A 112,148-nucleotide genomic window follows, 5' to 3' on the forward strand; every position below is an offset into this window, starting at 1 on the left:
GGCCAGTTCCAGATCCACTTCACGAACTCGCCGTCGAGCTTCGAGACGCAGCCCGGCGCCTGGGTGTCGCGGCCGCGTTCGCGCAGGTGGCGGAGCAGGACGCGGCGCAGGCTGGTCGTACGGGGCACGTCGAGGAACACGACGGTGTCGGCCAGCGGCAGGCGTAGGTCGAAGCCGGAGCTGTAGTTGCCGTCGATCACCCAGCCGTCCCTGGCGACGGCAGCGGCCTGCGCGGCGCGGAACTCCTCCGGCGGCGCCGGCACCCAGCCGGGGCGCCAGTACAGCTGGTCGAGGTGGGTTACGGGCACGTCCAGCACCGCGCCGAGGCGCCGGGCGAGGGTGGACTTGCCGCTGCCGGAGGGGCCGAGGACGAGGACGCGCCGCTTCACCGCGTGAACCCTAGGGCAGCAGCCCGCAGAGCAGCAGCCCGATTATCAGCAGGTCAGGGCCACGGGCGAGCTGCCGCAGCAAACCGGTGGGGATGAGGACGCCCTCGTACAGCACCAGCCCCATCGACGAGAACTCGAGCGGCCCGCGCGTGACGGTCCGCACCACCGAGTACGCGGCCGCCACCACGGCGACCAGCGAGCCGAGCGTCACGGGGACGCCGAGCAGCGCGACCACGGCCGTCCAGCACGCCGCGAGCGCGACCAGCACCGAGGCCATCACCAGCAGCAGGCGCAGCTCCGACGCGTCGAGCCAGCGGCGCAGGCCCGGCACGCGGTGCAGCTGCGCGATGGGCGCGGCGAACGGCAGCAACGCCAGGTACGAGCCGAGCCCGAGCAGCCAAACCGACGTCACGCCCGGGAACGTCGTGTGGGCGGCCGTCACAGCGAGTGCCAGGAACACCGGCAGGCCCAGCGCGTGGCGGCGCGCGAGAGTCCCCGTCACGACGTACCGCGTGACGATGAAGCGACCGTCCAACGCGCGGCGCCAGTGGACGGGACGGCCGGTGGGCAGCAGCGCCCACACGTCAAGGAACGCCGCCGACGTCCGGCGCACCAGGCGTTCGCGGAAGTGGCGGACGAGGGTGTCGCGCGTCGGCGAAAGGGGCGGTGACCAGGCCAGCAGCAAGGCGGCGGCCGCGGCCACCGCGGCGAATATCCACAGTGGAGTGTCGGGGAAAACACCCAGAACGGCCGGCACGAGCGGCAGCACGGCCTCCCCGAACACCGGCCGCCGGCGAGCCATCACCAGAGCCAGCGCCGCCACGGCGACGGACAGCGCGAGCGGTCCCACGACGTCCGGCGGAAAGCCGATGAGCACCCCGGCGACGATGAAGAAGTACGCGACCGTGGCGAATCGCACGGCCCAGCCCGCCAGCAGCCGCTGCCGCAGCACACGCGAGCGGCCGCCGTCGGAGTACGCGACGGTCGCGAACCGCGTGGTCCAACCCGCGAACAGTCGTCGGGGCGGCGTGCTCTCGCTGCGGTCGTCGACGGACGGGACCGTCGTGAATCGTGTGGTCCAGCGCGCGAGCAATCGTGAGTGCAGCGCGCCCTGGCGGCGGCCGTCGGCGGATGCGGCCGTGGTGAATCGTGTGGTCCACCCTGCCAGCAGTCGTCGGGGCGGCATGTTCTCGGGACGGTCGTTGTCGGGCGCGGCCGTCGCGACCCGCGCGGTCCGGCCCGTCAGCAGCCGCCGCGTACGTGAGCGGCGGTCGTCGATGGACGGGACCGTCGTGAATCGTGTGGCCCAGCGCGCGAGCAGTCGTCGGGTCGGCGTGCTCTCGCGGCGGCTGTCGGCGGATGCGGCCGTGGTGAATCGTGTGGTCCAGCCTGCCAGTAGCCGTCGGGGCGGCATGTTCTCTCGGCGGTCGGGGACCGTCGTGAGCCGTGCGGCCCAGCCTGCCAGCAGCCCTCGGTGCAGCGCGTTCTCGCGGCGGTCGCCGACAGGTGCGGCCGTCGCGACCCGCGCAGCCCGATCCACCGGCAACCGCCGCCCCAGCCGACCCGAGTAGCCGTCGTCGAAGTCTGACCAGGTCAGCGCACCCGGATCGGCCCAGACGTGGCTGCGGCGGAGGGTTGCGCGCCAGGCGAGGGCGAGGCCGGCGCACAGGACGGCGACGCTGCCGTGTGGCCCGACTGCCGCGGCGCCGATGAGTTGGGAGCGCACGAGTGCGGTGTTGTAGAGCGGGGAGCCGAGCAGGCCCAGTGCGATGAACAGGCCGAGTAGCACGTCAGGGCGCTTCAGGGACGCGGCCACGTGGCCACCGATGAACAGTGGCCGCGGGTCGACCGAGCGCGGAGTGCCGAAGCGGCTCAAGCGTGTCACCGAGCCTCACCGATGACCTGCGCGCCGCGGTACCGCGCGACGAACCCCCACCACCTCACAGCTCAACCACGTAATCCGCCACAGCCTCGACCAACCCCGCGTCGTGGCTCGCCACCACCACCGCAGCGCCGGACGACAGGCTCGTCGACACCAGGTCCGCCAGCCCGGCGCGCCCCGCGGTGTCCAGGGCGCGCTCCGGTTCGTCCAGCAGCAGCACCGAGTGCGGCCGCGCGACCGCCGCGTGCAGCAGCAGCCGACGGCGCTGGCCGGCGGAAAGGTCGCCGGCGGGCACGTCCGCGCGCGAAGCCAGCGAGGCCGGCACCGTGCACGAACCGCCGAACGAACGGCCCACCAGGTCCAGGTGCTGGCGCGGGGTCAGCTCGTCGAACAGCGCCGAGTCGTCCAGCACCGCCGAGACGCGCCGGCGGAACCGGGCCGACCGTTCGTCCGGCGCGCGCCCGCAGACGGAGACGGTGCCGGACGTCGGCGCCTGCGCCCCGTACAGGCAGCGCAGCAGTGTCGACTTGCCGGCGCCGTTCGCGCCCGTCACGACCAGGCACTCGCCGGCGTCGACGGCCAGGTCCAGTTCCTCGAAGAGCACGGCCGGACCCGCCGTGACGCCGAGCCCCCTCGTCTGAACCAGCATGCCCGTCACACTAGATAGGCCTGCGCCTGCAAGGTGAAGAGTTCCGCGTACCCGGCCTTGGCGGCCATGAGCTCCTCGTGCGTGCCGTACTCCGCGACCTTGCCGTGGTCCAGCAGCAAAATCCGCTCGGCCTGGCGGACCGTCGAGAACCGGTGCGAGATGTACAGCGTGGTCCGGCCGGCGGCCAACGACCGCAGCCGGGCGAACAGGTCGTGCTCAGCCTGGGCGTCGAGAGCCGACGTCGGTTCGTCGAGGATCAGGATCGGGGCCTCGCGCTGGAAGGCCCTGGCCAGCGCGATCTTCTGCCACTCGCCACCCGACAGCGAAACGCCCTGGTCGAACCAGCGGCCCAACGGCGAGTCGTAGCCGGACGGCAGGCGCTCGATGCGTTCGTCGGCGCCGGCGCGACGGGCGGAGTCCTCGATGTGCGGGCGGTCCTCCAGCCGGTGGAGGTCGCCGAGGCCGATGTTCTCCGCGGCCGTGCCCTGGTACGTCACGTAGTCCTGGAACATCGCGCTGATCTGGGTGCGCAGCTCGTCCGGGTCGTACCGGCGGATGTCCACGTCGTCGAGCAGGATGCGGCCGCCGGTCGGGTCGTACAGGCGGCACAACAGCTTGAACAACGTCGACTTGCCCGCACCGTTGCGGCCGACCACCGCGACCGTCTCGCCCGGGCGGATCTCGAACGACACCCCGTCCAGCGCGGGTTCCTCGGCGCCCGGGTAGGTGAAACTCACCGACTCGAACCGGATGTGTCCCTCCACAGTGGACGGCAACGGCAGCGGCGAGTCGGGCGCCACGATCTCCGGCGAAGTGTCCAGGAACCGGTACAGCGTGTCCAGGTACAGATTGTTCTCGTACATCCCCGAAAACGCCGTGAACAGCCCCGAAACCGAAGCCTGCACCGACGTCGCCGCGGCCGTGTACAGCGCCAGGTCACCCAGCGTCAGGCGCCCGCCGACGGCCTCCAACGCGATGTACAACGCGATCGCCGAGCCGGCCAGCGTCGACAGCAGCCCCCACGACGTCGAGCTCACGTTGCGGCGAACCGTCAGCCGCCGTTGCCGCTCGTACGACACCACGCCGAGCTGCCGGAACCGCTCCACGAAGTACGGCCCGAGGCCGAACAGCTTGGTCTCCTTGGCGTACGTATCCGTCGTGACCAGCGAAGACAGGTAATCCATCCGTCGCTTGATCGGCGACATCAGGAACGTCAGCCAGAACGCGCGCGACCCGTACTTCGACTGCGAGATGAACGCGGGAATCGGCGCGAGCAGCGCCACCAGCGCCAGCAACGGGCTGATCGACACCAGCAGCGCGATCATGCTCGAGAAGGTGATCGCCGTGCGCACCAACCCCAGCGCCGACGTCATCATCGACAACGGCCGCGTCGGCGCCTCCTGCGCGGCCTGGCGCAGCATGTCGTACGACGTGGAGCCCTCGAAGTACGCCAGCTGCAGCTTGCTCGCGTGGTCCATGACCTGGTGGCGGATGGTCAGCGTCATCCGTTCCTGCAGCAGCGTCTGCGCGATCGACGTGATCGCGCTGCTGATCGCGGTCGCGGCCAGCACGCCGAACTGGAACAGCGTGATCCGCACGATGTCGCCGGTCGTGCCCTTGTGCTGGATGGCCGCGACCACCGCGTCCAGCAGCAGCTTCGCGATGTATGCCGTGGCCGTCGGCAGCAGGCCGGACAGCAGCGTGACCAGCGCGAGCAGGATCGTCAGCGTCGGACTGGCCTGCCACGTCAGCCGCGCGACCTTCGGCAGGCCGCGGACGGTGCCGGACACCGACGTCTTCATCCGGCCGAAGCGCGACTTCAGGTCTTTGGGCAGGTCCGGTTGCGGGGGCTCCGGGATGTCGACGGGACCGGTCAGGCCGCTGTCGGGCACCGTCTGTGCCGGTCTGCGCCGCCGTCCGCCGGGCCGTCCGCCCGGCATGAATCCGCCTGGGATCACGCGGACACCGCGCCGTGCAGGAAGACGTCGATCATCTCGGTGGCCTCGGGCGAACCGGGCATGGGCCGGCTCTGCGCAAACAGCATCGAGAGGAACATGGCCGCGGCCTGGTTCACCGGCAGCCGCAGGCGGTCGGCGTCCGGCACGAACAGCTCACGGACGGCGCGGTGCATCGCCTCGAACGACTCGCGCCGGCTGTCGCCGGTCACCGACTTGCGGTTGCGGGCCTCCTCCGGGCGCGTCCGGCCGGCCCGGATCGCGCCCATCACGGCACCCAGCCGCTGCATGTGCGCGGTCAGTGCGTCCACGGCTTCGAGGAGCCGCCGCTCCAACGGCAGCTCACTCGGGATCTCCCCGATCATCTCCAACGCCTCCCCCGGGTCGAGCGCGGCTTCCACGCACGCGTCGAACAGCTCGTCCTTGTCGGTGAACACGCGGAAGATGGTGCCCTCGCCGATGCCGGCCGCCCGGGCGATCTGCGCGGTGGTGACCCCCCGGCCGTGTTCCACGACCAGCGGGAGCACCGCACGCACGATCATCCGGCGGCGGTCGTCGGGCGCCATCCCCGGCGCGCGCTTCCTCGTCTCCATACCGACCAAACTACGGAGTGAGTGCTCACTCCGTCAACTGGGTAACGCGAAGCGACGAGCCGTCGACTTAGGGACGCACATCCGCCGACCCGAGGAGCGCCGGTGCGCGGCAAGCCGTTCGACGAGCCCACCGCGGGACGCCTGCGCCAGGCGCGCGAGGTTCTGTCCGCCGAGGCCGAGAAGGGCCACCACGCGCTGTACGCGAAGCTGCGCGAGATCGTCGGTGGCGTGATGGCGCTGGACGCCTTCTTCGTGGCCCTCTTCCGCGACGCCGGCCACGTGCTCTACGCCTACCAGTACGACGGCGCCGAGTACGCGCTCCCGGGCGTCCGGCCGGTCAACCCCGAAGGCCCCACGGGCTGGGTGCGTACCCACAACCGTTCCTACGCCTACCGCGCCGACGCCGGCGCCGTGCTCAACCGCGGCATCCCTTGGGGCGACAAGGAACGCCGCTCGGCCGACGCGCTCGTCGTCCCGATGCGCCGCACGCACACCGGCGAGGTGATCGGCGTCGTCTCGGCCCAGACGTACACCGCCGACAGCTACGGCGACGCCGAGCTCGCCGCGCTGGAGTGGCTGGCCGAGGTGGTCGCCCGGATCCTGTCGGCCGAGGACGAGGACCGCGAGCTCCTGGCGCAGCTCGACGACGGGCACCGGCCGGCCGCCGAACGCGTGCTCGGGCGGACGGTGTCGGCGCTGGTCGTGGAGCGCGTGGCCGTGGTGTGGCAGGCGGCGGCGCAGCTCGCGACTGAGCTGGAGGCGGAGGGTCACCGCCTCGGGGCACGGGCGCGGGACCTGGTGCGCGAGTGCGAGCGGCTGCAGATGGATTCCGCGGAGATCGAGTTCGCCGGCTACCGCGAGGCGGCGGCGCGGTTCGGCTCGCTGAGCCCGCGCGAGCGTGACGTCGCCGAGCTCCTGCGCTTGAGCGACGGCGAAATCGCCACACAGCTGTACGTCGCCCGCTCCACGGTGAAGACCCACGTGCGCAGCATCCTGCGCAAGTACGGCGCCAAGAGCCGTTCGACGGTCGTCGAGGAGGTCTCCACCTATCTCGGTTACGCCCGTGAGCGAGGCGGCTCATCCTCGGGATGAATCGGTGCGGGCTTATTTTTCATCCTCGCGCCGAGAGAATCGTTGTGGTATCGCGGATAACATGGTTCCAGTGCGCGTGGAAAACGGCTCCGTGTGGAGTGTGCCGCTCGAATTTCTCATCGCTCTCTGGTGGTTTTTCGTCGCGATCGGAATTGCGAAGTTCATCGTTGTTCCCCTCGTCAAATGGTTGCTGGTTACCGTGTTCGAGTCACTCAAGGGCGCCTCGGGCGCGGGCCGGACGGTGCGCCGGCTGCTCGCCGTACCCATCACGGGTTTGCTGAGCAGGCAACGCAAAGCGCGCGGCGGTCACCGGGAAAGCCGGCTCGACCTCTTCGTCGTCGACTTGGTTTTCGGCGTGGCGGTGAGCGGTTTTCTCCAGGGAATCCTGCTGACCGCGGTGTCGACCATCGTGGTCGTCGTTATTTGTTTTCTGGTTTTCTGAACGGAGCGGTGAATCTTGGCTGGCGACGAGTTGGTGCCGAGCGGCCGGAGTGTGCCGTTCGAGGTTCAGGACGCGAATGGGAATCTGCCGGCGAGCGGCGGCGCCGATCTCGCGGAGGTCGTGGTCAGCGCGATCGCCCACGCTCTCGGCTTCCCGACGGCCGCGCTCGTGCGTTCGGTCGTGGTGGTGGTCGCGCGAACGTACTCCGAGATCAAGGTGGAGCTGCAGGGGCAGCGGGTGGACCGGCGGATCAAGCTGCAGACGATGACCATCGAGCGGTTCTACACCGCGATGGCGCGCGTGGACGCCGATCCCTACTGGCCCCCGGAAGCGAAAGCGACGCTCGCCGAGGCCGTGGCGGCGGAGATGAAGCAGGAAATCGCCCGGCTGCTCCGAAGCTAGAGAGGAACTGCGATGTCCGAACTGATCAGGAGGACCGACGCCGAGGTCGAGCGCCGGCCGCTCGAGAAGGCGGTGGAGCTCGCCGCCACCGCGCACCGCAAGGTCGTGGTCAAGCGTCAAAAGATCCGGGTGGCGCTCACCATCGCCGAGCTGACCGCGGAAGCCGAGATCCGGGCCGACCGGCGGCGGCGATGACCGGCACGGAAGAGCTGGAGGGGCTCGTGCGGACCGTCGTCGAGCGGCCCGCCGCGGTGCGGTTGCAGCAGCTGCTGGCCGAAGGGCTGATCACCGCGGCCGACCGGGACCTGTTCCTGGTGTCGGCACAGAAGTACCGGGAAGCCGCGTTCGCGCAGTACGCCGACTTCGACCCGGCGGTGCGCCACGAGCTGGTGAAGGCGCTGCTCGTCGACTACCAGCAGGAACTCGGCCGCCTGCTGGACGAGATGGCCGCGCGCCGGCGTCCGCCGGCGGAGATCGAAGCGAGGGGTGGGGTCCTGCGCGGGTTGTGGCGCAGGATCCGGTGAAGCGGTTGCGGCCCGGAAACCACCGGGCCGCAACCGCGCCGGAACGGATCAGTACGTGATCGCCACGGCCGGGTCGGCGAGCAGCGCGCCGACGTCGGCGAGGAACTCCGAGCCCTGCTGGCCGTCGACCACGCGGTGGTCGAAGCTCAGCGACAGCTGCATCACCTTGCGGACCTTGATCTCGCCGTCCACGACCCACGGCGTGTCGCGGATCGCGCCGACCGCCAGGATCGCCGACTCGCCCGGGTTGATGATGGGCGTGCCGGTGTCGACGCCGAAGACGCCGACGTTGGTGATCGTGAACGTGCCGTTCGCCATCGCCGCGGGCGTGGTCTTGCCCTCGCGCGCGACGTCGGTGAGCTCGGTCAGCGCGACGGCCAGCTGCTTGAGCGACATCGCGTCGGCGTCGAAGATCTTCGGCACCACGAGCCCGCGCGGGGTCGCCGCGGCGATGCCCAGGTGCACGTAGTCCTTGTAGACGATCTCCTGCGCCGCCTCGTCCCACACCGCGTTGACGTCGGGCGTGCGCTTCGCCGCGAGGCACACGGCCTTGGCGGCGAACGCGAGCGGCGTCAGCTTCACGCCGCTGAACTCACGCGACTTCTTGAGCTTCTCGCGCAGTTCCATCATCGGCGTGACGTCGACGGTGAGGAACTCCGTGACGTGCGGTGCCGTGTAGGCGCTCTGCACCATCGCGGCGGCGGTGGCCTTGCGGACGCCCTTGATCGGCACACGACGTTCGCGGGTGGCGGCGTCGTAGGTGGTGTCCACAGTGGACGTCACGGTAGCTGTCGGGGCGGAGCCGTTGGCCGCGCGCTCGACGTCTTCACGGGTGATGACGCCGCCGTCGGCGGTGCCGGTGAGCGCGTAGAGGTCGATGCCGAGGTCCTTGGCGAGCTTGCGCACCGGCGGCTTGGCCAGCGGTACGTAACCACCAGCGGGAGCCACGGGAGCCACGGGAGCCACCGGCACAGGCGCCGGAGCCGGCGGAGCAGCAACAGCCACCGCGGCCACGGGAGCGGCCTTGCGCGCCCGCCGCTTCGTCTCCACCGCCTTGGAGCCGTACCCGACCAGCGGCTTCATCTCCTCCTCGGCCGGCGCGGCGGCCTCGGGAGCGGGCGCCGCCTTCCCGTCCGGATCCACGTCCAAGGTCAGCAACGGAGCCCCGACCTCGACCGTCTGCCCCACCTCGACGAGCAGCTCGGTGATCACTCCGGCCCACGGGATCGGCAGCTCGACAGCGGCCTTGGCGGTCTCGACCTCGACCACGATCTGGTTGACCGTGACCGCGTCGCCCGGCTTCACGTGCCAGGCGAGGATGTCGGCCTCGGTCAGCCCCTCTGCCGTGTCGGACAAGGGGAACTGTTTGTACTCAGGCATTTCAGCGGGTTCCCCCTTACCAGTTCAGCGAGCGGTCGACGGCGTGCAGCACCCGGTCCAGGTCGGGGAGGTAGTGCTCCTCGAGCTTGGCCGGCGGGTACGGCGTGTCGAAACCGGCGACGCGCAGGACGGGGGACTCCAGGGAGTAGAAGCACTCCTGCTGCACGCGGGCCGCGATCTCCGAGGTCAGCGACGACTCCGACGGCGCCTCGCTCACGGCGATCAGCCGGCCGGTCTTGCGCACCGACTCGAACACCGGACCCAGGTCGAGCGGCGAGAGCGTGCGCAGGTCGATGACCTCGAGCGACTTGCCCTCGTCCTCGGCGGCCGCGGCGGCGTCGAGCGCCACCTTCACCGACGGACCGTAGGCGACGACGGTCGCGGTGGTCCCCTCGCGCACCACCCGCGAGCTGAAAACGCGGCCCGGCGAGGTGTCGGTGTCGACCTCCATCTTGAGCGCGCCCGAGTGGTAGAGCTTCTTGGGCTCGAAGAAGAGGATCGGGTCGTCGGAGCGGATGGCCTCCTGGATGCCCCAGTAGGCGTCGACCGCGTTGGAGATCGAGACGACCTTCAGGCCGGCGATGTGCGAGAACAGCGACTCGGGCGACTCCGAGTGGTGCTCCACCGCGCCGATCCCGCCGCCGAACGGCACGCGGATCACCACGGGCATCTTGATCTTGCCCTGCGTGCGGTAGTGCAGCTTCGCCAGCTGCGACGAGATCTGGTCGAACCCGGGGAAGATGAACCCTTCGAACTGGATCTCGCACACGGGCCGGAACCCGCGCACGGCCAGGCCCACGGCGGTGCCGATGATGCCCGACTCGGCCAGCGGCGTGTCGAGCACGCGCTGCTCGCCGAAGTCCTTCTGCAGGCCGTCGGTGATGCGGAAGACGCCGCCGAGCTTGCCGACGTCCTCACCCATGATCAGGACCTTCGGGTCCTCTTCCATCGCGCGGCGCAGGCCGAGGTTGATGGCCTTGCCGATCGTGAGCTTCTGCAGGTCCGCCATCAGTGCTCACCCGCCGTGGCAAAACCGTCCAAGTAGGACAGGAACTCTTCCCGCTCCGCGTCGAGAACCGGCGACGGCTCGGCGTACACGTTGGCGAAGATCCGCTCGGGCGGCGGCTCCGGCATGTTGAACGTGTAGTCGCGAAGCTGCGTCGCGAACTCGTCGGCTTCGGCCTGCACGGCGTCGAAGAAGTCGTGGTCCGCACCGCCGCCACGAGCGAGGTACGCACGCACGCGTTCGATCGGGTCCTTCAGCTTCCACTCCTCCAGCTCGTCGGAGAGCCGGTAGCGGGTGGGGTCGTCGGTGGTGGTGTGGGCGTCCATCCGGTAGGTGAAGGCCTCGATCAGCACCGGGCCGTTGCCGTGCCGGCACTCCTCCAGCGCCCACCGGGTCACGGCGAGGCAGGCGAGCACGTCGTTGCCGTCCACGCGGATGCCGGGGAAGCCGTAGCCGCGGGCGCGCTGGTACAGCGGCAGGCGCGACTGGCGCTCGGTCGGCTCGGAGATGGCCCACTGGTTGTTCTGGCAGAAGAAGACCAGCGGCGCGTCGTAGACGGCGGCCCAGACGAAGCCTTCGTGCACGTCGCCCTGCGAGGTGGCGCCGTCGCCGAAGTAGCAGATCGTGGCTTCGCCGTCGTCGTCGCCGACCTTGCCTTCGAACTTCTGGCCCATCGCGTAACCGGCGGCGTTGAGCACCTGGTTGCCGATGACGATCGTGTACGGGTGGAAGCCGTGGGCCTTGTAGTCCCAGCCGCTGTGGTCCGTGCACCGGAAGATGCCGAGCAGCTCACGCAGGTCCACGCCGCGCGTGTACGCGACGCCGTGCTCGCGGTAGCTCGGGAACGCCATGTCGGTGGGCTTCAGCGCGCGGCCGGAGCCGATCTGCGCGGCCTCCTGGCCCAGCAGTGGGACCCAGATCCCCAGCTGGCCCTGGCGCTGCATCGCGTTGGCCTCGCGGTCGGCGCGGCGCACCAGCACCATGTCGCGGTACAGGTTCCGCAGCACCTCGTCGTCGACGTCCGCGACGTACTTGTCGAACTGCGGCGACGGGACTCGCTGACCTTCGGGGGTGAGCAGCTGAGTCAGCTCAGCGCCACCTTCGCTCGTTGCTCGCAGACCCGCGATCACCTGTTCGGGCGAGGGCTTGGCCGCTACGGCGGCGGGCCCGTCTCCAGGTTCCGGGTGCGTCCACTGTTCGGACGGCATGCGCTGTATCTCCTCGGTGTCGGCGCCACGGTGGCCGCTTGTGGCGGCCACAGCGACTGCACCGGCGGGAACCAGCGCCCCGGATTCGGGGCGCCTGGCCACCGTCGGCGTTGACGGTTCTCGCCGCCATCCTGGCACGAAGCCCGGCGCGATGGTGAGCCGCGGATGCTGATTTGTTGCTGAGATCCGGGCGCCTGAACAGGCAAAACGCTGGGAACTCCGAGTATGGGACGGACGATGATCGGGAATCCGCACCGGTGCCCACCAGGCGTCACCGGGTGGGCACCGGCCGCGTCCGGGTGGTGGGTTTCACGAACTCGAGGGCGGTCGTGACGTCGGTCACCGTGGCAGGATGGCCGGCGTGGAACAGAAATCCGTACGTGAAACCGTCGTCTCGACGTGGATCAACGACGTCGTGCCGAGCCTGTCCGGGCTCGTGGCGATCCCGGCGTTGTCCCCGGCGTTCGACGCGGACTGGGCCGCGAGCGGTCACCTCGCCGCGGCCGTCGAACACGTGAAGACGTTCATCGCCGGGCGCGACCTGCCGGGCGTGTCGATCGAGGTCGTGCAGCTCGAGGGGCGTTCCCCGCTGCTGTTCGTGGACGTGCCCGCCACCGCGGGCGCCACGGGCAAGCCGACCGTGCTGATGTACGGCCACCTCGACAAGCAGCCCCCGGTCGGCGGCTGGTCCGAGGGGCTCGGCCCGTGGACCCCGGTGATCCGCGACGGCCGCCTCTACGGCCGCGGCTCCGTTGACGACGGCTACTCCGGCTACGCGGCCGTGTCCGCGCTGGAGGCCGTGCGCGCGGCCGGCGGCGAGCACGCGCGCACCGTGGTGCTGCTGGAGACGGGTGAGGAGTCGGGCAGTCCCGACCTGCCGGCGTACGTCGAGCACCTGTCCGAGCGGCTCGGCGAGGTCGGCCTCGTCGTCTGCCTCGACGCCGGTGGCATGGACTACGAGCGGCTGTGGCTGACCACGAGCCTGCGCGGGATGCTGCACCTCACCGTCACCGTGCAGCTGCTGGCGACGGCCCAGCACTCGGGCCTGGCCAGCGGCGTGGTCGCCTCGTCGTTCCGCGTGCTGCGGCAGCTGCTGGAGCGCATCGAGAGCGGCGAGACGGGTGACATCAAGCTCGCGGAGCTCAACGTCGAGGTGCCGGCCAGCCGCCTGGCCGAGATCGAGGCCGTCGCCGAGGTGGCGCCCGAGAAGCTGCAGACGGCGTTCCCGCTGGTCAGCGGCGGCCGGACGATGTCGGAAGACGCGCTGGAGCTGCTGCTGAACAACTACTGGCGGCCCACGTTGTCGATCATCGGCGCCGACGGTTTCCCGCTGCCCGCCAACGCCGGCAACGTGCTGCGCGAGAGCACCACGCTCACGCTGAGCTTCCGCCTGCCGCCCACGGCCGAGGCGGCTCCTGCGTTGGCCGCGGTCAAGCGCGCGCTGACCACGGACGTGCCGTATGGCGCTTCGGTGACCATCCACGAGGACGCGCAGGCCGAGAACGGCTGGAACGCGCCCGAGGAGGCGCCGTGGCTCTCGGCCGCGCTGCGCCGCGTCAGCGACGAGGTGTTCGGCCGCCCCCACCGCGCCGCCGGCATGGGCGGGTCGATCCCCTTCATGGGCCTGCTCGGCGAGAAGTACCCGCAGGCGCAGTTCCTGGTCACGGGCGCGTGCGGCGCGGATTCCAACATCCACGTGCCGGACGAGTGGCTGAACCTGGACTACGCGCAGCAGGTCACGGAGGCCGTCGCGCACATCCTCGACGCGCACGCGCGCAGCTGAGGTCGTGGTGAAAAGTCCCGGCGCCGGTTGGCTGGTGCCGGGACTTTCCCAACCGTGGATATCCACTGTAGACCTTGTGGTTTGGACCACACACTGTTCGCGTCTCACCTGACACCGGGAGTCACGACTGCATAGGGTGAAACTGCGCCGTAACGTACAGGTGCTGTGCTTACCCGCTATCGAGTGGCAATATGCGTGCTCTCGACAGTTGAGAACTACGAGGAGTGACGAAGTGGCCCGAGGACACCAGATGAAGGCGCTCGCCCTTCTCCCGGCTTTCGCGCTGGTCGGCCTGACCATGGCCTGCGGCGCGGGAGGCAGTGGCGCGGGCGATGCGGGGAGCAACAGCTCATCGGCTGCGGCTCCTGGGGGCTCGTCGGACATCCCGGCCGTGGCCAAGGACGACAAGCTCGCCGCGATGGTGCCGGCTTCGGTCACCAGCGACGGCAAGATCCTGGTCGGTCAGGACCAGACCTACCCCCCGAACGAATTCCAGGACGAAGGCGGCAAGGTCACCGGTTTCGATGTCGATCTCGGCACCGCCATCGGCCAGAAGCTGGGGCTCAAGATGGAGTTCCAGAACGCCGCCTTCGACGGCATCATCCCCGGCATCCAGGCCGGCAAGTACGAGCTCGCGATGTCGTCGTTCAGCATCAACCCCGAGCGGCTGCAGACCGTCGACATGGTCAGCTACTACAAGGCCGGCACGTCGCTCGCCGTCCTGAAGGGCAACCCGGACGGGCTGAACGTCGACGACCTGTGCGGCAAGAAGATGGGCGTGCAGAAGGGCACCACGCAGGTCGACGACCTGCAGACGCGCTCCGACGCCTGCACCAAGGCGGGCAAGCCGGCCATCGACGTGACCCAGCTGCAGGCGCAGACGGACGTCAACCTGGCGCTGACCGCCAAGCGCGTGCAGGGCGAGCTCGCCGACTCCCCGGTGATCGACTACGCGGTGAAGCAGACCGGCGGACAGCTGGAGGTCGTCGGCGCTCCGTATGACACCGCGCCCTACGGCATCGTGCTCAAGAAGGACAGCGGCGACTACACGAAGGCCGTTCAGCAGGCCGTGCAGGCGCTGATCGACGACGGCACGTACAAGAAGATCCTCGACAAGTGGGGCCTGTCCGGTGCGGGCGCTGTGACCACGTCGGAGATCAACCCGGCTTCCTGAGGCCGTAGATAGGACGCAGTTCTCGTGCCCAGTAACTTCGACGCTCCTCCGACCGTGGAGGTGCCGGCCGACACGACACCCATCAAGGCCGTCCCAGTGCGCCACTACGGGCGCTGGGTGGCCGGGGTGATCATCCTTTTCCTCGCGTTCATCGTCATCCGCAGCGTCGTCACCAACCCCAACCTGCAATGGTCGGTGGTCTGGGAGTACATGTTCAACGACCGTGTGCTGCGCGGTCTGCAGAACACGTTGATCCTGACGGTGATTTCGATGGTCATCGGCATCATCGGCGGTGTCCTTCTCGCCGTGATGCGGCTGTCGCCGAACCCGCTCATGAAGGGTGCTGCGGGGATCTACGTCTGGTTGTTCCGCGGCACTCCGCTGATCACGCAGCTGGTGTTCTGGAACTTCCTGGCGTTCGCGTACCCGCGGCTGGGCCTCGGCATTCCGTTCGGCCCGGAGTTCGTTTCGTGGGACACCAACACGCTCATCAACCAGTTCACGGCTTCGCTGCTCGGCCTCGGGCTGAACGAAGCCGCCTACATGGCGGAGATCGTGCGCGGTGGTATCCAGTCGATCGACTCCGGCCAGCTCGAAGCGTCGTCGGCCCTGGGGATGAAGCGCACGACCACGTTGCGGCGCATCATTCTTCCGCAGGCGATGCGGGTGATCATCCCGCCGACGGGCAATGAGACGATCTCGATGCTCAAGACCACGTCGCTGGTCGTGGTGATCGGGTACTTCGAGCTGATGGTCGCGGTGCAGACCATCTACGCGCAGAACTTCAAGATCATTCCGTTGCTGCTGGTGGCGGTGATCTGGTACCTGATCATGACGTCGATTCTGACTGTCGCCCAGTACTTCATCGAACGCCACTTCGCTCGTGGGACCACGCACGGCGTTACGGAAAAGAACAGGTGGGCCACTCGGATGTTCGGATTCCGCGCCGGGCGCCAGGGTAGCGGAGGTATCGGATGACGCCGGTCGTTTCCGCGCAGAAGATCTGCAAGAGCTTCGGTTCTTTGGAAGTGCTGAAAGGCATTGATCTCGAAGTCCACGAACGTGAAGTGCTGTGCCTCATCGGCCCTTCCGGCTCCGGCAAATCCACCCTCCTGCGTTGCATCAACCACCTGGAGAAAATCGACGCCGGCCGCCTGTACGTCGACGGCGTCCTCGTGGGCTACCGGCAGCGAGGCGACAAGCTCCACGAACTGCGGGAAAAAGAGGTCGCCTTCCAGCGCAAGGACATCGGCATGGTGTTCCAGCGCTTCAACCTCTTCCCCCACATGACCGCGCTCGAGAACGTCATGGAGGCCCCGATCCAGGTCCGCCGCGAACCTCGCTCCGAGGTCCGCCAGCGCGCCCTGGACCTTCTCGACCGCGTCGGCCTGGCGGACAAAGCGGGTTCCTACCCCGCTCAGCTTTCCGGCGGCCAGCAACAACGCGTCGCCATCGCCCGCGCGCTGGCCATGCAGCCCAAACTGATGCTCTTCGACGAGCCCACGTCCGCCCTGGACCCGGAACTCGTCGGCGACGTCCTGGGCGTCATGCGCCAACTCGCCAAAGACGGCATGACCATGGTCGTCGTCACCCACGAAATGCAGTTCGCCCGCGAGGTGGCCGACAAGGTCCTCTTCATGGACGGCGGCGTGGTCGTCGAGGCCGGCCCACCCGCCCAGGTGATCGGCGACCCGCGTCACCAACGCACGAAGGAATTCCTCGCCCGGGTCCTGAGCCCGAACGCTTGATTCGTCGGTGTGGCCGCTTCCCCACGGGAGGCGGCCACACTGCTGTTCAGACCTTGATCAGCGGCCGCTGCGCAGCTCGTTCTCCAGCTGCTGCACCTTTTTCACGAGGTCCTGCGGCCCCGCCCCGGCCAGGCTGATCCACCCGGACTTGTCCACCCCGAACAGGATCCGCCCCTGTTCCGTGTCGATCCACCCCGGCGGATTCTCATTCCGCAAGCGCTTTCCCCTGCTGTCCCGGACCGCGACGTACAGCCGCCCGAAATACGTCTTTGGCGTCCGCAGCCACTGCACCACCTGTTTGGCGTCGCGAATACTCGGGCTCGTTTTGCTCGGAATCACGCCACTCTTGATCGCGTTGAAGTCCGCGTCCGAACAATTCAACGACGCGATCCGCGCCGGCGCCGCCTCCGGCAGCAGCAACGCGAACTCCCGCGCCAACGCCTCCGCCGAACATGGCGCGATGTACAGCACCTGATCGACCGCCACCACGGTCACCGCATCCCGCCCACTCGACGCGGCGCGCACGGTCCGCTCACCCTTGTCCGACTTCACCCACGAGTAGTACTCGACCCCCGGGCGCTGCAGCAGCTGCAGCGCCTCGACGAAGTCATCGTCCAGCCGTCCGCCGCGCGTTAGCCCCCGCCGGTTCAGCTCGGCGTCCGTGTCGGCCGCCAGCTGCTTCCGCTCGTCCGGCGAGTACCACAAGGCCCCGCGCACGAGCGTCGGGTGGATGTCGCCGAGGTTGAGCCGATCGAGCAGCACCTCGTACGTCTGCAGGCTCAACTCCACCGGCTTGCGCAGCACTTTCCCACTCCCCCTTTGTCAGACTTCGGCAGCCGGCGCCGACGGAATTGTTGCTTGCCATCGGAAAGCGGGTGTTCGCCATTTAGTCCGTGTGGCATCGCCGCCGTGCCTCCCCGCACGGGCCGCTCCAACTCGGGTGCGGCCTACCCTCTGTTCAGGTCCCGCTTCGCTAGGTGACTTTAACAGGGCCCAACCGTCCACAAGGACGCTTCCGCCCCAAGATCACCCGCCTCGGTAGGGCGGCCGACCACCCGCCGGCCGCCCTCGGCTTCTGCTACGCCTCCTAGGCCCCGATCACCGGCGGGGTGGGCTTGTCGCCGTCGTACCCGCCGAAGATGGAATCCGGGTCCTCTTCGGACAGGAGGATCTTGCGCTGGTGCTCCTCGTCCTCGGGCCCCTTGCCACCCTTGGCCCCACCGGCACCCATGCCACCCATCCCAGGCTGGCCCTTGGCACCCGCGGCACCCATCCCACCAGGCCTGGCCGCACCGGCACCTTCGCCCATCGCGCCGGCCCCAGTACCCGCACCGGCGCCGACGCCGCGCCCCATCCCGGCCGCACCGCCGCTCGACGCACCGCCACCGCCAGGCCCGAAACCACTACCGCCGCCACCCGGCCCGAAGCCGCCTCGGCTGCCGCCCGGCCCGAAGCCACCCCCGCCGCCGATCCCACCACCGAAACCACCGACGGGCCCGAATCCGGGACCGAAGCCGCCGCTGTTACCACCGCCGGGCCCGTTGATCCCAGTTCCCCCAGGGCCCTGCCATGACGGCGATCCGGGTCCACCCGGGGTCTGCGTCGGCCCCGCAAACGCGGCACTCGTGCTGTCATTCGCCGCCGGCGTGTTCACGCCCGCCGTCGAGTGCCCGGGCGGCGGCGGTGCGTGGTAACCGGCCGCTCCCGGCGGGGCGGTGTACGTGCTCGGTCCGCCGGTGTAGCCGCCGGAGTACCCGCCAGAATGCCCACCACTACCGGAAACATGGCTGCCGCCGGGCTTCCCGGTGTCGATGCGATCGGGCGTGATCCCACCGGAAGACACGCTGGGGTCGTGCGCCGCAGGATAGTCCACCGGGATGTTTTCGGATCGGGCCTGGCTGCCGCCCGAGTACTGGTTGTAAGTGGCGACGTTCGCATTTGTGTCGGTGTCGAACTTCGCCGCTTTCTTCTCGTCGTCGCTGGCGCCGATCGATAGCCAGTCTTCGATCGTGTTGTCATCTGGCCTGGAATCGTCCACCGGTACGACGGAATTCTTCGCCGTGGTGAATGCGGCGGACTGCTGCTCGATGGACTCACGCATGGTGTCCATCTTGTTGGCTGCGGTGCGCGAAGTCGTGATAAGGGGCGTGAGTCCCGCGCTTCCCGAGTCGGCAGCTTGACCTTTCCAGAAGGTGTTCAACGTGTTCTGGCTGTCGGTCAATTTGTCGGCGACGTCGTTGTGGATGGTCTTGAGATCTCCGCACCCACGGCCTACCCGGTCCATGCTGGAGGTGTCGCCAGGGTCGTGAAGCTGCTTGTAGATATCAGCACCTGTCAGCGGCATGGATCAGCTCGCCTTCAACCGATTGATGACGACCGCGCCCAACTGGGCGGCCATTTTGCAGGGGTCGGAGAGCTCCGGGTTGCCGTCACGAAGGTGGGTGATCACGGTGTAGGTCAGGTCGTCGCGCACGCCGATTGCCAAGGAGCAGTTGCCCGGCCCCTCGCCGCCTTGGCTGTAGACCACAGCAGGGTAACCGGCGACAGGGTCGGAGGGCTTGAACGTGGTCAAGTGCCCAGCCTTGTTCTCGAGATAGAGGCTGTTCAACCCTTCCTTGTTCCCGGTGATGAAGGCGCCGGCGATGTTCCCGGTGTCATTGGCGAAAGTCCATTGGCAGGTCTTGCCTGGAACGGATTCGTAGACGCTGGTTCCCTTGACTGGGCCGCCGAATTGTGCGACTTCGTCCGTGGTGGCCGCCGCGCATGGATCTGTCTCGTAGCGCTGAGTGTTTGTCAGAGGCTGGGAAACCTTCGGCGCCAGCATGGAACCACCGGTCGGCGAGGTTGGCGAAGCCGGTGCTGCCTGCCCGCCGGTCGACCCGCCGCACGCAGACGCGGTAAGCGCCGCAAGGCCGATGACGAGCAGCGGGAATACGCTTCGGTTTCGCATTCAATCGACCTTCCTGAGCCCGCGAAGCGCGTCGATCGCGGCCTGATCCTGGTTCACGTACGCAGAGCGGATTTCTTTGAGGGCGTCGACGTACGCTTTGACGTACTGCACCGTGCCCTGGAGGTACTGGTTATAGACGATGGTGGAGTGGATGGCCGCGTCGATGTAACCCCCGCTCGCCTGGTCGCTTCCGGGGGGTCGGACCTGCGCGAACTGCTCCGCGATGCTTTGGGCTCTCGTGTAGTCGCCGTCGAGGCTGTCCTCGAGTTGCTGGATCACTTTGTCCATGGAGGCGGCGTCGAACTGCCAGCTGCGATTGTTGGCCGCGGCGGCGAAGTCGGCCTTGGCCTGGCCGGATCCCAAGGCCGTGAAGTCCGGAGGTGGGCCCGAAGTCACCGTCTGGCCGCCCGCCAGGGGTACCGGCGGTGCGCCCGGTGGCGGCGGTGCCGTCTGCCCCGGTGTGGCGAGCTCGTTTTGAAGACCCGACAGCTGGCCGGGTTGTCCGTCTGGCATCGTCGTGCCTCCCCGCACGGGCCGCTCCGATCCGGGGTGCGGCCTACCCTGTGTTCAGATTCAGCTCCAGCAAGTGACCTTAACAGGGACGACTCCCCCACAGGATCGGTTCCCACAAGATCACCCGGCGTGCTCAAGTAGCTCGTCAAACGTTGAAAATCCCGCCCTAACTGGCGATCTGTCAACAACCACCCGCTACTCCATTAGGACGCTTGCCATTCCTCCTCCCTTCCGATTCGCTTAGGGCACCACCAGCGGCAGAAGGCAGAGCGAGGGGGCACGTGCCGACCGACACGACGCTGCCGCCGCTGGATCCGTTTGCCGGGGTGCCCGACAAGAGGTACGAGGTGAAGGCCGCGGACCTGCTGAAGCCTGGGTCAACAGGGATCCTCAGGTGGCGCAGGCAGGCGACCAACGCGCCGATCGTGCAGGTCGAGGACGCGTACATCACCGGGACGTTCGACCTCAGGGCCGCCGAGTCGGGCTACCTGTTCCGCTTCGAGCGGTGCCGGTTCGAGTTTCCGCCGGATGTGCGGGAGGCGAACGTGCTGGGGCTCGTCTTCCGGAAGTGCTGGTTGCCGGGGCTGAAGGCGCGCAACCTCAGGAGCCGCAACGATGTGCGGTTGATCAGGAGCGTCGTGGAGGTCGGGCCGGAGGACAGTGAGATCCCCGAGACCACGATCATGCGCGGCGACGATCGCGAGCGCGGCATGCCGAACGCCGCCGTGAACCTCACCGACGCCGTGATCGAGGGGTCGGTCGTGCTCACGCGCACGACGATCAAGCACCCCCATGGCAAGGCGATCCAGGCCGACCGGCTCGTGATCACGGGTGCGCTGCTCGCGTATCGCATGGTGGCGCGCGGCGAGGTGCGCGTGCCGGGCATGCGCACGGGCGGCAACGTGAACTTCTCCGGCGCGACGTTCGACAACCCCGACGGCTTCGCGTTCAACGGCAACGGCATCCACATCGGCGGCAGCCTGCTGTGCGAAGTGGACAACTACGGGCCTGCCGCCGAGCGGAAACGGTTCTCCGCCAAGGGTATCATCTACTTCCCGAGCGCCACTGTGGACAGTGACATCGTGCTGCGGGAAGCGAAGCTCACCGTGGACCAGCGCGGGCCGGTGGCCGTGGACGCGTGGAAGTCGAACGACCCGTACCTCGACCCGCGGCCCGCGCTCGTCGCCGACCGGCTGAAGGTCGACGGCAACCTGGAGCTGTCGGACGGGCTGCAGGCGTTCGGCACGCTGCGCATGGTCAACGCGCGCATCGGCGGCTCGCTCAGGCTGGCCGGCGCGGAGATCAAGATGGTGCGCGGCCGCGCGACGCCGTACTACGACCGCGCGTTGCACCTCGACGGGTCGTCGATCGGGGGCGACGTCGAGGCCACCAGCCTGCGCGTGCCCGTGGGGCAGCTGCGGATGGCCGACGTGCAGATCGGCGGCAACTTCCTCGCGTGGAACTCGATGTTCCTGCATCCCGGGCGCGACGTGTTCTCCGCGCGGCGCGCCAAGATCGCAGGTAACTTCCAGCTCACCGACGCGACGTTGCAGGGCACGGTGCGCCTGCAGGGCGTCGAGGTGGGCGGCAGCGTGAACCTCTACGGCAGCAAGCTCACTGAGCCCGGGCAGCGGACGTCGTCGAGCTTCTCGCTGGACGTCCGCACCGCGCGCATCGGCCGTGACCTGGTGCTGACGGAGAACAAGGACCGCGCGTTCGTCGCGGAGGGCGGCGTCAACCTCGACGGCGCGCAGATCGCGCGCCGCCTCGAGCTCGGCGGCGCGCAGCTCGGATCCCTTCCGTCGCACGGGATCGCGCTCGACGCGAGCGACGTCACGGCCGACGAGTTCCTCTTCGGCTTCCACACGCCGCCCGCGGGACGCGTCGTGCTGCGCCGCGCGCACTGCGGGACCCTCGGCGACACGGAAGAGTTCTGGGCCGCCGAGGACGGCATCGAGCTCGACGACTTCCGTTACGACGCCCTGAAACGCGGCATTCCCCTCGACGACGACCGCGCCCTGGACCACCGCATCGTGCTGCTGAGCAAGGCGATGCGCGGCTACCGGCCCGGCCCGTACGACCAGCTCGCCGCGACGCTGCGTGCGGCCGGCAACGAGGAACACGCGTCGACGGTCGGGTTGCGCAAACAGCAGTTCCGCTACGACGCGCTGGCGAAGGGGTTCAAGATCTTCGGCCCGGGCGTGCGGCTGTGGAGCTTCCTGCAACGCTCGATGGTCGGCTACGGCTACCGGCCCGTCCGCGCGCTCGGCTGGCTGCTGACGCTGCTGGTGCTCGGCAGCCTGTGGTTCGGCCTCGGCTCGGACGACTGCGTGCAGAACCCCGGCCGCTACGCCGTCAGCGGGCCGCGCTGCCTGGTCAACCAGCAGGACACGGGGCTGCAGTGGAACCCGGTGATCTACACGGCCGACCTGCTGGTGCCCATCGTCGACTTCGGCAACAAGTCGCGCTGGTACATGCACGGCGCGGACAACTGGGTGGCCGCCGGCTTCACCGTCTCCGGCTGGCTCCTCGCGACGACCGTCGCGGCCGGCTTCGGCCGCATGGTGCGCCGGGACAGCTGAGGCCATACCCTCGGTATGTGACGGCACCCGCGGCTACCGGCTCCCTCTCGATCGCGGCGCCTTGTTCGGTCGTCTACGCGCTGGTCAGCGACCCCGCGCGCCTCGCCGACCTCGCCGCGGAGTACCACGCCCACCGCTGGCTGGACGGCGCCACGCACGCCACCGTCGGCGCCCGCTTCCGCGGCACGAACCGCCGCGGCCTCCACCGCTGGACCACCACCTCGACGATCACCGCCGCCGACGAGGGGCGCCGCTTCGCCTTCGAGGTGGCCTTCGGGCCAGTGCCGATCTCGCGGTGGGAGTACGTGATCTCCCCGGCCCCCGGCGGCTGCGTGGTCACCGAGAGCACGTGGGAACGGCGGCCGGCCTGGTTCCGCCTGCCGGGCGCAGTGGGCACCGGCGTGTGGCACCGCGCGGCGGCGAACCGGGCGAACATCGAGGCGACGCTGGCGCGGTTGAAGGCCGCCGCGGGAGCTTGAGCTCAGCCGCCCTTGACCGCCCGCTGAAGCTTCGTCGGGAGCCTTCCTTCGCGGCTTTCCAGTGGCACAAGTACGGCTCTTACCAGCTCTTTTGCCCCATCGGCGCCGCCCGGACATGCCCCCGCCCTCCCTGGGGGGCGTCCCCGCTCCAGTCTACCGGCGGGGTACGACAGGGAGCCCGGAAAACGGGCGGGGAGGGCCGAGTTGTCCACAAGTGGAGGGGCGGTGTGGATAACTCGGGATCCGCGGTGGTCGGAGGCGAGCGGAGGGTTCGAACCCCCGGAGAGTGCGGGAGCAGTGGTGCTTCGTCAAAGGCGTGGGTCGAAACGTCGACCGCTTGGGCGTGGCCGAAATGTTGACCGCTGTGGTCACGGCTCAAGTGGCGCTTCGGCGGTGTTTCGGCCACGGCGGGCGGGCGGGCGGGTCGGGTACAGAGGCGACCCTGCGACGGCCTCCAACCAGGCACGGCCGGCGCTTCGGCGACCGCGGGCGTCTCGCACGCGCGGCGGGTGATCGACACCAAAGCTGCCCGTGATGCCCTCAAGCCAGCCACAGTCGACACTCGGCGACCGCGGGCGCCTTGCACGCGAGGCGGGTGGCCGACATCAAGGCCGCCCGCGATGCCCTCAAACCAGGCCAGGTCGACACCTCAATGACAACGCGCCAACACGGTTTGCCGCCAACAAAACCAGCCACAACCTCAACCCAAACCCGGCCTCAGTCGACCAGTTCCGACCAGAACTCCACCTCACGAACCCCACCCACCGGCTCATCCCCCAACACCCCCGCCGACGGGCCAGTCGCGCTCACCGACCCCAAACCCGCAGAAGAAAGCCCCAACCCGCCACCCGAATCCTCAGCCGGTTCCCCACCGAACTCCCGCCGCACATACCCCCGCAGATCCCGCCCGCATACGGCCACATCGGCCTGATACACCGACAACACCGGATACCCCGCCTCACCAGCCACTCCCGGCAAGTACCGATGCCCACAAACCGGCACCAGTTGCGGCACCGCAGCCAATAACCGCCGAGCACATGCCAGCGCGTTCGACAAAACCCGAGGCCGCGCGCCCCAGGAGTCGTGCCAGAAGCCGTTGTGCTCGATCGCGTACAGCAGCCCGTCGACCGGCCAATCCAAGCGTTTGCGCAGGTGGTCCGGGTTGCCGTGCAGCCAGTCCGGCCAGCGGTCGCCCACGGGGACGCCGGCGGTGAGGAACACGCGGTGGTCCAGGGAGAACCGGAAGCCGAACTGGGATTCGACGTCGTCGAGTTCGGTCGGCGACAGGCCCGGGCGCAGGGGTTCTCCTAGGCGTTCTTGCAGGGCGCGAGCCTCCTCCAGGGTGAGGATTTCCGCCGGCTGGACGTGTGGCATGCGAAGAAGCGTACGTACCGTCAACCGCGCCCCGCGCGTCCTTTTTCGGCGGCTTGACGGTCGTCCGGAAAACTCCCTCGGCGGGGTGAGGTTCTTCTCTCAGACCGTGGATAACGGAACACGCGGCAGCTACGTGTAGTTCACTCGTCGCGTGAGTTCCGCACAGGCGCGAGTACGCGCACCCGAACTGACCGGCGACGTCTGGCTCAACACCGGCGGCCGGCGACTCTCCCTCGCGGAGCTGCGCGGGCGGATCGTGCTGCTCGACTTCTGGACCAGTGGCTGCATCAACTGTCTGCACGTGCTCGACGAGCTGCGCCCGCTCGAAGAAGAATTCGGCGACGTCCTGGTGACCGTCGGGGTGCACTCGCCGAAGTTCCTGCACGAGGGCGAGCGTGCGTCGATCGAGGCGGCCGTGCGTCGCTACGAGGTGCACCACCCCGTGGTGAACGACCCGAAGATGGAGCTGTGGTCGCAGTACGCGGTGCGTGCGTGGCCGACGCTGGTGGTCGTCGACCCCGAGGGTTACGTCGTGCACGTCGCCGCGGGTGAGGGGCACGGCGAAGCGCTGCGGCGCGTCGTGGCGGAACTCGTGACGAAGCACGCCGCGAAGGGCACGCTGCGCCGCGGCGGCAACCCGTACGTGCCGGTCGAAGAGCAGCAGACGGAGCTGCGCTTCCCGAGCAAGGCCGTCGCCACGGCGGGAGGCCGCATCCTCGTCGCGGACACCGGGCACCACTCCGTGGTCGAGTTCGCGTCCGACGGCGAGACTGTGATCCGCCGCTTCGGCAGCGGTGAGCGCGGCGCGCAGGACGGGCCGTTCGACCTCGCCAGCTTCACCGAACCCTCGGGCATCGCGCTGCTGCCCAACGACGTCGCGCAGCGCGCCGGCTACCACGCCGTCGTCGCAGACACCGCGGGTCACCGGCTGCGCGGCCTCGACCTCAACACCGGCGAGGTCACCAGCGTCGCCGGCACGGGCAACCAGTGGCGCAACGGCACCGACACCGGCAAGGCCCTCGACACCGACCTCACCAGCCCGTGGGACGTCGCGTGGTGGGCGCCCGCCGGCGGCGTCGTGGTGGCCATGGCCGGGAACCACACGCTCAGCGTCTTCGACCCGATCTCCGGCGACATCCGCCGCTTCGCCGGCACCACCGTCGAAGGCCTCAGAGACGGCGACGTGCGCGAAGCGTTCTTCGCGCAGACGTCCGGCCTCGCGCCCGACGGCGACAAGCTGTGGCTCGCCGACGCGGAAACCTCGGCGCTGCGCTGGATCGAGCCCGAGGGCGAGACGTTCACCGTGCACACCGCCGTCGGCACCGACCTGTTCTCCTTCGGCCACGCCGACGGCCCGGCCGACGAAGCGCTGCTGCAGCACCCACTGGGCCTGGCCGTGCTGCCCGGCGACCGCATCGCGATCGCCGACACCTACAACGGCGCCGTCCGCCGCTACGACCCGTTCACGCGCGAGGTCACCACACTCGCCACTGGCCTCGCCGAGCCGCAGGGCCTGCTGCTGCACGACGGTGGCCTGTTCGTCGTCGAGTCAGCCGGCAACCGCCTCGCGCCGGTCGGAGCCCAGGTCACGACCGTGGCCGGCGAGAAGAACGCAGTCCGCCGCCCGCCGACGGTGCTCGCGCCCGGCGACGTCGAGTTCGCCGTGGTCTTCACGCCGCCGCCGGGTGAGAAGCTCGACGACCGCTACGGCCCGTCCACGCGGCTGGAGGTCAGTGCGTCGCCGCCGGAGCTGCTCGCCGACGGCGCCGGCATCGGTACCGACCTCACCCGCCGCATCCGGTTCGCCGACGGCGTAACTGAAGGCGTGCTGCAGGTCGTCGCCCAGGCGGCCAGCTGCGACGAGGGCGGCGAGCACCCCGCGTGCCGCATCACGCGGCAGGACTGGGGCGTGCCGGTGCGTTTCGAAAGCGGTGGTGAGCGCACGCTCAGCCTGGTCATGGCGGGTGAACCGAAGCCGGTGGCACCCGGTCAGTAGCATTGGGGCGTGCCTGACAAGCCCAAGCTCCAGATCCAGATGCTGCAGGACCGCGTGCTCGTGCGCCTGTCGCCGGAGGAGGGCGAACGCCGCAGCAGCGGCGGAATCGTGATCCCGGCGACCGCGCAGGTCGCCCGCCGGCTCGCCTGGGGTGATGTACTGGGCGTCGGCAACAGCGTGCGCAACGTCAAGCAGGGCGATCGCGTGCTCTTCAACCCGGAGGACCAGCTCGAGGTCGAGATCCAGGGTGAGGGCCACTTCGTGCTGCGCGAACGGGACATCCACGCCGTCGCCACCGAGCGGACCGAACACGGCACGGGGCTCTACCTGTAGCTCCCCGGCCACGGGAGGGCAGGCGTGCGCGAAGACGAGACCCCGCAGGACCTCTTCATCGACGACCTGCTGCCCGAGCGCGACGAAGACGACCTTGCCACCGAGATCTTCGCCGTCGTCGACGGGCCGCCGCTGCCGGAGACCCCGCAGCGGCGCCTGCGCAAAGGGGTCGCGCGCACGTTCATGATCGTCGGCTGCGCCCTGGGCCTGTTGGTGCTGCTGTACGCGATCGACCTCGTCACCAGCGCCGGCGACGTGCCGCGCGGCGTGCTCGTGGCGGGCGTCGGCGTCGGCGGCCTCTCCCACGCCGAGGCCGAGGCCAAGCTGCGCGCGGAGCTGCAGCCGCGGCTGACCCAACCGGTGGTCCTGCACGCGGGCGACGTCACGACGTCGATGGTGCCCTCGGACTCCGGCCTCGGCCTCGACTGGCCGGGCACGCTCGCGCAGGCCGGGCACCAGCCGTTGAGCCCGATCACGCGGCTGCTGTCGTTCTTCACCACGCGCGACGTCGGCGTGGTCACCCGCTCGGACCAGGAGCAGGTGGCGCAGGCGCTGGGCACGCTCGCGACGGACAAGCTCAACCACCCGCTGGTCGAGGGCAGCATCGGCTTCCAGCCGGGGGCCGACGGCGCCGTCACGGCGTACCCCGTGGAGCCGCGCCAGGGCCAGCAGCTCACCGACGTGCGGGCGGCCGCGCAAACCGTGGCGGACGGCTGGCTCGCGCCCGGCGGCGTGACGCTGCAGATGGCCGTGACACCGCCGAAGGCCACGTCGAAAGGCGTCCACGCGCTGCTCGACCAGGTCGTCGACCCCGCCGTCGCCGCGCCGGTGGTGTTGCACGGGCAGGGCAAGGACGTCGCGCTGACGCCGGCGGCCATCGCGGCGTCGTTCCAGTTCGCGCCGCGCGACGGTGGTTCGCTCGAGCTGCGCATCGACCAGGGCAAGCTGCAGCAGGCCGTGGAATCCGACCTCGCGTCGACCGAGACCGACGGGCGCAACGCGGAAATCGTGTTCACCTCGGGCACGCCGACGGTCAACCCGTCCGAAGACGCGCGGAAGATCAACTGGGCCAACACATTCAAGACGCTCACGACCGTGCTCGCCAAGCCGACGGGACGTGACCTGCCGGTGGCCTACGACGCCACGAAGCCGAGCCTGTCCACCGATGCCGCCAACGCGCTGGGCATCAAGGAAGTGATCGGCGAGTTCACCACGAGCGGCTTCTCCGGCCCCGCGGCCACGAACATCCAGACGTTCGCCGACCGCGTCTCCGGCGCCATCGTGAAACCCGGCGACACGTTCAGCCTCGGCGCCCGATCGGGCGCGCGGACCGCGGCCGCCGGCTACGTCAGCGCGCCGGCGAACGAAGACGGCACCGGCCCTTCCGTTGTGGGCGGCGGGGTTTCGCAGCTCGCGTCCACTTTGTACAACGCGGCGTACCTGGCCGGCCTCGGCGACGGCGGCCACCTCGCCCACGACCACTACCTCGACCGCTACCCCGCCGGCCGCGACGCGAAAGCCATCGACGACGCGGGGAACCCGGTGGAGCTGAAGATCACCGACAACGACGACACGGGCTTCGCGATCCAGGCCAGCGTCAGCGGGAATTCCGTCACCGTGCGGATCTGGGGCACGAAGCACTACGTCATCGAGGGCCGCACCGGGGGCACGTCGGACGAGGTCTCGCCGACCGTCCAGTTCGGACCCGGGCCCGACGGCGCTTGCCGGCCGTCGATCGGCGCGCCGGGCTTCAGCGTGTCCGACACGCGTGTGTTCCACGACCTGGCGACGGGCAACGAAGTCCGCGAAGAAACGCGCAACACCACCTACGCGCCGCAGCCGATCGTGGTCTGCTGACCAACTGCGTCGGCAGTCCACAAAGAACGGCCCGGCGCCGCCTGAGCGGGGCCGGGCCGTCCATAGTGGATCAAAGCTACCTGTTGACGCTGCGCCTGCCGTAGAGGTTCGCGGCCAGCGTCACGCCGATCGCGGCGAGCACGACCTGCGTGATGATCTCGAGCCAGTCGATGCCGTCGGTGTTGGCGTAACCGATGCCGCGAGCGATCGCGGTGCCGATGAAGGCCGCGATGATACCCACGATGATGGTGAGCCAGAGCGGGATCGATTGCTTGCCGGGCACGACCAGTCGGCCCAGCAGGCCGAGGATCAAACCGATCACGACGGCACTGATGATGCCTGCAATAGTCATCGTCACTCCTCATGCCTGATGGGGTCCGCGGTCCTGCCGCGGACTTGGTCCCGGAGTGCCCCTGGGGCGGGCGGCCGAAACCTGCGGCAGTTCTGATTACACCCCCCGCGTGCCCGGTCACGGCCATTCGCGGCAGGTGACGTCACCTGAAAGAAATACGGACGCCCCCGAACCGAGATCGGCCGGGGGCGTCCGCAGGGGAAACGAGGAGGCTCAGAAAGCGGCCTCGTCCAGCTCCATCAGCGCGTTGTCGGCGCCTTCGACAATCGTGCGGCGCGAGGACAGCTCCGGCAGCACGGACTTCGCGAAGAACGAAGCGACGGCCACCTTGCCCTCGTAGAACGGCACGTCCTTGGCCGCCGCGCCCGCGTCGAGCTTGGCGATCGCGACCTCGGCCTGCTTGAGCAGCTGCCAGCCCACCAGCAGGTCGCCCATCGACATCAGCAGCCGCACGGTGTGCTGGCCGACCTTGTTGATGCTCTGCGCGTCTTCCTGCGACGCGGTGAGGTAGCCGATCATCGCGCCGAGCATGCCCTGCGAGTCCTCGAGGGCCTGCTTCAGCAGCGCACGCTCGTTCTTGAGCCGGCCGTTGCCCGCCTCGGACTCGATGAACTTCGTGATCTCACCGGCGAGGAACGCGAGCGCCTGACCCTTGTCGCGCACGATCTTCCGGAAGAAGAAGTCGAGCGACTGGATGGCCGTCGTGCCCTCGTAGAGCGAGTCGATCTTCGCGTCGCGGATGTACTGCTCGATCGGGTAGTCCTGCAGGAAGCCGGACCCGCCGAGCGTCTGGAGCGACTGCACGAGCTGCTCGGTGGCGCGCTCGGAGCCGACACCCTTCACGACCGGCAGCAGCAGGTCGTTGATGCCGTGCGCCAGCTTCAGCGCCGCCTCATCGCCGTCCTGCGTCCACAGCTGGTCCTGGAACGACGCCGTGTACAGGTAGACCGCGCGCAGGCCCTCCGCGTACGCCTTCTGCAGCATCAGCGAACGGCGCACGTCCGGGTGGTGCGTGATGGTGACGCGCGGCGCGGTCTTGTTGAGCATGTTCGGCAGGTCGGCGCCCTGCACGCGCTCCTTGGCGTAGTCGCGCGCGTTGAGGTAACCGGTCGACAGGGTGGCGATGGCCTTGGTGCCCACCATCATCCGGGCGTACTCGATGACCTGGAACATCTGCGCGATGCCGTTGTGCACCTCGCCGAGCAGCCAGCCCTTGGCCGGGGTGCCGTGCTGCCCGAAGGTCAGCTCGCACGTGGTGGACGCCTTGATGCCCATCTTGTGCTCGACGTTCGTCACGAAGGCGCCGTTGCGCTCGCCCAGCTCGCCGGTCTCGGAGTCGAAGTGGAACTTCGGCACGAGGAACAGCGAAAGGCCCTTGGTGCCCGGCTTGGTCTCGATGCCGGGACCCTCGGGGCGCGCCAGCACGAGGTGCATGATGTTTTCGCTCATGTCGTGCTCGGCCGAGGTGATGAACCGCTTCACGCCGTCGATGTGCCAGGAGCCGTCCTCCTGCTTGACGGCCTTGGTGCGGCCGGCGCCGACGTCGGAGCCCGCGTCGGGCTCGGTCAGCACCATCGTGGCGCCCCACTGGCGGTCGATCATGAGCTGCGCCCAGCGTTTCTGCTCTTCGGTGCCGTTGTTGTTCACGATCATGGCGAAGTTCGGGCCCGCCATGTACATGAACAGCGGTGCGTTGGCGCCGAGGATCAGCTCGGACGCGGCCCACTGCACCGTGGGGGGCAGGCCGAAGCCGCCGAGGTCGTTGGTGAGGCCGAGGCGCCACCACTCGCCGTCCAGGAGCTGCTTGTAGCTCTTCTTGAACGACTCGGGGATCTTCACGCTGAAGGTCTTGGGGTCGTACACCGGCGGGTTGCGGTCCGCGTCGGCGTAGGACTCGGCGAGCGGGCCGGTGGCGAGCTTGTTCAGCTCCGAGAGCACGCCGCGCGCGGTCTCCTCGTCCGACTCGGCCAGCACGCCCTTGCCAAGGCGGTCCTGCACGCCGAGTACCTCGAAGAGGTTGAACTCCAGGTCTCGGACGTTGCTCTTGTAGTGGCCCATGTCGTCACTCCGTGTCGTGTTCGGCTTTCCGGCCGGGCACATGTTCCCTTACTCGCCGGTAACTTCAGGATATTACCTACGAGTAACTGGAGCAAGCGGTTCCGCTCTTCCAGGGGTGTGGATTCAGCCGAAAAACCGACATCGACCAGGAAGCCGACCTCAGGGGGTGCCGCGCGCCACGGCGCGGTCGGCGGGCAGGGGCGTGTGGGCGTCGTCGGTGTGGGGCACGAGGATGCCGCTGCGGAACGCGATGGTCACCGCGTGTGTGCGATCCCGCGCCGACAGCTTGCGCAGGATGCTCTTCACGTGCGTCCGGACGGTTTCGACCGAGAGGAACAGCAGCTTCGCGATCGCCGAGTTCTCCAGGCCTTCGGCGACGAGCTGCAGCACCTGGTACTCGCGGCGCGACAGCGGCATGGCGCCCTTCGGCTGGGTGAGGTGCTCCTCGGCCGGCGCCGCTCTGGGCGACGGCTGCCGTTTCGGCCGCGCGGTGAGCGCCGCCAGCGCCGGATCGATGTAGCGCCGGTCGGTGTGCGCGCGTCGCACGGCTTCGGCCAGCCGCCGCGGGTCCACCGCCCGCGGCACGATCGCGTGCGCGCCCGCCGCGATGGCCGTGGCCAGGTACTGCTGCGTGCGGTTGACGTCGCGCACCAGCGTCACCAGCACCACGGCGGGGTCGCCGGAGTTGAGCAGCTTCGTGAGGTGGCAGTGGGGGTCCAGCGCCGAGTCGAGGATCACGACGTCGGGACGCACCTGCTCGCACAGCTGCATCGCCGCGTGGTGGCTCGCCGCCTGGCCCGCCCAGTGCAGCCCCGGCGTCCGGTGGACCATCGACGCGAGGCCCTCGCGGAAGATCGGGATGGGATCGACGACGGCCACCCCCAGGCTGCGGTTCGCGGTCGGTTGTCCGGGCACAGCCGGCGTTCGGTGGGGCTCGATGCCGCGCATCTCGGGCCTCCGTCTTCCAGGTCGTTCCCGGGTCGCCCGGACGCCCGCGCACGCCCCCCGGCGTGCCGTCCTGACACCACCCGATCCCCCCTGCTGGGACCGGACAGGAATGACACCTTGTCCTTGATTCGACTCCTCCGGAAGGCGCTTGTGACGCGGTTTCCCCCTCATGGCCGTATCGGCCGGTTGCAGCAAACTCTCCGTAGAAAAACGGCCGTGATCTGCGGCTTTTTGGCCCTGTACGACGGCGGGTGCTCCTCCGTTTGCTACTGAGGGTGTAGCCCGAAAGATGGCCGCTACGTGACAACCCGTGCACGCAGCGCGGCGAACTCACTTGCCAGCCCGGCGGGCGTCCAGTGGGCGTTGAGGCCACTCGGGTTCGGCAGGACCCACACGCCGGTCTCGCCGATCACGCGCTCCTGCGGCCCGACTTGGGCTTGCTTCTCGCCGAACGCGGTGCGGTACGCGGTGATACCCAGCACGGCGAGCCAGCGGGGCTTGTGCGCGAGGACCTTCTCGACGAGCGTCTTGCCGCCTTCGCGCAGCTCGTCGCCGGTCAGGTCGTCCGCCCGCGCGGTGGTCCTGGCGACGACGTTGGTGATCCCCAGGCCGAGGTCGAGGAGCTCGTGCTGCTCACTCGGGTCCAACAGCCGCGGCGTGAAGCCCCCGGCGTGCAGCGCGGGCCAGAAGCGGTTGCCAGGCCTCGCGAAGTGCAGCCCCAGCGCGCCCGAGTACAGCCCGGGGTTGATCCCGCAGAACAGCACGTCCAACCCGGGCGCGATGACGTCGGGGATCGTGCTGTCCTGCGCGGCGGCAAGCTGGTCCTTGGTGGGTCGGGTGGGCATGCGCCCAGTCTCGGGCATGCGGGTCTCCATGACGCCCGCCGGTCGACCTCTCGCTGCGGCTACCTGCGGCGGGCGAACCCGAGATCGGACCCGGCGCGATGCCCACCTGCGTGGGACAGACCACTGCCGCGGGGTGAACCCCCGGCGCGGGACAGGCCACCGCCGCGGGACGGACCCCCGCCCTCCTCTGGGGGGCTGCCCTGTCCCAGTTTACCGAGGTCAGGGGCCTGAAAATGGCGATTGTGAAATCTGTGGACAACTCGGGGTCGGTGGAGCCAGTTGTGGATAACTCTTGTCTGGGGGCCGGCCGGGTCTGTCTCCCTGCCCGGCGGCCGGCCGGTTCCGACGCTTGTCCCGGGGCCGGCCGGGTCTGACTCCCTGCCCAGCTGCCTGCCGGGCAGGGACGCTTGCCCGGAGGCCAGCCGAGTCCGACTCCCTGCCCGGAGGCCAGCCGGATCTGTCTCCCTGCCCAGCCGCCGGCCGGGACCTGCCTCCTCACCCTCGGCGTGGGTCGGACGAGCCATGGGCCCAACCTCGGGCACCCTGTCAGACATGACCACCACGCCCGACGGTTGCTCGGTGGACCTCTACCTGCGGCTGCCCGCGGCCGGCGAACCGGAGATCGTCCACGGCGCCGTGCCCGCCGCCGCGTCGATCCTGGAGCTGGGCAGCGGCTGCGGGCGCGTGACGCACCCGTTGCTGGAGCTCGGCCACTCCGTGGTCGCCGTCGACGAGTCGCCCGAGATGCTCGCCCACGTCCGCGGCGCCGAGACGGTCTGCGCGCGGATCGGCGACCTCCGGCTGTCCCGCGAGTTCGACGTGGTCCTGCTGGGCAGTCACCTGGTCAACACGGCCGATCCCGCGGAGCGCCACGCGCTGCTCGCCGCTGCCCGGCGGCACCTCGCGCCCGGGGGCCGGCTGCTCGTCGAATGGCATCCGCCGGAGTGGTTCGACCACGTGGCCGACGGGCCGGGCGGGCTCCTCGGGGAGATCGGCGTTTCGCTGCACGACGTCGTCCGTGAGGGCGATCTGCTGTCCGCGACGGTGCGCTATCGCGCCGCCGAACGGGTGTGGCACCAAGAATTCACCTGCCGGCGCCTGGGTTTTCCGGCGTTGTCCGAGGCGCTGACCTCGGCCGATCTGACCTTCGGCGAGTGGCTGACCGCTGACCGGGATTGGTTCTCGGCACGCGGGGTAGCGGATCAGGTACCGATCTAGGTAGCCTGTGTGATCTCTCGCACAACGTCGTAGGGAGGAGCCCGCGTGCAGCTTTGGGTTGTCCTCGCACTGGTGGCCCTCATCCTGGCAGCCGCCTCGCTGATCGTGGTTCTGGAAGACCGGCGCGCCGCCAAGCGGGCGGCGCTGCGGCGCAAGGCGCGGCTAGCGCGTCTGGGCGAGGTCGATCCGCTCGCGCCCGGCCGGCTGAGCGTGGATCGCTGAAGGGATTGCGCGCAGGGCGAGCAGCAGGGCGCCGAAGAGCCAGCCGAGGCCGGCGCCGAAGGTGTTGGTCATGAGGTCGTCGACGTCGAAGATGCGGTAGACGAACGGCGCCGTCCCGAAGTTCGCGGTGAGCTGCGTGATCTCGATGGCCAGTGACGCCGCCGCGCCCACGGCCAACGCGCCGACGAGGCCCCGGCGCCACAGGACGCGGGCGAAGATCCCGAGCGGCACGAAGAGCAGCACGTTGAGCGCGACCTGCTGGAACGTCTGCGTGCTGAACCAGTGCGCCGCCGAAAGACCGTGCTTCACCAGCTCGGTGTGGATGTCGGCGACCCACTGGAACGGCCGCAGCTGCACCGTCTGCTCGAGGCGCCGGCCGTTGGCGCTCGGCAGCGGCAGGAAGACGACCGCGAGCGCCATGCACGCGTAGAAGACGACCGCCGCCGTGGTCACCAGGCGGCGCAGCCGCGGGCGGCCGTAGCGCGCCAGCTGCAGCACGAGCTGCGGGACGAGCAACGTGCCCCACACCGCGAGGAATCCGATGAGCCCGTACTGCAGGGCCGTGACCTGTGCGTTCGTCATGCCGAGAACGTTATGGATCTTGGGGGTCACGCCACTTCGGTCGAAGAGCCGGACGGAATCCGGCCGGGTCGGCCATCTGGCCGAGGACCGCTTAAGCCGATCGGTCAGGCTCCTCGTCGCGCTGCTCGTCCTCGGCGCGCTCCGACCGCCACGCCGCGAACACCGTGCCGCCGACAAGCAGGGCGACGACCACGATCACGGTCAGGACGATCTGCAGTTCCATGTGGCTCCCCAGGGGTTCGGCCGATTGATCGCTGCGGAGAAACCGACCGTTACGCGCTACCGGAAGTAACTGTTACCGCAGGTTGTGGAAATCGCCGCCACCTGTGCTTACGCTGTCGATCATGGACGACGTGGTCTACACCAGGGCCGGCACTGGAGCGCCGCTCGTGCTTATCCACGGGGTCGGGCACCGCCGGCAGGCGTGGGACCCGGTGCTGCCGCTGCTCACGCCCCACCGCGACGTGATCGCCGTGGACCTGCCGGGGTTCGGGGAATCGCCGCACCGCGAAGGCGCGTACGGCGTCGGGCCGGCGCTGGAGCTGTTCGCGAAGCTGTTTCTCGACCTGGGGATCGAGCGGCCGCACGTGGCGGGCAACTCCCTCGGCGGCCTGCTCTCGCTCGAACTCGCCAAGGCCGGCCTGGTCGGCAGCGCCACGGCCCTGTCACCGGCCGGGTTGTGGACGCCGCTGCAGCGGCACTACGCCCTCACCGTGCTGCGCACCTTGCGCACGCTGGCCCGGCACACGCCCGAGCGGAGCGTGCGCCGGCTGGCCATGAAGGGGGCGGGCCGCGCGGCGCTCACCGGGATGATCTACGGCAAGCCCGAGCGGCTGGCCCCGCAGGTGATCGTCGACGACGTCCGCGCGCTGGCCGACGCCGAGGGCTTCGCCCCGACGCTCGCCCAGGCCAAGGGCGGTTTCCGCTTCACCGGGCCGGTGCGCGCCGACGTACCTGTCACGATCGCGTGGGCCGAGCACGACCGCGTGCTCGCGCGGCCGAAAGCGTCGGCGCTCGAGGAGATCGCACCGCACGCCCGGCTGCTCACGCTGCCGGGTTGCGGTCACGTGCCCATGGGCGACGCGCCGGGCGTCGTCGCGCGGGTGCTGCTGGACGGCAGCGAAAACGCCGGGTGACATTTCCCCATCACCCTCCTTTTCCCTCTGGTGAGGCTCCTCCCGTTTGGGCAGACTGCACCGCCGTGTGCCTGTTCCAGGGGACGACGGGCGCGAAATCGGAGGAAACATGAGGCTCTTCACCCGGCTCGCGGTCACCGCCGCGGCCGCACTGGCCACTGTGGCCGTTACGAGCGTGCCGGCGTCGGCCGCGCAGACCACGGACGTCCGGATCATCACGCTGAACGACCTGCACGGCAACCTCGAGCCGCCGGCCGGATCGGCCGGCAAGGTGTTCATGGCCGACGGGACCAGTGTGGACGCGGGCGGCGCCGCGTACGTGGCCACGCACGTCAAGCAGCTCGAGTCGCAGGTGCGCAACTCGATGGTGCTCTCGGCGGGCGACAACGTGGGCGCGTCGCCGGTGATCTCGGCGCTGTTCCACGACGAGCCGACCATCGACTTCCTCAACGAGCTGGGCGTGAAGGCCTCCGTGGTCGGCAACCACGAGCTCGACGAGGGTTACCAGGAACTGCTGCGCATGCAGTTCGGCGGCTGCAACAAGACCGACGGCTGCCAGTTCCGCCCCACCTACCAGGGCGCGGACTTCCCGATCCTCGGGTCCAATGTGTACTTCACCAACGGCCTGCCCGCGCTGCTGCCGTTCTCGGTGCAGTTCTCCGGCGGCGTGCCGATCGGCATCATCGGCGCCACGCTGAAGGACCTGCCCTCGGTCGTCACGCCCGACGCCATCAAGGGCCTCAAGTTCGGCGACGAGGCCCAGGCCATCAACCGCACCGCGAACCTGCTCGACCTGCTGGGCATCAAGGCCCAGGTCGTGCTGCTGCACCAGGGCGACGAGACGCTGCCCGGCGCCGGTCCGAACGACTGCAAGGTGGCGCCGGGCGGCGAGGCCGACGTCATCGCGAAGAACGTGAGCCCGAAGGTCGACGCGATCTTCACCGGCCACAGCCACCAGCAGTACAACTGCGTGATCAACGACCCCGCGGGCCAGCCGCGGCCGGTGATCCAGGGCGCGTCGTTCGGCCGGCTGCTGTCCGTCGTGGACCTGAAGATCGACCTGCGCACGCGCGACGTCATCCGGTCGCAGACCAAGGCGCACAACGAGATCGTGACCCGCGACGTGACGCCGGACCCGGCCGTCGCCAAGCTCGTGGACGAGGCCAAGACCAAGTCGGGCCCGATCGCCAACAAGCAGGTCGGCACCATCACCGCGGACCTCACCGCGGCCGGCGCGCCCTCGGGTGAGTCGACGATGGGCGACGTGATCGCCGACGCGCAGCTCGAAGGCACCAAGTCCAACAACGCGGTCGTCGCCATCACCAACCCCGGCGGCATCCGCGCTGACCTCAACTACGCGTCTTCGCCCAACGGCGAGGGCGACGGCGTGGTCACCTACGGCGAAGCGTTCACAGTGCAGCCGTTCGCGAACATCATGCAGACGATCACGCTCACTGGCGCGAACCTGAAGAACGTGCTGGAGCAGCAGTGGGGCCAGCCGGGCGGCACCAAGATCCTGCAGATCTCGAGCAGCCTGCACTACACGTACTCGGCCTCGGCGCCGATCGGTTCGCGCGTCTCGAACATCACCGTGAACGGCACGCCGGTCGACCCGGCCGCGACGTTCCGCGTGTCGGTGAACAACTTCCTCGCCGCGGGCGGCGACGGGTTCACCGAGTTCACGAAGGGCACCGACCTCGCGGGCGGTCCCGTGGACCTCGACGCGCTGATCGCGTACCTCGGCGCACACCCGGGCGTCACCCCGCCGCCGGCGGACCGGATCACGATGGTTCCGTAGTTCTGTTCCGAGTAGCCCCGCCCCTCTTGCCGTTTCGAGGGGCGGGGCTCTCGTTTTTCAGGCTTTTGGGGGCTCATCGCAGATGAGGGTGGACTGGGAACTTTGACACGGCGACGGTGTCGCAGCTGCTGGCCAAAAGTTGCCGCTGCTCTGACTAATGGCCGTGGCGCGCCCAGGACGGGCGCCAGCTGTCGCTGTCTTGTCGGCCGGCGAAGTCGGCTTCGAGGAAGGCGAGCAACTCGGCCAGATCGGGCTGCCGGTTGTCGGTACGCCAGATGACCCAAAGCGGGAAGACCGGTGTGGGGTCGACGATCGGGATTCGTCGAAGGTCGTAGTGCGCGGGCCAGAGATAGCGGGAGCCTTCGCCGACGAGGTTCGCGAGTGTCGCCGACTCGGCGATCTCGGTCACCAGCACCTCGGCCCCGAACGCAGGGCCCAGGACGTCGATGGTGATCCCGAAAGTGGCGGCGAGCTCGTCGTAGTAGGCCGCGACTTCGTCCCCGCTGGGCAACCCTGGCATCCAGATCGGGTGATCGGCGAGCTGGCGTGGGGTCACAGACGGAGCATCCGCAAGCGGGTGCTTCGGGCCGACCAGAAGCTCGTGGCGGTCCTCGATGACCAGGGCGCTGGAGAGTCCCGTGCCTGAGAGTTGCCGCCTCGGGTCGGTCAGGCCACGGAAGGTGGCGTCGACGGTGCCGCTCGCGACCGCCGCGAGCGCCGCCTCGAGGTTGAGGTCGGCCAATGCGACGACGTTCAGGTCGAGTGCGCGGCGTTGCTGATAGAAGGCATGAAGGAGGGTGGCCGGCGCCGTCCGCCGGTTCCGTACGTCGACTCGGAGCGCACGGCGACCGGGCACCACCGAGGCGATAGCGCGATCCTCGGCCTGGAGCAGCTCGCGGGCGTGCGGCAGGAACGCCTGGCCGTCGACCGTCAGCGTGGCGCCGCGGGGCCCGCGGGCGAAGAGAACCACGCCGAGCTCACGCTCGAGGGCACCGATGCGCTTCGAAACGGCCTGCTGGGTGACGCCCAACTCGTCGGCCGCGCTCTGGAACTGTCCTTCCGAAGCGACCTGGAGGAAGGTCCGTACCGCATCGAGATCCACACACTCACCGTAGTGGCACAACGGGGAGTTGTGGCGCGCCGCCAGATCGGTTGTTACCTCCCACGTCGTCAGTCGGGATTGCATATCCGGAGCAGTACGGGCGGTTGGGGATACACGAGATGGAGGAACGACGTGGCACGCAGGAAGCTCGGGCGGCAGTTCGGATGGCTGTGGGCCGCGAACGCGGTCAGTGCCTACGGCTCCGGTCTCGGGTTCGGCGCCTTCGGCCTGATCGCCATCAGCGTCCTGCACTCCAGCCCCGCCGGCGTTTCCGCGCTCTCGTCGGCAAGCCTCATCGTCGGTGCCCTCGTCGCTGTCCCGACCGGGCCCTGGATCGAAACCCGACGCAAGCGGCCCGTCATGATCGCGATGGATCTGCTGCGCTTCGCCGCGATGGCGACCATTCCGCTGGCCTACTGGCTCGGCTGGCTGACCTACGTGCAGCTGTTGCTCGTCGCAATCGTGGTTGCCGCCGCCAAGATCGGGTTCGCCACCGCCGGCGGCGCCTACCTGAAGTCGGTCGTGGCCCGCGACGACCTCCTGGCAGCCAGCAGCCGCTTCGAATCCACCTTGTGGAGCTCGATCGCGATCGGCCCGCCGCTGGGCGGCGCCGCGATCGGGCTGTTCGGCTACACCACCACCGTTGTCGCCGATGGCCTGAGCTACCTGCTCTCAGCGCTCGGCATCACCGCCATCGGCGGCCGCGAGCCGACTCCCGTGAAGGATGCGGCGAAGAAGGTCACCCTGCGGGATCTGCCGGACAGTTGGCGGTACCTGCTCAGCCACCCGCGGCTGCGTCCGGTATTCCTGAACCGCCTCGCCGTAGGCGGCCTCATCATGGCGCAGGAACCGCTGGTCGCGGTGCTCATGCTGCGTGACCTCCACTTCGCGCCGTGGCAGTACGGACTCGCCTTCGCCGTACCGTGCATCGGCGGATTCGTCGGCTCGCGCCTTGCCGGTCCGACAGTCGCCAAGTACGGCGAGCACAAGGTCATGTGGCTCGCGGCCATCGGCGCGGTCCTCTGGCCGATTGGACTGGCGTTCATTCCCGCAGGCATCGCCGGACTGCTGCTGGTCATGGTCATCGAGTTCGGTGTCATCGTGCCGATGAGCCTGTTCAACCCGGTGGTCGCGACCTTCCGGCTCAAGCACATCGAGCACGAACGACTCTCACGGACGCTGTCGGCGTGGCAGATCAGCAGCAGCCTCGCCACGGCCTTGCTCACGCTCGTCTGGGGCGTCCTGGCCGCGCTGACGGCGACGAGGATCGCGATCGGGCTGGCCGGCCTTCTGCTGATTGCCACGCCCCTGCTCCTGCTCCGGGCCGCGACATCGCGCGACAGTGCCCCTGCGCGCACCGGCGCACCTGGCGAGCGCCAATCGAGCCCGCTCATCACGGAGGAGATGTGACCACCCGCCATACGGCGGCGGGTCCGAAGGCAAGCGGCTGCTGATCGATGACGGCAGAGATCTTGTCAGTCCGGCGCGGTTGTGCTCAGGCCCGTGCGGGACTGGGCCAGTCTCCCGGGTTGCCGAGCGAACGCCTGGACGTTCCGGCCGTCAGTCGATGAGCTCGGGTTCCAGCAGGCTCATCAAGTACATGTCGTAGTACTTCCCATCGCTGCCCCGGAAGCACTCGCGGTGCCGGCCGTCCTCCACGAAGCCCACCTTGCGGTAGACGTGGCGCGCGCGTTCGTTGTCGGCGACCACCCACAGGGCGATGAGGTGCAGGCGCATCACGTTGAAGCCGTAGCGGCACATCAGGCGCATGGCCTCGGTGCCGTAGCCGCCGTTCCAGTGGTCCTTCTCGCCGATGTAGATGTCGAGCTCGGCGCGGCCGATCTCGGGCTCGGCGTCGCGCAGGTCGATCACGCCGAGCAACGCGCCCGATGCCACCGACTCGATGCCGAGCACCACGTGCTCGTACGTGTTGACCTTGCGTTCCTCGCAGCGCTTGCGCACCTGGTCCAGTGAACGCGGGTGCGAGCCGGTCATGAACTGACCCACCTCGTCGTCGTGGATCCAGCGGTACAGCGACTCCGCGTCCGACGGCTCGAGCGCCCGCAGCCGCACCAGCTTGCCCGAGAGCACCGCTCCCCCTCACTCCCGCCGCAGCAGCAGGAAGTCCTCGACCCCGACGAGCCCGAGGAACTGGCGCACCCCGGGCGGCATCGGACGGCGGGACCCATCATGCACGAGCCGTGGATCGGTGACGCGCCATTTTTTGCCGCGCGTGACGAGCTCCGCGTGGCCCGCGGCCAGCACGTTCTTGACCCAGTCGGTGTCCGGGCCGTAGGTGAGGGCGACGACGAAGCCGTCGTCGGTGCGGAAGACGTTCAGCGGGGTGCGGAACTCCTTGCCGGACCGGCGGCCCTGGTGCACGACCAGGCCGAAGCCGGGCAGCCACCCGACGAACGGTCCCGTGACCCGGTTGGTCACCACGCGGTTGAAGTGGGCGAGACGTTCTGGCAGCACCATCCGCCCAGGGTAATCCAACGTCCGTGGAATTAGCGCGTTTTCGGCCCGGTGCGAGGCCGGTTCGCACGTCTGGTGGGATGTTCGCGGACGCCGGCACGACGCGGGGAGAAGAACATGTCGAACGACTGGCCGCTGCGACAGGACCCGGAGTCGCCCGTGATTTTCGCGCGGGCGCTGCTGGAGGACCCCGCGCAGCTCGCGTTCGTGGTCCTCGACGATGACGACGACTGGTTCATCAGCGACGGCGCCGAGTTCGACGAGGACATGGACGTCAACCGCGAGCAGTTCGGCGCGGTCCCGCTGCGCGAAGCCGTCGAGCTCATCCCGCAGCTCACGGCGCTGGCGTCGCTGCCCACCGGCATGGCGGCCGACTGGGACCCGGAGCGTTCGGCGTGGCTGCTGAGCTCCGTCGCCGACTCCGACGACGAGGCCGAGGACCGCGAGATCCGCGAAGCCCGCATCGCCGCGTGGCAGCACCCGGGCTCGCCGGTGGACGAGGTGCAACTGTCGACCGGGCTCACCGAGATCGTGACCGGGGGCGACGCGCCCGTTCGGGCCGTGCGCCAGGTCGTGCGCGAGGGTGACGGCACGTGGCTCTTCGTGGGCTTCGAGGTACCGGAAGCCGAGGACTTCGAGGTCGAGGGCCTGGAGCTGGAGCACGTGGTGAGCCTGTACCCGGACGTCGTGAACGTGCTGCAGGCCGCGCCCGGTCAGGTCTTCGACCGCGCGGAGCCGGGTGCCGAGTGGGAGCTCGTCGAGGGCTGAAGTTTTTCCCCGGCGATTGTCCTGGCGCGTTGGGGGCCGTTCGTCCTTAGAGTGTTAGCCGGCGAACGGCGCCGGTCCGGACACTCATCAGGAGCAGCCATGCCCACCTATGCCGCGCTCATCTACTCCGCCGACGTGGACCCGACGCAGCCGGAAGCCGCGTCGATGATGAAGGACTACAACGAGTTCGGCGCGGCCGCCGCGGCCGTGATCCGCGGTGGCCAGGCTCTGTACCCGACCGCGACGGCCACCACCGTCCGCGTGAACGGCGGCAAGGGCGGCGACATCGTGACCAGCGACGGCCCGTACGCCGAGACGAAGGAAGCCCTCACCGGCTTCTACCTCATCGAATGCGCCGACCTCGACGAAGCCGTCAAGGTCGCCGCGCAGATCCCGGCCGCGTGGGACGGCGCCGTCGAGGTGCGCCCGATCGTCGAGTTCTCGTGACGGTCGCCGGTGACACGCTGGCGCGGCTCATCCGGGATGAGGGGACCCGGGTGCTCGCCACGCTCGTGCGGGTCATCGGCAGCGTGGACCTGGCCGAGGACGCGGTGCAGGACGCCGTCGTGCGGGCGCTCGAAACGTGGCCCCGCGACGGCGTCCCGGACAACCCGCGGGCCTGGCTGCTCGTGACGGCGCGGCGACGCGCCGTCGACGTGCTGCGCCGCGAGGCCAAGCGCGTCGGGAAGGAGGCGGACGCGATGCCGCTCGCCGACGACGACCCGCCGCCCTCCGTGATCCGCGACGACCTGCTGCGCCTCGTGTTCACCTGCTGCCACCCGTGTCTGTCGGTGGACGCGCAGGTCGCTTTGTCGCTGCGGACACTCGGCGGTTTGTCGACCGCCGAAGTCGCGCGTGGACTGCGCCTGCCCGAGGCGACGGCGGCGAAGCGGTTGACGCGGGCGAAGCAGAAGATCGCGACGGCGGGGATCCCGTACCGCGTGCCGGCGGCCGAGGAGCTGCCCGAGCGGCTTTCCGGTGTGGCGGCGACGGTGTACCTGATCTTCAACGAGGGGTACGCGGGCGTGCGCGATCCGCTGGTCGACGAGGCCGTGCGGCTGGCGCGGCTGCTCGCGTCGCTGATGCCGGACGAGCCGACGGTGCTGGGGCTGCTTGCGTTGCTGTTGCTGCACGACGCACGCCGGTGCACGCGCGTGGCCGACGACGGTTTGCCCGTGCTGCTGGCCGATCAGGACCGTTCGCTGTGGGACGCGGCCCTGATCCAGGAGGGTGTTTTGCTGGTGGGGCGCGCTTTGCGGCGCACGCCTTCCGCGCCCAACCCTTACGTGGTGGAGGCGGCGATCGCGGCTTGTCACGCCTTGTCGCCGACGTACGCGTCGACCAACTGGGACGCCGTGATCTCTTGGTACGACGTGCTTTTCACCGTCCGCCCGAGCCCGGTGGTGTCACTGAACCGCGCCGCCGCGATCGCCGAACGTGACGGGGCCGCGGTGGCGCTGCCGCTCGTGGACGCGTTGGACGTGCTGGCGGACTACCCCTGGTGGCACGCGACGCGCGCGGAACTGTTGTGCCGCTTGGGAAACCTCTGCGAGGCTCGTGCCGCTCTCGAACTCGCCGAGGCGACGGGCCTTGCCGGCGGCCATGCGGCTCTGCTGCGTCGCCGGCTGGGTGAATAGGGCGGTCTTGACACGTTCGCGGCCCGGCGCGTTCGATGGTGCCACGCCCTGCGGCCGGTGAACACGCCCGCGCCCAGGGCGCCCAACTTTCTTTGCAGAGGGGGCCACGATGGCCGAACACCCCAACGCGACGCTCATCCGCCGCGGCTACGCGGCCTTCTCCGCCGGCGACGTCGCGGCCCTGTCCGAGCTCATCGCCGCCGACGCCGTGCAACACATGCCGGGCCACAACGTCTTTTCGGGCGACCACAAGGGCCGCGACGCGATCCTGTCGATGTACGGCCAACTCGCCACCCGCAGCGACGGCACCCTCCGCGTGGCCCTCGAGGAGGTCTACGCGAACGACGACGAGGTCGTCACCGTCTACCACTCCACCGGCACCCGAGGCGACAAACACCTCGACACCCGCCACGCGCTCGTGTTTCGGATGCGCGACGGCCAAGCGGTCGACCTGCTGGACGTCTCCCAGGACGAATCCTCCGACGACGCCTTCTGGGCGTGATCACGATGTCCGTGCTCATGCTCCTCCGCGTCCCCGGCAACGGCGCCCAGTTCGAGAAGGCCGCCGCCTCCGACCCCGCCCGCATGTCGACCATCATCGCCTCCGCCCGCGCCCACGGCCTCCAGTCCCACCATTTCTGGGCCGACGACAAGGACATCCTGGTCGTCGACGTCTGGCCGGACGAGGCCTCGTTCCAGGCCTTCTTCTCATCCGAAAGCGACCGCATCGGCGCCCTCATGGCGGCAGCCGGCGTCACCACCCAGCCGACCGTGACCTTCTACCACAAACTGGACATCGGCGACGACGTGTGACTCTGTCTACTGTGGATCGACCCTCTTGGTGAGCTCCACCCAGGTTCCGGCCCACCCACTCGAGACGGCGATCTCTTCGAGGGCTCCGGTGGGGAGGAAGAGTTCTCTGAGCCGTTTCTCTGCTTCGGGGTCGCCTTGTCGGATGCGCTCTTTCAGGTGTTCCAGCTCGGTTATCGCGTCGCCGACGGAGCGGTAGCTGCTCCAGGCCGTGTCGTGCTCACCGGTGCGGAGGATGTGCAGGAGGTCGTCGATGACTTCGCAGAGCTGCTCGCCACGCGTCATGGGAGGGATTATCCCCTGGTTGGCGGTGGCGGTGAAATAGCAGTGAGGGTGTTTCCCGATTGTCGGAAAACACCCGCACTGCATTTGTGGAGCGGATGACGGGAATCGAACCCGCGTATTCAGCTTGGGAACCAGCCGTTGACACCTGAAAAGTGCCCCTGACGTGCGGACGGGCATGTGCGCGGGGTGCCTCTGTTGACCGTGGTTGACCGGGGCGTGTTGTTGGCATGTTGCTGGGAGTTTCCCCAGAGCCCAGGGGATGAGGAGATCACCGGGCTGCTGCTCCCCTGATCTCCGAAGCGGTGCCGGGTCCAGGGCAGCGCCCTGGCCGCCGGAGGCCATCACGGGGGTGTGGTGCCCTCGGCTGTGAGGATGATCCGGTGGGTGCTGTCGAGCAGTCGGGATACCGTGTAGTGGCTCGTGGTGCCGATGGCGGGCGGTGTGCCCAGCCAGGTCACCCTGGCCCAGACGTCGTCGAAGCGGACCGTGTACCACCGGTTGCTTCTCGCGATGTTGCTGACGGTGCCGGTCACCGTTGCGCCCAGCGCGTACCGGGCTTTGATGCTTGCCCACTGTTCGTTGTCAAAGCCCCAGTGAGCGGCCTGAGGGTTGCGCCAGCGTCGGTCGAGCGGCCAGAGTCGCGGCTGGCACCTGTGCGGCTTGTCGTAAACGCTCTCGTACAGGTCGTGGCGGAGGACTTCGAACTGAACGACTTCTCCGACGGGTAGCCAGTCCTTGTGTCGCAGGTGCTCGCTGTCGACGAAGCCCAGCACGCCCGCCCCGAGGTCGGCCATCAGGCCGGTGCGCTGATTGGGATTGAGGTAGTTCCTGATGGGCGCGGAGATGTGATCGCCGATCGGAAACCGCTGGATGACCGCGTCGATGTTGGCCGGTTCTGCCATGTCCTGACTGTGCCACTTGGCCCTTTGGATCGACAGGTCGGATCGCTGGCACTTCGCCCTTGAGGTGTTCGAGTTGGCGTCGAAGACGCCGGACCGGTGGGCCGCAATGGTTCTGCTCGCGGCCTTCACGTCGCTGCGCTACGGAGAGGTGACCGTGTTGCGGCGGTGCGACCTCGCCGAGGACGCGAGCACGGTTCGGGTGACGAGGGCGTTCGTCGACGTCCCGGGACAAGGGCTGCTGGTCGGTCCTCCGAAGTCGCGGACAGTGATCGTTCCGCAGGCAGTTCGGTCGTCGCTGCTGAAGCACCTGGCGCTGTTCGTGGAGCCGGACGACGAGGCGCTGTTGTTCACCGGCAAGAAGGGGGACGCGCTGCGCCGGCCGAACTTCGCGCAGCTGTCCAGGTGGACGGAGGTCGTGGCGGGCATGGGGTTGAAGGGCCTGCACTTCCACGACCTGCGGCACGCGGACAACGTGTGGGCGTCCAAGGCCGGCATGTCGACCAAGGATCTGATGGCGCAGATGGGTCACGACGGCATGCGGGCGGCCCTGATCCACCCGCGGGCGACGGATGAGGCGGGCGAGCGGATCGCCGAGACGTTGTCGAAGCTCATCGAAGCGCGACGGCGGGAGAAGAAAGAGCGCGGAAATGGAGCCGCCGAGTGATGTTGCTGGGATGTTGTTGGAACGGTGCCTAGAAAGCCAGAAGGGGTGCTTCCCAAACTTGGGAAGCACCCCTTGTGAGCTGCAAGAACAGTTCTTGGAGCGGATGACGGGAATCGAACCCGCGTATTCAGCTTGGGAAGCTGATGTTCTACCATTGAACTACATCCGCAGTGCCTCGCCAGCTTACACGGGGGCGTGGTCCGTGTGTCCAGTGGGGCGTGGGTTGACGGCGCCGGGGGCAAGTGACAACACTTGTTGTCGGACGGGTGGCGACGCCGGAGGTGGATGTGGTGGACGACCCGGTGTTGTTCCGGCAGGGCGGGTTTCGGCTGGTCGCGCGGTTGCGCGGGGTCGAGGGGCTGCGCGCCGGGGATGAGCAGGTGCTGCGGCTCAGGGAGTTCGCGCAGCGGCAGGACGCGCCGGCGGATGCGTTGGTGGAGTGGTTCGGGCGGGATGCCGGGAATCGGGCGCGGTTCGAGCGGGCGTTGGTGCATGGGGTCGGCGCGGAAAGTGGCGCTGAGCTGCGCGAGTTCATGGCGGGCGTCGAGGCGACGCCGTATTGGGTGGATCGCGCGAGGCTGGAGCGTGGGGCGCGGGCGATCACGCGCGCGGGGTTGCTGGGGCTGTTTCCGCTGGGTGACATGTCCTTGATGGGCGGATACCTGGCGTCGCGGGCGACGAAGTCGTTGGTGGGGACCGGGGAGATCGAGTACCGGGCGCCGAAGCGGCTGGTGGAGACCGCCGCGTGGTGGATCGACGTCACCACGCCCGGGGCGATGGACCGCAACGCGGCCGGATTTCGGGCGGCGGTGCGGATCCGGCTGGTGCACGCTCACGTCCGGCGGGCGATGAACCAGCGCGAGGACTGGGACTACGAGCAGTGGGACCGGCCGGTCAACCAGGTCCAGACCGCGGGCACGTTGCTGCTGTTTTCGCTGGTCTACGTCTTCGGCACGCAGCTGCTCGGCCTCCGCTACACCGAACGCGAGCGCGCCGACATCCTGCACCTGTGGCGCTACATCGGCTGGCTGATGGGCGTCGACGAGGAACTCCTCCCCGCCGACGAGGACGACGCCTGGCGCTTGCTCTGGCTTCTTGCCGCCACTGAATTCATCCCCGATGACGACTCGAAACGCCTGGCCAAGGCCCTTGTCGAGAGCCATGCGGCGATTGGCGAGGGGCGCGGGGCTGCGGGGAAAGTGCTGGCGCACGTGAACGTGTCGGTGCACTCGGCGATCAGTCGGCTGGTGCTTGGCAAGGAGAACGCCGATTTCCTGGAGCTGCCGGATGACCCGGTCGCCCAGGCGGCGGTCGTGGCGGTGGCCGGGGTGAACTTCGCAGCGGAGACGGCCCGGCGGTTGATTCCGGGGGCGACGGCGTTGCAGGAGCTGCTCGGTGGGCTGGGGCGTCGGCGGTATTTGAAGCGGGTGCATGAGGTGTTCAAGGCGGATACGTCGTACGGGAGTGGCGAGCGCGCCGCCTGAGCTGCTGGTTCGGATTGGAACAACTGTCATCATCTGAACCAACCTGATCCAACCTGCTTCAAAGCAGACGTTAGGCTGCGTCCGTGCTGCTCAGTGACCGTGACCTCCGCAAAGAGCTCGATGCCGGCCGGCTCGGGATGGATCCGTTTGATGCCGCGATGGTGCAGCCGTCGAGCATTGATGTGCGGCTGGATCGGTTCTTCCGGGTGTTCGACAACAGCAAGTACACGCACATCGACCCGCAGTTGCAGCAGGACGAGCTGACCTCGCTGGTGGAGAAGGAAGGCGAGGAGCCCTTCGTGCTGCACCCGGGCGAGTTCGTGCTCGGGTCGACGTACGAGATGGTCACGCTGGCCGACGACCTCGCCGGGCGGCTCGAAGGCAAGTCGTCGCTGGGGCGGCTGGGGTTGCTGACGCACTCGACGGCGGGCTTCATCGACCCGGGCTTTTCGGGGCACATCACGCTCGAGCTGTCGAACGTCGCGAACCTGCCGATCACGCTGTGGCCTGGCATGAAGATCGGCCAGCTGTGCATCTTCCGCCTGTCCAGCTCGGCGGAGTTCCCGTACGGCTCGAAGGAAGCGGGCTCTCGCTACCAGGGCCAGCGCGGTCCGACGCCGAGCCGGGCGTACAAGAACTTCCACCGCGTGGACACCTGGCGTTAGACCGGTATCCGGCCGTCCAGTCGATGCGGCGACCCGCGTGGTCCCACCTGACGCCGGCTCGACGCTGAGTGCAGAGTGCGCCGCGGTGCGAGGCCGGGTCGGGAGTGCGAGAGGTGTCCGTGGACCTGGCGTCAGACCGGCGCACGCGTTGCCCAGTCGACATGGCAGCTGTGTGATCTGGGTGGTCGCACCTGACGTCGGGCTCGACGCTGGGGCCGAAGCGCGGGGCAGCGACCGCGTGAGTGCCTGGCGTTAGGCCGACACCGGGGCGGCCCAGTCGATGCGGTGGTTCCACATGAAGGCGTTGGGGTCGGCGCCGCCGGTGTTCTTCATGGCGCGGCGGATGAAGAAGTCGCGGGCGAGGCGGCCGAGGGGGCCCGGGGATTTGTCGTCGCCGTTGCGTTTTCCTTGGGCCACCACGGCTTCCACACGGGAGCGGCGCAGCGACTCGAAGGTCGGCAGTGCGGCGTCCGGGCTGAGGTCGCGGAGGCATTGGGCCAGGGTGACGGCGTCTTCGATGGCCATGGACGCGCCTTGGCCGGCGGCGGGTGAGGTGGCGTGGGCGGCGTCGCCGATGATGCCGATGCGGCCGCGGTGCCAGGTGGGCACGGAGGGGAAGTCGTAGGTGGGCCACGGGGCATAGAGGTGGTCCGTGGCGGCGATGATGTCGGCGGCGCGAGTGCGGTCGCGGCGGACCAGGGCCAGCAGGTCGGCGCGCCACTGAGCGCCGCTCGGGACCGGTGACGACGGGGTCGGCTCGGTCGGGCGCGGGACGTTGGCGAACCACCACACCGAGCCGTCCGGGTGTACGACGTGTGCGAAGAACACCTTGCGGCCGAAGGCCATGTGCATCACGCCTGGTTCGTCGTCGATCCGCACGCCCTTGGTGAAGCCGCCGGTGTTGAGCAGGGGGACGTACCGCGGCGCCGGCGCGGCAGGGTCGAGGATCCGGCGCACGGTCGAGCGCAGTCCGTCGGCGCCGATCAGGAGGTCGCCGGACTCCGACGAGCCGTCGGCGAAGACCGCGGTGACCTCGGACGACGTCTGCGAAGCGTCGGTGAGCCGCCGGCCGAAGTCCGTGCGCACCCCGCGTCTGGCGGCTTCGTCGCGCAGCGCGACGTAGAGGTCCGAGCGGCGCACGGTCTGGCTCACCGTGCCGTCCGGCAGCGGGCCGCCCAGCGGGAACTCGGCCAGCCGCTTCCCGTCGCCGAGCCCGATGCTCATCCTCGGCGTGTCGAAGCCCAGGCCCTTGACCAGGTCTTTCAGCCCGAACGGCGCCAGTGCATCTAGCCCGTTCACGGCCAGCGTGAGGAACGCGCCGACCCCCTCGGCCGTGCGGTCGTACGCCTCGAACAGCACCGGCTCGTGGCCCACCTCGTGCAGCGCGATCGCCGTGATCGTGCCCGCGATGCCCCCGCCCGCGATCAACACCCGCGACATCCTTCGTCCCCTCGTATAGTTCCAGGCTGCGTATAGTTCGCAGACTCGAATATTTCGATCCGTCGAATAATACTGACGATCGAATGATGCGCTAGGCTGGCCGTCGTGTCAACCGAGCACGAGAAACTGGTCGACGAGCTGCTGCTCAAGTCGCGGGAGCTGTCCACGGAGACGGTCATGTTCCACACCGCGATCGCGATCCTGCGCGACCTCTCGGCCGTCGAGAGCAAGGTCCTCGACTACGTCGCGCGCCTCGGTCCGCTCACGCCGAAGGAGCTCGCGGAGTACGCGGGCCTGGCGCCGGCGTCGATCACCGCGCTGATCGACCGGCTCGAGCGCAAGCAGATGGTCACCCGCTCGCCGCACCCGGACGATCGGCGCAAGGTGCTCGTGGGCGTGGAGGAGGAGACGATCGAGCGCGCCGTGTCGCTGTGGGACCACATCGTGGCCGCGACGCGCGAGCTCGCGAACGACTACTCCGAAGGTGAACTCCGAACGGTGATCGGGTTCCTCGAAAAAGCCGCGGCGGTCACCCACGAGTCGACCTTGCGCATCACCCGTCGCTCGCTGGAGTGAGTTGCGGCCACGGCCGGGTTGGAAAACGCGATTCGTTCACCGGTTCGTGGAAAGCTCGCGGACATGGGCTCGGCCGGGAAACGTCTGCTCGCGGTACTCGGCCTCCTGGCCACGTTCGTCGTGCCCGCGCACGCGGAAACCGTCAAGGGATTGCAGCAGAATTACCACCAAGTGGTGTACGGCGATTTCCTCTACGCCGGCAACAGTGTGGTCGAGTGCACGCCGAGTGATGCCGACTGCGCGAAAGCCGCCAGTCGCGAGACGAAGAAGCCCGCCGGCGATTTCGCGCTGCGTTGGTCCGATGTGGACTCCGACCCGAGCACGTTCGACTCCTCCGCGGCGTCCGTCACGATCCCGCCCGGCGCGAAGGTCGCCTTCGCGCGGCTGAGCTGGGGCGGCACGAGGACGGGGTGCGCGAGCCCCGCCGGCGCGCCGAAGACGCAGGCCGTGCGGTTTTCCGTCGGCGCAGCGAAAGCCGACGTCACGCCCGGGTCGTACGCCGAGGACACCAAGTTCTACTCCGCCTACGCCGACGTGACCGGTCAGTTCGCGACCGCCCCGAGCGGCGCGCCCCTCACCCTCACCGCGGCCGACGTCTGGACCACCGCCGGGCGCGGGTGCGGCGGCGGCTGGTCGGTGGCGATCGTCTTCTCCTACCCCGCCCGCGATCCGCAGTACGCGCCGGCCAAGCGCGCGATCTACGTCTACGATGGCCACGTGCCGCAGAGCGCGAACGGTCCCGCCACGACCACCGCTGTCACCGGGTTCCGCGCGGCCTCGGCCGACGCCCACGTCGGCGTGACCGCCGAAGGCGGCGACTGGGGCACGACCGGTGACCGCTTCCTCATCAACGACAAACCCGTCGCCGAACCCGGCACCGGCGCGTCCGACAACTTCTTCGTCGCCAGCACCGACAACGCCGCGAAACCCGTCGTCAAGAACACCTTCGGCATCGACGCGAAGGCGTTCAGCAGCGACGCCGTGCCCAGCGGCGCGACCAGCGCGAAGCTCGCGTTCAGCACCACCGGCGACGATTTCGTCGCGCAGAACCTCGTGTTCTCCGTGCCCGTGCCCGATCTGCAGCTCGTGACCCACGCCGATCCGCCGCGCGCGCACGCCGGCGACCAGGTCGCCGTGACCGTCGGCGTCACCAATCCGAACGACACCGCCGCCACCGGCGTCGAGGTGACCGACGACCGCTTTCCCGCCTGCACCAAGAAGATCGGCGAGCTCGCCGCGGGCGCGACCACGGGTTACCAATGCACGGTGACCGCGCCGGACGACGACGTCACGAGCGCCGCGAAGGTCACCGGCACCAGCACGCTCGGTGACGCACTCGACGGCAGCGCGACCACTCGCCTTGACGTCGTGCACCCGGCGATCACGCTCGCGCAGCAAGTCGACAAGGCGGCTTATCGCGCCGGTGACCCGGTGACGTTCACGGTCACCGCCACCAATACCGGCGACGTCCCACTGCACGACGTCGCCGTGACCAACGCGAACGTCGGCGCGTGCGCGCGCACGATCGGGACGCTCGCGCCGGCCCAGCACACCACCAGTACCTGCACGGCGAAGGCGCCGGTCCCCGACACCAGCGCTTCCGTCGGCGGAACCGATCCGCTGGGCAAGACGGTGACCGCCGACGCCGACGTGAAAGTCCCCGTCATCGCGCCTGCGCTCGACGTCACCAAGACGGTGGACCCCGCCGTCGTCCACGCCGGTGAGCCGGTGACCTGGACGATCACCGTGCGCAACACCGGCGACAGCCCGCTGAACCCCGTCGTCGTCACCGACGCCACCACGCCGGAGTGCTCGCGGACGTTCGGCGCGCTCGCCGCCGGCGCGCAACAGAGTTTCCCGTGCGGGGCGAACCCGCCGCTGACCACCACGAACACGGTGACGGCGATCGGCACCGACCTCTCAGGGCAGCTCGTCACCGACACCGCGTCGGCCACGGCGAAGGTGATCCACCCGGCGTTGTCGCTCACGAAAACGGCCGCGCCGGCGCAGGTGCGCGAAGGGGACCGCGTGACCTTCACCGTCGCGCTGAAGAACACCGGCGACGCGCCGCTCGACGACGTCGCGGTGGCCGACGACCGCACCCCCGGCTGCGTGCGGAAGTACGAAACGCTGGCACCGCAGGCCACGCAGACCTACCAGTGCGACTTGCTCGCGCCGGGCGACGACTTCACGGACCCCGCCGTCGCGACCGGCAAGGACGAGCTGGGCAAACAACTCAGCGTGACAGCTGACGCGCCGGTCGACGTCATCCACCCCGCCGTCGCCGTCACGGAGTCCGCCGCGCCCGCCCAGGTGCGCGAGGGGGACCGCGTGACCTTCAGCGTCACGGTGAGCAACACCGGCGACGCCGAGCTGGACGCCCTCGCCGTGACCAGCACCGAGGTCCCCGGCTGCGCCAAACAGCTCGGAATCCTGGCACCACAAGCGAAACAAACCTTCACCTGCACAACGGTGGCCGAAAAAGACGGCTTCACCAACTCCGTGACAGCCACCGGAACCGACCCGACCGCTCGCACGGTCACCGCGTCGGCCGACGCGAAGTTCACTGTGCAGCACCCGGCTGTCACGCTCGCCACCACCGTCCAAGGTGGACCGTTCCGCGAGCACGACAGCGTGCCGCTCCAGGTCACCGTCACCAACACCGGCGACACTCCGCTCACCAAGCTGCACGTCACCACCGCAGCCCGCGCCGACGCCTGCACCCAAGACCACGACACCCTGGCTCCGGGCGCCACCTGGACCTTCACCTGCACCACCACGGCGCCGGCCGACGACGTCACCGAATCGCTCACCGTCACCGCCACCCCGCCGGTGGGACCGGTCGTGACGGCGAGCGCCGAGACCGCCGTCGACGTGATCCACCCCGCCATCGCCGTCACACAGACGGTGGCGCCGACGGTCACCCGGCCCGGCGAGTCGGCGACATTCACCATCACCGCCACCAACACGGGCGACGCCGAACTGCACGACGTCACCATCGAAGACCAGGCCGCACCCGAATGCGCCAAATCCGTCGGAACCCTGGCCCCCCAAGCAAAACAGACCTACATCTGCACCCACTCCACCGGCGACGACCTCACCAGCACCGCGAAAGCCACCGGCAGCGACCCGTCGAACCGCCCGGTCACCGCGTCCGCCGACGCACACCTCGACGTGATCCACCCCGCCGTCACGATCACCCAGTCGGCCACGCCGCAGCAAGTGCGCCAAGGGGACCAAGTCACCTTCACGATCACCGTGAGCAACACCGGCGACGTTCCGCTCACCAAGATGTCCATTGTGGACGACAAGACTCCCGCCTGCGCCAAGACCGACGGCCCGATTCTCGCCCCCGGCGCCATCGACCACTACACCTGCGCGACCCAAGCCGGCCCCGACGGCTACACCAACACCGCGAAGGTCACCGCCACCGACCCGCTCGGCGGCACCGTCACCGCGACGGCCGACGCCGCGTTCACTGTCGTCCACCCCGGCCTCTCACTCACCCGCACCGTGCACGGCGGTCCCTTCCGCGCCGGCGACGCCGTGACCACGACACTCACCATCACCAACACCGGCGACTCACCCGTCAATGCCGTGCGAGTCACCGACGACCAGACACCGGCCTGCGCCAAGACCTTCGACACCCTCGCCCCGGGCGCGAAGCAGTCCTACGACTGCACCTCACCCGCCCCGGCCGACGACATCGTCCTCACGGCCCACGTCACCGGCACCCCCACCACCGGCCCGCTGCTCACCGCGACCGCCGACGCGAAGATCGACGTGATCCACCCGGCGCTCATCGTGAAACCCGTTGCCGCACAACCCCAAGCCCGGCCCGGCGACAACGTCACGATCACCGTCACCCTCACCAACACCGGCGACACCCCGCTCACGAAGATCACCCTCACCGGCTGCCCCCACTCCGAGGACCAACTGGCCACTGGCGCCGCCGTCACCTACACCTGCACGATCAAAGCCGCGCCCGACGACTTCACCACCACCGTCAACGCCACGGCCAACGACCCGACGACCCGCCCCGTGACCGCGTCCGGCACCACGAACGTCGACGTGATCCACCCCGAGCTCGCGATCATGACCGACGCCGAGCCGTACCAAGTCCGCGAAGGCGACACGGTCACGTTCTCCGTGCTGGTGAAGAACGTCGGCGACGTGCCGCTCACCCAGGTGTCCGTTGTGGACGATCGCACCGCCGCGTGCGCCCACAGCGTTGCCACCCTCGCGCCCGACGCCGAGGAGACCTACACCTGCACCACCGTCGCGGGTGAAACCGGCTTCACCAGCACGACCAAGGCCACCGGCGCCGACCCGACCCAACGCGCGGTGACGGCGTCGGCGCAGGCGTCGTTCGAGGTGCTGCAGCCGAAACTCACCGTCACGAAAACCAGCGCCGAAGGTCCCTTCGCGCCCGACGAGTCCGTGCGCTTCGACCTCGTCCTCACCAACACCGGCGACACCGAGCTGCACGACGTCCACGTCACCGACCCGCAGGCTCCCGAGTGCGCGCGGATCTTCCCGACGCTGCCCGTCAACGGCATCCAGCGCTACCCGTGCACCACCACCGCGACCGGCTCGACCACCGACACCACCCAGGTCACGGCCACCCCGTCCCGCGGCGCGCCCATCACCACCACGGCAAGCAACCCCGTCCCCGTGATCCACCCCGGACTCACCGTCACCACCGCTCACCTGAACCAGCCCATCCGCCCCGGTGACCCCGTCACGTACCTGACCACCGTCCGCAACACCGGAGACGCGGAACTGCACGACGTGATCGTTCGCGCCAGCGACCCGGTCTGCGCCTTCACGTTGCCCAACCTCGCGCCCGGCACGCAAACCCTCCGCGCCTGCACCCTCACGGCCACGACGACGGCCGTCACGAACACCACCGCCACCGCCCAAGACCCCGCCGGCCACCGGCTCACGGCAACCACCACCACGACCACCGACGTCCTCGGCTCGCACACGACACTCGCGCAGCCGGTCAAGGCGGTCCCCCGACCGGCCCTGCACGTCACCGAACAAGCCGACCCCACAGCCAACCCGGGTGACACCGTCACGTTCCTCGTCACCGCCGCCAACACCGGCGACACACCCCTCACAATCGACGGCCACCACCTCGACCCGGGCCGCCGGCGCGAATGGACCCGCACCGCCACCGCACCCCGCGACGGCACGCTCACCGACGCCGTCGAGGTCACCGCCTACCCCGTCGGCACGGAACCGCTCACCGTCCGAGCCGCCGCCGCAGTGCGGGTCCTCGACCCACGCGCGCGAACATCCGCGGAAAACGAACCCCTTCCCGGCCCCGATCCCGACTTCACCCTCTATGTCCTGCTCGGCCTGGCGCTCCTCGGCTCAGGCGCCCTTCTCCTGCGCGTCACGCGCGTGAGGTGAGTCTCCCGACCTGCGCAGACGCATCGCCGCACGCCGAGATCAGCTTGTGCCTGCACCAGGAAAACGACGCCGGGCAAAGATCATTTCCGACGCTTGATCAAATAAGGCACTGCGCCTTTCGGGGGTAACGGTCGTAATCGGTTCGTGATAGTTTCCTCGCCCGTGTCCCCCATTGGTGCGCGCGGTCGAGTGATTTTGGTGTCACTGAGTGTCCTTCTCGGCGGTTTCTCCGCCGCTGGGGGGACAGTGTGGCTCCACGACAGACCCAGCGTGGCGACGCTCGGTAGCGTCGTCGCAGGTCAGTCCGACCCGCTTTCCGGCGTGCCGCCGGTCGATCCGTACGCGAAGCAGCCGTCTTCGTCGACCGGTGCAGGGACCCCTGCCCCGAACGGCACGAGCGGCACCCCGACGTCCGGCTCCACCGCCCCCACAACGTCGACTTCAGCCGGCCCCAACCCGGCCCCGACGACCGCGCCCGACGCCCCGAACTCAGGCACCCCCGCGCCCCCGAAGCCGCCGAGCACCCCGACGTCGACCACTCAGGCCCGGACCACGAACCCCTCGATGGCCGGCCAGGTCGTGGACCTCGTGAACGACGAGCGCGCCAAGGCCGGCTGCGACCCCGTCGCCGACGAGTCCCACCTCGACCAGGCCGCGCAGGACCACAGCGACGACATGTCGGCTCGCAACTACTTCTCGCACGACACCCCCGAGGGCAAGCACTTCGACGAGCGCATCCGCGACGCCGGCTACAGCAAGCCGGGCGCCGAGAACATCGCGAAGGGCGCCACGAGTGCGAAGCAGGTGATGCAGCTGTGGATGAACTCCAGCGGCCACCGCGCGAACATCCTCAACTGCTCGCTGACCAAGCTCGGCGTCGGCGTGACCACCGACGGCTGGTACTGGACGCAGGACTTCGGGTACTGAAACCCGCTACGAATCCTCGATCGGCCGCGTGCTCAGGTCGCCGTAGCGCGCCAGCACCGTCGCCCGCAGGTTCGGATCCGACCGCGGCACGGGCTCGATGAACACCTCGGTGACGTCGTGGAACTTCTCGGTCAGCTCCCCCGCGATCCGCACGCAGGCGAACTCGACGTCGGCCGCCCCCAGCGTGTCGTCGAAGTCCACCCGGGCGCACACCAGCACCTGGTCCGTGCCCATCAGCATCGTCTGCAGGTCGACCAGCGCCTCGATCTCCGGCGCCGACACGAGGTGGTCACGCACCCCGCGCACGATCCGCGGGTCGGCCTGACGGCCCACGAGCAGGCCCCGGTTGGTGCGCCCCAGCAGGTACGCGACGCACGCGAGCAGCAGGCCGATGAGGATCGACGCGATGCCGTCCCACACCGACGAACCCGTGAGCTGGTGCAACCCGATGCCGGCGAACGCGAGCAGCAGACCGATCAACGCGGCCGAGTCCTCGAACAGCACGGTCTTCGGCGCGGGGTCGTCGATCATGCGCAGGTAGGTGAAGAACGAACGCTGCTCCTGGCGGGATTCCCGGCGCACCTGCCGGATCGCCTGCAGCCACGAAGTGCCTTCGAGGATGAACGCGATGCCCAGCACCGCGTAGCCGACGATCGGGTTCGTCTGGTCTTCGCTTTCGCCGAACACCGTGGTGAAGCCCTCGTACAGGGCGAACATCGCGCCGGAGGCGAAGATCGAGACGGCCGCGAGCAGCGACCAGAAGTAGCGCTCCTTGCCGTAACCGAACGGGTGGACCCGGTCGGCCGGGCGTTCCGACCGCTTCAGCGCCGTGAGCAGCAGGACTTCGGTGATGGTGTCGGCGAAGGAGTGCGCCGCCTCGGACAGCATCGCGCCCGAGCCGGTGATGATCCCGGCGATCAGCTTCAGGATGGCGATGGCCAGGTTCACGCCGCCGGCCAGCAGCACCGTGAGGGTGCTCTCGCCGCCCGATTCCTCTTGCTCGCTCACGGCCAGAACACTAGCCGCGCGCGGACGTCAGAGTCGGTTGAGACCCGAAAGCACCCGTTCCATGAGCGCGATCGCCGGGCGCCCGTCCTCTTTGCGCTGCGGCGCGTGGATCGTCACGAGGCCGAGCTCGGCCAGGTCGTCGAGCAGGATGCGGGCGACGCCGAGGGGAACGCTCAGCGTGGCGGCCACCTCGGCCACCGACCGCGGGTACAGGCACAGCGACCGCACGATGCGGAACTCGCCCTTCACCTGCGGCGAGTTCCAGCGCGGGTCGCGGGCGTTGGCCTTCACGAGCGCCTCGACGGCGAGGTTGCGGCGGGAGCGCGTGCGGCCGCGGGTGAGGACGTACGGCCGGACGAGCGTCCGCGGGCCGGGGACCGGCGACGGGTCGGAGACCCAGCCGTCGCCCACCACGGGCTCGCCCGCGAACTCCTCGGGCACTTCGCTCGGCCAAACGGGTTCAGGGGCCCGGCCCGGGGCGACGCTCACTCGCCCGGAAGGCGGAAAGGGGGTGCCGGAGTGGCCGGTGTAACCAGGCCCGCTGTACCCGTTCACCACGTCGCGCCCCCTTATGTCGGTAGCCGAATTCGTTTCCCGCAAGCGGCGCCGGTCGCGAGGAACCGTAGATTACGCCCGTTGTCCTGTCTGTCATCGGCAATGTGACGAAGCCGGACCAGGGGTGCAGAAATTGTGTACGGAAAACGTTTTCGCGCGTAATTCGGTACATGCGTACCTCTCGTGTCAAACGTTTACCGGAATTCGCCGGCGGGTCGCGAGACCCAACACGAGCAGGGCTGCGGCGACCAGGACCACCTGTTCGATCAGCGCCATCGGGTTGCCCGCGGCGGTCAGCAGACCGACCCAGCAGTACGTGACAATCGCGCCTGCTGCCAGGGAAAACGCGGGCGGACGCGAGCGCACGGCATAGCCCACAACGGCCGCTTCGAGCGCCAGCATGAGCGCGACCGTGCCCCACGAATGGAGCAGTGCGGTCTTGTCCACCAGGTGGAACAACGTGCTCGCCCCCAGTCCGACGGCGAATCCGCCCCAGGCGGAGCCGTGCTTGTCAAGGGTTCGGATGGGCAGCCGCAAGGCGAACGCGACCAGTGCGCCGGCGACCACGGCCGCGCCGAGCAGCTGGCCGGGCGCCGCGAGGAACGCCGTCGTTCCCATCATGCGAGACGCCAGGAACGTGCCCGTCGCACCGACGAGCAGCGCCACCGTCCACGCCACCGTGCCCGGCCGGCGCAGCCACGGCTCGCGGCGCCGCGATGCTCCAGACCACGTGCAGGGTCAGCACGAAAACCGTCCACTGGCCACCGATGCCGAGCCCGGGCACGTGCGCGGGGCTCAGCAGGTCGAGGCCGAGGTAGTGCGGGTTGAACAACGTTTGCGTGAGCAGACCTTCTTCGACGACGCCGAAGGCCAGCGCGAGGATCAGGATCGTCGGCCAGCCACGGCCGCGGCGGCGCGCGAGCTCGCGGACCAGCACCGCGGCGGAGCCGTACAACGCCACGAACATCGCGAACATGCCGAGCTGCTGTCCGAGCTCGGGCAGGCCGGCGAGGTACTGATCACCGAGGAGGAACTCGGCGACGAACGGCGAGAACAAGGCGAGTGCGGCGACCGCGGACTTGCGAAAGGGCATGAAGTGATCGTGTCGCTGTGCGAGCATTCGCACACGAGCCGTAAATCACGACTGTCCCCATGACAAATGTCGGGGCCGGGAACGGGCGAACGCCCCTTTCACGACCGTTGTTGATCGTGAAAGGGGCGTTCATTCGAGCTTGATACGGGCTATTTGTCCCCGTCCGGCAACGGGGTGCCGGTCGCCTTCTCGTCGGTCGGCACGTCGGGCTTGCTCGTGATGTCGGCGTCCGACTCGCCCTCGAGCGAGGGCGCTCCAGCCGCCACGAGCGCCGGCTCGGGCTTGCGCTTCACGGCCGTGAGCAGCAGCTGAGCCACGTCCACGACCTCCACGCGCTCGCTCGCGAGGCCGTCGCTCTGGCGCGCGGTCACGCCGTCGGTGAGCATCACGCGGCAGAACGGGCAGCCGGTCGCGATCTTCGACGGCGCGGTGCCGAGTGCCTCGTCCACGCGCTCGACGTTGATCCGCTTGCCGATCTTCTCCTCCATCCACATCCGCGCGCCGCCGGCGCCGCAGCACATGGACCGGTCGCCGTGGCGCGGCATCTCGCGCAGCTTCGCGCCCGAAGCGCCGACGAGTTCACGCGGAGCGTCGTAGACCTTGTTGTGGCGGCCCAGGTAGCACGGGTCGTGGTAGGTGACGTCCTCCGCGACGGGCGCGACCGGCGTCAGGTACTTCTCGCGCACCAGGCGGTTGAGCAGCTGCGTGTGGTGCACGACGTCGAACTGGCCGCCCAGCTCCGGGTACTCGTTGGCGAGCGTGTTGAAGCAGTGGGCGCAGGTCACGACGACCTTGCGCGCCTTGCGCTCGCGGCCCTCGAACACCGAGTTGAGCACCTCGACGTTCTGCTGCGCCAGCATCTGGAACAGGAACTCGTTGCCCGCGCGTCGCGCCGGGTCACCGGTGCACGACTCCTCCGAGCCGAGCACGGTGTACTTCACGCCCGCGATGTGCAGCAACTCCGCGACGGCCCGCGTGGTCTTCTTCGCGCGGTCCTCGAACGCGCCGGCGCAGCCGACCCAGAACAGGTACTCCGCGTCGCCCAGGTCGCCGTCGAACACCGGCACCTCGAAGTCGAGGTCCTCCGTCCACTGGAGACGGTCCTTGGCGTTCTGGCCCCACGGGTTGCCCTTGTTCTCCAGGTTCTTGAACATGCCGTTGAGCTCCGTGGGGAACGACGACTCGATCATCACCTGGTAGCGGCGCATGTCGACGATGTGGTCGACGTGCTCGATGTCCACCGGGCACTGCTCGACGCACGCGCCGCAGGAGGTGCACGACCACAGCATGTCCGGGTCGATCACGCCATGGTCGTCCGCGCCGCCGATCAGCGGCCGCTCCGACTCGGCCAGCGCCAGCACGTCGATGCCCGCGTGCGGGTTGTCGCCGGTCAGCCCGATCTCGTCTCCGGCCATGTCGCGCTTGCCGCCGGCCAGCAGGTAGGGCGCCTTCGCGTACGCGTGGTCGCGCAGCTGCGTGATCAGCAGCTTCGGCGAGAGCGGCTTGCCCGTGTTCCACGCGGGGCACTGCGACTGGCAGCGGCCGCACTCGGTGCAGGTGGAGAAGTCGAGCCAGCCCTTCCAGCTGAAGTCCTCGACCTTGCCGACGCCGAACGTGTCTTCGTCCGGATCGGCTTCCTCGAGGTCGAGCACCTTGCCCTTGCTCATCATCGGCGTCACCGCGCCGAGGGCGACGCCGCCGTCGTCCTCGCGCTTGAAGTAGATGTTGAAGAACGCGCTGAACCGGTGCCACGCGATGCCCATGGTCATCGTGCGGGCCACCACGATCAGCCACACCGTGGCGCTCATCAGCTTGATGAACGCGAACACGGACACGAGCGCGGCGCTGGCAGGCAGCGCGTGCGACAGCGGGTTGGACACGAAGGCGGCCCACGTCGGCGTCTCGTGCACGCCCATCGCGGCCTTTGCCGCGCGCACACCGATGATGCCGATGCCCTCGATGATCACCACGGCCTCGACGAAGTAGGCCCACTTGAAGTTCGAGCCCGCGAAGCGCGACTGCCGGTCGGCGCGGCGGGGGTGGTTGGCCTGGCGGATGAGCACCAGCCCGATGCCGCCGACGATCGTGGCCACGCCGAGCAGCTCCATGAGCAGGCTCCAGAGCGACCAGTCCTCGAGGACTGGCCAGCCCCACGTCGGCACGAACACCTCGCCGTAGGCCTCGAACAGCGCGAGCGACCCGATGAGGAAGCCCCACATCACCATCCAGTGCCAGGGCGCGACCTGTCGGAACTTCGCCATGCGCGTGTGCGCGGCGAACTCCTTGATCAACGTGCCGAGCCGCGGCATGAACGGTCCGTTGCGCGTCGGGTCGGGCTGGCCCAGCCGGATCACCCGCACGAAGCGGGCGATGGTGGCGATGAACAACCCCCAGGCGACGATGCCCAGGAGGACCGAGATCCCCCCGAGCGTCAGCTCTACAGCGCCCATCGTCGGGTGCCTTTCGTCCGGTGTGGTGGTGCCGGTGCGTGTGCGCGGGTCACAGCCCCGGTGCCGAGCAGGGTAACGCTTCTTACTGATGGGTAACTGGTTGGCAGCGCCCAAGTCCCACCGATGTGGTGCACGCCTCGCTGGCTAGTGAGACGATCGTTCAGGTAGTTTCGTACTCATGGGTGCTTACTTGTACCTCGCTTTGGCGATCGCCGCAGAAGTGACGGCCACCGTTTCCCTGAAGCTCTCCGAGGGCTTCACCAAAGTCCTGCCGTCCGTGCTGGTCGCCGTGGGGTACGGCGTAGCGTTCTTCGCACTTTCCCGCGTGCTGAAGTCGGGGTTGCCGCTCGGCATCGCGTACGCGGTGTGGGCCGCCGTCGGCGTGGCGCTCGTGGCGATCATCGGGGTCCTGTTCCTCAAGGAACCGATCAACCTGGTGATGGCCGGTGGGCTCGTGCTGGTGATCGGCGGGGTGGTGCTGATCGAGGTCGGGAGCAACCAGTGAAGATCCAGGTCGACGGTCGCAAGGCGCGCGGCGAGAAGCGGCGCGCGGAGATCATCGCGGCCACCCTGCGGGTGATCGAACGCGACGGCGTCGCCGGAGTCACGCACCGCACGGTGGCGGTGGAGGCCGACGTGCCCACCGCGTCGACGACGTACCACTTCGCCTCGCTCGACGACCTGCTCGTGGCCACGCTCATCTCCTGCGCGCGTGACATGGCCACCGAGGTCTACTGGATGATCGATCGCGCCCGTTCGCGCGGCAGCCGCGGCGCCGAGGAGGTGGCCGGCCTGCTCGCGGAGGCGCTCGGGCCGCGGCGCGGGCGCACGATGGCCGAGTACGAGCTGTACCTGCTGGCCGCGCGCAAGCCCGAGCTGCGCCCGGCCGCGCGGCGCTGGCTCGACGTGCTCACGTCCATGGTCCGCCACGACGACGAGGTCGCGTTCCGCGTGTTCCTCGCCGGCATCGACGGTCTGCTGATCCAGGGCCTGATCGACGACGAGCCACCCTCGGCCGACGAACTGCGGCCGGTCGTCGACTACCTCCTCAAACCACGCTGACTGTGCTGATGGTTACCAACCCGACCACAGTCACGGCGGGAACAGTCGCCGGCCGTTGTCAGGTCCGGTTGCGTACCCGCCTACTTTTGGCCGGATTGGTAACTTGCGGGACATGCGGATCGCAGGTGACTACGAACTCGACGACGACCCCGGCCGGCTCGACCTCGACGTGCTGTGGAAGTTCCTCTCCACCGAGGCCTACTGGGGCCGCTGGCGCACCCGTGATCAGGTCGAAGCGGCCATCGCCGGGTCCTGGCGCGTGGTCGGCGTGTACGAACGCGCCACCGGCCGCCAGGTCGGCTTCGCGCGGGCGATCTCCGACGGCGTGACGTCGGCCTACCTCGCCGACGTGTTCGTGGTCGAGGACGCGCGCGGTTCGGGGCTGGGCAAGGAAATCGTGCGGGAGATGATCGACAACGGCCCGGGCGCGGGCATGCGCTGGATGCTGCACACGGCCGACGCGCACGGGTTGTACCGGCAGTTCGGGTTCGGTGAGCACACCAAGGGCCGGTTCCTCGAACGTGAGGGGGCCAACCGCGAGGCGCTGCGGTAGACCGGTCGGTCGAATTTTCAGTTGTCCTTGGCGGACAACAACTTCGAGAAGTGCGCGGCCCCGGCGCGCGCGGCGCGTTCGAGGTCCGAGCGCCGATCGGCGAACTGGTGCACCGGCACGGAGAACGCGACCGCGCCCGTCACGCGCTGCTGGGTGTCGAGCACCGGGGCCGACACGCACGCGAGCTGGGGCTGGAACTCCTCGATCTCCAGCGCGATCCCCGAGCGCGCCACGGTTTCGAGCTCAGTTTCGAGATCGCGGGCCGTCACGCGGGTGCGGTCGGTGAGGCGGGGCATCCCGGCGCCGGCGAGGTAGTCGCGGCGCTCGCGCGCGGGCAGCGACGCCAGCATCACCTTGCCGAACGCGGTGGCGTGCGCGGCTTCGTGGAAGCCGAAGTCGAGCGGCTGGGCGCGCGGGAACTCGGGCGAGTCGGCGACGGCCGCGACGACGACGTCGGTGTCGCGGAAGACCGTGTAGTACGCGGGCGCGCTCACGCGCAGGTGCAGCTGGTGCAGGCCGTCGCGCAGCTGGTGGTCGACGTCGAGCTCGCCGAGCAGGCTGTGGTAGAGACCGCCGACCTTGTAGCCGAGGCCGAACCCGCGGCCGTGGCCGAGGCGGATCAAATAGCCTTCGTGGACCAGCGTGTTGAGCAGGTGGTAGGTGGTCGAGAGCTTGTAGCCGGCGCGCCGGGCCACGGCCTTGGCCGCGATGCCGTCACCGGCGCCGGCCACGATCTCGAGCACGCGCAGCGCCCGCTGCGCCGAACCGATCAGCCCGCTGGGTTCCTTCTCGGTGGTGTCGTCGTCGGAAAGCGGCAGGGCGGGTTCGGACACAGCGGCACCTCCGTGAACCGTTCGGCAGTGAACGGGCGATCACATGCGCCCTCCACCATACGTGCTCCGAACGGCTCAAGCGGAGCCCCCGGTCGGCAACGATTCCGACGCCGTCTTCGGCGCTCACGCTGATCGTCACCCGGCTTCACCCGGTGAGATCAGTGCAGGTCGTCAGCCCACGGGCCGTGGTGACTCCGGCGTACCGGGATTTCGGCCCATTGGACCGAACGGGTGAGTCCCGGCGTCACACCGGTACTTTCGAGTTCGAACCGATCTCGTCGCGTTCGGCCGCCGCTTCGGTGGTCCCGCACCCGTCCGGCACCTCGAGGTCGTACAGGCGCGCCGCGTTGAGGCCGAGGATCTTCTTCTTCACGTCCGTGGTGAGCTCGCCGTACTCGTCCTGGAAGTCCTCCGGCATCTCGAAGTCCACAAAGGACTCGATCAGCCACTTCGGGTGCTGGCGTCCGTAGTCGCTGGCGAAGATGATCCGGTTCTCGTCCATCCAGTAGAGCAGTTCGCCGACGATCTCGGCGAACTGGCGCGGCCGGGTGAGGATGGCGGGCAACGCGAGTGCGAGGCCGGCGTACACGTTGGGCTCCTGCGTGGCGATCCAGCAGAAGTCCTGCAGCCGCGCCAAGCCCACGTGCTCGACGATGAAGCGCAAGTCCGGGAACGCCGCGGCGACCTCGTCGAGACCGGCGGCGTCGAAGGCCGCGGACGCGTCGGCGCCGTCCGGGCCGCCCAAGCCGCTCGTGCCGTCGCGGTCGAACGGGCGGATCGAGGGGGCGGCGTGGAGGTGGACGTTGCGGATGCCGAACTCCTGGCACTTCTCCAGGAAGCGGTAGGAGCACCGGTCCGACAGCTGCCGGCCCGCCTGTTCGGTGGTGACGAGCTTGACGCCCTTGATGTTGCCGACCACCGGCTCGAGCCCGGCGACGGTGAACCGGCCGGGGTACCGCTCGGTCAGCGCGCTCCCGGGTGCCGCGCCGTCGGGGTCGGCGGGCTGGAAGATCGCGTGGTCCACGTACCCCGTTTCGAACAGGTCGTGGCTGATCGTTTCCTCGCTCTGGCGGCGAAATCCGTCTTCGGTCGGCTTCCAGAAGTGCACGTGACCGTCGACGATGAAGTAGCGCTCGCCGTCCTTTTCGTACATCGGTGCCGGCTCCCTTGCGGTACGAGGTACGTGCTGATGTGCAGCTTCCGATCGTCTTCCCCGGCGAGGGAGCGGGTCAACGGCAGTGATTCCACCTGTCGGAAAAACACCGCAGGGCCACCGCGAGCGAACCCGCGGTGGCCCTGGTACCGGTGAAACTCAGCCCTTGTTCTCGTAGACCGCCATGATCGTGGCGCGAGCCAGGGTGTGGCCGAACAGGTTGAAGCCGAGGAACGCGGGCGTGGCGTCGCCGTCGATCTCCAGGGAGTCGACGTCGAGCGCGTGCACCACGAAGTAGTAGCGGTGCGGGCCGTGCCCGGGCGGCGGGGCGGCGCCGAGGAACTGCTTCACGCCGCCGTCACCCTTCAGAGTGACAGCGCCCTCCGGCAGGCCGGAGCCGTTGGCGTCGCCGGCGTTGGCGGCCAGCTCGGTGACCGACGCGGGGACGTTGAACACGGCCCAGTGCCAGAAACCGCTCGCGGTCGGGGCGTCGGGGTCGTACATCGTGACCGCGAAGCTGCGCGTCTCCTCGGGGAAGCCCTCCCACGACAGCTGCGGCGACCGGTCTTCGCCACCGGCGCCGAAGATGCCGGACAGGTGCGGCGTCGCGAGCGTCTCGCCCTCGGCGATGTCCGTGCTGCGCAGCGTGAACGACGGCACGGACGGCAGGAAATCGTAGGGATTGGGCGATTGGGGCATCAATCCTCCTGAACGCGTTGATCTTGGAAGTCCAAGTCGACACCAGGCTATGACCCTGACCCGGACCCCGGCACCTCAGGGATGTTTCGGGGGGTTTACCGGATGTCGCGGCACCCGTGCCCCTCCTATCGTTTGCGGAAGACGGATGAGCAGTACTGAGGGGACGGACACCATGGCACGCCCGCTTCTGGCACTGGGTGGCGTAGTTCTGATCGGCGTGGGAGTGGCCATCGCGCTCGGCTGGGGGCTGGGCAGCACGGTGGAGCGCAGCGCGACGGTCTCGCAGCAGATCCGCGGCGTGAAGCTCGCCGCGAACTCCGGCGACATCCGGATCCGCACCGGCTCCGGCGCGATCTCCGTGCACCAGAAGCTGCACTACAACTTCCGCGGCGAGCCGGGCGACGCCTTCCGGGTGGAGGGCGACCAGCTCGTGCTCGGCGACTGCGGCCGCAACTGCACCGCCGACTTCGACGTCGTCGTGCCGGCCGGGGTGCCGGTGACGGGCCAGTCCGATTCGGGCGAGGTGGACGTCACGGGCGTCGCGAGCGTCGACGTCACCGCCGACTCCGGCAGCGCGCACGTGACGAACGTCGCGGGCCTGGTGAACCTGCGCCTCGACAGCGGTTCGATCGACCTGCAGAACGTCGGGCCGGTGCAGCTGCACAGCGACTCCGGCCACGTGAAGGCCGACGGGGTGCGCGGGCCGGTCGACGTCTCCGCCGACTCCGGCAGCGTCGAGCTGGCCCTGGCCACGCCCAACGACGTGAAGGTGCACGCCGACTCCGGCAGCGTCGACGTGCGGGTGCCGGACGGGTCGTACAGGGTGATCGGTGACACCGACAGCGGGCACCGGAGCGTGGACATCCCGACGGCCAACGGCGCGGATCAGAAGACGCTCGACCTCAACACCTCCAGCGGCAGCGTCACCGTCAAGGCCGCCTGACACCTTCGGGGGAACAGCCACATGCGCAAGATCGAGAACCGGGTCCTGGCGGCCGTCCTGGCCGGGGCGGTGGGGGCGTTCGTCGTGACGGCGAGCCTGGGCCTGGCGGCCAAGCCCGACGCCACGACGCCGGTCCCCACGCCCGTCGCCGTGGTCCAGGTGACGGTGCCACCTGGAGACGTGCGGCTCGCGGAGCCGGTACTGGTGCGGGACGAGGGGTCCCACCGCGCTCTCCGGCCGCTCGCCGCGGCTCGTCCGGTCTGACGCCGGGCGTCCTCGGCTGCCACCGACACCGCCGGTCGTGCGCTTCGGCGCCGGCCGGCAGCGGTTTGTCCGGGGACAAATACCTGGTGAGCGGCCTCACACCCCTTCGCGGCACGATCTGCCGGTGAGCCCGGGAACAAGAGCCACTACCCCTTCGTTAGCCTGATACGAAGGTTGAGTGCAGCTGACTCAAGTCTGGCTTGACGAAGCGCGCGAAGGCCCGATAGAACTTGCCAGGGGTCCGCTCAAGGCGGACCCGAAACATGCAGGTCACGAACATAGCAGTCGAGCTGCGAACACAGGAGGAAGCACCATGGCGCGAGCGGTCGGCATCGACCTCGGCACGACCAACTCGGTCGTAGCCGTCCTTGAGGGCGGCGAGCCGACGGTCATCGCCAACTCGGAAGGCTCCCGGACCACCCCGTCCATCGTCGCGTTCGCCAAGAACGGTGAAGTGCTCACCGGTCAGTCGGCGAAGAACCAGGCCGTCACGAACGTCGACCGCACCATCCGGTCCGTCAAGCGGCACATCGGTACCGACTGGAACACCGAGATCGACGGCAAGAACTACACGCCGCAGGAGATCAGCGCGCGCGTGCTGATGAAGCTGAAGCGCGACGCCGAGTCGTACCTGGGCGAGGAGATCACCGACGCGGTGATCACCGTCCCGGCGTACTTCGAGGACGCGCAGCGGCAGGCCACCAAGGAGGCCGGGCAGATCGCCGGCCTGAACGTGCTCCGCATCGTCAACGAGCCGACCGCCGCCGCGCTGGCGTACGGCCTGGACAAGGGCGAGAAGGAACAGACCATCCTGGTCTTCGACCTCGGTGGCGGTACGTTCGACGTGTCGCTGCTGGAGATCGGCGAGGGTGTCGTCGAGGTGCGGGCGACTTCCGGTGACAACCACCTCGGTGGTGACGACTGGGACGAGCGCATCGTCAAGTGGCTGGTCGACAAGTTCAAGGCCTCCAACGGCATCGACCTGACCAAGGACAAGATGGCCTTGCAGCGCATCCGCGAGGCGGCCGAGAAGGCGAAGATCGAGCTGTCCAGCTCCAACTCCGCCGGCATCAACCTGCCCTACATCACGGTCGACGCGGACAAGAACCCGCTGTTCCTGGACGAGACGCTGTCGCGCGCCGAGTTCCAGAAGATCACCGCGGACCTGCTCGAGCGCACCCGCAACCCGTTCAACAACGTGATCCGCGACGCCGGCATCGCCGTCGGCGACATCGACCACGTCGTGCTCGTGGGTGGTTCCACCCGCATGCCGGCCGTGTCGGACCTGGTCAAGGAGCTGACCGGTGGGCGCGAGCCGAACAAGGGCGTGAACCCGGACGAGGTCGTGGCCGTGGGTGCCGCGCTGCAGGCCGGTGTCCTGAAGGGTGAGGTCAAGGACGTCCTGCTGCTGGACGTGACCCCGCTTTCGCTGGGCATCGAGACCAAGGGTGGCGTGTTCACCAAGCTCATCGAGCGCAACACCACGATCCCGACCAAGCGTTCGGAGATCTTCTCCACGGCGGACGACAACCAGCCGTCGGTGCAGATCCAGGTGTTCCAGGGTGAGCGCGAGATCGCGGCGCACAACAAGAAGCTCGGCATGTTCGAGCTGACCGGTCTCCCGCCGGCCCCGCGTGGCGTGCCGCAGATCGAGGTCACCTTCGACATCGACGCCAACGGCATCGTGCACGTGACCGCGAAGGACCTGGGCACGAACAAGGAGCAGTCGATGACGATCACCGGTGGCTCCGCGCTGCCGAAGGACGACATCGACCGCATGGTCAAGGACGCCGAGGCCCACGCCGAGGAAGACAAGAAGCGCCGCGAGGAAGCGGAGACCCGCAACCAGGCGGAGACTCTCGTCTACCAGACCGAGAAGTTCGTCAAGGACAACGAGGACAAGCTCCCCGAGGACCTCAAGGGCAAGGTCAAGACCGCCATCGACGAGGCCAACGAGGCGCTGAAGGGCACCGACTCGGCCAAGATCCGCGAGTCCATCGAGAAGCTGAACACGGCTTCGCAGGAGCTGGGCACCGCGCTCTACGCCAACCAGGGTGCCGCCGGCGCCGACGGTGGCGCTCCGGGTGCCGACACCGGTTCCGCCGGTGGGGCGCAGGACAAGGCCGATGACGTGGTCGACGCCGAGATCGTGGAAGAGGACGAGAAGAAGTGACCCCACGACACTCCGAAGCCGAGGGCCGGGGCCCCGAGGAACCGGTGGTCGTGCGTGACCGGCGGCGGGTCGACCCGCAGACCGGTGAGGTCCGTCCTCCTGCCCCGGAAGAAGTCCAGGTCGACGAGGCGCCCGCGCAGCACGCGGGCCCCTCGCTCGGCGACTCGGTGGACGACGCGGTCACGGTCGCGTCCGACGTCGAGAAGCAGCTGGCCGAGCGCACGGCCGACCTGCAGCGCCTGCAGGCGGAGTACGCCAACTACCGCAAGCGCGTGGACCGCGACCGCGAGGCCGTGGTGCTGGGCGCGAAGGCGTCGGTGGTCGGTGACCTGCTGCCCCTGCTCGACGACCTCGAGCGGGCCGAGCAGCACGGTGACCTCACCGGTGCGTTCAAGGCGGTCGGCGACAAGCTGGTGAGCGGCTTGCAGCGAGCCGGTCTCGAGTCGTTCGGCGCGGAGGGCGAGCCCTTCGACCCGAGCGTGCACGAGGCCGTGCAGCACAACACCTCGCCGGACGTGGCGGGTCCGACGGTCACCGTGGTCATGCGCCGCGGTTACCGCTTCGGCGACCGGGTCCTGCGGGCGGCGCTGGTCGGGGTCACCGACCACGAGCCGGCCGCGGCACCGGTCGACCCGCCCGTCGGCGGCGAGCTGCCGCTGGACGGGTCGATCGATGAGCCGAACCAGCAGTAACAACCGTTTCGTAGCGAAAGGAGGAGGCACCCGATGAGTGCTCGGGAGTGGATGGGCAAGGACTTCTACAAAGAGCTGGGTGTCTCCTCCGACGCCACTGCGGACGAGATCAAGAAGGCCTACCGCAAGCTGGCCAAGGAGAACCACCCGGACGCCAACGCGGGCAACACCGCGGCCGAGAACAAGTTCAAGGCCGTGTCCGAGGCCTACGGCGTGCTGTCCGACGTCGCGAAGCGCAAGGAGTACGACGAGGCCCAGCGCCTCTTCGGCTCCGGCGGCTTCGGCGGCGGGTTCCCGGGCGGCGCCGGTGGCGCGGGCGGCTTCGACATGGGCGACATCTTCGGCCAGGCCGGCGCTGCCCAGCAGGGCGGCTTCGGTGGGCTCGGCGACATCCTGGGCGGCATCTTCGGCCGTCAGGGCCGGGCCGGCGGGGCCGCGTCGGCCAACCGGCCGCAGCGTGGCGCCGACGTCGAGACCGACGTGCGGATCGACTTCACCGAGGCGGTCAAGGGCGCGACCCTGCCGCTGCGCCTGTCGAGCCCCGCGACGTGTTCGACGTGTGGTGGCAACGGTGCGAAGCCGGGCACGTCGCCGCGCCAGTGTCCGACGTGTGGCGGTTCGGGTCTCGTCAGCCGCAGCCAGGGTGCGTTCGCGTTCTCCGAGCCGTGCCGCGACTGCCGCGGCCGCGGCCAGATCATCGACGACCCGTGCCCCGAGTGCGGCGGCGAGGGCATCAGCACCCGCACCCGCACGCTGACCGTGCGCATCCCGCCGGGCGTCGACGACGACCAGCGGATCCGCCTGGCGGGCCAGGGCGAACCCGGCCGCGGTGGCGCGCAGGCCGGTGACCTGTACGTCCGCGTGCACGTGGCACCGCACAAGCTGTTCGGGCGCAAGGACCTCGACCTGACGCTGACCGTGCCGGTCGACTTCACCGAGCTCGCGCTGGGCACCACGATCACGGTGCCGACGCTCGAGGGCAAGGTGTCGCTGAAGGTGCCCGCGGGTACCGCGAGTGGCCGAGTGTTGCGCGTGCGCGGAAAGGGAATTCAGAAGCGGGACGGTTCGCAGGGTGACTTGCTCGTGACCCTGCAGGCGGCGGTCCCCGCCAAACTGGACGACAAGGCGCGCGAGGCCCTCGAGGCCTACGCGGAGGCGATGAAGGGCCACGACCCGCGGCCTGAGGTGACCGAGATGCTCGAAGGCAGGTGAGGGTGATGTTCGGCGGTATCCCGGGACTCCCGCACGGCGCGGACGAGGACACCCCCGTGTTCGTGATCTCCGTGGCAGCCCAGCTCTCGGGCCTCCACGCGCAAACCCTGCGCTCCTACGACCGCCAGGGCCTGGTCTCCCCGGGCCGGACCTCCGGCGGCGGCCGGAGGTACTCGATGCGCGACATCGCCCTGCTGCGCGAGGTCCAGCGCCTCTCGCAGGAGGACGGCGTCAACCTGGCGGGCGTGAAGCGGATCATCGAGCTGGAAAACCAGGTCGACGCCCTGCGCGCCCGGGTCCACGAGCTGACCGAGGAGCTGGCGTCCGCCTACGCCGCCGCCGAACAAGCCGCCGCGGCGGTGCACGCTTCGTACCGCAAGGACCTGGTGCCGACGCGGCAGCAGACGTCCTTGGTGGTGTGGAAGCCCAAGCGCCGCTGAGGTTTTCGTGGGACAGCCCCTTTGCCACCGGGTCGGTGGTGGAGGGGCTGTTTCGCGTTTGAGGTGCGGTGGTCCTTGCGCGCGGGTGCGTGTGCCGGTAGTGACCGGTCCGCTCGCGCGCGGTCCCCGAGTGGTCCCCTTGCGCCCCGGTTAGTTCCGCGACCGGTCACTTCGCGCCACGGCACCTACGTGACTGGACCTTTCGCACCGCACGGCTCGGCACGAGCGGTCCGATCGGGCTCTGGCGGCGGTGCAGGCGGTCCCGCCGCGTCCTGTCTGCGGCGCGAGTGGTCCCATCGCTACGGGTTGCGGATGCGAGGGGACCGGTGGCGTCGCCAAACGTGCGCGAGTGGTCCCTTCGTGCCGTGTGCATGCGAGCTGGCCCTGCTGAAGCGCGCGACTGGACCGTTGGCGCTGCGCGTGTCTGCGTGAGGGGACCTTTCGTGCAGCAGCGCAGCAGTGCAGCAGAGAACCGGCGAACCACCCAGACCGCGTCAGCCTTCCGAACCGTCCGACGGCTTCTTCAGGTACTCCCCGAAGAACGTCATCACCCGCTGCCACGCGTCGCGGTCCGAAGGTTCGTGGTAGCCGAACCCCACCACCTTCGCCAACGCCTGCACCGGCGCCGGGCCCATTTTGTTCGCGAAGCTGTGCCCCGCGTCGGGGTATTCCTTCACGTCGTGGGGCACGTTGCGTTCCGTCAGGGCGGCCGAGAGCTTCGCCGCGGCGCCGCGCAGGGAGGGGTCGCGGCGGCCGAAGCTGGCGACGACGGGGCAGGCTTCGTCCAGGACGGACAAGTCGCGGGGCAGCTGGCCGTAGTACGGGGCCGAGACGTCGAACGAGCGCGAAGCCGCCACGAGCGCGAAGCCGCCGCCCATGCAGTAGCCGGCGATGCCGATCTTGCCGCTGCAGTCCTCACGCGCGGACAGCAGGACCCGCGAAGCCTCGATGTCGTCGAAGGCGCGGCCGCTGCGCGCGAACATGTCCTTGAACACCTGCCGCACGCAGCGGAACAGGCCGCCGCGCGAGTAGAGGTCGGGGCTGAGCGCCAGGTACCCCGCGGAGGCGAACCGGTCGGTGATCTCGCGCGCGTCCTTGGACAGGCCGATGGCGTCGTGGATGATCACGACGGCCGGGAAAGGGCCTGGACCAGCGGGGACTGCGAGGTAGCCGTCGATGTCGCCCGCCGGCGTGGGGATCGTGATCTCCATGGACCAGCACACTAGTCCAAAGTGAACGGGTCATACCGGATTCGTTCGAGGTCCACTCCCGCGGCCAGCAGTTTCGCGATCGTGCCGCGGATCATGTCCGGCGAGCCCGCCACCAGCACCTCGTGGTCCTTCCAGGCGCCACGCTGCGTCACCGCGGTGGCCAGGGTGCCCCGGTCGCCGCCGGGGACCGCGCCTTCCTCCGTGACCGGGGTGACGGTGAGCCACGGCGACGTGACGGCCAGCCGGCGCAGCTCGTCGAGCGCGTACAGGTCACCCGGCTTGCGGCCGCCGAAGAACAGGTGCACGGGCGGGTTGCGCTTCCAGCGGGACAGGTCGTCGAGGATCGCCATCAGCGGAGCGACGCCGGTGCCGCCCGCGATCATCAGCAGCGGCCGTTGGTCGGCGGTCGGCACCACGGACAGCGCGCCCAGCGAAGGACCCAGCCGCCAGACGTCGCCGGCGTGGGTGTGGTTCACGATCGCCCGCGAGACCCAGCCGCCGGTGACCGCGCGCACGTGGAAGGTGAGCAGGCCGTCGTCGCGCGGCGCCGTCGCCATGGACAGGTACCGCCAGAGCCGCGGCCGCTGCGGCACCTCGACGCTCACGTAGCCGCCGGAGCGGTACGGCAGCAGCTGCTCCGTGCGCACCCGCACCAACGCGACGTCGGCCGAGAGCTTCCGGTGCTCCAGCACCGTCCCGCTCCACCACGCCGGCCCCGTCTCCTCACCCGCGGCTTTGCGCATCGTCTCGGAGATCAACTGGTACGCCGACGTCCACGCCGTTTCCACCTCGGGCGTCCACGCTTTGCCGAGAAATCGTTTCATCGCGCTGATCAACGCGGTTCCGACGGCGTCGTAGTGGCGCGTCACCACGTCGAACTTCCGGTGGTCGCGGCCCAGTTGGCCGAGGAACGTGGTGAGTTCGTCGGGCCGGTCCACCATCTGCACCACGTACACGAGCGCCCGCAACAATCTGCTCCGTTGTGTGGCCATCGTCACCGGGAACAGATCGCGGGCATCCGGCGCGATCACGAACAGCGCTCCGTAGAAGTACTGCGCCAGCTCCTCGGCTTTCGGCTCGACCAGGGCGAAACTCTCGCGGATCACCCGCGCGGTCTCGGAACCGGGCAGCGGTCTGCGGACCACGGCGGGAGCAAGGTCGATCTTCACGGATTCAGCACTCATCGGGAACGGTTTTCTCCAGTCATGCCAAGCAGTTTCAGTCTTCACGCGGCTTTGCGTACGCGTGCCGCCCCCGAGGAATCCCGACTGTAGGCGCCACTGGAGAAAAACGGGTGTAGTTAACGCCGTTCCCGCTCGAACGGAGCAATTATCGACACGGCTGGTAAACCTGATCTGGCGCTCTGTGAAAATGATCTTCCGCGGTTTCCCTTGGCAGGGAACACTTTTCGTGGGCCGATAACCGCCCAGCGCGGATCAATCGATGGTGAACGGGTCGTACTGGATTTGGCCCAGCACACTTCCGGCGACCAGCATGCGGGAAACTGTCGCGCGGATCATCGAGGGAGAACCCGACACGAGGATGTCGTGGTCGGGCCAGGCCCCATACCGCGTAACCGCTTCCGCCAAGGTCCCCTGCTCGCAACCGGGCAGGTGGTCGCCGCGTTCGACGACCGGGGTCACGGTCAGCCACGGGTTCGTGGACGACAGCGCGCGCAGCTCCTCGAGGTCGTAGAGGTCCTCTCGTGCGGGCCCGCCGTAGAACAGCCGCGTCTTGGGGTTCTCGCCCCACATCGCCAGGTGGTCGAGGATCGAGCGCAGCGGCGCGACACCGGTTCCGCCGGCGACCATCACGACGCCGCGGGACCGTTCACGGTCCACGGCCATGCGCCCCAGCGGCGGACCGAGCCGCCAGACGTCGCCGGGCTGCGTGTGGCTCACGATCGCGCGCGAGACCCAGCCGCCGTCGACCGCGCGCACGTGGAACTCGATGCCCCCGTCCTCCCGCGGCGCGTTGGCCGGCGAGAGGTAGCGCCACAACCGCGGCCGCTGCGGCACCTCCACGCTCATGTACTGCCCCGGCAGGTACGGCACGGGCTGCTCGGGCAGGAGCCGCACCAGGGCCAAGTCCCACGTCAGCCGCCGGTGCTCCACCACCGTCGCGTGCCACGACGCCGGGTTCACGTCCGCGGCCGCCGCCTCCTGCATGGCGCGCGCGACGATCGTGAACGCCTCCGCCCAGGCGCGCTCGACCTCCGGGGTCCACTGCGGCCCCAGGTGGTTCTTCAGCGCGGCCAGCAGCGCCGTGCCCACGGCCTCGTAGTGCCGCGGGATCACGCCGAACTTGCGGTGGTCGCGCCCGAGCTGGCGCAGGAACGGCACGAGGTCGTCGGGCCGGTCCACCATCTGCACGATGTGCACCAGCGCGCGCACGAGCCGCCCGCGCTGCACCTCCATGTTGATGGGGAAGAAGTCGCGCGTGACCGGGGCGAGCGTGAACAGCATCCCGTAGAAGAACTGCGAGATCTCCGGGATGAAGGGCTCGGACATCGCCCAGGTGTCACGGATCAGCCGCACCATCGCGGCCACGGCGGCAGGCGTCTCGCGGGGCGCCGCCGAGCGGGGGATCGGGCTGATCGAATCGGCTGTCATCGAGTGTCGTTCGCAGGTCGGGGGCGGTTCGGGGACGCGGGCGGAGCGATCACGGGCGAGTGGCCGGGCCGTGGCAGCACTCCGGCTCGGGCCGGCCTCTGCGGTCGGCGCCGAGGGAATTCACCACTGTCCCACCTCGTTCCCCTCAATAGTCTTCAGGACGCTGTCGTCGCGTCCCCTGACTGCGGCTCGTCCGCAGAGTAGCCGCCCTGCGGCCCTTTGCCAGCAACGTTGCTCCGGTCGGGTTACCGGTCAGGTCGGCGAGCGTGGGGCAGGTCACCGGATAGATAGTTGCCCTACGCAACCATCAGGACATAAACTTGTATGGCACAACCAAGTGGGCGCTCGAACAGTGTCCGGCCCGGAAGGAAAGCCCATGAGCTCTGCCGACGACGTCAGGGTCGAACTGATGCGTGAGCTCAGGAACGCTTCGCAGCTGCAGCACCTGTGGATCATGCAGGCCTGGGAGGCCGAACCCGGCCTCCACCCCGCCGCCGGGATGCTGCTGTCGGACCTCGCGAAGCACGGTGAAGCCCGGCCCTCCGAGCTGGCCAAGCGCAAGCTCGTGGACCTCTCGGTGGTCAGCCGCCAGATCTCGCAGCTGCAGGCTGCCGGCCTGGTGGACCGTCGCCCCGCCCCGGAGGACGGGCGCGCGTCGCTGATCAGCATCTCCGAGAAGGGGCTGGCCGAGGTCGAGAAGTGGCGGGAACGCTACATCGCGTTCTTCGAGAAGGCCCTCGGTGGTTGGGACGAAGAGCGGATCGCCGACCTGACGACCCGGCTCGCAGAACTCAACAGCGGTCTCCGCACCGTGCTCGGGCCCCCCGAGTGCGCCGTGGACCAAGCGGAAGTCGGGAAGTGACCCAACGCAAGTGAGTACCGAAGTCGCCGGCGAGCAGATGAGCCACCGGCAGATCATGAAGGCCTTCTCGGGCCTGTTGCTCGCCCTGCTGGTGGCGATCCTGTCGTCGACGATCGTGTCCAACGCGCTGCCGACGATCCTCGCCGACCTGCACGGTTCGCAGAGCCAGTACACGTGGGTGGTCACCGCGACGTTGCTGACGTCGACCGCGACCACGCCGATCTGGGGCAAGCTCTCCGACCTGTTCAGCAAGAAGCTGCTGTACCAGCTCGCCATCGTCATCTTCACGATCGGCTCGGCGCTGGGCGGCATCTCGCAGTCGATGCCGGAGCTGATCGCGTTCCGCGCGCTGCAGGGGGTGGGCCTCGGTGGCCTGCAGGCGCTGATCCAGGTCGTGATCGCCGCGATGATCGCCCCGCGCGAACGCGGCCGCTACTCGGGCTACACGGGCGCGGTCTTCGCTGTCGCCACGGCCGCCGGGCCGCTGATCGGCGGCCTGATCGTGGACTCGCCGCTGGGCTGGCGCTGGTGCTTCTGGGTCTGCGTGCCCATCGCCGTGATCGCGTTCGTGGTCCTCGGCCGCACGCTGCACCTGCCGGTGCTCAAGCGCAAGGTGCGCATCGACTGGCTGGGCGCCACCCTGCTCGTCGGTGGCGTGGCCCTGGTGCTGATCTGGGTTTCGCTCGCCGGCGCCACCTTCGCGTGGGCCTCGTGGACGAGCGTGGCGTACGTCGGTGGCGCTGTGGTGGCGCTGGCGCTGGCGGTGCTCGTGGAATCGCGCGCCGCTGAGCCGGTGGTGCCGCTGCGCCTGTTCCGCAACCGGACCTTCACGCTTTCGGTGCTCGGCTCGCTGGCGGTGGGCACCGCGCTGTTCGGTGGCTCGGTCTTCCTCGGGCAGTACTACCAGATCTCGCGCGGCTTCTCGCCCACGCACGCGGGCCTGATGACGCTGCCGCTCGTGCTCGGCCTGGCTGTCGCGTCGACGAGCGCCGGACAGGTCATCTCGCGCACGGGCCGTACGAAGCCGTTCATGATCACCGGCGGGATCTTGCTGCCGGCCGGGCTCTTCCTGCTCAGCACGGTGGATCACGCGACGAACCTGACGCTGATGGGCGTCTACCTCGGCCTGGTCGGCATCGGGCTCGGGTTCCTCCTGCAGAACCTGGTGCTGGTCGTGCAGAACACCGTGGCCATGAAGGACATGGGTTCCTCGTCCTCGGTGGTCACGTTCTTCCGCTCGCTCGGCGGCGCCGCCGGCGTTTCGGCGCTCGGCGCGGTGCTGTCCGCGAAGGTGGCCACGAACATCACGTCGTCGCTGACCCGCCTCGGCCTCCCGGCCGGCGACGCGGTGCACGGCGGTGGCGGCACGTTCGACATCGACGGCCTGCCCGCCGCGCTGCAGCCGATCGTCCGCGCGGCGTTCGGCGACGCGACCGGCACGGTGTTCCTGTTCGCCGGCTTCATCGCTGTGGTGACGTTGCTGGCGGTGGTTTTCATGAAGGAGGTCCCCTTGCGCCGGACTCTCGACGCCGACACCACTCCGGCCGTGGCGCCCGCGCCTGCGGCCGAGGTCGCGACGGCTCTGCGCGGCCGCGTCCTCGACGCCGACGGCCGCCCCGTCCCGGGTGTCGTGCTCACGCTCACGGACGCTTCGGGCCGCCAGGTCGACGTCGGCCGCAGCGCCCGCAACGGCGAGTTCGCCCTGGTGGCGGGCTCCACCGGCGAGCACGTGCTGCTCGCGACGGCGGGCTCGCTCCCGCCGGCCGTGTCCACGGTGCGCCTCACCGGCACACCGGCGTGGCACGACCTGCTGCTCGGCGGCACGGGCGGCGTGACCGGCCGCGTCCGCACGGCCGGGCGCCACGCCGCGGTCGCCGGCGCGGCCCTGACGCTCACCGACAGCGCCGGCAAGGTCGTCGCCTCGGGCCTGAGCGGCAGCGCCGGTGCATACGACCTCGACGGCGTGCCCGCGGGCGCGCACACGCTCACGGTCACCGCATACGGCCACGCGCCGCACGCCGAGCCGCTCACGGTGAACCTCGGCACCCCGGCCCACCACGACGTGGTGCTGGAGGCCGAGCCGGACTTCGTGCGCCACAGCGGCACGCTCAATCTCGGCTGAACCTCGACCAGCGGAAACGCCTGAGCCCCGGCCCCCTACGCCGGGGCTCAGGCAGTTCCGGGGCCGCTCACGTGGTCTGCGAGCAGCTCAGCGTCACGGTCGCGGTGAAGATCGGGGACGGGTCCGGCTGCGTCTGCTGCACGTTCTGGCCGGACACCGAGCAGTCGTTGTAGCCGTTGTACTGGTTCAAGGCCGCCTGGTTGCGCGCGTCGAGCGTCGCGCTCTGGACGGCGGCCGGCCCGTAGGTCGCGGTGGCCGTGCCGGTGAAGGTGTTCCACCGGAAGCCGGCTGGGTCGGCTGGATTGGCGGAGGCCGCGGGCGCCACGACGGCAAGAGCAGCGGCCGCGACGAACGTTCCGGCGATCGTCTTGCGAAGAGTTCCCATGCCCGGCAACGTAGGTCCGCCGGCCCGGGACCCCTCCCGGTCAACCGGACGGACGTGGCCGGGCCGGCCCGCTCTACCGCCAGTGGCATTCGGCGGCTCGTGAAGTCTCCTTCCGGCCCTGACCTCGGGTCCTGTCCCGGCGGTAGCGTCCAGGTCGTGACGCGGAGCCGGGTCGCGTTGTTGTGCGCGCTGGGGATCGACAACTTCGGCTCCGGCCTGTTCCTGCCGCTGGCGCTGGTCTACGTGACGCGCGTGGTCGGCGTCCCGCTCGCGTTGGCGGGCACGGCCGTGACGCTCGGGACGCTGGCGGGACTGGTCGTGCCGCCGCTCGCGGGCCGGCTCGTGGACCGCACGGGGCCGCGCGCGGTGATCGTCGGCGCGCAGCTGCTGCAGGCGGCGGGCGCGGCGGCGTACCTGATGGCGGACGGCGTCGCCGCGGTCGTGGTGGCGGCGGTCCTGCTGGCGGCCGGACAGCAGCTGTTCTACAGCTCGCTGTACGCGCTGATCGCCGACGTCGCCGGCGACGTGCCGAAGGACCGGCCGTTCGCGGAGGTCGGCATGGTGCGGGCGGGCGGTTTCGGGCTCGGCGGGCTGACGTCGTCGGGGATCCTGCTGTGGATCGGCGACGACGGGTACAGCGTGGCGCTGGCGCTGGATGTCGCAACGTTCATGGTGGCGGCCGTGCTCATCGCGGGGGTTGTGCGGCCGCAGCGGAGAAGCACGGCGTACCCGAAGGCACGCAGCGGGGTGCTGCGCGACCGGCCGTACCTGGCGTTGATCCTGTTCAGCGGAATGTTCGGGCTGTCGCTGGACTTCTTCCTCATCGGCACGCCGGTGTTCGTGCTCGACCTGCTCCACGGCCCGCGCTGGCTGCCGGGCGCGATCCTGTTCCTGCTCACGGTGGTCACCAGCGTCGGCGGCACGCTCGCGTTGCGGCTCACGCGCCGGCTCAACCGGGTCGCGGCGATGCGGGGCGGCTCGGCGCTCTTCGCGGCTTGGTGCGTGGTCAGCCTGGGCGTGCTGGTCGTGCCGCGCAGCTGGCAGGTGGTATACCTGCTGGCCGCGACGCTCGTCTACGCCGCGGGCGACCTGGTTTTCGGGCCGCGCTCGGGCGCGCTCGCCGAGGCCGCCGCCCCGCCGGAAGCGAAGGGCAGGTACCTGGCCGCGTTCCAGTACGCGTTCACCGTCGCGCAGGTGCTGGCGCCGGCGGTGGTGGCGTTGTTCTCCGTGTCGGCGTGGTTACCCTGGGTGCTGGTCGGCGGCTGCGCTTGCCTCGCCGTGGCGGGCCTGGGCAGGCTGGGACCGAGACTTCCGGCGGACGCGGTGACGCCAGTTCAGAGTTGAGCGGAACAGACTCAAGTTTTCTGACGTTGTACAAGTCGATGGTCCTTGGTCAGGGCTGTCACCTGGACTTTTCACAGAGCGCATGAGGTGAGGGATGGACGCTTTCAACCCGACCACGAAGACCCAGCAGGCGATCTCGTCGGCGGCACAGGCGGCCACGATGGCCGGCAACCCGCACGTTTCGGCCGCCCACCTGCTGGGCGCCCTGCTGGCGCAGGGTGAGGGACTGGCCGCACCACTGCTGACCGCGGTCGGGGCCGACCCGGAGGTGGTGCACAAGGAGCTCGACCCGATCATCCACGCGTTGCCGTCCGCGACGGGCGCCACCGTGTCGACTCCGCAGTTCGACACGAACGCCGTGAAGTCGCTGACGCACGCGCAGAAGCTCGCCACCGAGCTCGGTGACGAGTACGTGTCGACCGAGCACCTGCTCGTCGGCCTCGCCACCGAGGGTGGCCAGGTCGCGGAGCTGCTGAAGCGCCACGGCGCGACGCCCGAGGCGTTGCAGGAGGCGTTCGCGAAGGTGCGGGGTTCGGCGCGCATCACGAGCGCGGACCCGGAGAGCACGTTCAAGGCGCTGGAGAAGTACGGCGTCGACCTGACCGAGCGCGCCCGCGCCGGTGAGCTCGACCCGGTCATCGGGCGCGACACGGAGATCCGCCGCGTCGTGCAGGTGCTTTCGCGGCGCACCAAGAACAACCCGGTGCTGATCGGTGAGCCGGGCGTCGGCAAGACAGCGATCGTCGAGGGCCTGGCCCAGCGCATCGTCGCCGGTGACGTGCCCGAATCGCTGCGCGGCAAGCGCGTGGTGGCCCTGGACCTGGGGTCCATGGTGGCCGGCGCGAAGTACCGCGGTGAGTTCGAGGAGCGGCTGAAGGCCGTGCTCAAGGAGATCACGGACTCGGCCGGCGAGGTCATCACCTTCATCGACGAGCTGCACACGATCGTCGGCGCCGGTGCCACGGGCGAGGGCGCGATGGACGCGGGCAACATGATCAAGCCGATGCTCGCGCGCGGTGAGCTGCGGATGGTCGGCGCGACCACGCTCGACGAGTACCGCCAGCACATCGAGAAGGACGCGGCTCTGGAGCGGCGCTTCCAGCAGGTGCTGGTGGGCGAGCCGTCGCCGGAGGACACGATCGCGATCCTGCGTGGGCTCAAGGAGCGCTACGAGGTGCACCACGGTGTCCGGATCACGGACGCCGCACTGGTGGCCGCCGCGACGCTGTCCGATCGCTACATCACCGCTCGGTTCCTGCCGGACAAGGCGATCGACCTCGTCGACGAGGCCGCCTCCAAGCTGCGCATGGAGATCGACTCGCGCCCCGTCGAGATCGACGAGGTGGAGCGCGCGGTGCGGCGCATGGAGATCGAGGAGATGGCACTGTCCAAGGAGGACGATGCCGCTTCGTTGGAGAGGTTGTCCGCGCTGCGGGCCGAGCTGGCCGAGAAGCGGGAGACGCTGACCGCGTTGACCGCTCGCTGGCAGAACGAGAAGGGTTCGATCGAGCGCGTCCGCGAGCTCAAGGAGCAGCTGGAGCAGCTGCGCGGCGAGTCGGAGCGCGCCGAGCGCGACGGTGACCTGGGCAAGGCCGCCGAGCTGCGCTACGGCCGGATCCCGGCGCTGGAGAAGGAGTTCGAGGCGGCCACGGCCGCGTCGGAGGTCAGCCAGCAGAACGTGATGCTGAAGGAAGAGGTCGGCGCGGACGACGTCGCCGACGTGGTCAGCGCGTGGACCGGCATTCCCGCCGGCCGGCTGCTCGAGGGCGAGACGGGCAAGCTGCTCCGCATGGAGGAGGAGCTCGGCCGCCGCGTGATCGGGCAGGAGCAGGCCGTGCAGGTGGTGTCGGACGCGGTCCGGCGCGCCCGCGCCGGTGTTGCCGACCCCGACCGTCCGACGGGTTCGTTCCTGTTCCTCGGCCCGACGGGTGTCGGCAAGACGGAGCTGGCGAAGGGCCTGGCGGAGTTCCTGTTCGACGACGAGCGCGCGATGCAGCGCATCGACATGAGCGAGTACTCCGAGAAGCACTCGGTGGCGCGGCTCGTGGGTGCCCCTCCGGGCTACGTCGGCTACGACCAGGGCGGCCAGCTCACCGAGGCCGTGCGGCGCCGCCCGTACACGGTGGTTCTGCTCGACGAGGTCGAAAAGGCGCACCCGGACGTGTTCGACGTGCTCCTGCAGGTCCTCGACGACGGCCGGCTGACCGACGGCCAGGGCCGGACGGTGGACTTCCGCAACACCATCCTCATCCTGACGTCGAACCTCGGCTCCCAGGCCATCGCCGACCCGTCGCTGGACGAGAACCAGCGTCGCGACGCGGTGCTGGAGACCGTGCAGCGGCAGTTCAAGCCGGAGTTCCTGAACCGGCTGGACGACATCGTGGTGTTCCACGCCCTCGGCACCGAGCAGCTGACGTCCATTGTGGACATCCAGGTCGCGCGGCTCGCGGCCCGGCTGGCCCAGCGGCGGCTGCACCTGGAGGTCACCGACGGGGCCCGCGAGTGGCTGGCTCTGAACGGCTTCGACCCGATCTACGGCGCCCGGCCGCTGCGCCGGCTGGTGCAGTCGGCGATCGGCGACCAGCTCGCGAAGAAGCTGCTGTCGGGTGACATCCGCGACGGCGACACCGTGCGGGTGGACATCCCGCAACTGGAGGCCGGAGACACGCTGACGGTCGAGCGGGTCTGACGGTTGCCGGGTTTGAACGGCCCTTCCACTTCGGTGGGAGGGCCGTTCTGCTGTGTTCGGGGCTTCGCCCGGGTGGCCCGCTGGTGCCACGAGACGGGTCGGCGGTGGGGCGCCGTGCTGCTGAAAAACAGGCAGACAAGGCGATTTGTCGACCTCGTTTCGACGGCTGCCTCGAAAGGGGCGCGCCGACACGGTGCGGGCGTTCGGATGTAGAGCCCGAGCAGCGATACTCTCACCGTCGTGGGTATCTCGGCGTGGATCTGGTTCGTCATCGCCGCCGTCGCGCTGGTGGCGGGGCTCGGCCTGCTCGCGGCCGACCGGGCCAAGGAAGGCTCGCGCAATCGCGAGCGCATGCGCTGGGCCCAGTTGCGCGGCTGGCAGTTCGTGGAGGAGGACGAGCGGCTGCCCCGGCAGTGGTCGGGCGGTGCGATCGGCTACTTCGGCGCCGACGCGGCGGTGAACGTGGTCGCGGGCTCCACCTTCACCTCCGACGGCCGCCGCCCGGTGTTCATCTTCGACATCGAGTCCGAAGGCCAGATCCCGGCGACGGTCGTGGCTGTGCGCTGCAACAAGACGCACCGCGTGCCGGTGGAGATGTGGCTGTCGAGCGTGCCGTTCCAGCGCGAGAACATGCCCGAGATGCTCGGCCCGATCGGCCAGCGCTACGCCTTCGCCGACGACTCCGAAGGCGCCCGCGCCGTCATCACCCAGGAGCTGGTGGACGCGGCCGACCAGCTCGGCGGCGACGTCGGCGTCGCCTGGCTCGAGAACGAGTGGGTGCTGGCGAGCGTCGTGCCCAACGCCGGGCCTTCGCGCCTCGAGCGCCTGCTGCGCGACCTCGGCGAGATCGCCGACATCGTCGACCCCTTCGACGAGGACTACGACACCGGCCGCACCTGGACCCCCGCCGCCGGCACCCCCGCACCCGCCGCCGCTTCGGAACCCCGCTCGGCCACCCGCGCCCCGTCCCCGGCGGACACCCGCGCCACCACCCCGGTCGACACCCGCGCGACGACCCCCGTCGAAACTCACCCGGCCGACGCCCCGACCCCGCCCGAGCCCCGCACCCCGTCGAGCGGCCCGAGCACCTACGGCTCCGTCCCGGCCGCCCCACCGGCCAAACCCGACCCGGACGTCGACGACGACTGACCCCGAACGCGAAACGGCCGCCCCGAAAGAGGCGGCCGTTTTATGTCCGGGTCAACACCTTCATGTCGGTTCCGCCGCACGTCAACGGTGCATCGCATCCGCCCCGTTCATGGCCTCGCCGGCGAAGCCAGACCCTGAACGCGACGAAGCCTGACCCGTGCGCGAGTACGGCCGCCCGCAAGGCGGCCGCCCGACGGCGAGGCTTCATTGCACGAGAAACGGCCGTCCCGAAAGAGGCGGCCGTTTTCATCTCCGGAAGCAGCTCACCCCAACGGCGGCGTCGAAAACACCACATCCGGCACCACCGGAGCCCCGAACGCCGTCGCCCCCGCCGACTGCGTGTGGCCGACCCGCGACGAAACCGAAGTCCCCGTCGAAACCCGCGCCGAAGTGGCGTCCGCTGCCTTCAGTTCGCCGCGGAAGTCGTTGCCCGACAAGGACTGCGTGGTCAGCAGGAAGCCCGAAACCGGCCCGGCCTCGGCCGTCGCGATGTGGCGCTGGCCGACGTCCGAGACGTCCAGGGAGCCGACGAACTGGCCCGTGGCGTGGTGCTCCGAGTTGGCCACCACCGAGCCCAGCCCGCCGAAGTCCACGGCGTAGCCGGACGTGCGGTGCACCCCCACGCCGCCGCCGAGGTCGCCGGCGAAGCTGCCGGCGCCGGAGGAGTCCGTGGGGACGTCGACGCCGTAGGGCAGCCAGACGCCCTCTGCCGTGGAAGAAGCGGGCGAAGTGGACGTGACCCGCGACGAGTTGCCCGCCATCAGCCGCACCGGCGAGCCCGTCCGCACTTCGTGGCGCTGTGACTGCGAAAAACCGTTGGTCGTTTTCACCGCTGTGAGTGAATCCGAAAGGCCGTACCCGGTGGTGTCGGACACCGCCTGCGTCAGGGAAGAAGCCGCCGACACCGGCAGCCCGTGGGTCGCCACGGAGGTGTCGCGGGCGACCCCCACCGATGCGGCCGAGGAGTGCACGGAGTGGTCGAGCGTGCCGTGCTGCTGCAGGTCCAGCGGCAGGCCGTCGAGGGGAAGAGTGGGATCGGCCAGCGCGGACGCAGGGCCGGCGAGCAGCAGTGCGAGGGGTGCCGCACCGGAGGCCACCTTCGGGAGGTAACCGGGCTTTCGCTGGGTGTGCTTGCCCATGGGCCGGACCATACTTCGCCACTGGGACAAACGCGACTGCAGGTAGGTTCGCCCCATGACCGCCACCGCCGTGATCACCGGAGCCACCGCGGGCATCGGAGCGCAGTTCGCGCGCACGCTCGCCGCCGAGAAACACGACCTCGTGCTCGTCGCCCGCGACCGAGCGCGCCTCGAAGCGTTCGCCAAGCAATTGGCAGAACGCCATCAAGTGAACACCGAGGTGCTCCCCGCCGATCTGTCCGAAGTGGACGGACGCGCGAAGGTCGAGGAACGGCTCACCGCGGAACCAGTCGACCTGCTGATCAACAACGCCGGCTTCGGCCTCTCCGGCGACTTCTGGAAGATCTCGCCCGACGCGTTGCAGCGCCAGCTCGACGTGAACGTCACCGCCGTCCTGCGTCTCACCCGCGCCGCCCTGCCCGGGATGGTCGAGCGCGGCCACGGCGACATCATCAACGTCTCCAGCGTCGCCGGCTTCTTCTCCGGCCGCGGCTCCACGTACACGGCCAGCAAGAACTGGGTCACGTCGTTCACCGAAGGCATCGCAACGTCGCTGCCGCCCGGCGTCCGCGTGATGGCGCTCTGCCCCGGCTTCACCACCACGGAGTTCCACGAGCGCGCCGGCCTGGAGAAGGAAGGCCCGCAGGCGTTCTGGCTCGGCGTCGAGCAGGTCGTGAACGAAGCGCTCGCGGATCTGCGCCGCGGCAAGGTCATCTCCGTGCCGAGCCTGCAGTACAAAGCGCTGGTCGCCGTCACCGGGCTGCTGCCGCGCGGGGTGCTGCGCCGCCTGTCGGCCGGGTTCGGCAACCGGAGCCGCACGTGAGGTAGGGCTGCCCCCACCCCGGTCCGGCGAGCTGGCACCAGGGTGCGAACCGCCGTCGCTGCCTAGCGTTTTCCCATGACGGATGAGGCGGTGCGGCTGCAGGCCGTGCGGAAGGACTACGGGCGGGTCACCGCGCTGGCGGGCGTCGACCTGGTGTTCCCGCGCGGCGGGTTCACCGCCGTGATGGGGCCTTCGGGCTCGGGCAAGAGCACGTTCCTGCACTGCGCCGCGGGCCTAGACCGCCCGACGGCCGGCTCGGTGCACCTCGACGGGCAGGACCTCGCGAAGCTGTCGGAGACGCAGCTGACGAAGCTGCGCCGCGACCGGATCGGCTTCGTGTTCCAGGCGTTCAACCTCCTGCCCGCGCTGACGGTCGAGCAGAACGTGGTGCTCCCGCTCCGCCTGGCCGGCCGCCGCGTCGACCGCAAGCTGGTGACGCGGATGCTCACGCATGTCGGCCTCGCCGACCGGCGCCGGCACCACCCGGGTGAGCTGTCCGGCGGGCAGCAGCAGCGCGTGGCCATCGCGCGGGCGCTCGTGGCGCGCCCGGCCGTGCTCTTCGCCGACGAGCCCACGGGCGCCCTCGACACGCGCACCGCGGCCGAAGTCCTTGCCCTGCTGAGGGATTCGGTGCGCGGCGGGCTCACCGTCGTGATGGTGACCCACGACCCGGTTGCCGCCGCGCACGCCGACCGCGTGGTTTTCCTCGCCGACGGCCGCGTTGCCGGCGAGCTCGCGCACCCGACTCCCGAAGCCGTGGCCGCGCGGATGACGCACCTCGGCGCGTGGGCCGGCGCCGTCGCGGTCGGTGGTGCCTGATGTTCCGGCTCGCGCTGCGCACGCTCCGGTTGCGCAAAGGCGGTTTCCTCGCGACGTTCGTGGCCGCGTTCCTCGGCGCGGTGATCGTGTCGGCGTGCGGTGGCCTGATGGAGACGGGCATCCGCGCCGACGCGCCGCCGCAGCGGCTGGCGGCCGCGCCGATCGTCGTGGCGGGGCAGCAGGAGATCCGGCTCCCCAAACGGGATCCGGGCGAGGGCAAGCTCAAGACCGAAGGGGTCGCGCTGCCGGAGACCGTGCGGCTGGATCCGGCGCTGGCCGCCAAGATCCGCGCGACATCCGGAGTGTCCACTGTGGTCAGTGACGTCACCGTTCCCGTGGCGCTGCCGCAAGGTCCGGCGACCGGCCACGCCTGGGATTCAGCCGTCCTCACGCCGTACACGCTCACTTCGGGCCACGCTCCCGGCGACGGTGAGGTCGTGGTCGCCGACGTGACCGCGAAGCCCGGCGACACCATCCAGCTCGCCGCCCGCGGCACCACCGGCACCTACCGCGTCGCCGGCATCGCCACCGCGTCGACGACCGCGCCCACGATCTTCTTCACCACCACCGAAGCCGCGCGGCTGGCCGGAAACCAGATCGACGACTTCGGTGTGTTCACGAGCGAAGACCCCGCCACCGTCGCCGCGCGCCTGAATCTTGGCGACGGAATCGTCGCGTTGACCGGCGACGACCGCGGCCACGCCGAGTTCCCGCAGGCCGACGCCAGCGGCACCAACCTCGTGGTCCTCTCGGCTGTGTCCGGTGGCCTGTCCGTGCTCGTCGCGTTGTTCGTCGTGGCCAGCACCTTGGGCCTCGCGACGCAGCAGCGCCGCCGGGAATTGGCTCTGCTGCGCGCCATCGGCACCACTCCACGGCAGCTGCGCCGGATGGTGCTCGGCGAGGCTGTCGCGATCGGCGTGCTCGCCATCGCCGCGGCCGCCGCGCTCGGCCCGTTGCTCGGCCGCCGGCTGTTCGGCCGTCTGACGAACGCCGGCGTCGTGCCCGACGTCGTGCAGTTCCACCAGGGCTGGCTGCCGATGGTCGTCGCCGCCGGCGCGACGTTGCTCGCCGTGGTGCTCGCGGCCGTGGTCGCGGCCCGGCGCGTGAGCCGGATCCGGCCGATGGAAGCGCTGGCCGAAGCCGCGGTCGAACGCCGGTGGCTCACGCCGTTGCGGCTGATCGTCGCCGTGCTCTGCTTCGGCGGCGGCACGGCGCTCGGAATCGTGACGCTCGCGGTGATGACCGGTCCCATCGCGGCGAGCACGGCGGGACCCGCGGTGATGCTGTGGGCGATCGGCGTCGCGGCGATCAGCCCTGGCGTCACGAAGCTCATGGCGCTGCTGCTTCGCGCTCCAGTCCGCCTGTTTGGCGGCGTCACCGGCTGGCTGGCGCTGGCCAACACGCGGGCCGCGGCGACGAAGGTGTCGGGCGCGGTCACGCCGATCATGCTGGCCGTGGGCATCGCGACTGCCAACATCTACCTGCAGACGACCACCCAAGCGGTGTCGCAGCAGGCTTTCACCGAAGACCTGCGTGCCGACGCCGTGGTGGCCGCCCCGGCCGGCGTCAGCCCCGAGCTGCTCCGGCGCGTGCAGGACGCACCGGGCGTCGTCGCCGCGTCGGAGTACGTGACCAGCACGGTCTTCGTCACCGCGCCCTACGACGACAGCCAGGACGACGACGGCCACCCGGCCCTCGGCCTCACCGCCGGCAGCGCCGCGCAGACGACGTCGGCGAAGGTCACCGCGGGCAGCCTCGACGCGCTCACCGGCGACGCCGTCGCGTTGCCCGCGAGCGTGGCCACAGGGCTGCACCGCGGAGTCGGCGACGTCGTCACGCTCCGGCTCGGGGACGGGTACGAGGTGGCCGTTCGCGTCGTCGCGCTCGTCGACCAGCGCGCCGGGTTCGAGACGCTGCTGTTCCCCGCCGGCCTGCTCGCCGCCCACACCACCGCGGGTCTTGCGCCGCAGGTGCTGGTGCGCGCCGCGCCCGGCGTCGACCAGGCGCGGCTCACGGCGAACCTCACCACGGCCACCGTCGGCCAACCCGTGTCCGTCGGTGACCGCGAGTCGCTGCTCGCCGCGCACGCAACCGGTGACGCGGTGGGCGCGTGGGTCAACTACCTGATGATCGGGATGATCATCGGCTACACCGTGATCTCGGTCTTGAACACGCTCGTGATGGCCACCGCGCGCCGTCGCCGCGAGTTCGGCCTCCAGCGTCTCGGCGGCTTCACGCGGACGCAGGTGCTGCGCATGGCCGGCGTCGAAGGCGGCCTGATCGCGACGATCGGCGTGGTGCTCGGCACGGTCGTCTCCGCGGGCGCGATCGTGCCGTTCTGCCTGGTGGCCACGGGTTCGCCGCTGCCGACCGGGCCGATCGGGGTCTACCTCACCGTGGTCGCGACCGCCGCCGTGCTCGCGCTGGTGGCGTCGCTGGTGCCCGCCTGGGTGGCCACGCGGACGCGGCCCGTGACGGCCGTCGCGCTCGGCGAGTGACGAGCGGGCCTGTCGGTGGCGTGTGTAAGACTCTCGGCCGTGGCGTACCCCGGGTTGGATCAAAGTGCGAAGCTCGAACTGGCCAGGCTGGTCACCGAACTGGCCGTGGTGCACGGCAAGGTGACCCTATCGTCGGGCAAGGAAGCCGACTACTACGTCGATCTCCGCCGGGCGACCCTGCACCACGCGGCGGCGCCGCTCATCGGGAAGCTGCTGCGGCAGCTCACGGCCGACTGGGACTACGTCGCCGCCGGCGGCCTCACCCTCGGCGCCGACCCGGTCGCGCTGGCGATGCTGCACTCCGCCGCGAGCGACGGGATGGTGCTCGACGCCTTCGTCGTCCGCAAGGCGGTGAAGGAGCACGGCATGCAGCGCCGCATCGAGGGCGTCGAGGTGCGGGGGCAGCGCGTGCTGGCCGTCGAGGACACCTCGACCACGGGCGGCAGTGTGCTCACGGCCGTCGAGGCGCTGCGCGAGGCCGGGGCGATCGTCGCCGGCGTCGCCACGGTGGTCGACCGCGACACGGGCGCGCGTGAGGCCATCGAGAAGGAAGGTCTCGAGTACCGCTACCTGCTCGACAAGGACGACCTCGGCCTGAGCTGAGCGCGATTCTCGAAGATCACCGAGAATGCGTGCGTGACGAACGCCCCCTCGCAGGTGTCCCCCTGGTGGAAGGGGGTGCCGTGACCACGACGGAGCTCGACGACGCGACGCTGGTCGGCCGCGCCCGAGACGGCGACGTGCGGGCGTACGAACAGCTCGTGCTGCGTTACCAAGCACCCATGTTCCGGCTCGCGGTGAAGATGCTCAACCACCGTGGCGACGCCGAGGACGTGGTGCAGGAGGTGTTCCTCGGCGCCTGGCGCAAGCTCGCGCAGCTGCAGGACGACAGCGCGTTCGTCGGCTGGCTCTACCGCAGTACCGCCAACCGCTGCCTCAACGTGATCCGCGCGCGCCGTCCGCAGGCCGACGTCGACCTGGAGCTGGCCGAGTCGCCGCGCACCGACGGACAGCCGGAGCACGCGGCGCAGGTCAACGGGCAGCTCGAAGCGCTCAACGCGGCGTTGCAGCAGCTCACGCCGCCGCAACGCGTGTGCTGGCTCCTGCGTGAGGTCCACGGCCGCTCCTACGACGAGATCGCCGAGGTCGTCGGGGTGAACCCGGCGGCGGTCCGGGGCCGCATCGCCCGGGCTCGGGCGCAGCTGGCGGAGGTGATGAAGCCGTGGCGGTGAACCAAGGGTATGAACTGCCCTGCGGCCGGGACCTGGACGCGCTCTGGGACCGGCTCGACGCGGTCGACGAGCACGAGGCGACCTGCCCGCACTGCGGCACCGCGCGCGCGAGCCTCCTGGCGTTGCGTGAGGCAACGGCCGAGCTCGTCGCCGAGCCGGATCCGGTGCCGCCGGGCCTGGTGGGACGCATCATGTCGGCCGTGCGCGCGGAGGCGCGGCGCGGACAGATGCTCGACCTGCCGACGCCGGAACCAGGTCGCGTGGAGGTGAGCGAGGCGGCCGTGGCCGTCGTGCTGCGGTATGCGGCCGACTCCGCGGGTGACGTCCGCGCGCGGCGCTGTCGCGTCCGCGCGGTCGGGGTGGCTTCCGACGGGGGCGGGATCGTCGAAGTCGAGCTCACCCTCGCGGTGCGGCTGGGCAACGTCGCCGGTGCCGAGACGTTGGCCCGGGTGCGCGAACGCGTCACGGCCGCGGCCGCGGCGCGCGTCGGGCTGACGCTCGCGAAGCTCGACCTGCTGGTCGAAGACGTGTACGAGGACGGGGAATGACGGGCGAGGCCGAGTACGTGATCGCGGACCCTGTGGTCGCGAGCGTCGCGGCCCGGGCCGCGCTCGACACCCCCGGCGTGGTGCGGCTGGAGCCGGGCTTGCGCGGTCTCGTCACGGCGTGGACGCGGGCGGCGCGCGGGCGGTGGCAGGGGCTGGATCCGGCCCCGATCGACGGCGTGCGCGTGCGCAACGTCGAGGGCGGGCTGTCGGTGGAGGTCGACGTGGTGACGTCGGCGTTCGACCAGGCCGCCGCCGTGGGGCGAGCGGTGCAGCGGTCGGTGATGCGCGTGGTGGCCGAGCAGACGGGGCTGGCGGTCGGCGCGGTGGTGGTGTCCATTGTGGATATCGAGCTGGAGCGCCGGTGAGGGTCGCCGAACGCGTGGTCGCGGCACTGGCCGATGTGGAGGGATTGCGGCCGTCCGTCGAGCGGAGTTGGGGTTCTGCGGTGGATCTGACGCCGGAGGCGGTGCATGTCCGGCTGATCGCCACGCGGCTGCCGCTGCCGCCGTTGCTGGCGCGGGCGGAGGCCGTGGTGCGGCCCGTGCTGGCGGACACGGAGTGGGCGGGCGCGACGTTGCGGCTGATCGTCACCGACGTCGACGCCGGTGCGTTCTCCTGAGCGTCACACGATCGGGTCGTGACGATCACCGGGCCGTTGTGTCGAAGAGGTGACGGGGCAGGAAAGCCTTGTCCCGCCGCGCTTCCCAACCTACTGAGGGAGATTTTCGATGACTGTCGCCGAGAAGACCGTTGACCTCGTGGTGGCTCCTGGCCTCGTGACCGACCAGGGCACCACGACGATCGCCGACGTGGTCGTGCAGAAGATCGCCGGTCTCGCCACGCGCGAGGTGCCGGGCGTCCACGCGCTGGGCGGCGGCGCGGCGCGGGCGCTGGGGGCGCTGCGCGACCGCATCCCGGGCGCGTCGGCGAGTGCGGGCCAGGGCGTGGCCGTGGAGGTCGGCGAGAAGCAGGCGGCGGTGGACCTGGAGATCGTCGTCGAGTACGGCGTGCCCATCGCGGACCTTTCGCGCCAGGTTCGGCGCAGCGTGATCGGCGCGATCGAACGCATGACGGGGCTGGAGGTCGTCGAGGTGAACATCAACGTCGGCGACGTGTACATCCCGAGTGCGGACGAAGAGCCCACCACGAGTGATCGGGTGCGGTGAGGGATCTTTCCGGCACGGAGTTCGTACCCGGAGTGACCACTCCGTTACCCCTCGGGTGAACGCGTTGCTCCCCTGGGTTGAACATCACAGCGAGTGAGAAATTTTCGCCCGCCGGGGCACGGTTACCGGAGTAACGTCGCTGGTAGAAGCCGTGGGGAAAGGGGGCGGTGGTGAACGCTTCGGTGGCGCATTTCCTCGCCGACGTGACGGTGGCGGTGCACATCCTCGCCCTCTTGTTCATCGGGCTCGGCGGTTTCCTCGCGTGGCGCTGGCCGCGCGTCGCTCTCGTGCACGTGTTTTTCGCGGCGTGGGGCGTGCTGGTGAACGTCACCCCGGTCCCGTGCCCGCTGACCGCGGCGGAGAACTTCTTCCGGCACCAGCAAGGACTTGGTGACTTGCCGGGCGGGTTCAACGCGTACTACCTGTACGACACCGTGGTGCCGCGTTCGCTGCTGCCGGCCGTCGCGGTGATCGCGTTGGCGCTGGTCATCTTCTCCTACGTCGGCGCCTACCACCGCTGGCGTCACCGCCACGACGACACTCCGGCTCACCGCGTCCGCCTGGGCTGAGCGAGAATCGTCCCTTGTGACGGAAGATCCCGAGGCCGGCCCCACCGAGTGGGTGGGTCGTGAACCGGTTGGTGTGGGTCCTTGGGTGGGCTCGTGGCCCACGGACCCGCGGTACGACCCTGAGTTGCTGGAGCACGGGGACCGTCGGAACGTGGTGGACGCGTACCGGTACTGGCGCCGCTCGGCCATCGTGTCCGATGTGGATGCTCGGCGCCATCCGTTCCACGTGGCCATCGAGAACTTCCAGCACGACCACAACATCGGCACGGTCGTCCGGACGGCCAACGCCTTCGCTGCCGCCGAGGTACACATCGTGGGGCGCCGGCGCTGGAACCGCCGCGGGGCGATGGTGACGGATCGGTACCAGCATCTGCGACACCACGAGGATGTCGCGGGGCTGGTGTCTTTTGCCGCTTCTGCCGGGCTTGCGGTAGTTGCGGTGGACAACACGCCGGGTTCGGTGCCGGTGGAGGTGGCTTCGCTGCCGCGGAAGTGCGTGCTGCTCTTCGGCCAGGAGGGGCCGGGGCTGTCGGAAGAGGCTCAGGCTGCTGCGTCGATGGTGTTGTCGATCGCGCAGTTCGGGAGCACGCGGTCGATCAACGCCGGGGTTGCGGCGGGGATTGTGATGCATGCTTGGGTTCGGGAGCATGCGGATTTGTCTCGGTCTTGGTGATTTTGCCGAGGACCGGCTCGACCCGCTGGCGCGGATCATTGCCTTGTTCCGCGGTGTGCGCGGGCACCCCGATTTTTTAGTGTCACTACGGTCTGGACCACTTGTCAAGGCGGGAAAGAGTACCTTGACAAGTGGTCCAGACCGCGTGGAAGGCGGGGATCGAGGTGCAGGGCCGGGTCTGGGTGCGCCTCGGGTTGTGTAGGTCGGTCGCCGGATTTCGGTGTTGTGGGCCGCTTCTTTGAGTTTGTTGCGGGGTTGGGCTGGGGTCGCTGGGTGGCTCCAGCTGGGCGCCTGGGTTAGGGCTTTCAGCGGTGGGCGGGCGCCGGAGCGGTGACGCCGGTGCGGCGCTGGGCAGGAGCCGGGGCGGCGGCGCGGGTGCGGCCGACGGCGGCAGTGGTGCCGCGCTGCGCGGGCGCGCTGATCCGTCGTGCGGGAGCCGCGGCACTGCCGCGCTGCTCGTGAGCTGCGGCGGCAACACCGGTGCGACCGGTCGGCGCCGGCGCGCTGGCCGGGGCGACGCCCCGAGCGGGAGCAGCGGTGCCGCGCTGGGCAGGAGCAGGTGCAGAAGCGCCGATGCGACCGGCCCGGGCCGGGGCAGCCGTGCCGCGCCGGGCGGGAGCGGGTGCGGTGGTGCTGCGTTCGGCGGGTGCGGAGGCGCCGGTGCGGCCGGCCGGGGCCGCTTGACGCCGGGTCGGGGCAGCCGTGCCGCGCTGGGCGGGAGCAGATGCGGTGGTGCCGCGCTGGACCGGGGCGGCGACACCGGTCCGACCTGCCGGAGCCGTGGCCGCTCGGCGCTGGGCCGGGGCAGCCGTGCCGCGCTGGGCGGGAGCAGGCGCGGTGGTGCCGCGTTCGGCGGGTGCGGCGACATCGGCGCGGCCGGCCGGGGCCGCTTGGCGCTGGGCCGGGGCAGCCATGTCGCGCTGCGCGGGAGCGGGAGTGGGTGCGGCGGTGCCGCGCTGCGCGGGTGCAGGAGCAGCGGTGCGCTGGGCGGCAACCGGAGCCGGAGCGCTGGTGGGCGCGGCGTTGGCGGCCGGGCCGAAAAGCGCGAGAGCGCCGCAGGCGGCGGCCACGCCGATGAGACCGGAAACGGTGAGCTTCTTGGCGTTCATGGTGTTCTCCCCGACTGTCGAGTGGATCTTGGGCCTCACCGAACGTAGGGGCGGGTTGTCAGGAACCGGTTTCAATCGGGTCAGGCCGGGATCAGGGGGCGGCATCCTGCGCGAACGGGCAGAATCGCGGGTATGAGCGTCGACCGGGTTGGGCGGGCGGCTGCGGCGGAGCGCGCCGTGCGGGGGCGGCACCTGCGGCGCGTCTGGGGTGTGCCCGGGACGGTGCTGGGGCGCAGCGGCTGGCCGCCGACCGTCGGGCAGCGGTTGCACTGGCACTGGAACTACTGGTGGCAGGCGCATTTGCTCGACTGCCTCGTCGACGCCCAGCTGCGCGACCCGCAGCCCGAGCGGGCGAAGGTGATCGTGCGGTTCGCGAAGTCCGTGCACTTCCGCAACTTCGGAAAGTGGATCAACGACTACTACGACGACATCGCCTGGCTCGGCCTTGCCCTGCAACGCGTCCGCGCGCTCGACCTGTCCGATGTGGACCGCGCCATCGCGGACATTGACGCCCAGCTCCACGAAGGCTGGACCGATGACGCCGGCGGCGGCATCTGGTGGCGCCGCGGCGACACGTTCAAGAACGCCCCCGCCAACGGCCCCGCCGCCATCTTCCACGCCCGCGAAGGCGACGCCACCCGCGCGCGCGACATGACGAAGTGGCTCACCGACACCCTCGTCGACCCCGCCACCGGCCTCGTCTGGGACGGCCTCCGCGTCGACACCGGCGAGCTCATCAAGCACATTTTCACCTACTGCCAAGGCGTCTACCTCGGCGCATGCCTCGAACAGTCCAATGTGGACGCCGCCTCTCGCACCGTCCGCGCCATCGCCACCCACCTCGCCCCCTCGGCCATCCTCCGCGGCCAAAACGGCGGCGATGGCGGCCTCTTCGCCGCCATCGCCGCCCGCTACCTCGCCCTCGCCGTGCCGCGCCTGCCCACCCCCGAAGCCGCCACCGCCCGCACCCTCGTCCTCACCACCGCGGACGCCTGCTGGTCCGGCGCCACCCAGACACCCACCGGCCCCCTGTTCAGCGCCGAATGGGCCACCCCCGCGCCCCTGAGCCCACCCCCCGCTGACGCTCCCGAACGCGACCTCTCCGTCCAAACCGGAGCGTGGCTACTCCTCGAAGCCGCCGCGACGCTCGCCTAGGCCGACGCTTGTCCACAGGCACCCCGAGTTGTGGATAACTTCGGCCCTCGCGCCTCGATCACGAATTTTTGTCGGTGGGGGCCGATAGAATGGGTCCAGGGCCTGCCCCCTGGGAGGGCGGGGCCGCGTGCCGGCGGTGGTGAGAGCGAAACCGGGCGGGGAGAGCGAAAGCCGTGAAGCTCTAGCAGCCGCATGAAGCGCGGTGCAAGAACCGTGGCGCAAGCCGCACCGCTTCCGGGCGGCGGTCTGGCTCCTGCACCCGCGCCATGAGCAGCTGCACGGCCCGGCGGCCGATTTCCGAGATCGGCTGGGCCATGGTGGTGATGGCGGGAGACACGGTGCGCGCCCAGGCCATGTCGCCGAAGCCGACGACGGCGAGTTCGGCGCCGATGTGGATGCCGCGGCGGTGGGCTTCCCATTGGACGCCCATGAGCATCGACTCGCCGGCGACGACCACTGCGGAAGGCGAGGGCCAGCCGTCCAGGAGTTTGGCGGCGGCGCGGGCCGCGCCGCCCGGGGAGGACATGCCGCAGGCGACGAGTTCGGGGTTGTAGCGCAGGCCGGTGCGGTCGAGGCCGAGGCGGTAGCCCAGCGTGCGTTCTTCGCTGACGGCCGAGTCGGCGGCGCCGGTGATCATGGCGATGCGCCGGTGCCGCCGCGAAGCCAGGTGCTCCACCAGCGAAGACACCGCCTGGATGTTCTCCGAGCCCACCTGGTCGACGTCGTTGCGGCCGGCGATGCGGTCGACCAGCACCGTGGGGACGCCCGTGCGCACCAAGCCGTTGATGACCGCGTCGTCGCCGGGGGCCGGGACCAGGAGCACCCCGTCGACGCGGTCCGCCCGCAGCGCGCGCACCACGGCCGCCTCTTCGGCGACGGAATCGTGGGTGTCGGCGAGCATGAGGTCGCAGCCGGCGCGCGCGGCGGCGCCGCGGATCGCGCGCAGCAAATCGCCGGTGTACGGGTTCGCGTGCATGCCCAGGGCAACACCGAACCGGTGCGTGACCGGCGTACCCCAAACCGGGATCTCCGGCGCCAGAGCGGTCATGTGCGTGGCCCTCGTCGTCGTGCTTACCCAACGGTAACCGCTCGGGAGGCCCAGCCGAGATGCGCGAAAGGCGATCCACTCCAAGAATCACCAGTGTGAGTGAACGGTCAGGCCGCTCCGGGGCACCCGCACGACTGCCGGTGGCGCAGCGTGGGCGGCAGCCGCACGGTCTCGGCCGCGCGCGTCGGGTCGGCGAGGCGGGCCAGCAGCAACTGCACGGCGCGGCGGCCGATCTCCTCGATCGGCTGCGCCATCGTGGTCAGCGGTGGATCCACCAGGTCGGCCCACTCCACGTCGTCGTACACGACCACCGGCAGGTCACGGCCGATGCGCAAGCCGCGCCGGCGGGCCTCGTGCAGGACGCCGACCATCATGCTGTCGTTGGCCACCACCAGCGCCGTCGGCGGTTCCGGCAGCGCCAGCAACGTGCTCAACGCCAGCGCGCCGCCGTCGCGGTGCGAGTTCCCGCAGGCCACGAGGTCGGGCGACCACGCGAGCCCCGAACGGCCCAGGCCCAACCGGTAGCCGAGCACGCGTTCGTCGCTGGTCGTGAGGCCGGGCGCGCCGGAGATCATGCCGATCCGCCGGTGCCCGAGCGACGCGAGGTGCGCCGTCAAAGCCGAGGTGGCCTGGATGTTCTCCGCCCCGACCTGGTCGACGTCGGTGCGGGTCGAGAGCCGGTCGATGAGCACCGTCGGCACGTCCAGCGACACGAGTTCACCGATCACCGAACCGTCGCCCGGGGAGGGAGTCACCAGCAGGCCGTCGACGCGACGGGACCGCAGGGCCCGCACCACGTCACGTTCGGTCGCCGTGGCGTCGTGCGTGTCGGCGAGCAGCACCGTGTAGCCGTTGGCGGAGGCCTCCCGCTCGATCGCCTGCATCAGCGCCGCGAAGTACGGGTTGGCGACCAGCGAGATCGCCATCCCGATCGAGCGCGTACCGCCCGTGACCAGCGAACGAGCGATCGCGTCACCGGTGTAGCCGGTGGTCTCGATGGCCCGCAGCACGGCGGCCTTCGTGTCCTCCGCGACGGCGCGCGTGCCGTTGACGACGTGCGAAACCGTCGTGATCGACACCCCGGCGAGCTCCGCGATGTCGCGCTGGGTGGGCCGGGAGGAGCGGGTTGGTGGCATGTCAGTCCTTCACGAGGTTCACTCGCAAGCGTTTGCGCAAACGCTTGCGACGTGTGCTGAGTCTGTCTACCTTGCCGACCATCGGCAACCTCGCAGGAGGGCATCCATGAGACAGCGCAGTCTCTCCGCACTGGTGCTGATCGTCGCAGTCGGCGCGATGGTCACCACCGGCTGCACGGTCGAGCGCCACTGGGGCGGCAACACGACCCCGGCCGGCAGCGGCAAGGCCAAGGTCGGCCTGGTCACCAAGACCGACACGAACCCGTACTTCGTCGAGCTGCGCAACGCGGCCAGTGCGGCCGCGAAGGCCAACGGCGCCGACTTCAGCGCGCTCGCCGGCCAGTTCGACGGCGACAACGACGGCCAGGTCCGGGCCATCGAGAACCTGATGCAGCAGGGCGTGAACACGATCCTGATCACCCCGAGCTCGTCCACCGGCGTGCTCAAGGCGATCAAGGACGCGCGCGACGCCGGCGTGCTCGTGATCGCGCTCGACACCGCCACCGAGCCGGCCGACGCCGTCGACGCCACGTTCGCCACCGACAACTTCGCGGCCGGCCAGCAGCAGGGCGCGTACGTCAAAGCCGCGCTGGCCGGCGTCGACCCGAAGCTGCTGATGGTCGACGGGACCGCCGGCTCCTCCGTCGACACCGAACGTCACGGCGGTTTCCTCAAGGGAATCGGCCTCACGGACTCCTCGCCCCAGATCAAGGGCCACACCGCGGCCAACGGCGACCAGAGCCTCGCGCAGCAGGGCATGGAGAACCTGTTGCAGCGCACCACGGACATCAACGCCGTGTACTCCATGAACGAACCCATGGGCCGCGGCGCGTACGCCGCGCTCAAGGCCCGCGGACTCACCGACCGCATCGTGATGGGCTCGATCGACGGCGGCTGCGAAGGCGTGCAGAACGTCAAGGACGGCCTCTACGCGGCCACGGTCATGCAGTTCCCGAAGAAGATGGCCGAACAGGGCGTGCTCGCGGCCGTCGAATACGCCAAGACCGGCAAGAAGCCCACGGGTTTCGTGAACACCGGCTCCACCGTGATCACCGACAAGCCCATGCCGGGCGTCCCCAGCCAGAACACCACGTGGGGCCTGCAGAACTGCTGGGGAGGCGCGAAATGACCACCGCGACGGTGAACGGCACCCGGGAGCGCGAGTCGCTCGGCGAGTTCCTCCTGCGCGCGCCCGCGGTCGGCCCCGCGCTCGCGCTGATCGTGGCCATCGTGGTCTTCTCCCTGGCCACGGACACGTTCTTCGACCTCGACAACCTGTCCACAGTGGTCCAGCAGTCGCTGGTCGTCGGCACGCTCGCGCTCGGCCAGACGCTGATCATCCTCATCGCCGGCATCGACCTGTCCAACGCGGCGTCGATGGTCGTGGCGACGCTGATCATGGCCAAGCTCGCCGCGGCCGGCACCAACGGCTTCGTCGCACTGCTGGCGGGAATCGCGCTGACGGTGCTCGTCGGCCTGTTCATCGGCACACTCGCCACGCGGATCAAGCTTCCCGCCTTCATCATCACGCTCGGCACCTTCACCGGCCTCACCGCCGTCGCGAAGCTGATCGCCGGCGGCCAGGCCGTGCCGGTCACCGACGGGCTCCTGCAATGGCTTGGCACCAAGCGTTACCTCTTCGGCGGCATCCCGATCACCTACGGCATGACGCTCGCGCTGATCATGTTCCTCATCGTCTGGTACTCGCTCACGAAAACCGCGTGGGGCAAGCACGTCTACGCGGTGGGCAACGCGCCGGAGTCCGCGCGCCTGTCCGGCATCAAGGTCAACCGCACGGTGATCTCCGTGTACCTGGTCGCGGGCTTCTGCTTCGGCATCGCCGCGTGGCAGGCGCTCGGCCGCACGCCGAACGCCGACCCGAACCAGTTCCAGCTCGGCAACCTCGACTCGATCACCGCCGTGGTCCTGGGCGGCACCAGCCTCTTCGGCGGCCGCGGTTCGGTGCTGGGCACGTTGTTCGGCGCGCTGGTCGTGGCGGTGCTGCGCTCGGGCCTCACTCAGATGGGCGTGGACGGCAACTACCAGGACCTCGCGACCGGCGCGCTGCTCATCGCCGCCGTGGTCGTCGACCGGATCGCACGGAGGCAGCAGCAGTCATGACTTCCGACAACGGGCAGCAGACCACGCTTTCCGCACGCGGCCTCGTGAAGCGCTACGGCCGCGTGACCGCCATCAACGGCGCCGACTTCGACCTCTACCCCGGCGAGGTGCTCGCCGTCGTCGGCGACAACGGCGCCGGGAAGTCCAGCCTCATCAAGGCGTTGTCGGGTGCGCTGATCCCCGACGAGGGCGAGATCCGCGTCGACGGCCGGGTCGTGCACTTCAAGTCCCCTTTGGACGCTCGCCACCACGGGATCGAGACGGTGTACCAGGACCTGGCCGTGGCGCCGGCGCTGGACATCGCGTCGAACATGTTCCTGGGCCGGGAAAAGCGGCTGCGCGGGCCGTTCGGCGGCATCGCGCGCAAGCTCGACACGGGCGAGATGCGCAAGGAGGCGCAACGGATCCTCGACGAGCTGGGCATCAACATCAAGTCCATCAACCAGCTCGTCGAGACGCTTTCGGGCGGCCAGCGCCAGGGCGTCGCGGTGGCGCGCGCGGCGGCGTTCGGCACGAAGGCCGTGATCATGGACGAGCCGACGGCCGCGCTCGGCGTCGCGGAGTCGGCGAAGGTGCTGGAGCTGATCGGGCGCATCCGCGACCGCGGGCTGCCGGTGGTGCTGATCAGCCACAACATGCCACACGTGTTCGACATCGCCGACCGGATCCACGTGCACCGGCTGGGCAAGCGCGTGGCCGTGGTGTCGCCGAAGACGCACACGATGAACCAGGTCGTCGGCCTGCTGACGGGCGCGCTGCAGCTCGACAAAGGCGGTGAGGTCGTGGAGGTCGCGGCCACCACGCACGCCGGGCTCACCTGACGTGCGCGTGCTGCTGGCGGGGTTGTGCACCGTCGACGTCGTGCAACGGGTCTCGCAGTTCCCGGCGCCGGGCGAGAAGGTGCAGTCGCTGCGGGTGGACGTCGCGGCCGGCGGGCCGGCGACCAACGCCGCGGTGACCGTGGCCGCGCTCGGGGCCGCCGCGACGCTCGTGACCGTCGTCGGGGCCCACCCGCTGGCAGCGCTCGCGCACGCCGACCTCATCGCGTGCGGGGTCGACGTCGTGGACCTCGACCCCGCGCGTACCGATTCGCCGCCGCTGAGCGCCGTGGTCGTGCGCGCCTCCGACGGGGAGCGAACGGTCGTTTCGCGCAACGCGGCTTCCGGTGCGCCGGTGGAGGTTCCGGATCTCAGCGAGTTCGTGCGTCAAGCGGACGCCGTGCTCGTCGATGGGCATCACCCCGAGCTCGCGCTCGCCGTCGCGCGGGCCGGGCGGTCACTCGGCGTGCCCGTCGTGCTCGACGCCGGCAGCTGGAAACCGGTGCTCGACGACCTGTTGCCGCTGGTCGACGTCGCCGCGTGCTCCGCGCACTTCGCCGCGCCCGGGCCGGGGCTGCGTGAACGCGGAGTACCCGTCGTGATCAGGACCGCGGGGCCGGATCCGGTGCGCTGGAGCACTGCGGAAGACTCAGGCCAGGTGCCTGTCAACGATGTCGAGGCGCGGGACACACTGGGGGCCGGCGACGTGTGGCACGGCGCGCTCGCGCACGCGGTCGCGGCCCGTGGAAGCTCGGTGGACGGGTGGATCCGGCACGCGAACGCGGTGGCGGCCGAGCGCGTCCGCCACGTGGGGCCGCGGTCGTGGACGGCGGCGATCTCGAAGTTGGGAGAAGGAGTGCGATGACGGCGTTCGAAGACCTCCTGGCACGGGCCGAAGGGCTCGCCAAGCCGCGGCAGCGCAGCGTGCTCGGCATCATCGGCGCGCCCGCGTCCGGCAAGACCACGCTGGCCTGGGCGATCGCCAACGCGCTCGGCTCCCGTGCGGCCGTCGTCGGCATGGACGGCTTCCACCTCGCGCAGGTGGAGCTGCGCCGGCTCGGCCGCGCCGAGCGCAAGGGCGCGCCCGACACGTTCGACGCCGCGGGCTACGTCCACCTCATCCGCCGGCTCGCGAAGGGCAAGGAAACCGTGTACGCGCCGGAGTTCCGCCGCGAGATCGAGGAACCCATCGCCGGTGCGGTCGCGGTGGCGCCCGAGGTGCAGCTCGTGATCACGGAGGGCAACTACTTGCTGCTGCCCGACGACCCGTGGAGCGGCGTGCGCCAGTACCTCACCGAGGCGTGGTTCCTGGCGCCCGACGAGCCGGAGCGGATCGAACGGCTGGTTTCGCGCCACCGTCGTTACGGCCGGTCACTGGTCGAGGCCCGCCAGCGGGCGCTCGGCTCGGACCAGCGCAACGCCGACCTCATCGCGAGCACGCGTGACCGTGCCGACCTCGTGCTGGAGAACCTGCCGCTCGTGAACTTCGCCCTGTGAGCGGAGTTCTCGTTGTCACGGGCGGCAGCCGGGGCATCGGCGCGGCGATCTGCACGCTCGCCGCTTCGCGGGGCTACGACGTGGTGGTCAACTACTCCGGCGACTCGGAGCCGGCCGCGGAGGTCGTTTCGCAGGTGCGCGCGCACGGGCGCAAGGCGCTCGCGGTACGCGCCGACGTCGCCGACGAACGGCAGGTCCGCAAGCTCTTCGGCACCGCCGGGGAGATGGGGTCGCTGGTCGGCGTCGTGAACAACGCGGCCATCACGGGCAACACGCCGGGGCGCCTCGACGAGCAGAGCGCGGCCACTGTGCGGCGCGTGCTGGAGGTCAACGTCGGCGGGGTGTTCCTGTGCTGCCGCGAGGCCGTGCGGCGGCTCTCGACTCGGTACGGCGGTCCCGGTGGCGCCATCGTCAACGTCTCGTCCACGGCCGCGCGCACGGGCTCGGCCGGCGAGTGGGTGCACTACGCGGCGACGAAGGCTGCGGTCGACACGCTCACGTACGGCTTGGCGCAGGAAGTGGCGGGCGAGGGGATCCGGGTGAACGCCGTCGCGCCCGGCCTGGTGGCCACGGGCCTGCACTCCGCGGCCGGCTTGCCGGACCGCCTCGAGCGATTGGCGCCCGGGATCCCGCTGGGTCGGCCGGGCGAGCCGGAGGAGATCGCCGAGGCCGTGCTGTGGCTCCTGTCACCCGCGTCGTCGTTCACGGTCGGCGCCGTGCTGGAGGTCGGCGGCGGCCGCTGAAAGTGCGTCCCACCATGTGGTCTTCGCGCATTTCAGCGTTCCGCTGGGGCGCTACTCGTGTTCACGTCATCCCGGCTTGTGGGACGCCGGGCGACGAGGAGATCACGATTCGTGGCGGAAGTCGGTGAATCCGCCCGCCCTATCGGGGCGGCTGTGTCACTCTGGTGGAGCCTCCGGGGCAGTCGGACGACCGGGGCCGCGGCGGCGCCGGTTCACGGGGTGGGTGACAAGCGCCCCGCGTCGCAAACGCACGGAGTGCGCAGCCGGGGGTCGGAAAGGACGGCCGCAAAAGTCATGCCCAAGCTCACGTCTGTGCACCATCTGGCGCTCACCGTGACCGATGTGGAACGAAGCGTCCCGTGGTACGCGCGGGTGCTCGACCTCGAGGAGTGCCACCGCCGCGAAGACCCGGAAACCGGGATCCACAAGGTCGTGCTGAAGTCCGCGGGCGACGGGTTCTCCGTCGTCCTGGTCCAGCACCCCGACACCGACCGCCGCTGCTTCGACGAACGCCGGACGGGGCTCGACCACGTCGCGTTCTCGGTGTCGTCGAAGGCGGAACTCTGCGAGTGGGAGGACCGGCTCTCGGAGTACGGGGTGTCGTACCTGCCGCCCACGACGTCGCGCACGTTCGAGGGCTCGTCGGTGATCGTGTTCCGGGACCCGGATGGGATTCAGCTGGAGATCTGGTCGGATCCGGAGCTGTAGAGCCTCGTTTTGCGGGGCTGGCCTCGTTTTGCTGGGCTGGCCTTGGGTTTTGGCGAGGCGGGTTTGGTCGTGGCTGAGGTTGGTTGTCCGAGCTTCGTTGTGGTGGCGTGGTTTTGGCGGCGCTCGGGCTTGAGCTGTGGTGGTGGCTGGGCTCGCCGTTGGTGATGTGGTCGTCGGAAGCCCGGAAGCCCGGAAGCCCGGAAGCCCGGAAGCCCGGAAGCCCGGAAGCCCGGAAGCCCGGAAGCCCGGAAGCCCGGAAGCCCGCAAGCCCGCAAGCCCGGGCAGTTGCGGGTCGGTTTCCGTTGTGGCGCCGAACAACTCCGGTGATGGCTGTGCCTCACCGCGCTCGCGGTTTCTCGATACCGGCCGGGCGATCGGAGTTATCCACACCCTGGGTCCAGTTGTGGACAAGTCGGCGGTTTGCGGCCTTGGCCACCGGTTTTGTCGTACCCCGCCGGTAGACTGGGCATGGGACGTCCCCCCAGGGAGGGCGGGGGCCGTCCGGCGGTTGCTGGTGAGTGTTGGCACAGCAACTCAGCCAAAGAGGTCCGTGTGGGAGGGGCGTGCTGAGGCCACGCCGAAGCGGCGCGGGAAAAGGTGGACCGTGGCTGTATCGCCGCGAGGTCAGGGTCGTCGAAAGGCCGGGCGCGTGCCGCGTTGAGGACCGCTGGAACGTCAGGTTCAGAGCGGAAGGCCCGCCGGAAGTTCAGTGGTGAATCGCCGTGCCGCGGGGCGGTGGCAAGTCGTGCGAGGGACGGATCGGCGGTGCGCCCTCAGTCGAGTCGGTCGCGATCCGAAGGGCCTGGGGGCTGTGGACGCGACACGGTGCACAGGGGGCGATCGGTGTGGCCGAAGCTGCCGCGTGCTCAGCAGGTCTGTCGGCGTGGCCGCAGGGAACAGCGGAAGAAGCGTGGGCCAGCGGATCAGACGTGAAGCGAAGCCCGGAGCGTCATGCGTGGGCGTCGTCCGGTTCGTCCACCGGGCGGCGCATTTCCTGGCGGTACCGAAGCACCCCGTACCCCGTGCCCAGGACGAAGAACGCCACCGAGACCCACAGGGCGGCCGTCTTCAGCCAGGGGAGGGCGTCGAGTAGGCCGGCGCCGTAGTAGCCCAGCAGGACGAGCGTGGGGACCCACAAAAGGCCGCCCAGGCTGGTGGCCGCGAGAAACCGCCGGGGGTCCATGCGGGCGGCGCCGGCGATGAGTGGCGCGAGGGTGCGGATCCACGGGATCCACCGCGCCGCGACGATGGCGAAGAAACCCTTGCGGTCCAGGAAGCGTTGGGCGCGGTCGAGGTTGTGGCGGTTGAGCACTTTGCCGCCGCGGCGGGCGATGAAGCGGGTGCCCGTACTTCGGCCGATGTAGTAGCCCACCTGGTTGCCGCCGACGGCCACCACGAGGGCGGCGCCCGACAGGAGCCACGCGTTGGCGTCGGAGCCGTGCTGGGCGAGGACCACGCCGGCGCCGAACAGCAGGGAGTCGCCCGGCAGGAAGAGGCCGACGATGAGCGCGCATTCCACGAAGACGAACGAAAGCACGATCACCCAGACGAGCAGCGGACCGGCGGTGTCCAGCCAGCTCACGCCGACGCCGGCGGCCTCGATGCTTGCGGGGTTCACGCGAAGAGCCTACGTGGCTGCGATCGCCGGAAAGAAGGAACCATCGAATCCAGCCTTCCGGTCACTTTCGGTATTCCTGGAATGAACTGCGCGTTCACCAATGGACCAAACGAACGGGCCGCCCGGGACAGTTCCCCGGGCGGCCCGATTCTCGAAAAACCTCTAGAACTGCGGCAAGGACTCGCCTTGCACCGCTTCGATGTCCAGCTCCACCTTGACCGTGGTGCCGATCGCGGCGACGCCCGCGCGGACCATCGCGCTGTAGTTGATCGCGAAGTCGTTGCGGTGCAGCTGGGTCTCGGCGTGGAACGCGGCGCGCACGCCGCCCCACGGGTCCGGGCCGTGGCCCTGGTAGCGCAGGTCGAGCTCGACCTGGCGGCGCTCGCCGTGCAGGGTCAGCTCGCCCAGCAGCGCCCAGGTGTCCGTGCCGCGCTGCGAAATGCCCGTGCTCTCGAACGTGATCAGCGGGAAGGCCTCCACGTCGAGGAACTCGGCCGAACGCAGGTGGTCGTCGCGCATCTTGATGCCGGTCTCGATGCTGCCCGCCTTGATCTCGGCGCGCACCGTCGAACGCTCCACCGGCCGCGTGATGTCGATGCGCCCGCCGACGTCGGGGAAGCGCACCTTGATGCTCGCGATGCCCATGTGGCGGGCGGTCGCGACCACCGAGGAGTGCACCGGGTCGATCGTCCACGGGCCGGCCGGCGGCAGCTCCACGGCCTCGGCCACGGGGGCCAGGGCGATGTCGCCGAGCAGCCCGGCGCCGTCGGAACCGACCTGCACGGTGCGGGCCATCGGCGTGTACCCCGGCGCCGTGATCACGGCGGTGTAGACGCCCGGGGGCAGCGGGTCGGTCGCCACCGCCCCCTTCGCGTCCGTGACCTGGCGCGCGATCTGACGGCCGTTGAGGTCGGTCACCGTGAGCACGGCGTTCTCGACCGGCCAGCCGCCGTTGGCGCGGAGCTGTGCGCGCAGGCCCCCGCTCATGAGCGGTCGACCAGCTCGTCGAGCGCCTGGTCGTAGCTCAGGCGCACGTTGTGCTCGGCCTCGCCGTCGGTGAGCGTCACCTGGCTGGTGGCCGGCGGGTAACCGCTCGCCACCACCGTGTAGGCGCCGACCGGCAGGTCGCTCACCACGTACCGGCCTTCACCGTCCGTGCGCGCGACCGCCGCGACGTTGCCGTTCGCGTCGAGCACGGTGATCCGCGCGTCCGGCACGATCCGGTCGCCCTCGGTGCGCGCGATGCCCTGCATCAGCACGGCACCGGCCAGCTCGACGTCGTGGCGCAGCACGCCGCTGTCGGGCACGGTCAGGGTGACCGCCACCGGGCGGTAGTGCGGGCCGCTCGCGACCAGCGTGTACTGCCCGGCACCGACGCCGCTGAAGGTGTAGACGCCGTCGTCGGCCGTGATGAACGCGCCGTTGACCTCGCCGCGCGAGTCGGTGAGCGTCACGGTGGCGTTGGCCAGCGGGGAACCGATCCCCACGGACCGCACGACACCCGTCAGCTCGCCCGAGCCGGTGAGCGTCACGTCGAGCTTCGCCGGCCCGCCGCCGACCACCACACTGGAGGCCTGCGGCTGGTGGCCGGGCGCGGCCACGATCAGCACGTAGGTGCCCGGACCCTGCGTCGGCACGGAGTAGCTGCCGTCGCCGTTGCCGGTCGCCCGCGCCACCTGACGGCCCTGCTGGTCGATCAGCGTCAGCGCGGCGGCACCGACGTGGCTGCCGTCCTGCCGGCGCACGTGCCCGGTCACCGGGGGACCGCCCGCGCCCAGCGGCACGTCGATGCCCGCACCCGCGGCCGAGTTGGTGATCGGCATGGGCAGTGAGCCCGAAATCGCCTGCGGGTCGCCGTGACCGTTGCCGTTCATCGAGTGCCTTCCGCCTGCGCCGACGAGAACGGGTTCCCGCGGCTGTTCTTCGAAGAGCGAGCCCGGCTTGGCCGCCTGGTCGACGATGTCCGTCGGCGTCTCGTCCTCCTCGAGCAGCGCCTCGCCGCCCTCGACCGCCGCGGCGGCCGGGTTCATGCCCGCGAGCGGGATTTCCTTCAGGAAGCACAGGACGATCGTGGCCAGCAGCGCGACCGCGCCGGCGACGTAGAAGACCGTGGTGATCGAGTCGGTGAAGCCGATCAGGATCGGGGTCTTCAGCGCGTCCGGCAGCGTCTGGATGACGCTGGTGTTGGTCTGCAGGTCGGCCAGCTGCGCACCGGCACCGGCCGGCGGGTTGCCGCCGAACGCCTTGGTGATGTTGCCCGGCAGCACGTTGAACAGAATCGTCAGGAACACCGCGACACCGGCCGTACCACCGATCTGGCGGAAGAACGTGGCCGACGCCGTGGAGGCGCCCATGTCGCTGCGCGGACCGGCGTTCTGCACCGCGATGACCAGCGTCTGCATGCACTGGCCGAGGCCGAGGCCGATGATGGCCGCGGCGACCAGCGGGTGCCACAGCGGCGAGTTGTACTGCACCTGCGCGAAGAAGAACGCGCCGCCGGCGATGAGCAGGGTGCCGACGATCGGGAACACCTTGTAGCGCCCGGTCTTCGACATGATCCGGCCGGAGCCGATCGAGCTCAGCATCAGGCCGCCCATCAGGGGCAGCATCAGCAGACCGGACTCGGTCGGCGTGTAGCCCTGAACCACCTGCATGAACTGCGGGATCATCGTGATCGCGCCGAACATGGCGACACCGACGATGACACCACCGATGATCGCGACGGTGAACGTCGAGTTCTTGAACAGCCGCAACGGGATCAGCGCGGCGTCCTTCATCAGCTTCTCGACGAGGATGAACGCGACGATGCCGACGCCACCGATCACGTAGCAGATGATCGCCTTGAAATCGCCCCAGCCCCAGGTCTGGCCCTGTTCCGCGACGATCAGGAACGGCACCACGGCCACGACGAGCGAAAGCGCGCCCCACCAGTCGATCTTGTGCTTCTGCGGCACGTGCGGCACGTTCAGCACCTTGGCGACCACGAAGAGCGCGACGATGCCGATCGGCACGTTGATCAGGAAGACCCAGCGCCAGCCGGAGATACCGCCGAGGGTGTCGAAGCCGGCGAAGAAGCCGCCGAGCACCGGACCGAGCACAGTGGACAGACCGAAGACGGCGAGGATGTAACCCTGGTACCGCGGGCGTTCGCGCGGCGGCACCACGTCACCGATGATGGTCATGGCCAGGGACATCAGACCGCCGGCGCCGAGGCCCTGCACCGCGCGGAACGCGGCGAGCTCGTACATCGACTGCGAGAACGTCGAAGCCAGCGAACCGGCGACGAAGATCGAGATCGCGGCGAGGTAGAACGGCTTGCGGCCGTAGATGTCCGACAGCTTGCCGTAGATCGGCGTGACGATCGTCGACGTGATCAGGTACGCCGTGGTGGCCCACGCCTGCAGGTCGAAGCCGTGCAGGTCGTTGGCGATCTTGACGATCGACGTACCCACGATCGTCTGGTCCAGCGCGGCGAGGAACATGCCGCACATGAGCCCGCTCAGGATCGTGACGATCTGGCGGTGGCTCAGCCGCGGCACACCGGCCGCGTCCACGACGGGTGCTCCCCCCCGTTGCTGAGGTTGTTTCTCGACGGTGGTGCTCATGCTGTTCCTAGGCCCCCTTGGAGTGCACCGAGTCCGCCGGCGCGGAGTCGGTCATGTCTGGAAAGTTGTTCTCGATACCGGTGTTGAGCCGCCCGAACAGCTCGTTGAGGGTCTCGCGATCCTCCTGGGTCCAGTCGCCGAGGACGTCGGCGAGCCAGAGGTTGCGCTGCTTGCGGTTCTCGTCGAAGACCCGCAGGCCTTCGGCGGTGGGCGCCAGCAAGCAGGCGCGGCCGTCTTCGGGGTCGGCCTGACGTTCCACCAGTCCGTGCTGCACGAGCGCGCTCGACTGCCTGCTGATGGTGGAGATTTCGGAGTGCAGGAACTCGGCGAGCTTGCTGGTGCGCTGCGGTCCCTCGTGGATGAGGCAGAAGAGGATCGCGTACGCGGCCCGCTCGATGCCGTCCGGACCCTGCTTGGAGACCTGGGACTTCGCCTTGGTGATCAGGCGCATGAAACGGACCAGCTCGTGTCCGAGCTGGTCGGCCAAGTCGAGCCCGTCCTTGGGCCGGGTGGCGGCGCTGTTCGGTGCCATTCGGTCGATCTTTCTCGCGGTGAAACGAACCGTTGTTTGGCGGCTGCAACTAGTTGCCTTAAGCAAGAGTGTGCCTGATCCGTGCTTCGCGCAAGCTCGCGGACCCCGGTTGTGTCGCATCACACTTTAGTTGTTGCATGCAAGCAGATATTCACCGGAGGGTGTTCGTCCGTTTCTCCCGAGTCCGAAGGCCCTGGTCGCGGTCCCGGGGAACAAGACGGAGCGTGCCGGGTTGGATAGGGGTATGACCGACGACACACCGCTGTACGACCTCATCGGCTCCCGGCGCAACGGCGTGCTGGCCACGCTCAAGCGTGACGGGCGGCCCCAGCTGTCCACCGTCAGCCACTACTTCGACGCCGCCGAGCGCAAGATCCTCGTGTCGATCACCGAGACGCGGGCCAAGACGAAGAACATGCGCCGCGACCCGCGCGTGAGCTACCACGTCGGCAGCGAGAACGGCTGGTCGTACGCGGTGGCGGAGGGCAAGGCCGTGCTGACGCCGGTCGCCGCCGCCAAGGACGACGCGACGGTGGAGGCCCTCATCGAGCTGTACCGCAAGATCGGCGGCGAGCACCCCGACTGGGACGAGTACCGCGCCGCGATGGTGGCCGACCAGCGGCTGGTGCTCACGATCAACGTCGACCGCGTCTACGGGCTCGCGCGCTGACGGGAGTCATGCCGGGCAAGTCGCCATCCGGCTGAAATTTGGAAATTCTATTCCGCACTGCGGAGATATCTGTGCTTACGATGAAGCCATGAGCACTGACGTCCTCCTGCAGCGACTACGCGACGAGCTCGGCAAGGAGGCCGTGCTCACCGATGCCGACGTGACCGCGAGCTACTCGCGCGACATGATGCCGCTCGCCGATTCCGGGAAACCGCTGGCGGTGGTGCTGCCCGCGGACACGGCGGGGGTGCAGGCCGTGGTCAAGGCGTGTGCCGAGGCGAAGGTGCCGGTGGTGCCGCGCGGGGCGGGCAGTGGCCTGTCCGGCGCGGCCAACGCCATCGACGGCTGCGTGGTCCTGGTCCTGACCAAGCTCGACGGGATCGTGGAGATCGACCCCGGCAACCGCCTGGCCGTGGTGCAGCCGGGCGTGGTCAACCTCGACTTCCGCACCGCCGTGGAGAAGCACGGCCTGTTCTACCCGCCCGACCCGTCGAGCTACGACTGGTGCACGATCGGCGGCAACCTCTCCACCAACGCCGGTGGCCTGTGCTGCGTGAAGTACGGCGTGACCACCGACTCCGTGCTCGGCCTCGAGGTCGTGCTGGCCGACGGGTCGCTGCTCAAGACCGGCCGCCGCACCGTGAAGGGCGTGGCGGGTTACGACCTGACGAAGCTGTTCATCGGCAGCGAGGGCACGCTCGGCGTGATCACACAGGCCACCGTGGCGTTGCGCCCGTTGCCGCAGGCGCCGGCGACGCTGGTCGCGGGCTTCAACACCACGGAGGCGGCTGGCGAGGCCGTGGCGCGGGTCGTGCGCGAGGGACTCGTGCCGTCGCTGCTGGAGATCATGGACGCGGCGTCGATCAAGGCGGCGGAGACCTACCTCAAGACCGACCTCGGCGCCGGGTCCGACTGCCAGGCGCTGCTGCTGGCGCAGTCCGACGTCGGTGGCGAGGCCGCGTTGCGCGAGCTCGCCGTGCTGGAACAGATCTGCGCCGACTGCGGCGCCGACCTGGTCTACTCCACCGACGACCTCGAAGAGGGCAAGATGCTGCTGCAGGCCCGGCGCGGTCCTGACCGCGCTGGAGACCTACGGCATCTGGCTCACCGACGACGTCAGCGTGCCCCGCACCCGCATCGCCGAGCTGATCCGCGGCTGCGAGCAGGTGAGCGAGAAGGTGGGCCTGAAGATCGCCGTGGTCGGCCACGCCGGCGACGGCAACATGCACCCGACGATCGTCTACGCGCCCGACTCCGAGGACGAGTTCGCCCGCGCGCGGCAGGCGTTCGACGACATCCTGGAGATCGGCCTCTCGCTCGGCGGCACGGTGACCGGCGAGCACGGCGTCGGCAAGATCAAGCGCGATTGGCTGGCGCGCGAGATCGGGCCGGTCGGGATGCGGGTGCACCGGCAGATCAAGCAGGCGCTGGACCCGGAGAACGTGTTCAACCCCGGTTCGATGTTCTCGATGACGGACTGAGTTTTCACGCAAAACGGCGCCGATCCCCTGCTCGGGGCCGGCGCCGTTTTGTGCGTCCAGGTCAGTCGCGCACGCGCGGGATCCGCTGCGTGACCTCGGCGGCGTTCTCCTCCGGCGCGCCGACGCGGGCCTTCTTCTCGCGGCGGCCCTTGAGGTACTCGAACAGGATCGGGACCACGGACACGAGCACGATCAGCACGAAGATGGCGTCGACGTTGTCGCGGATGAAGCCGATGTTGCCCAGCAGCGAGCCCAGCACCGTGATGCCCGCGGCCCAGACGATGCCGCCCAGCACCGTGTAGGTGAAGTACCG

Annotated in this window: 110 protein-coding genes, 1 tRNA gene and 2 pseudogenes (2 of these 113 cut by a window edge); 66 read left to right on the top strand and 47 right to left on the bottom strand. The window is 69.7% G+C overall.

From position 1 onward, the window contains the following. The 5 genes in view from AB0878_RS14950 to AB0878_RS14970 are tightly spaced (at most 55 nt apart) and all read right to left on the bottom strand, a layout consistent with a single transcriptional unit that may run on beyond the window. Window positions 1–389: the 5' portion of a DNA topology modulation protein FlaR gene (locus AB0878_RS14950; protein ID WP_366580069.1), read on the bottom strand. The gene continues 112 nt to the left of window position 1, outside the view; only the first 389 of its 501 coding nucleotides appear in the window; it begins with the start codon at window positions 387–389; its stop codon lies off the left edge, out of view. A gap of 10 nt (window positions 390–399) precedes the next feature. Then, window positions 400–2,274, bottom strand: coding sequence for a hypothetical protein (locus AB0878_RS14955; RefSeq protein ID WP_366580071.1), 1,875 nt, complete (start codon window positions 2,272–2,274; stop codon window positions 400–402). Between the two features lie 55 nt (window positions 2,275–2,329). Beyond that, window positions 2,330–2,920 (bottom strand): ABC transporter ATP-binding protein, encoded by a 591-nt coding sequence (locus tag AB0878_RS14960; RefSeq protein WP_366580073.1) that lies wholly within the window; start codon window positions 2,918–2,920, stop codon window positions 2,330–2,332. A gap of 5 nt (window positions 2,921–2,925) precedes the next feature. Further along, on the bottom strand, window positions 2,926–4,860 hold the full coding sequence (locus AB0878_RS14965) for an ABC transporter ATP-binding protein (RefSeq protein ID WP_366580541.1): 1,935 nt from the start codon (window positions 4,858–4,860) through the stop codon (window positions 2,926–2,928). A gap of 14 nt (window positions 4,861–4,874) precedes the next feature. After that, window positions 4,875–5,441 carry a TetR/AcrR family transcriptional regulator gene (locus tag AB0878_RS14970; protein ID WP_366580542.1) on the bottom strand — a complete coding sequence of 189 codons (567 nt, stop codon included), beginning with the start codon at window positions 5,439–5,441 and terminating at the stop codon, window positions 4,875–4,877. 129 nt (window positions 5,442–5,570) lie between these two features. On the opposite strand from AB0878_RS14970, the gene AB0878_RS14975 reads away from it, so the two are divergent. The 5 genes from AB0878_RS14975 (at window position 5,571) to AB0878_RS14995 (ending at window position 7,928) form a co-directional block, all read left to right on the top strand. Beyond that, on the top strand, window positions 5,571–6,560 hold the full coding sequence (locus AB0878_RS14975) for a LuxR C-terminal-related transcriptional regulator (RefSeq protein WP_366580075.1): 990 nt from the start codon (window positions 5,571–5,573) through the stop codon (window positions 6,558–6,560). A gap of 70 nt (window positions 6,561–6,630) precedes the next feature. Beyond that, window positions 6,631–7,002: a hypothetical protein gene (locus tag AB0878_RS14980; RefSeq protein WP_366580077.1), complete on the top strand. Its 372-nt coding sequence runs from the start codon at window positions 6,631–6,633 to the stop codon at window positions 7,000–7,002. A 15-nt stretch (window positions 7,003–7,017) separates the two neighbouring features. Continuing rightward, the gene (locus tag AB0878_RS14985) at window positions 7,018–7,404 is read left to right on the top strand and encodes a hypothetical protein (RefSeq protein WP_366580079.1); all 387 of its coding nucleotides are present in this window, start codon (window positions 7,018–7,020) and stop codon (window positions 7,402–7,404) included. Between the two features lie 12 nt (window positions 7,405–7,416). Then, a complete protein-coding gene (locus AB0878_RS14990; protein WP_366580081.1) occupies window positions 7,417–7,599 on the top strand; it encodes a hypothetical protein in 183 nt (60 codons plus the stop codon). Then, window positions 7,596–7,928 (top strand): hypothetical protein, encoded by a 333-nt coding sequence (locus AB0878_RS14995; RefSeq protein WP_366580083.1) that lies wholly within the window; start codon window positions 7,596–7,598, stop codon window positions 7,926–7,928. The genes AB0878_RS14990 and AB0878_RS14995 overlap by 4 nt, the downstream gene beginning before the upstream one ends. 48 nt (window positions 7,929–7,976) lie before the next feature. Here the strand turns inward: AB0878_RS14995 and AB0878_RS15000 are convergent, their stop codons facing one another. Genes AB0878_RS15000 through pdhA form a run of 3 tightly spaced genes read right to left on the bottom strand, consistent with a single transcriptional unit; the run spans window position 7,977 to window position 11,522 of the window. Further along, on the bottom strand, window positions 7,977–9,308 hold the full coding sequence (locus tag AB0878_RS15000; RefSeq protein ID WP_366580085.1) for a dihydrolipoamide acetyltransferase family protein: 1,332 nt from the start codon (window positions 9,306–9,308) through the stop codon (window positions 7,977–7,979). A gap of 16 nt (window positions 9,309–9,324) precedes the next feature. Further along, window positions 9,325–10,317, bottom strand: a complete 993-nt coding sequence (locus AB0878_RS15005; RefSeq protein ID WP_366580087.1) for an alpha-ketoacid dehydrogenase subunit beta — start codon at window positions 10,315–10,317, stop codon at window positions 9,325–9,327. Further along, entirely contained in the window at window positions 10,317–11,522 is a 1,206-nt protein-coding gene (gene pdhA, locus AB0878_RS15010; protein WP_366580089.1) for a pyruvate dehydrogenase (acetyl-transferring) E1 component subunit alpha, read from the bottom strand. The genes AB0878_RS15005 and pdhA overlap by 1 nt, the downstream gene beginning before the upstream one ends. 352 nt (window positions 11,523–11,874) lie before the next feature. Between pdhA and AB0878_RS15015 the strand changes: the two genes are divergently transcribed. The 4 genes from AB0878_RS15015 to AB0878_RS15030 all read left to right on the top strand — a co-directional run bounded on the left by AB0878_RS15015 (window position 11,875) and on the right by AB0878_RS15030 (window position 16,227). Continuing rightward, window positions 11,875–13,305, top strand: a complete 1,431-nt coding sequence (locus tag AB0878_RS15015) for a M20/M25/M40 family metallo-hydrolase (RefSeq protein ID WP_366580091.1) — start codon at window positions 11,875–11,877, stop codon at window positions 13,303–13,305. 232 nt (window positions 13,306–13,537) lie between these two features. Continuing rightward, a complete protein-coding gene (locus AB0878_RS15020; protein WP_366580093.1) occupies window positions 13,538–14,479 on the top strand; it encodes an ABC transporter substrate-binding protein in 942 nt (313 codons plus the stop codon). A gap of 24 nt (window positions 14,480–14,503) precedes the next feature. After that, window positions 14,504–15,457 carry an amino acid ABC transporter permease gene (locus tag AB0878_RS15025; RefSeq protein WP_366580095.1) on the top strand — a complete coding sequence of 318 codons (954 nt, stop codon included), beginning with the start codon at window positions 14,504–14,506 and terminating at the stop codon, window positions 15,455–15,457. Beyond that, window positions 15,454–16,227 carry an amino acid ABC transporter ATP-binding protein gene (locus AB0878_RS15030; protein WP_366580097.1) on the top strand — a complete coding sequence of 258 codons (774 nt, stop codon included), beginning with the start codon at window positions 15,454–15,456 and terminating at the stop codon, window positions 16,225–16,227. Before AB0878_RS15025 ends, AB0878_RS15030 begins: the two co-directional genes overlap by 4 nt. A 57-nt stretch (window positions 16,228–16,284) precedes the next feature. Here the strand turns inward: AB0878_RS15030 and AB0878_RS15035 are convergent, their stop codons facing one another. The 4 genes from AB0878_RS15035 to AB0878_RS15050 all read right to left on the bottom strand — a co-directional run bounded on the left by AB0878_RS15035 (window position 16,285) and on the right by AB0878_RS15050 (window position 19,690). Continuing rightward, on the bottom strand, window positions 16,285–17,031 hold the full coding sequence (locus AB0878_RS15035; RefSeq protein WP_366580099.1) for an ESX secretion-associated protein EspG: 747 nt from the start codon (window positions 17,029–17,031) through the stop codon (window positions 16,285–16,287). Window positions 17,032–17,314: 283 nt separating this feature from the next. Further along, a complete protein-coding gene (locus AB0878_RS15040) occupies window positions 17,315–18,571 on the bottom strand; it encodes a hypothetical protein (protein ID WP_366580100.1) in 1,257 nt (418 codons plus the stop codon). Between the two features lie 3 nt (window positions 18,572–18,574). Then, window positions 18,575–19,177: a DUF3558 domain-containing protein gene (locus tag AB0878_RS15045; RefSeq protein WP_366580101.1), complete on the bottom strand. Its 603-nt coding sequence runs from the start codon at window positions 19,175–19,177 to the stop codon at window positions 18,575–18,577. Next, a complete protein-coding gene (locus AB0878_RS15050; RefSeq protein WP_366580103.1) occupies window positions 19,178–19,690 on the bottom strand; it encodes a hypothetical protein in 513 nt (170 codons plus the stop codon). 281 nt (window positions 19,691–19,971) lie between these two features. Between AB0878_RS15050 and AB0878_RS15055 the strand changes: the two genes are divergently transcribed. Together AB0878_RS15055 and AB0878_RS15060 are read left to right on the top strand one after the other, a co-directional pair. Next, a complete protein-coding gene (locus AB0878_RS15055) occupies window positions 19,972–22,272 on the top strand; it encodes an oxidoreductase (RefSeq protein ID WP_366580105.1) in 2,301 nt (766 codons plus the stop codon). 17 nt (window positions 22,273–22,289) lie between these two features. Then, window positions 22,290–22,751, top strand: a complete 462-nt coding sequence (locus tag AB0878_RS15060; protein WP_366580107.1) for an SRPBCC family protein — start codon at window positions 22,290–22,292, stop codon at window positions 22,749–22,751. 717 nt (window positions 22,752–23,468) lie between these two features. Here AB0878_RS15060 and AB0878_RS15065 read toward each other — a convergent pair. After that, on the bottom strand, window positions 23,469–24,125 hold the full coding sequence (locus AB0878_RS15065; protein WP_366580109.1) for a hypothetical protein: 657 nt from the start codon (window positions 24,123–24,125) through the stop codon (window positions 23,469–23,471). A gap of 151 nt (window positions 24,126–24,276) precedes the next feature. On the opposite strand from AB0878_RS15065, the gene AB0878_RS15070 reads away from it, so the two are divergent. Genes AB0878_RS15070 through AB0878_RS15080 form a run of 3 tightly spaced genes read left to right on the top strand, consistent with a single transcriptional unit; the run spans window position 24,277 to window position 28,311 of the window. Next, complete coding sequence (locus AB0878_RS15070; protein ID WP_366580111.1) at window positions 24,277–26,121, top strand: NHL domain-containing thioredoxin family protein; 1,845 nt, start codon at window positions 24,277–24,279, stop codon at window positions 26,119–26,121. Between the two features lie 39 nt (window positions 26,122–26,160). Further along, window positions 26,161–26,454, top strand: coding sequence for a co-chaperone GroES (locus AB0878_RS15075; RefSeq protein WP_360598303.1), 294 nt, complete (start codon window positions 26,161–26,163; stop codon window positions 26,452–26,454). A 24-nt stretch (window positions 26,455–26,478) separates the two neighbouring features. Next, a complete protein-coding gene (locus AB0878_RS15080; RefSeq protein ID WP_366580113.1) occupies window positions 26,479–28,311 on the top strand; it encodes a VanW family protein in 1,833 nt (610 codons plus the stop codon). A 76-nt stretch (window positions 28,312–28,387) separates the two neighbouring features. Here AB0878_RS15080 and AB0878_RS15085 read toward each other — a convergent pair whose 3' ends face one another. The 4 genes from AB0878_RS15085 to mug all read right to left on the bottom strand — a co-directional run bounded on the left by AB0878_RS15085 (window position 28,388) and on the right by mug (window position 32,514). Further along, window positions 28,388–28,663, bottom strand: coding sequence for a GlsB/YeaQ/YmgE family stress response membrane protein (locus tag AB0878_RS15085; protein ID WP_364054317.1), 276 nt, complete (start codon window positions 28,661–28,663; stop codon window positions 28,388–28,390). A 213-nt stretch (window positions 28,664–28,876) separates the two neighbouring features. Further along, complete coding sequence (locus AB0878_RS15090; protein WP_366580115.1) at window positions 28,877–30,721, bottom strand: acyl-CoA dehydrogenase; 1,845 nt, start codon at window positions 30,719–30,721, stop codon at window positions 28,877–28,879. 159 nt (window positions 30,722–30,880) lie between these two features. Further along, on the bottom strand, window positions 30,881–31,669 hold the full coding sequence (locus tag AB0878_RS15095) for a response regulator transcription factor (protein WP_366580117.1): 789 nt from the start codon (window positions 31,667–31,669) through the stop codon (window positions 30,881–30,883). A gap of 296 nt (window positions 31,670–31,965) precedes the next feature. Then, window positions 31,966–32,514: a G/U mismatch-specific DNA glycosylase gene (gene mug / locus AB0878_RS15100; protein WP_366580119.1), complete on the bottom strand. Its 549-nt coding sequence runs from the start codon at window positions 32,512–32,514 to the stop codon at window positions 31,966–31,968. 552 nt (window positions 32,515–33,066) lie between these two features. On the opposite strand from mug, the gene AB0878_RS15105 reads away from it, so the two are divergent. Both AB0878_RS15105 and AB0878_RS15110 read left to right on the top strand, forming a co-directional pair. Continuing rightward, window positions 33,067–33,732 carry a class I SAM-dependent methyltransferase gene (locus tag AB0878_RS15105; RefSeq protein ID WP_366580121.1) on the top strand — a complete coding sequence of 222 codons (666 nt, stop codon included), beginning with the start codon at window positions 33,067–33,069 and terminating at the stop codon, window positions 33,730–33,732. A gap of 45 nt (window positions 33,733–33,777) precedes the next feature. Beyond that, window positions 33,778–33,954 carry a hypothetical protein gene (locus tag AB0878_RS15110; protein WP_220245205.1) on the top strand — a complete coding sequence of 59 codons (177 nt, stop codon included), beginning with the start codon at window positions 33,778–33,780 and terminating at the stop codon, window positions 33,952–33,954. Here the strand turns inward: AB0878_RS15110 and AB0878_RS15115 are convergent. Both AB0878_RS15115 and AB0878_RS15120 read right to left on the bottom strand, forming a co-directional pair. Further along, window positions 33,895–34,536 carry a VanZ family protein gene (locus AB0878_RS15115; protein WP_366580123.1) on the bottom strand — a complete coding sequence of 214 codons (642 nt, stop codon included), beginning with the start codon at window positions 34,534–34,536 and terminating at the stop codon, window positions 33,895–33,897. The genes AB0878_RS15110 and AB0878_RS15115 overlap by 60 nt on opposite strands. Window positions 34,537–34,627: 91 nt before the next feature. Beyond that, window positions 34,628–34,759, bottom strand: coding sequence for a hypothetical protein (locus AB0878_RS15120; RefSeq protein WP_364169609.1), 132 nt, complete (start codon window positions 34,757–34,759; stop codon window positions 34,628–34,630). A 121-nt stretch (window positions 34,760–34,880) separates the two neighbouring features. Between AB0878_RS15120 and AB0878_RS15125 the strand changes: the two genes are divergently transcribed. Together AB0878_RS15125 and AB0878_RS15130 are read left to right on the top strand one after the other, a co-directional pair. Further along, window positions 34,881–35,672 (top strand): alpha/beta fold hydrolase, encoded by a 792-nt coding sequence (locus AB0878_RS15125; protein WP_366580125.1) that lies wholly within the window; start codon window positions 34,881–34,883, stop codon window positions 35,670–35,672. A 109-nt stretch (window positions 35,673–35,781) separates the two neighbouring features. Continuing rightward, a complete protein-coding gene (locus tag AB0878_RS15130) occupies window positions 35,782–37,470 on the top strand; it encodes a bifunctional metallophosphatase/5'-nucleotidase (RefSeq protein WP_366580127.1) in 1,689 nt (562 codons plus the stop codon). A 154-nt stretch (window positions 37,471–37,624) separates the two neighbouring features. Here AB0878_RS15130 and AB0878_RS15135 read toward each other — a convergent pair whose 3' ends face one another. Then, a complete protein-coding gene (locus AB0878_RS15135) occupies window positions 37,625–38,572 on the bottom strand; it encodes a LysR family transcriptional regulator (protein ID WP_366580129.1) in 948 nt (315 codons plus the stop codon). 132 nt (window positions 38,573–38,704) lie between these two features. Between AB0878_RS15135 and AB0878_RS15140 the strand changes: the two genes are divergently transcribed. Beyond that, window positions 38,705–39,982 (top strand): MFS transporter, encoded by a 1,278-nt coding sequence (locus AB0878_RS15140; RefSeq protein ID WP_366580131.1) that lies wholly within the window; start codon window positions 38,705–38,707, stop codon window positions 39,980–39,982. A 150-nt stretch (window positions 39,983–40,132) separates the two neighbouring features. On the opposite strand, the gene AB0878_RS15145 is transcribed toward AB0878_RS15140, so the two are convergent. Then, a complete protein-coding gene (locus AB0878_RS15145) occupies window positions 40,133–40,663 on the bottom strand; it encodes a GNAT family N-acetyltransferase (RefSeq protein ID WP_366580133.1) in 531 nt (176 codons plus the stop codon). A gap of 9 nt (window positions 40,664–40,672) precedes the next feature. Then, window positions 40,673–41,050 (bottom strand): nitroreductase family deazaflavin-dependent oxidoreductase, encoded by a 378-nt coding sequence (locus AB0878_RS15150; RefSeq protein ID WP_366580135.1) that lies wholly within the window; start codon window positions 41,048–41,050, stop codon window positions 40,673–40,675. Between the two features lie 114 nt (window positions 41,051–41,164). On the opposite strand from AB0878_RS15150, the gene AB0878_RS15155 reads away from it, so the two are divergent. The 5 genes from AB0878_RS15155 (at window position 41,165) to AB0878_RS15175 (ending at window position 44,265) form a co-directional block, all read left to right on the top strand. Further along, a complete protein-coding gene (locus AB0878_RS15155; RefSeq protein ID WP_366580137.1) occupies window positions 41,165–41,815 on the top strand; it encodes a hypothetical protein in 651 nt (216 codons plus the stop codon). A 99-nt stretch (window positions 41,816–41,914) separates the two neighbouring features. Then, window positions 41,915–42,262 carry a YciI family protein gene (locus AB0878_RS15160; protein WP_366580139.1) on the top strand — a complete coding sequence of 116 codons (348 nt, stop codon included), beginning with the start codon at window positions 41,915–41,917 and terminating at the stop codon, window positions 42,260–42,262. After that, the gene (locus AB0878_RS15165; protein WP_366580141.1) at window positions 42,259–43,452 is read left to right on the top strand and encodes a sigma-70 family RNA polymerase sigma factor; all 1,194 of its coding nucleotides are present in this window, start codon (window positions 42,259–42,261) and stop codon (window positions 43,450–43,452) included. Before AB0878_RS15160 ends, AB0878_RS15165 begins: the two co-directional genes overlap by 4 nt. Before the next feature lie 109 nt (window positions 43,453–43,561). Then, entirely contained in the window at window positions 43,562–43,954 is a 393-nt protein-coding gene (locus tag AB0878_RS15170; protein ID WP_366580143.1) for a nuclear transport factor 2 family protein, read from the top strand. After that, window positions 43,951–44,265 (top strand): hypothetical protein, encoded by a 315-nt coding sequence (locus AB0878_RS15175; RefSeq protein ID WP_366580145.1) that lies wholly within the window; start codon window positions 43,951–43,953, stop codon window positions 44,263–44,265. Before AB0878_RS15170 ends, AB0878_RS15175 begins: the two co-directional genes overlap by 4 nt. Before the next feature lie 6 nt (window positions 44,266–44,271). Here AB0878_RS15175 and AB0878_RS15180 read toward each other — a convergent pair whose 3' ends face one another. Together AB0878_RS15180 and AB0878_RS15185 are read right to left on the bottom strand one after the other, a co-directional pair. After that, window positions 44,272–44,547: a hypothetical protein gene (locus AB0878_RS15180; RefSeq protein ID WP_366580147.1), complete on the bottom strand. Its 276-nt coding sequence runs from the start codon at window positions 44,545–44,547 to the stop codon at window positions 44,272–44,274. Window positions 44,548–44,888: 341 nt separating this feature from the next. Beyond that, entirely contained in the window at window positions 44,889–45,449 is a 561-nt protein-coding gene (locus AB0878_RS15185; RefSeq protein ID WP_366580149.1) for a hypothetical protein, read from the bottom strand. Window positions 45,450–45,513: 64 nt separating this feature from the next. Between AB0878_RS15185 and AB0878_RS15190 the strand changes: the two genes are divergently transcribed. Beyond that, on the top strand, window positions 45,514–46,113 hold the full coding sequence (locus AB0878_RS15190) for a tyrosine-type recombinase/integrase (RefSeq protein WP_366580151.1): 600 nt from the start codon (window positions 45,514–45,516) through the stop codon (window positions 46,111–46,113). Window positions 46,114–46,208: 95 nt separating this feature from the next. Here the strand turns inward: AB0878_RS15190 and AB0878_RS15195 are convergent. Then, window positions 46,209–46,282, bottom strand: a tRNA-Gly gene (locus AB0878_RS15195). Window positions 46,283–46,400: 118 nt separating this feature from the next. On the opposite strand from AB0878_RS15195, the gene AB0878_RS15200 reads away from it, so the two are divergent. Both AB0878_RS15200 and dcd read left to right on the top strand, forming a co-directional pair. Beyond that, complete coding sequence (locus AB0878_RS15200) at window positions 46,401–47,597, top strand: oxygenase MpaB family protein (protein WP_366580543.1); 1,197 nt, start codon at window positions 46,401–46,403, stop codon at window positions 47,595–47,597. 83 nt (window positions 47,598–47,680) lie between these two features. After that, window positions 47,681–48,262, top strand: coding sequence for a dCTP deaminase (gene dcd / locus AB0878_RS15205; protein WP_366580153.1), 582 nt, complete (start codon window positions 47,681–47,683; stop codon window positions 48,260–48,262). Window positions 48,263–48,514: 252 nt separating this feature from the next. Here dcd and AB0878_RS15210 read toward each other — a convergent pair whose 3' ends face one another. Beyond that, entirely contained in the window at window positions 48,515–49,702 is a 1,188-nt protein-coding gene (locus AB0878_RS15210; RefSeq protein WP_366580155.1) for an FAD-dependent monooxygenase, read from the bottom strand. A gap of 105 nt (window positions 49,703–49,807) precedes the next feature. Here AB0878_RS15210 and AB0878_RS15215 point away from each other — a divergent pair, with 105 nt between their 5' ends. Together AB0878_RS15215 and AB0878_RS15220 are read left to right on the top strand one after the other, a co-directional pair. Next, on the top strand, window positions 49,808–50,278 hold the full coding sequence (locus AB0878_RS15215) for a MarR family transcriptional regulator (protein ID WP_366580157.1): 471 nt from the start codon (window positions 49,808–49,810) through the stop codon (window positions 50,276–50,278). Between the two features lie 63 nt (window positions 50,279–50,341). Next, window positions 50,342–55,696: a hypothetical protein gene (locus AB0878_RS15220; RefSeq protein ID WP_366580159.1), complete on the top strand. Its 5,355-nt coding sequence runs from the start codon at window positions 50,342–50,344 to the stop codon at window positions 55,694–55,696. A 299-nt stretch (window positions 55,697–55,995) separates the two neighbouring features. On the opposite strand, the gene AB0878_RS15225 is transcribed toward AB0878_RS15220, so the two are convergent. After that, window positions 55,996–56,235, bottom strand: a complete 240-nt coding sequence (locus tag AB0878_RS15225; protein WP_366580161.1) for a hypothetical protein — start codon at window positions 56,233–56,235, stop codon at window positions 55,996–55,998. A gap of 25 nt (window positions 56,236–56,260) precedes the next feature. Between AB0878_RS15225 and AB0878_RS15230 the strand changes: the two genes are divergently transcribed. After that, window positions 56,261–56,623, top strand: coding sequence for a CAP domain-containing protein (locus AB0878_RS15230; protein ID WP_366580163.1), 363 nt, complete (start codon window positions 56,261–56,263; stop codon window positions 56,621–56,623). Window positions 56,624–56,629: 6 nt separating this feature from the next. Here AB0878_RS15230 and AB0878_RS15235 read toward each other — a convergent pair whose 3' ends face one another. The 3 genes from AB0878_RS15235 to AB0878_RS15245 all read right to left on the bottom strand — a co-directional run bounded on the left by AB0878_RS15235 (window position 56,630) and on the right by AB0878_RS15245 (window position 58,852). Next, the gene (locus AB0878_RS15235; protein WP_366580165.1) at window positions 56,630–57,631 is read right to left on the bottom strand and encodes a cation diffusion facilitator family transporter; all 1,002 of its coding nucleotides are present in this window, start codon (window positions 57,629–57,631) and stop codon (window positions 56,630–56,632) included. A gap of 27 nt (window positions 57,632–57,658) precedes the next feature. Further along, on the bottom strand, window positions 57,659–58,072 hold the full coding sequence (locus tag AB0878_RS15240) for a DUF742 domain-containing protein (protein WP_366580167.1): 414 nt from the start codon (window positions 58,070–58,072) through the stop codon (window positions 57,659–57,661). A 300-nt stretch (window positions 58,073–58,372) separates the two neighbouring features. Beyond that, on the bottom strand, window positions 58,373–58,852 hold the full coding sequence (locus AB0878_RS15245; RefSeq protein WP_366580169.1) for a hypothetical protein: 480 nt from the start codon (window positions 58,850–58,852) through the stop codon (window positions 58,373–58,375). Window positions 58,853–58,916: 64 nt separating this feature from the next. Here AB0878_RS15245 and AB0878_RS15250 point away from each other — a divergent pair, with 64 nt between their 5' ends. Continuing rightward, window positions 58,917–59,342 carry a hypothetical protein gene (locus AB0878_RS15250; RefSeq protein ID WP_366580171.1) on the top strand — a complete coding sequence of 142 codons (426 nt, stop codon included), beginning with the start codon at window positions 58,917–58,919 and terminating at the stop codon, window positions 59,340–59,342. Between the two features lie 86 nt (window positions 59,343–59,428). On the opposite strand, the gene AB0878_RS15255 is transcribed toward AB0878_RS15250, so the two are convergent. Continuing rightward, complete coding sequence (locus tag AB0878_RS15255) at window positions 59,429–61,729, bottom strand: (Fe-S)-binding protein (protein WP_366580173.1); 2,301 nt, start codon at window positions 61,727–61,729, stop codon at window positions 59,429–59,431. 178 nt (window positions 61,730–61,907) lie between these two features. Between AB0878_RS15255 and AB0878_RS15260 the strand changes: the two genes are divergently transcribed. The 3 genes from AB0878_RS15260 (at window position 61,908) to AB0878_RS15270 (ending at window position 63,344) form a co-directional block, all read left to right on the top strand. Continuing rightward, on the top strand, window positions 61,908–62,234 hold the full coding sequence (locus AB0878_RS15260; protein ID WP_366580175.1) for a multidrug efflux SMR transporter: 327 nt from the start codon (window positions 61,908–61,910) through the stop codon (window positions 62,232–62,234). Continuing rightward, complete coding sequence (locus tag AB0878_RS15265; RefSeq protein ID WP_364054429.1) at window positions 62,231–62,791, top strand: TetR family transcriptional regulator; 561 nt, start codon at window positions 62,231–62,233, stop codon at window positions 62,789–62,791. Before AB0878_RS15260 ends, AB0878_RS15265 begins: the two co-directional genes overlap by 4 nt. Window positions 62,792–62,903: 112 nt before the next feature. After that, entirely contained in the window at window positions 62,904–63,344 is a 441-nt protein-coding gene (locus AB0878_RS15270) for a GNAT family N-acetyltransferase (RefSeq protein WP_366580178.1), read from the top strand. 17 nt (window positions 63,345–63,361) lie between these two features. On the opposite strand, the gene AB0878_RS15275 is transcribed toward AB0878_RS15270, so the two are convergent. The 3 genes from AB0878_RS15275 to AB0878_RS15285 form a co-directional block, all read right to left on the bottom strand. Beyond that, a complete protein-coding gene (locus tag AB0878_RS15275; protein ID WP_366580180.1) occupies window positions 63,362–64,177 on the bottom strand; it encodes an IclR family transcriptional regulator in 816 nt (271 codons plus the stop codon). 244 nt (window positions 64,178–64,421) lie between these two features. Beyond that, window positions 64,422–65,330 carry an amidohydrolase family protein gene (locus AB0878_RS15280; protein ID WP_366580182.1) on the bottom strand — a complete coding sequence of 303 codons (909 nt, stop codon included), beginning with the start codon at window positions 65,328–65,330 and terminating at the stop codon, window positions 64,422–64,424. Window positions 65,331–65,489: 159 nt separating this feature from the next. After that, window positions 65,490–66,029, bottom strand: coding sequence for a YbhB/YbcL family Raf kinase inhibitor-like protein (locus tag AB0878_RS15285; protein WP_366580184.1), 540 nt, complete (start codon window positions 66,027–66,029; stop codon window positions 65,490–65,492). Between the two features lie 172 nt (window positions 66,030–66,201). On the opposite strand from AB0878_RS15285, the gene AB0878_RS15290 reads away from it, so the two are divergent. The 6 genes from AB0878_RS15290 (at window position 66,202) to AB0878_RS15315 (ending at window position 71,753) form a co-directional block, all read left to right on the top strand. Further along, window positions 66,202–66,972 carry a DUF4097 family beta strand repeat-containing protein gene (locus AB0878_RS15290; protein ID WP_366580186.1) on the top strand — a complete coding sequence of 257 codons (771 nt, stop codon included), beginning with the start codon at window positions 66,202–66,204 and terminating at the stop codon, window positions 66,970–66,972. A 21-nt stretch (window positions 66,973–66,993) separates the two neighbouring features. After that, window positions 66,994–67,236: a hypothetical protein gene (locus AB0878_RS15295; protein WP_366580188.1), complete on the top strand. Its 243-nt coding sequence runs from the start codon at window positions 66,994–66,996 to the stop codon at window positions 67,234–67,236. Window positions 67,237–67,549: 313 nt separating this feature from the next. Beyond that, window positions 67,550–69,409 carry a molecular chaperone DnaK gene (dnaK, locus tag AB0878_RS15300; RefSeq protein ID WP_366580190.1) on the top strand — a complete coding sequence of 620 codons (1,860 nt, stop codon included), beginning with the start codon at window positions 67,550–67,552 and terminating at the stop codon, window positions 69,407–69,409. Continuing rightward, window positions 69,406–70,101 (top strand): nucleotide exchange factor GrpE, encoded by a 696-nt coding sequence (gene grpE / locus AB0878_RS15305; RefSeq protein WP_366580192.1) that lies wholly within the window; start codon window positions 69,406–69,408, stop codon window positions 70,099–70,101. The genes dnaK and grpE overlap by 4 nt, the downstream gene beginning before the upstream one ends. Window positions 70,102–70,134: 33 nt before the next feature. After that, complete coding sequence (gene dnaJ / locus AB0878_RS15310; protein WP_366580194.1) at window positions 70,135–71,313, top strand: molecular chaperone DnaJ; 1,179 nt, start codon at window positions 70,135–70,137, stop codon at window positions 71,311–71,313. A 5-nt stretch (window positions 71,314–71,318) separates the two neighbouring features. Continuing rightward, window positions 71,319–71,753 carry a helix-turn-helix transcriptional regulator gene (locus tag AB0878_RS15315; protein WP_366580196.1) on the top strand — a complete coding sequence of 145 codons (435 nt, stop codon included), beginning with the start codon at window positions 71,319–71,321 and terminating at the stop codon, window positions 71,751–71,753. A 494-nt stretch (window positions 71,754–72,247) separates the two neighbouring features. On the opposite strand, the gene AB0878_RS15320 is transcribed toward AB0878_RS15315, so the two are convergent. The 3 genes from AB0878_RS15320 to AB0878_RS15330 all read right to left on the bottom strand — a co-directional run bounded on the left by AB0878_RS15320 (window position 72,248) and on the right by AB0878_RS15330 (window position 75,576). Beyond that, the gene (locus AB0878_RS15320) at window positions 72,248–72,964 is read right to left on the bottom strand and encodes a dienelactone hydrolase family protein (protein WP_366580198.1); all 717 of its coding nucleotides are present in this window, start codon (window positions 72,962–72,964) and stop codon (window positions 72,248–72,250) included. Window positions 72,965–72,975: 11 nt separating this feature from the next. After that, window positions 72,976–74,148, bottom strand: a complete 1,173-nt coding sequence (locus tag AB0878_RS15325; RefSeq protein WP_366580200.1) for a globin domain-containing protein — start codon at window positions 74,146–74,148, stop codon at window positions 72,976–72,978. Window positions 74,149–74,400: 252 nt separating this feature from the next. Then, window positions 74,401–75,576, bottom strand: a complete 1,176-nt coding sequence (locus tag AB0878_RS15330; RefSeq protein ID WP_366580202.1) for a globin domain-containing protein — start codon at window positions 75,574–75,576, stop codon at window positions 74,401–74,403. A 376-nt stretch (window positions 75,577–75,952) separates the two neighbouring features. Here AB0878_RS15330 and AB0878_RS15335 point away from each other — a divergent pair, with 376 nt between their 5' ends. Further along, entirely contained in the window at window positions 75,953–76,438 is a 486-nt protein-coding gene (locus tag AB0878_RS15335) for a MarR family winged helix-turn-helix transcriptional regulator (protein ID WP_366580204.1), read from the top strand. Between the two features lie 10 nt (window positions 76,439–76,448). Then, window positions 76,449–78,560, top strand: coding sequence for an MFS transporter (locus AB0878_RS15340; protein WP_366580206.1), 2,112 nt, complete (start codon window positions 76,449–76,451; stop codon window positions 78,558–78,560). A gap of 67 nt (window positions 78,561–78,627) precedes the next feature. Here the strand turns inward: AB0878_RS15340 and AB0878_RS15345 are convergent, their stop codons facing one another. Continuing rightward, window positions 78,628–78,945: a hypothetical protein gene (locus AB0878_RS15345; RefSeq protein WP_366580208.1), complete on the bottom strand. Its 318-nt coding sequence runs from the start codon at window positions 78,943–78,945 to the stop codon at window positions 78,628–78,630. Window positions 78,946–79,101: 156 nt separating this feature from the next. Here AB0878_RS15345 and AB0878_RS15350 point away from each other — a divergent pair, with 156 nt between their 5' ends. From AB0878_RS15350 to AB0878_RS15360, 3 genes and pseudogenes are all read left to right on the top strand, one after another. Continuing rightward, complete coding sequence (locus tag AB0878_RS15350) at window positions 79,102–80,289, top strand: MFS transporter (protein WP_366580210.1); 1,188 nt, start codon at window positions 79,102–79,104, stop codon at window positions 80,287–80,289. Between the two features lie 94 nt (window positions 80,290–80,383). Next, window positions 80,384–82,978, top strand: coding sequence for an ATP-dependent chaperone ClpB (clpB, locus tag AB0878_RS15355; protein ID WP_366580212.1), 2,595 nt, complete (start codon window positions 80,384–80,386; stop codon window positions 82,976–82,978). Between the two features lie 240 nt (window positions 82,979–83,218). Continuing rightward, window positions 83,219–83,863: pseudogene (locus AB0878_RS15360) on the top strand (hypothetical protein); the annotation flags it as partial. Window positions 83,864–84,390: 527 nt separating this feature from the next. On the opposite strand, the gene AB0878_RS15365 reads toward AB0878_RS15360, so the two are convergent. After that, window positions 84,391–85,266 (bottom strand): hypothetical protein, encoded by an 876-nt coding sequence (locus AB0878_RS15365; protein ID WP_366580214.1) that lies wholly within the window; start codon window positions 85,264–85,266, stop codon window positions 84,391–84,393. A gap of 55 nt (window positions 85,267–85,321) precedes the next feature. Here AB0878_RS15365 and AB0878_RS15370 point away from each other — a divergent pair, with 55 nt between their 5' ends. The 11 genes from AB0878_RS15370 to AB0878_RS15420 all read left to right on the top strand — a co-directional run bounded on the left by AB0878_RS15370 (window position 85,322) and on the right by AB0878_RS15420 (window position 93,594). After that, on the top strand, window positions 85,322–86,089 hold the full coding sequence (locus tag AB0878_RS15370; protein WP_366580215.1) for an SDR family oxidoreductase: 768 nt from the start codon (window positions 85,322–85,324) through the stop codon (window positions 86,087–86,089). Window positions 86,090–86,164: 75 nt separating this feature from the next. Next, window positions 86,165–86,908: an ABC transporter ATP-binding protein gene (locus AB0878_RS15375; RefSeq protein WP_366580217.1), complete on the top strand. Its 744-nt coding sequence runs from the start codon at window positions 86,165–86,167 to the stop codon at window positions 86,906–86,908. Next, window positions 86,908–89,406, top strand: coding sequence for an ABC transporter permease (locus AB0878_RS15380; protein ID WP_366580219.1), 2,499 nt, complete (start codon window positions 86,908–86,910; stop codon window positions 89,404–89,406). Before AB0878_RS15375 ends, AB0878_RS15380 begins: the two co-directional genes overlap by 1 nt. A 39-nt stretch (window positions 89,407–89,445) precedes the next feature. Beyond that, window positions 89,446–90,009 (top strand): orotate phosphoribosyltransferase, encoded by a 564-nt coding sequence (gene pyrE, locus AB0878_RS15385; protein ID WP_366580221.1) that lies wholly within the window; start codon window positions 89,446–89,448, stop codon window positions 90,007–90,009. Between the two features lie 80 nt (window positions 90,010–90,089). Further along, complete coding sequence (locus AB0878_RS15390; RefSeq protein ID WP_366580223.1) at window positions 90,090–90,638, top strand: sigma-70 family RNA polymerase sigma factor; 549 nt, start codon at window positions 90,090–90,092, stop codon at window positions 90,636–90,638. Then, complete coding sequence (locus tag AB0878_RS15395; protein WP_366580225.1) at window positions 90,629–91,186, top strand: Asp23/Gls24 family envelope stress response protein; 558 nt, start codon at window positions 90,629–90,631, stop codon at window positions 91,184–91,186. Before AB0878_RS15390 ends, AB0878_RS15395 begins: the two co-directional genes overlap by 10 nt. Further along, window positions 91,183–91,551 (top strand): Asp23/Gls24 family envelope stress response protein, encoded by a 369-nt coding sequence (locus AB0878_RS15400; protein ID WP_366580227.1) that lies wholly within the window; start codon window positions 91,183–91,185, stop codon window positions 91,549–91,551. Before AB0878_RS15395 ends, AB0878_RS15400 begins: the two co-directional genes overlap by 4 nt. Next, a complete protein-coding gene (locus AB0878_RS15405; RefSeq protein WP_366580229.1) occupies window positions 91,548–91,805 on the top strand; it encodes a hypothetical protein in 258 nt (85 codons plus the stop codon). Before AB0878_RS15400 ends, AB0878_RS15405 begins: the two co-directional genes overlap by 4 nt. Window positions 91,806–91,914: 109 nt before the next feature. Then, complete coding sequence (locus AB0878_RS15410) at window positions 91,915–92,352, top strand: Asp23/Gls24 family envelope stress response protein (protein WP_364054515.1); 438 nt, start codon at window positions 91,915–91,917, stop codon at window positions 92,350–92,352. A gap of 182 nt (window positions 92,353–92,534) precedes the next feature. Then, on the top strand, window positions 92,535–92,921 hold the full coding sequence (locus AB0878_RS15415; RefSeq protein WP_366580545.1) for a DUF2784 domain-containing protein: 387 nt from the start codon (window positions 92,535–92,537) through the stop codon (window positions 92,919–92,921). Window positions 92,922–92,937: 16 nt separating this feature from the next. Further along, on the top strand, window positions 92,938–93,594 hold the full coding sequence (locus AB0878_RS15420; protein ID WP_366580232.1) for an RNA methyltransferase: 657 nt from the start codon (window positions 92,938–92,940) through the stop codon (window positions 93,592–93,594). A gap of 305 nt (window positions 93,595–93,899) precedes the next feature. On the opposite strand, the gene AB0878_RS15425 is transcribed toward AB0878_RS15420, so the two are convergent. Then, window positions 93,900–94,703 carry a hypothetical protein gene (locus AB0878_RS15425; RefSeq protein ID WP_366580234.1) on the bottom strand — a complete coding sequence of 268 codons (804 nt, stop codon included), beginning with the start codon at window positions 94,701–94,703 and terminating at the stop codon, window positions 93,900–93,902. A 132-nt stretch (window positions 94,704–94,835) separates the two neighbouring features. Here AB0878_RS15425 and AB0878_RS15430 point away from each other — a divergent pair, with 132 nt between their 5' ends. Then, entirely contained in the window at window positions 94,836–95,858 is a 1,023-nt protein-coding gene (locus tag AB0878_RS15430) for a glycoside hydrolase family 76 protein (RefSeq protein WP_366580236.1), read from the top strand. A gap of 181 nt (window positions 95,859–96,039) precedes the next feature. Here AB0878_RS15430 and AB0878_RS15435 read toward each other — a convergent pair whose 3' ends face one another. Beyond that, window positions 96,040–96,906 (bottom strand): substrate-binding domain-containing protein, encoded by an 867-nt coding sequence (locus AB0878_RS15435; protein ID WP_366580238.1) that lies wholly within the window; start codon window positions 96,904–96,906, stop codon window positions 96,040–96,042. A gap of 107 nt (window positions 96,907–97,013) precedes the next feature. Continuing rightward, on the bottom strand, window positions 97,014–98,042 hold the full coding sequence (locus AB0878_RS15440; RefSeq protein ID WP_366580240.1) for a LacI family DNA-binding transcriptional regulator: 1,029 nt from the start codon (window positions 98,040–98,042) through the stop codon (window positions 97,014–97,016). Window positions 98,043–98,148: 106 nt separating this feature from the next. Here AB0878_RS15440 and AB0878_RS15445 point away from each other — a divergent pair, with 106 nt between their 5' ends. The 7 genes from AB0878_RS15445 to AB0878_RS15475 all read left to right on the top strand — a co-directional run bounded on the left by AB0878_RS15445 (window position 98,149) and on the right by AB0878_RS15475 (window position 103,929). Next, entirely contained in the window at window positions 98,149–99,171 is a 1,023-nt protein-coding gene (locus AB0878_RS15445; RefSeq protein ID WP_366580242.1) for a substrate-binding domain-containing protein, read from the top strand. Continuing rightward, entirely contained in the window at window positions 99,168–100,163 is a 996-nt protein-coding gene (locus tag AB0878_RS15450; RefSeq protein WP_366580244.1) for an ABC transporter permease, read from the top strand. Before AB0878_RS15445 ends, AB0878_RS15450 begins: the two co-directional genes overlap by 4 nt. Continuing rightward, the gene (locus AB0878_RS15455; RefSeq protein WP_366580246.1) at window positions 100,160–100,984 is read left to right on the top strand and encodes an ATP-binding cassette domain-containing protein; all 825 of its coding nucleotides are present in this window, start codon (window positions 100,160–100,162) and stop codon (window positions 100,982–100,984) included. The genes AB0878_RS15450 and AB0878_RS15455 overlap by 4 nt, the downstream gene beginning before the upstream one ends. Window position 100,985: 1 nt before the next feature. Then, window positions 100,986–101,846 (top strand): PfkB family carbohydrate kinase, encoded by an 861-nt coding sequence (locus tag AB0878_RS15460; protein WP_366580248.1) that lies wholly within the window; start codon window positions 100,986–100,988, stop codon window positions 101,844–101,846. Then, window positions 101,843–102,478, top strand: coding sequence for a nucleoside/nucleotide kinase family protein (locus tag AB0878_RS15465; RefSeq protein WP_366580250.1), 636 nt, complete (start codon window positions 101,843–101,845; stop codon window positions 102,476–102,478). Before AB0878_RS15460 ends, AB0878_RS15465 begins: the two co-directional genes overlap by 4 nt. Further along, window positions 102,475–103,221, top strand: a complete 747-nt coding sequence (locus AB0878_RS15470) for an SDR family oxidoreductase (protein ID WP_366580252.1) — start codon at window positions 102,475–102,477, stop codon at window positions 103,219–103,221. The genes AB0878_RS15465 and AB0878_RS15470 overlap by 4 nt, the downstream gene beginning before the upstream one ends. Before the next feature lie 294 nt (window positions 103,222–103,515). Next, window positions 103,516–103,929, top strand: a complete 414-nt coding sequence (locus AB0878_RS15475) for a VOC family protein (RefSeq protein WP_366580254.1) — start codon at window positions 103,516–103,518, stop codon at window positions 103,927–103,929. A 949-nt stretch (window positions 103,930–104,878) separates the two neighbouring features. Here the strand turns inward: AB0878_RS15475 and AB0878_RS15480 are convergent. The 4 genes from AB0878_RS15480 to AB0878_RS15495 all read right to left on the bottom strand — a co-directional run bounded on the left by AB0878_RS15480 (window position 104,879) and on the right by AB0878_RS15495 (window position 109,684). Beyond that, on the bottom strand, window positions 104,879–105,547 hold the full coding sequence (locus AB0878_RS15480) for a DedA family protein (RefSeq protein WP_360598142.1): 669 nt from the start codon (window positions 105,545–105,547) through the stop codon (window positions 104,879–104,881). A gap of 162 nt (window positions 105,548–105,709) precedes the next feature. Continuing rightward, window positions 105,710–106,534 (bottom strand): YceI family protein, encoded by an 825-nt coding sequence (locus AB0878_RS15485; protein WP_366580256.1) that lies wholly within the window; start codon window positions 106,532–106,534, stop codon window positions 105,710–105,712. After that, a complete protein-coding gene (locus AB0878_RS15490) occupies window positions 106,531–109,152 on the bottom strand; it encodes an MFS transporter (RefSeq protein ID WP_366580258.1) in 2,622 nt (873 codons plus the stop codon). The genes AB0878_RS15485 and AB0878_RS15490 overlap by 4 nt, the downstream gene beginning before the upstream one ends. A 7-nt stretch (window positions 109,153–109,159) precedes the next feature. Next, on the bottom strand, window positions 109,160–109,684 hold the full coding sequence (locus AB0878_RS15495) for a MarR family transcriptional regulator (protein ID WP_285971553.1): 525 nt from the start codon (window positions 109,682–109,684) through the stop codon (window positions 109,160–109,162). Between the two features lie 244 nt (window positions 109,685–109,928). Here AB0878_RS15495 and AB0878_RS15500 point away from each other — a divergent pair, with 244 nt between their 5' ends. Both AB0878_RS15500 and AB0878_RS15505 read left to right on the top strand, forming a co-directional pair. Further along, complete coding sequence (locus AB0878_RS15500) at window positions 109,929–110,354, top strand: PPOX class F420-dependent oxidoreductase (protein ID WP_366580260.1); 426 nt, start codon at window positions 109,929–109,931, stop codon at window positions 110,352–110,354. 88 nt (window positions 110,355–110,442) lie between these two features. Beyond that, window positions 110,443–111,835 (top strand): annotated as a pseudogene (locus AB0878_RS15505) (FAD-linked oxidase C-terminal domain-containing protein). A gap of 61 nt (window positions 111,836–111,896) precedes the next feature. Here AB0878_RS15505 and AB0878_RS15510 read toward each other — a convergent pair. Further along, on the bottom strand, window positions 111,897–112,148 hold the end of the coding sequence (locus tag AB0878_RS15510; RefSeq protein WP_366580262.1) for a VTT domain-containing protein. 462 nt of this gene lie beyond the right edge of the window; 252 of the gene's 714 nt are visible here — the last part of the coding sequence; its start codon lies off the right edge, out of view; its stop codon occupies window positions 111,897–111,899.

The organism is Amycolatopsis sp. NPDC047767 (assembly GCF_040704195.1).
Taxonomy (GTDB): Bacteria; Actinomycetota; Actinomycetes; order Mycobacteriales; family Pseudonocardiaceae; genus Amycolatopsis.

Coding starts and splice junctions, on each gene's coding strand:
- AB0878_RS14960 (WP_366580073.1), bottom strand. CDS start 2,920: ATGCTGGTTCAGACGAGGGGGCTCGGCGTCACGGCGGGTCCGGCCGTG.
- AB0878_RS14965 (WP_366580541.1), bottom strand. CDS start 4,860: ATGCCGGGCGGACGGCCCGGCGGACGGCGGCGCAGACCGGCACAGACG.
- AB0878_RS14970 (WP_366580542.1), bottom strand. CDS start 5,441: ATGGCGCCCGACGACCGCCGCCGGATGATCGTGCGTGCGGTGCTCCCG.
- AB0878_RS14990 (WP_366580081.1), top strand. CDS start 7,417: ATGTCCGAACTGATCAGGAGGACCGACGCCGAGGTCGAGCGCCGGCCG.
- AB0878_RS14995 (WP_366580083.1), top strand. CDS start 7,596: ATGACCGGCACGGAAGAGCTGGAGGGGCTCGTGCGGACCGTCGTCGAG.
- AB0878_RS15000 (WP_366580085.1), bottom strand. CDS start 9,308: ATGCCTGAGTACAAACAGTTCCCCTTGTCCGACACGGCAGAGGGGCTG.
- AB0878_RS15005 (WP_366580087.1), bottom strand. CDS start 10,317: ATGGCGGACCTGCAGAAGCTCACGATCGGCAAGGCCATCAACCTCGGC.
- pdhA (WP_366580089.1), bottom strand. CDS start 11,522: ATGCCGTCCGAACAGTGGACGCACCCGGAACCTGGAGACGGGCCCGCC.
- AB0878_RS15015 (WP_366580091.1), top strand. CDS start 11,875: ATGGCCGGCGTGGAACAGAAATCCGTACGTGAAACCGTCGTCTCGACG.
- AB0878_RS15030 (WP_366580097.1), top strand. CDS start 15,454: ATGACGCCGGTCGTTTCCGCGCAGAAGATCTGCAAGAGCTTCGGTTCT.
- AB0878_RS15040 (WP_366580100.1), bottom strand. CDS start 18,571: ATGCCGCTGACAGGTGCTGATATCTACAAGCAGCTTCACGACCCTGGC.
- AB0878_RS15045 (WP_366580101.1), bottom strand. CDS start 19,177: ATGCGAAACCGAAGCGTATTCCCGCTGCTCGTCATCGGCCTTGCGGCG.
- AB0878_RS15050 (WP_366580103.1), bottom strand. CDS start 19,690: ATGCCAGACGGACAACCCGGCCAGCTGTCGGGTCTTCAAAACGAGCTC.
- AB0878_RS15065 (WP_366580109.1), bottom strand. CDS start 24,125: ATGCCACACGTCCAGCCGGCGGAAATCCTCACCCTGGAGGAGGCTCGC.
- AB0878_RS15075 (WP_360598303.1), top strand. CDS start 26,161: ATGCTGCAGGACCGCGTGCTCGTGCGCCTGTCGCCGGAGGAGGGCGAA.
- AB0878_RS15085 (WP_364054317.1), bottom strand. CDS start 28,663: ATGACTATTGCAGGCATCATCAGTGCCGTCGTGATCGGTTTGATCCTC.
- AB0878_RS15090 (WP_366580115.1), bottom strand. CDS start 30,721: ATGGGCCACTACAAGAGCAACGTCCGAGACCTGGAGTTCAACCTCTTC.
- AB0878_RS15095 (WP_366580117.1), bottom strand. CDS start 31,669: ATGCGCGGCATCGAGCCCCACCGAACGCCGGCTGTGCCCGGACAACCG.
- mug (WP_366580119.1), bottom strand. CDS start 32,514: ATGCCCACCCGACCCACCAAGGACCAGCTTGCCGCCGCGCAGGACAGC.
- AB0878_RS15105 (WP_366580121.1), top strand. CDS start 33,067: ATGACCACCACGCCCGACGGTTGCTCGGTGGACCTCTACCTGCGGCTG.
- AB0878_RS15115 (WP_366580123.1), bottom strand. CDS start 34,536: ATGACGAACGCACAGGTCACGGCCCTGCAGTACGGGCTCATCGGATTC.
- AB0878_RS15120 (WP_364169609.1), bottom strand. CDS start 34,759: ATGGAACTGCAGATCGTCCTGACCGTGATCGTGGTCGTCGCCCTGCTT.
- AB0878_RS15125 (WP_366580125.1), top strand. CDS start 34,881: ATGGACGACGTGGTCTACACCAGGGCCGGCACTGGAGCGCCGCTCGTG.
- AB0878_RS15130 (WP_366580127.1), top strand. CDS start 35,782: ATGAGGCTCTTCACCCGGCTCGCGGTCACCGCCGCGGCCGCACTGGCC.
- AB0878_RS15150 (WP_366580135.1), bottom strand. CDS start 41,050: ATGGTGCTGCCAGAACGTCTCGCCCACTTCAACCGCGTGGTGACCAAC.
- AB0878_RS15155 (WP_366580137.1), top strand. CDS start 41,165: ATGTCGAACGACTGGCCGCTGCGACAGGACCCGGAGTCGCCCGTGATT.
- AB0878_RS15160 (WP_366580139.1), top strand. CDS start 41,915: ATGCCCACCTATGCCGCGCTCATCTACTCCGCCGACGTGGACCCGACG.
- AB0878_RS15170 (WP_366580143.1), top strand. CDS start 43,562: ATGGCCGAACACCCCAACGCGACGCTCATCCGCCGCGGCTACGCGGCC.
- AB0878_RS15180 (WP_366580147.1), bottom strand. CDS start 44,547: ATGACGCGTGGCGAGCAGCTCTGCGAAGTCATCGACGACCTCCTGCAC.
- AB0878_RS15185 (WP_366580149.1), bottom strand. CDS start 45,449: ATGGCAGAACCGGCCAACATCGACGCGGTCATCCAGCGGTTTCCGATC.
- AB0878_RS15210 (WP_366580155.1), bottom strand. CDS start 49,702: ATGTCGCGGGTGTTGATCGCGGGCGGGGGCATCGCGGGCACGATCACG.
- AB0878_RS15220 (WP_366580159.1), top strand. CDS start 50,342: ATGGGCTCGGCCGGGAAACGTCTGCTCGCGGTACTCGGCCTCCTGGCC.
- AB0878_RS15230 (WP_366580163.1), top strand. CDS start 56,261: ATGGCCGGCCAGGTCGTGGACCTCGTGAACGACGAGCGCGCCAAGGCC.
- AB0878_RS15255 (WP_366580173.1), bottom strand. CDS start 61,729: ATGGGCGCTGTAGAGCTGACGCTCGGGGGGATCTCGGTCCTCCTGGGC.
- AB0878_RS15260 (WP_366580175.1), top strand. CDS start 61,908: ATGGGTGCTTACTTGTACCTCGCTTTGGCGATCGCCGCAGAAGTGACG.
- AB0878_RS15270 (WP_366580178.1), top strand. CDS start 62,904: ATGCGGATCGCAGGTGACTACGAACTCGACGACGACCCCGGCCGGCTC.
- AB0878_RS15280 (WP_366580182.1), bottom strand. CDS start 65,330: ATGTACGAAAAGGACGGCGAGCGCTACTTCATCGTCGACGGTCACGTG.
- AB0878_RS15285 (WP_366580184.1), bottom strand. CDS start 66,029: ATGCCCCAATCGCCCAATCCCTACGATTTCCTGCCGTCCGTGCCGTCG.
- AB0878_RS15290 (WP_366580186.1), top strand. CDS start 66,202: ATGGCACGCCCGCTTCTGGCACTGGGTGGCGTAGTTCTGATCGGCGTG.
- AB0878_RS15295 (WP_366580188.1), top strand. CDS start 66,994: ATGCGCAAGATCGAGAACCGGGTCCTGGCGGCCGTCCTGGCCGGGGCG.
- dnaK (WP_366580190.1), top strand. CDS start 67,550: ATGGCGCGAGCGGTCGGCATCGACCTCGGCACGACCAACTCGGTCGTA.
- dnaJ (WP_366580194.1), top strand. CDS start 70,135: ATGAGTGCTCGGGAGTGGATGGGCAAGGACTTCTACAAAGAGCTGGGT.
- AB0878_RS15315 (WP_366580196.1), top strand. CDS start 71,319: ATGTTCGGCGGTATCCCGGGACTCCCGCACGGCGCGGACGAGGACACC.
- AB0878_RS15320 (WP_366580198.1), bottom strand. CDS start 72,964: ATGGAGATCACGATCCCCACGCCGGCGGGCGACATCGACGGCTACCTC.
- AB0878_RS15325 (WP_366580200.1), bottom strand. CDS start 74,148: ATGAGTGCTGAATCCGTGAAGATCGACCTTGCTCCCGCCGTGGTCCGC.
- AB0878_RS15330 (WP_366580202.1), bottom strand. CDS start 75,576: ATGACAGCCGATTCGATCAGCCCGATCCCCCGCTCGGCGGCGCCCCGC.
- AB0878_RS15335 (WP_366580204.1), top strand. CDS start 75,953: ATGAGCTCTGCCGACGACGTCAGGGTCGAACTGATGCGTGAGCTCAGG.
- AB0878_RS15345 (WP_366580208.1), bottom strand. CDS start 78,945: ATGGGAACTCTTCGCAAGACGATCGCCGGAACGTTCGTCGCGGCCGCT.
- clpB (WP_366580212.1), top strand. CDS start 80,384: ATGGACGCTTTCAACCCGACCACGAAGACCCAGCAGGCGATCTCGTCG.
- AB0878_RS15365 (WP_366580214.1), bottom strand. CDS start 85,266: ATGGGCAAGCACACCCAGCGAAAGCCCGGTTACCTCCCGAAGGTGGCC.
- AB0878_RS15370 (WP_366580215.1), top strand. CDS start 85,322: ATGACCGCCACCGCCGTGATCACCGGAGCCACCGCGGGCATCGGAGCG.
- AB0878_RS15375 (WP_366580217.1), top strand. CDS start 86,165: ATGACGGATGAGGCGGTGCGGCTGCAGGCCGTGCGGAAGGACTACGGG.
- AB0878_RS15380 (WP_366580219.1), top strand. CDS start 86,908: ATGTTCCGGCTCGCGCTGCGCACGCTCCGGTTGCGCAAAGGCGGTTTC.
- AB0878_RS15400 (WP_366580227.1), top strand. CDS start 91,183: ATGACGGGCGAGGCCGAGTACGTGATCGCGGACCCTGTGGTCGCGAGC.
- AB0878_RS15410 (WP_364054515.1), top strand. CDS start 91,915: ATGACTGTCGCCGAGAAGACCGTTGACCTCGTGGTGGCTCCTGGCCTC.
- AB0878_RS15425 (WP_366580234.1), bottom strand. CDS start 94,703: ATGAACGCCAAGAAGCTCACCGTTTCCGGTCTCATCGGCGTGGCCGCC.
- AB0878_RS15430 (WP_366580236.1), top strand. CDS start 94,836: ATGAGCGTCGACCGGGTTGGGCGGGCGGCTGCGGCGGAGCGCGCCGTG.
- AB0878_RS15435 (WP_366580238.1), bottom strand. CDS start 96,906: ATGACCGCTCTGGCGCCGGAGATCCCGGTTTGGGGTACGCCGGTCACG.
- AB0878_RS15440 (WP_366580240.1), bottom strand. CDS start 98,042: ATGCCACCAACCCGCTCCTCCCGGCCCACCCAGCGCGACATCGCGGAG.
- AB0878_RS15445 (WP_366580242.1), top strand. CDS start 98,149: ATGAGACAGCGCAGTCTCTCCGCACTGGTGCTGATCGTCGCAGTCGGC.
- AB0878_RS15450 (WP_366580244.1), top strand. CDS start 99,168: ATGACCACCGCGACGGTGAACGGCACCCGGGAGCGCGAGTCGCTCGGC.
- AB0878_RS15455 (WP_366580246.1), top strand. CDS start 100,160: ATGACTTCCGACAACGGGCAGCAGACCACGCTTTCCGCACGCGGCCTC.
- AB0878_RS15465 (WP_366580250.1), top strand. CDS start 101,843: ATGACGGCGTTCGAAGACCTCCTGGCACGGGCCGAAGGGCTCGCCAAG.
- AB0878_RS15475 (WP_366580254.1), top strand. CDS start 103,516: ATGCCCAAGCTCACGTCTGTGCACCATCTGGCGCTCACCGTGACCGAT.
- AB0878_RS15485 (WP_366580256.1), bottom strand. CDS start 106,534: ATGAGCGGGGGCCTGCGCGCACAGCTCCGCGCCAACGGCGGCTGGCCG.
- AB0878_RS15490 (WP_366580258.1), bottom strand. CDS start 109,152: ATGAGCACCACCGTCGAGAAACAACCTCAGCAACGGGGGGGAGCACCC.
- AB0878_RS15495 (WP_285971553.1), bottom strand. CDS start 109,684: ATGGCACCGAACAGCGCCGCCACCCGGCCCAAGGACGGGCTCGACTTG.
- AB0878_RS15500 (WP_366580260.1), top strand. CDS start 109,929: ATGACCGACGACACACCGCTGTACGACCTCATCGGCTCCCGGCGCAAC.